This is a genomic window from Streptomyces sp. SX-6 (genome assembly GCF_059089585.1).
On record NZ_JBTHHU010000018.1, the window covers coordinates 1 to 97,949 of the forward strand.

Genomic DNA, 97,949 nt, shown 5'->3' on the forward strand with positions numbered 1-97,949 from the left:
CGCGCGGCCCGTGTGCCTGCGGTACGGAATTCCGGCGACCACGCGGGCGTCGTTCTATCTGTACTCCACGCCCGCCGAGGTCGACGCGCTGATAGCGGGCCTGGAGCACGTCCGGAACTTCTTCGGCTGACAGGACTGCACACCGTGAAGCTTGATTCGATGTACCAGGACGTCATCCTGGACCACTACAAGCACCCGCACGGGCGGGGCTTGCGGGACGGCGACGCCGAGGTGCACCACGTCAATCCGACGTGCGGCGACGAGATCACGCTGCGAGTGCGTCTGGACGGCGAGACGATCGAAGATGTCTCGTACGAGGGCCAGGGCTGCTCCATCAGCCAGGCCAGCGCCTCTGTGCTCAACGAGCTGCTGGTCGGCAAGGAGATCGAGGAAGCGCGCCGGATCCAGGAGACCTTCCTGGAGCTGATGCAGTCCAAGGGGCAGGTCGAGCCGGACGACGAGATGGAGGAGGTGCTGGAGGACGCGGTCGCGTTCGCCGGCGTCTCCAAGTACCCGGCCCGGGTGAAGTGCGCCCTGCTGAGCTGGATGGCGTGGAAGGACGCGACAGCACAGGTGCTGTCCGAGAGGAAGACCAAATGAGCGAGCACGTTGAGGAAGCTGTGACGGCGACGACGAAGCCGGCCACGGAGGAGGAGGTCCGCGAGGCCCTCTACGACGTGGTCGACCCCGAGCTGGGCATCGACGTCGTCAACCTCGGCCTGATCTACGGCGTTCACATCGACGACGCCAACATCGCCACCCTCGACATGACGCTGACGTCCGCGGCCTGCCCGCTGACCGACGTCATCGAGGACCAGGCGAAGTCGGCGACCGAGGGGATCGTCAACGAGCTCCGGATCAACTGGGTCTGGATGCCGCCGTGGGGCCCCGACAAGATCACCGACGAGGGCCGCGAGCAGCTGCGCGCCCTGGGCTTCAACGTCTGAGCCCCCTGTTGGCCTGACGCCGCGTTCAGCGCGGCGTCAGGCCACATCCATCAGGCCATCCAGAAGAACACCGCCGTCATCCGCTTCTCCTCCAGCGTCGTACCCCAGTAACCGGTGGCGCTGTGCATCATGTTGGCGGTGTAGAGCAGCAGCCGGTTGTACTTGTGCGGCACGCGGATGTCCTCGGTGAAGGAGTCCGGCGGGACGAAGCGCGTCCCCAGCGCGTCCACCAGGTTGTTGTGCGGCGCGATCACCATGTTCCCGCCCAGCAGGCCGCCGGGCAGGCTCTGCCGGTAGAAGGCGGTCCCGCAGTCCTTGGGCACGTCCGGGTTGAGATAGAGCACGGCCGCATAGCGGCACAGCGAGCGTGAATCCGTGTGAGGACGCGTTTCGCCCTCGCCCTCGCCGACCACCTGGACGCAGTTGTGGTTGAACGTACCGCTGCCGGCCGCCGACTCCACCCACAGCTTCCGGGCCCCGGTCGCCTTGCGCACCTGGCGCTCGACATGGGCGAGTTCGTCCGGCTCCAGCCCCGGCATGGTGCGCATCCCGGGCCACGGCTCCGGCTTGTGCGGATAACCCTCGACCCAGTCGTTACGGGCCAGGCAGCGCGCGCGGACGGCATCCGGGTCGGGCAGCGCGTCGTCGATGATCCAGTAGTCCCGGCCGCGGGTGGGCTTGCGGTAGGGGAGGACGGGGAGGGTCGGCATGCGGCAGACCCTATCCCCGTCAACTCCCAGGAAATTCACCTGATTTAGTAAACGCGACGCAAACCTCAAGGAGGGAATTTCCGTGCACCATCTCACGTACGGCGACATCGAAGCCGCTGCCGCACGCATCTCCGGTCACGTCCGTCCCGTCACCCTGGCCGCCCCGGCGGACCAACCCGGCGCGATGCGGCTGGCGTTGGAGTACTTCCAGCACACCGGCAGCTTCAAGGCGCGCGGTGCCTGGAACTTCCTGGCCGCGCACTGCGAGGCCGGCACCCTCCCCGACACCGGGGTCACCATCGCCTCCGGCGGCAACGCGGGCCTCGCCTGTGCGTGGGCGGCCCGGCGGCAGGGGATCACCGCCACGGTCTTCGTCCCCGAGACCGCCCCGCCGGTGAAGGTCTCCCGCCTGCGCCGGCTCGGCGCCGACGTGCGTCTCGTCGGCCGCGAGTACGCCGAAGCGCTCGCCGCCTGCGAGGAGTTCGCCGCCCGCAGCGGTGCGCTGGCCAGCCACGCCTACGACCATCCGCTGATCGCCGCCGGGGCGGGCACGCTGCTGGAGGAGATCCGGGCACAGGTACCGGACCTGGACACCGTGGTTGTCGCGGTCGGCGGCGGCGGACTCTTCGCCGGTGTCGCCACGGCCGCCCGCCACCACGGCATCCGCGTCGTCGCCGTCGAACCCGAGAACTCCCGCGCGCTGAACGCCGCCCTCGAGGCCGGGCGCGTCGTCGACGTCCCCGTCGAATCCGTCGCCGCCGACGCCCTCGGCGCCCGCCGGGCGACACCGCTCGCGCTCGCCGCGGCCCGCCACGAGGGCGTGCGCTCCGTGCTCGTACCGGACAGCGACATCGTCCGCGCCCGCCAGGACCTGTGGGACGACCGGCGCATCGTCGTCGAGCACGCGGGAGCGACGGCGTACGCGGCCATGGCCTCGCAGTACGTTCCGGCCGAGGGCGAGATGATCGCCGTCGTGCTGTGCGGCGCGAACACGGACCCCGCCGACCTGGTGTGAGCCCCGCCCATATTTGATCTTGGTCGGCCTATATTTGATCTTGGTCGCGCACCTGCGCGGCCAGGATCGCTTCATCACGCCATCGGGGATCAGGGGAACTTCGGCAGATGAGAATCGGACTCGCGCGTTCCATGGCCGCACTCGCGGCCACCGCCGTCATCGTGACCGGCGGCACGGCGGACGCCACCGCCGCGCCCGCACCGGTCGCACCGGACACCGCCGGTGTCCGCGCCGCGCTGCAGCGCATCGTCAACTCGGGCGCCCCGGGCGCGTTTGCCGTGATCCGCGATCACGGCAACCCCGAACTCGACCGGTCGCTGGCCGTCGGCAAGGCCGACCTCGACGGCACCCCCATGAGCGCCGGCTTGCGCTTCCGGGTGGGCAGCAACACCAAGATGTTCACCTCGGTCCTCGTGATGCGGCTCGTCGAGCAGGGCCGCATCGACCTGGACAAGCCGCTGCGCGACTACCTCCCCGAGGGCATGCTCCCGGAGAGCTGGGCCATCACCGGCCGCCAGGTGATGGAGCACCGCGCCGGTGTGTACGACCACACCAACGACCTCCTCGAGCAGCCCGGCGAGGAGACCACGGAGGCCTTCGAGAAGCGCATCCGCAACAACGTGTACGACCCCAAGGACCTCGTGGCCCTCTCGGTCAAGCACGGCCTGCAGTACACCCCGGGCACCAAGTACGCCTACTCGAACACCGACTTCGTGCTGATGGGCCTCGCCGTCGAGCACATCACCGGCCGCCCGTACGCCGACCTGCTCCGCGAGCAGATCCTCGAGCCGCTGGAGCTGAAGCACACCTCGTTCGTCGTGCCGCACAAGGAGATCGCCGGGCCGCACGCCACCGGCTACCTCACGAACGACGACCGCAGCAAGCCGCTGCTGGACTCCACCGAGCAGACCGCGTCCTGGATCTGGAGCGCCGGCGCCGTCATCTCCGATGCCGGGGACCTCGACCGCTTCCTCACTGCCCTGCTCGCCGGGAGCGACGGAGGACTGGTCTCCGACGAGTCGCTGAAGCAGATGACGAGCGTGATCCCGACGCCCACGGCGAAGGTGAGCTACGGGCTGGGCATCCGCGAAATCGCCCTGTCCTGCGGCAAGGTGCTCGGCCACGGCGGCATCGTCCAGGGCTACCAGACCCAGTCGTTCTCCACGCCGGACGGCACCCGCACGGTCGTCGTCTTCGCCAACGCGTCCAACAACGGCACGATCACGCAGGGCCTGACGAACACGCTCGAGCCCGCGTTCTGCGGCAAGGCGCCGATGGCGGCGAAGCAGCGGTCGCTCACCGGCACAGGCAACGGCGGTTACCGCTCCGTGCCGGTGGCGGACGACACCCGGCTCTAGCCAACCGTCAGCACGACCTTCCCCGTGACCCGGCCCGTGTCGCCGAGCGTGTGGCCCTCGGCGGCCCGGGCGAGCGGGAAGGTGGCCTCGACGACCGCCTTGAGCCTGCCCGTTGTCACCAGGTCGGCGATGGCCCGCATGCCGGCCTGGTCGGCCTCGACCAGCAGCGGGTAGGCCCGGGCCCCCAGGGCCGCGGCCTGCTCGGGGAGGTCCTCCGGGAAGTTGCGGATGGAGATGTTGACCAACTGGCCGCCGGGCTTGAGGACCTTGAGCGAGCGCACCGCCGTGTCGTCGCCGAGGGTGTCGAAGACGACGTCGACCGGGTCGATCCCGGTGAAGTCCCGGTTCCGGTAGTCGATCACCTCGTCCGCGCCGAGCTCGCGCAGCAGCGCGTGCTTGGGGGCGCTGGCCGTACCGATCACGTACGCGCCCCGCGCCTTGGCGATCTGCACCGCGAAGTGGCCCACGCCGCCCGCGGCGGCGTGGATCAGCACACGCTGGCCGGGCTGTACGTCCGCGGAGTCCACGAGGACCTGCCAGGCGGTCAGCGCGGCCAGCGGGATCGCACCCGCCTGGACGTGATCGACGTTCTCCGGCTTGCGGACCAGCGCCCGGGCCGGGGCGACGACGTACTCGGCGAACGCGCCGTGGCCGTACGGGTAGGGCAGCATGCCGAACACCTCGTCGCCGGGGCGGTGGATCGTCACGCCGAGCCCGACGGCCTCGACGACGCCGGAGACGTCCCAGCCGAGCACCTTCGGCAGGCTGCCGAGGAAGCCCGCGCCCTGCCGGTGCTTCCAGTCGGTCGGGTTCATGCCCGCCGCGCGGACACGGACGAGCACCTCGGAAGGGCCGGGCGCCGGACGCTCGATCTCCACCTCCCGCAGGACCTCCGGGCCGCCGTGGGTGTTCTGGCTGATCGCTTTCATCATGGTCATGAGAGCAGCATCCATCGGAACCGATCTGCGCTGACAGTGGCCCGAGGGCCATGATGTGCAAGGATCGGGCCATGCATCGTGTAGTGGTCCTGGCGCTGGACGGAGTCATCCCCTTCGAGCTGAGCCTGGCCTCCAGGCTGTTCGGGGCCGCCGCCGGCCCCGACGGCGAGCGCCTCTACGAGGTGATCACCTGCTCCGCCGACGGACGGCCCGTCCGCACCGCCGCCGACTTCTCGGTCACCGTCGAGCACGACGCGTCGGAGCTCGCCACGGCGGACACCGTCGTCATCCCCGCGACCGAGAACTTCGCCGGGATCCTCGACGAGGAGTCGATGCCGCGCCCGACGGCCCGGGCGCTGGCCCGTATCGGCCCCGAGACCCGGATCGTGGGCATCTGCCTGGCCACCTTCCCGCTGGCGGCACTCGGCCTGCTGGACGGCAAGGCCGCCGCCACCCACTGGTACCACGCCGAACGGTTCCGGCGGCTGTACCCCCGGGTCGAGCTCAGGTCCGACGTGCTGTTCGTGGATACGGGCCGCATCCTGACCTCGGCCGGTGCCGCGGCCGGCATTGACCTCCTCCTGCACCTGATCCGCCGGGACCACGGCAGCCGCGTCGCCAACCAGGTCGCCCGCCGCTGCGTCGTCCCCCCGCAGCGCGAGGGCGGCCAGGCGCAGTACGTGGAGCGCCCGGTGCCGCCGAGCTCGGACACCGGCACCTCCATGACCCGCGCCTGGGCACTGGACCGGCTGCACGAGCCGCTCCAGCTGTCCGACCTCGCGGAGCACGCGGGCATGAGCCGCCGCACCTTCACCCGCCGCTTCCGCGCCGAGGTGGGCATGAGCCCGGGGCAGTGGCTCACCCAGCAACGCGTCGACTTGGCACGCCAGTTGCTCGAGGGCAGCGATCTGCCGGTGAGCCGCATCGCCGAACGCGCCGGCTTCGGCACGGACGCCACGCTGCGGCAGCACCTGCACGCCGCGATCGGCGTCTCACCGGGCGCCTACCGGCGCACGTTCCGCGCGGTTACGGCTGAAATCCGTCGCTGAACGCGTTCAGCCGATCGGGCGCCCGAACCAGCGGGTGGCCGCTTCCCGCAGCCCTTCGCCGTCCGCCGGGCCGGCCCAGCACACGTGGCCGTCGGGGCGCAGGAGGACCGCGTCGGCGTCGAGCCCGTCGACGGGGGAGGCGGTGATGCGGTCGATGCGGTCGTGCCAGGGCTTGACCGCCTCGGCGAGGCCGTCGGCCGGGCCGCCGAAGCCGACGAAATCGACGAAGAGGCCGCGCCCGGCGCGCAGGGGGAAGGCCGACAGATGGGTGCCGGTGCGCGGATGGGTGCCCGGCATGTCGTAGCGGATGTCGAGGCCGGAGATCATGCCGGCCAGGAGACGGTTGGCGTCCGGGGTGGCGAGGACCTCGGTCATGATGCCGCGCAGGGCGACGACGTCCTCGTCGGGGATCAGCATGACGCCCTGGGCCCGGGTGTTCTGCAGGACGCGGGCGCCGACCGGGTGCCGCTCGGCGTGGTAGGTGTCCAGCAGGCCCTCGGGCGCCCAGCCGTGCACCGCCCCCGCGAGCTTCCAGCCGAGGTTGAAGGCGTCCTGCACACCGAGGTTGAGGCCCTGGCCGCCCGCCGGGAGATGGATGTGGGCGGCATCGCCGGCCAGCAGCACACGGCCGTTCACATACCGCTCGGCCTGGCGCGACGCGTCGGTGAAGCGGGACGCCCAGCGGATCTCGCGCAAGCTCAGCTTCGACCGGAGCGCGCGTACACGGGTGAGGGCGGTACGGACCTCGTCCCCGGTGACCGGGGCATTACGGTCGAGGCCCTGCTGCTCGGGTCCGCCGAACAGGATGCGGCAGACCCCGTCGCCGAGTGGCAGGACGAACGTCCCCAGCCCGTCCGTGTTGTCGAACGGCGGCAGTTCCCAGTCGGCGGGCAGCGGCGGGTCGGCGTCGATCACCACGTCGGCGACCACCATCGAGACGCGGCCGTCCCGGCCGGGGAACCCCACGCCGAGCTCCCGGCGCACCCGGCTGCGCCCGCCGTCCGCGCCGACGAGATACGCCGCGCGCAGGCGGTGCGGACCGTCCGGGCCGGTGACCGTCACGGTGACCCCGGTGGAGTCCTGCTCGAATCCGGTCAGTTCGTGCCCGCGAAGGACGGGGATCCTGTACGTGGCGAGATGATCCTCGAGGAACTCCTCGACTCTCGCCTGCGGAATGCCCACTTGATAGGGGAAGCGGGTCTCGAAGACCCCGTAGTGCAGCGGTATTCCGGCGAAGTGCCCGTCGGGGATCCGGGCCAGGGCCTGTTCGGCGATCGGCTCGAGCCAGCCGCGCAGATCGAGCACCTCGGCGGTGCGCGGCTGGAGGTTGAGCGCCCTGGACTGTCCGCTCCGCTCGGGCGACTTCTCCAGCACGACGGTGCGCACCCCGGCCAGGCCCAGCTCGTTGGCGAGCATCAGACCGGTGGGGCCCGCTCCCGCCACGATCACATCGAAGTTCACGTCCCTGTCCCCTTCTCAGGCCTTCATGCCGTGCCGGTCGAGGAAACGGCCGTGGAAGAACAGCAGCCCTCCCAGCACCACGAGCCACTGCAAGGTGCTCACCAGCGGCACCCAGCCGACCGGCAGCGTGAGCGCCAGCACCACGCGTATGCCTGCGTCGGCGGTGAAGACCGTCCCCCAAATCGCGGACAGCACCCGAGCATTACGGCGGAAACCGGGCTCACTCTCCCACCTGGCCTCCCACTTCTGCCACCCCTCCTCGCCGGCCTTGGCGAGGACGATCGGCCGTGCGGTGGACATGACGTACGGGCGCCGGTTCGGCAGCAGCGTGCCCAGGATCCACAACCCCACCAGGCCGAAGAACCAGCTGTCCCTGATGAGCAGCGCGCGGGGGCTGCCGGTCACCATCGACATCAGCGCGCCGACCACCATCAGGCACAGGACGAACACCGGCATGGCCTCCACCTTGCGGCGCTTCACCATGCCGTACACGATCCACGGCACCGTGAGCAGGCTGCCGATCAGCAGCGCCGGCAACTGGCCCACTCCTGCTGCCTGCAGGCCGTAGAAGCTGCCGAGCGGGAGGGCCAGTTCGAAGACGAGCTGCTGCAGGATGAATGTGCGCAGTGCGGCCTTCTTCTCCCGCTCGGTGCGCTCCTGTCGGCGGGGCGTCATCAACTCGGTCACTGTGTCCTCCGGGTGGCGTGGTCGAAGAGGTCGGCCAGTTCGCGGCCGCACGCCGCCGCGTCGATGGCCGGGTCGTGCACGGCTCGGGTCACCAGCGTGTCGATGGCCCCGCGGAGCGCGAGCACCATCACCTCGGCGTCGAACTCACGGAATGCCCCGGCCCGTTGGCCCTCGCGCATGCGCTCCGCCTGGAGGCTGACCATGCCCTCGATCGAAGCGGCGAAGTCCTGCCTCGTCCCTTCGCCGTCCCGGGTGTGGCCGAGTACCTCGATCAGGGCCAGAAGGTGCTTGGGGTGCTCCGCCACCAGCGCGAAGTTCGACTCGATGTAGGCCCGCAACCGGGCGGCGTAGGCGGACTGGGCCTCGATCCTCGACTGCATATAGGCACCGTTGACCCGCATGCACTCGGCGGCGACCTCCCGCATGAGGTCGTCCTTGCCGGAGAAGTGGTACGAGATCATCCCGGTGCTGCTCAGCCCGGCCTGCTTGGCGATCCTCGAGAACGTGGTCTTCGCATAGCCGACGTCGGCGATCACCTCGATCGCGGCCCCCACGATCTGCGCCCGCCGGGCCGCCTCGGTGAACGTCCGCCCCGATGCGCCTGCCTTCTGCTTGGCCGCATCATTTTTTGCTTCCATAAGCAAAACCGTACGGCGTAGTTGCTCAGCTGAGCAAGAGCTGGTTCGGTCAAGCAATGGCCAAGGGAGTGCCGAGACTCAGAGGCCGCCGGTGAAGAGCAGCAGGTTCGGCGTCGAGGGCTGCACGTTCGTCAGCACCCCTTGCGTGGCCTGGGAGTTGAGCCACTTTGCTACGGCGGCCGAGGTCGCCCCCGGATTCTGGGCCCGGTACAGAGCCGCCACGCCCGTCACATGCGGCGCGGCCTGCGAGGTGCCGCTCTTGGTCGCGGGGCCGCCGCCCGGTTTGGTGGAGATGATGTCCTGGCCGGGGGCGAGGATGCGGACACACGCCCCCCAGTCGCTGAACCCGGTCATCTTGTCCGTGATCTCCGTCGCCCCGACGACCACGGCCTGCTTCGCGCTGCCCGGGGAGTTCTGGCACGCGTCCGTCGGGGGCCGCCCCGGAAGGGCGTTGCCGGCCGAGACGACCGGGACCACGCCCCGGTCCGCGAGATCGTTGACGGCCGCGTTCGTCGAGTCCGAGACGGGACCGTTGAGCGAGGCGTTCAGGACGGCGGGCGCCACGAAGTTCTGGGCCACCCAGTCCAGGCCCGCGTCGAGCCGGGCCGTCGAGGTGCTGCCGGCGCAGTCCAGCACCCGGACGCTGACGAGCGTGACCTTGCGCGCGACGCCGTACGTGGCGCCGCCGACGATCCCCGCCACATGCGTGCCGTGCCCGGTGCCGGCCACACAGTCGCTGCCATTGCCGCCCGCGTCCACCAGGTCGACGCCCGGCCTCGCGCGGCCGCCGAACTCGCTGTTGCCGTAGTCGATGCCGGTGTCGACGATGAACGCGGTCACGCCCTCGCCCGTGCCCTTGACGTTGAACTGGCCGTCGAGGGGGAGCGTGCGCTGGTCGATGCGGTCCAGCCCCCAGGAGGCGGCCGGGGCTGCCGCCCGTCCGTTGGCCTGCGACACGTTGACCTGCGGCACATTGGCCTGCGGCACGCTGGACGCGCTGAAGACCGCGTCCTCCTCCACCGCCTCGACCTCCGGCGTACGGCGGACGGCGTCCAGCTGCTGGGGGGTGAGCGTCGCGGCGAAGCCGAGCAGCGCGTGCGTGTAGACGACATCCGGCGTGACGCCCAGCGTGCCGCTGAGCGTGCGCGGGCTCGACCCCTGGCGCATCCGCACGATGTAGTGACCCGGCACGGCCTTCCCCGACGTCTTGTGCAGCGGAGCGAGACGGCTCGGGACCGGATCGGAGGAGGAGTACGGGGCGGCCGCGGTGGCGGCGATCGCCATCAGCAACGCCGCGAACGCGCAGAGTCTCGGCAGTTTCATGCCCTCTGGATATGACGGCCGCGGCCGCCCCGCGACCGTGGCTGAGCCAACCGGCGGTGCGCCCCGGCCCGCCCTGAGTTCGCCTTGGACTGCCTGGTCCGGTTAGGTTTTCGGACATGACCGATGCTGTTGTCTCCCCCCGCCCCTCCGGTGCCGTTGCCGCCGGTCTCGCCACGATCGCCGCGGACGGCACCGTCCTCGACACCTGGTACCCGGCCCCCGAGCTGGCCGACGCGCCCGGCCCGGTCGGCACCGAGCGGCTGACCGCCGAGCGCGCCGCGGAACTGCTGGGCGAGGCCGCCGCCAAGGCGGTCGGCCCGGACGCGCTGCGCGGGGTCACGGTCGTCGCCGTCCGTACGGTCATCGCCTCGCTCGAGGACAAGCCGGCCGACGCGCACGACGCCTACCTGCGGCTGCACCTGCTCTCGCACCGCCTGGTCAAGCCGCACGGCCAGAACCTCGACGGCGTCTTCGGGCTGCTCGCCAACGTCGCCTGGACCTCGCTCGGCCCCGTCGCGGTCGACCAGCTGGAGACCGTGCGCCTGAACGCCCGGGCCCAGGGCCTGCACCTCCAGGTGACCAGCGTCGACAAGTTCCCGCGCATGACGGACTACGTCGCCCCGTCCGGCGTCCGCATCGGCAACGCCGACCGGATCCGCCTCGGCGCCTACCTCGGCTCCGGCACGACCGTCATGCACGAGGGCTTCGTCAACTTCAACGCCGGCACGCTCGGCACGTCGATGGTCGAGGGCCGCATCAGCGCGGGCGTCGTCGTCGGCGACGGCACGGACATCGGTGGCGGTGCCTCCACGATGGGCACGCTGTCGGGCGGCGGCAAGCAGATCATCTCGATCGGCGAGCGGTGCCTGCTGGGTGCGGAGTCCGGTATCGGCATCGCGCTCGGCGACGAGTGCGTCGTCGAGGCCGGGCTGTACGTGACCGCGGGTACGCGGGTCACGCTGCCGGACGGCGAGGTCGTCAAGGCCCTGAACCTGTCCGGTGCCAGCAACATCCTCTTCCGCCGCAACTCAACGACCGGTGCGGTCGAGGCCCGCCCGTACAAGGCGAACTGGGGCGGCCTGAACGAGGCGCTGCACGCCCACAACTGACCGTTGGGGGTGGCCCCCGAAACCGCGCTGCGCGCGGTTGTCCTCAAGCGCCGGACAGGCTGGATAGTGCTGGGCCGGGCGCGAAATTTAAGCCCGTCCGGCGATTGAGGGCGAGCGGCGGAGCCGCGACAAAGGGGGTCTGGGGCGGAGCCCCAGGAGACGGCGAGAGGGTGGGGCCGGGGCGACACCCCCTGGCGCGCCCATGACGCGCTGCGCCACCATGGGACCGTTCCGTCCACGGACAGCGGGAGGGCTCCATGAAGCTGGGCAAGCCGATCGCCATCGGGTTCGCGGAAGAGATCGCAGAGGCCGAGGAAACCGAGCAGCCCGCCGTGCCGGAGGCCGAGGCATCCGAAGAGCCCGTTCAGCCCGTCCCGGCCGGGCGATGAGGCTGCGGCTCTCCGAGGAACACCCGACGGAGCCGCCGACCGGCTACAAGATCGCCTACCCCGTGCTGTCCCACCACGGCACCCGGTCCGGCTTCACCGGCGTCTCCCTCGGCGGCGGCGCACCGTACGGCGTCGTGGACGACGCCCGGTGCGTCTACGGCCGCCGCCACCACGCCCCCGCCCGCCGCTGCGACTGCGGCTTCCACTGCCTGCACTCGCTCGACGAGGCCCTCGGCCTCACCTGCGCGGGGGCGCACCGCCGCGCCGTCGTGCTCGAAGTCGCCGTGCTCGGCGCGTACATCCGCTACGAGCGCGGCATGCGCTACGCCCGCCAGCGCGTGCGCTCCGTCCGCGTCGGGCTGTGCGCCTGCGGCCGGGAGGCCACGCGCTTCACGGACGCGGGCTGGGGCAGACCCGGCTGGCGGGTGGTGTCCGCCGACTGCGGCGGATGTGCGCTCGGCGTCACCGGCGTGACGTTCGCCGAGTTCGCCCGGCTGGCCGGCGGCCCGCTGACGATCACCGCCGAAAGACACGACGGCAACGGCCCGGCAGACCTGACCGTGCCCGAACTGATGGCGGAGGCCGCCCTGCTCCAGGCCCGACTCGACTGGTTCCAGGGCAAGTTGGAGAGGATCTCAGGAAGCTGAGGCCACCAGCTCACCGTACGCCGCGAGCAACGCCTCCGTACGCGCCCGGTCCGCCGCCCGCAGCGGCGGCCGGACGGCCCCGCCGGGCAGCCCCAGCGCGTTCAGCAGCGCCTTGGCCGTGACCGTACCGGGCAGCCCGCCCGCCATCATCGCCGCGATCAGCGGCAGCGCGCGCTGGTGATGCCGGGTCGCCTCCGCGTTCTCCCCGCGGTCGAACGCGTCGAGCACCGCGGCCAGTTGCGGCCCCGCCACATTGGCGACCGTGCTCACGAACCCCGCTCCGCCCACCGCCCGCAGCGGCAGGTTCAGCTCCTCGCAGCCGGAGTAGTAGGCGAGCCCCGTGGCCGCGATGACCCGCGAGCTGCCCAGCAGGTCGTACGCACAGTCCTTGACCCCGGCGATGCGCGGGTGCTCGGCGAGCCGCAGCATCGTGTCGGGCTCGATCCGGGTGCCGGTCCGGCCCGGGATGTCGTAGAGCATCACCGGGACCCCGACCCCGTTGGCCACAGCACGGAAATGCTCCGCGATGTCCTCCTGCGGCGGCTTGCTGTAGTACGGGGTCACCACGAGCACCCCGTCCGCGCCCGACTCCTCGGCCTGGCACGCCAGTTGGACCGTGTGCCGGGTGTCGGCGGAACCCACGCCCGCCGTGATGCGCGCCCGGCCCGCCACCGCTTCCACCACGGCCCGGATGAGCAGGCTCTTCTCGGCGTCGCTGGTGGTCGGCGACTCGCCGGTCGTCCCGCTGAGCACCAGCCCGTCGCAGCCGCCCGCTCCGACGAGGTGGTCGGCGAGGCGTTGCGCCCCGTCGAGGTCGAGGTCCCCGGCCGCGGTGAAGGGGGTGACCATGGCGCAGACAGCACGGCCGAAGGAGCTGGAGGGATTGGAGGTCATGCCCCCGATTCTGGGCCCCTTCGACCGTACAGGTCTATTTACTTGTTCTTCGCCGACCGCTAAGCATTGCTACATCGCTACGGCGTCCAGCGCAGCACCTGCGGGTCGTGGTCGCTCGCCTGGTCGGCGAACTCGGCGTTGATGTGCACGATGTCGTAGTCGGTGCGCTTGACGTGGCCGCTGGTCAGGATGTGGTCGAGCACCTGCGAGTTGCCCTGGTAGACGTAGCCGTAACGCTCCTTCCGCGGCAGGTGGTCCACCTGGTCGGTGAGCGCGCCGCCCGCGGTGAGGGTCTTCAGCGCGGGCGAGAACTGGTAGTCGTTGAGGTCGCCCGCGACGATCACGTTCGCGCTCTTGTCGGCGGCGAGCAGCTGCCGGACGAAGGTGTTGACGGCCTTCGCCTGCTCGCCGCGCTGGACCTCGGAGGTACGGGCCGGGGGCTGGACGATGCTGTCGAGAGGCTTGTCGCCGCCCTTGGAGTTGAAGTGGTTGGCGACGACGAAGACCTTGTTGCCCCGGAAGGTGAACTCGCCCGCCAGCGGCTTGCGGCTGTGCTTCCAGGCCGGGTTGGCCGGGTCGATACGGCCGGGGGAGACGGACAGCGCGGCCTTGCCGCCCTCGCGCACGGCCTTCACCGGGGTGGTCGCGTCACCGCCCGGCCTGTCGGTGAAGGAGACGCGCGCGGGGTTGTAGAGGAACGCGGTACGGATGTTGCCGCCCGGCTGGCCGCCGTCCTCGCCGTCGACGGGGCTGATCTGCCGCCACCGGTATGCGGGGCCGCCCGCCGCGGCGATGGCGGCTGTGAGCTTCTTCAGCGTCACGCCCGCGTCCACGGTGCCGTCGTTCACCGGCCCGTTGTCGTCCTGGATCTCCTCGACGGCGACGATGTCGGGCGAGGCGAGGTTGGTCACCAGCGCACTCGCCAGGCGGTCGAACTTCGCCTGCGGGTTCTTCGGGGAGAGGTTCTCCACGTTGTAGGTGGCGACGGCCAGTTCACCGCCGCGCTGCTTGCGCGTGGTCTCGCGCTTGAGGCCGTGGCTCTCGAGCCGGCCCAGCTCGGTGGCGCGCAGCGTGTAGCCGCCGTGGTTGTCGTAGTCCAGCGGCCCCGTCGTGGCGCCCGTCAGCCGGTCGCCGACGTCGGCCACCGGGAAGGGGTGCCGCGCGGCCGGCAGGAGCGAAGCGACCTTGATCCGGGCCGGGTTGGGGTCGGCGTACGAGCCGTAGAGCGTGCCGCCGCGCACGGTGCGGTTGTGGCGCGGGTCGGCGGTGACCCACAGCTCGTGGTACGAGTTGGTCGCGCCGACGACGGACGCGTTGCGGACGGAGACCCGCATGCCCTCCAGCGACTTGAACCGGTCGAGCGCGTAGCGCCCCGGCTTGAGCGGCAGCTTCTCGATCGAGCCGCCGTGCGCGTCGGGCGCGTACGCGGCCGGGACCGACGCCGCGTCCAGCACGACGGCCGCGGGCAGCGCGTTGCCGGACGACTGCACGCTCCACTGCGCCCCGGTGAGCTCGGTGACCGACTGCAGGCCCGCCTGCTCGCCGCCCGGGTAGTACTCGGTGACGGTGCCGGAGACGAGCACCGCGTCCCCGACGGCGACGGACGGGCTCGTCCGGCCGGTGTAGACGAAGAGCGCCTCGCTCGTGGCCGGGTTGTTGTCCGGGTGCGGGTCCTGGAACCAGAAGCCGCGGGCCGAGCCGGAGTCCCGTACGGCCGTCACGACGCCCGGCACCCCCTGCACCTGCTTCCCGGCGAGGGGGGAGACGCGGGAGGCGCCCTGGACGTCGTGGATGCGGATGCCCGCCGCGTTCGCGGAGGGGGCGGTGAGCAGGCCCGCCGCGAGCGCGGCGGATATCAGGGTGCCGAGGGTGGCGGCAGATCCGGGCGTGGGTCGTCGCACGGTTTCTCCGATGGTGGGGATGATGGAATGGAGTCAAGAAATCGTCAAGATCGATATCTACGCGCGTCAAGACCAGGCCTGTCAAGGGAAGTTGTCAAGATCTCGCAGGCATCCGCCCTTGTCGGGTACATGAACCGGGCGGCATGGGCCCAAATCCGTCTACGCTTGGCCCGGTGTGCGCCGCCGAGACCGGCCGCCGCCTCATACCGCCACACCGAGGAGATGACCCCCCTGATGTCCGGAGACCGCCCGACCATGCCGCCGGTACGGCTTCACTCCGACGCGGAGCTGGCGCGGGACGCGCTCTCCGCGCCGCTGTTCGAACGCGCCGCACGGCTCGCCCGCTGGGCCGGTGAGGGCACCCCGGTCGGCGCGGGCGGCGAGCTCCTCGCCGAGCAGCTGCGCACCGCCGCCGGGATCCTCGGGCTCGAGGGCGACGAGGACGGCCCCGCGTACACCGCCGAGGCCTGGCAGCTCGCCCTGGACACCGGGCTCGTCGAGTTCACCGAGAACGCCGACGGTGCCGCCGCCGATGAGGCCGCCCCCTCCTCCGACGAGCCCTGCGGCACCGCCGTGGCCGGCGAGGAACTCGCCACGCTCACCTCCGGCGCCCCGCAGGACATCCTCGACCTGTGGCTCGGCGGCTTCGAGACCGTCCTGGCCGACGCCGCCGCACCCGACCTGGCCGACATCGTCGAGCAGCTCTCGGAGGGCGGGGAGCTCGACCTCGACTCCCTCGACTGGAACCCCGAGGAGGAGGCCGACTTCCTCGACGGCGTCCTCGGCAACCTCTACATGCTCACCGCACTCGACGAGGGCTCCCGCGAGCGGCCCGTACCGCTGCCCGCCCTCGCCGCGTCCATGATCGTCCCGGATGACATGGACGAGCCCACCGACGACATCCTCGAAGAGGTCTCCGACGCGATGATGCGCCTGGACGACCAGTTCCGGCTGCTCGCCCCCACGGGCATCGTGGACTACCAGCCCGTCGACGAGACGCTGATCGAAGAGGTCGACGGCGAGGGCCACATCCGCGAGTCCGTCGACGGCGTGCCCTCCGGCCTCCCCGAGGAGGAGGACGTCAGCCGCTACGGCATGGTCGCCCTCACCCCCCTCGGCATCTTCGCCGTACGCTCCCGCATGATCGAGGCCGGCGTCGACGCCCCGGTCGTCGGCGACCTGGCCGAGGCCGATGCCGCCGACCTCCTCGCCGCCCTCCCCGCCCACCCCGAGTCGGCCGCCCGCACCGAGGCCGAACTCTGGCTCGCCCGCCGCACCCCCGTGGACGCCGCCCGCGAACTCCTCGCCGCCGCCCGCGGCGACGACGAGGACGCCCCGCTGCGCCGCCTCGCCTGCCAGCAGGCCCTCACGCTGGCCGGCGCCGAGGCCGAGCCCGCGTTCCGCGAGGTCCTCGGCGACCGCTGGCTGGGCGGCCTCGCCCGCGTCTGGCTGGCCGAGCGCGGAGCGCAGGACGTCCCCGAGCCCGGCGAGGCCATGGTCTTCTGGCTCACCGTCGACACGATCGCCGCCCAGCTCATGATCGGCGGCGACTCGGACGAGCTGCGCCTGCTGGTGCAGGAGCTGGTCGGGCAGCACAGCGGCTTCTTCGACACGGCGTGGAAGGTGGACCACCCGGCCACGGCCGACGTCCTCGAGGCGATGGGCCGCCTCCACCCGGAGAAGAAGATCGCCAAGGAGGCCCGCAAGGCGGCCTTCAAGGCGCGATCGCGCCGCTGAGGCTCGCCAGTCTGCGGTAGGACTCCAACAGGGCGGCGCGGTCGTGGGTGTTGGTCGTCACCAGCACCTCGTCCGCGCCCGTCCGCCCGACGAGCGCACCGAGCTCCGCCGCCACTTCCGCCTCCGTACCGTGGATGTGCCCGGCCAACCCGGCCTCGTAGAAGCCCCGTTCCCGCTCCGTCATCGCCAGCGCCTCGATCTCCTCGGCGGGACGGAGCGGCGGGAACGACCCGTGCGTCCGCGAATGCGCGAGCGCCCACGCCTCGGGCACGAGCACCCGCCGCGCCTGCTCCGTCGTTTCGGCAACGGCGACGTTCCCCGCCACCACGACATACGGCCGCTCCCACCACACGGACGGCCGAAAGGTGGCCCGATACCGCTCGATGGCGGCGAGCGTCTTGTCCTTGCCCTTCAGCCCGCCGATCACCAGTGCCGCCCCGGCCTCCGCCGCCACCTGCGCCCCGGCGTCGTTGGCGAGCACGAACGCGGGCATCCGCAGCCCCTCGGCGGGCCGGGCGTGCACCTCATCCACTCCACCGGTGAACCACCGCGCCAGCTCGGCGAGTTGCTCCCCGAACCCCTCCATCGCATCCTTCTCGGTGCCGAGCGCCCGCCGGATGCCGTCGGTGAACCCGACCGACCGCCCCAGCCCCATGTCGACCCGCCCCGGGAACAGCGACTCCAGCACCCCGAACTGCTCCGCCACCACCAGCGTCCGGTGATTGGGCAACATCACCCCGCCCGTACCGACCCGGATCCGCTCCGTCCCCGCCGCAACCGCCGCCGCCAGCACGGTCGGCGCCGACCCCGCGACCCCGGGCACGCTGTGGTGCTCCGACACCCAGAACCGGTGATACCCGAGCTCCTCGGCCTGCCGCGCGAACCGCACGGTGTCGCGCAGCGCCTCGCCGGGGGAGTGGCCCTGGCGGGTGTGGGAACGATCGAGGATGGAGAGCCGGATCGGTGGCATCACTGAGGTCACACCTGTCTCAACGAGGCTGGGGCGCAAGGATTCCCGCGCGCCGGTGGCAGGGGGCACGAGTCGGGTACGGGTTTCCCCACGGGCCGAGCCCCCGGCCCGTGGGGAAACCCGTACCCGATTACGCTGCCTGGTGTGACCCCCTACTCCCTCGCGTTCTACGTCGACGTCGTGACGTCCGGAACCGCGCTCGGCGCAAAGACGACGGACACGCCCGAGCGGGTCACCGAGCTCTTGGGGCAGGACTTCGCCGAGAACGAGCTCGGCGAGTACAACTTGTCGCGCGACTACGGCGCGACGGAGTTCTTCTGGACACGGGAGTCCGCCGATCACCCGTGGACGGGCCACCACTTCACCCTGCGGGTGCACTCGCTCGCGGGGCGGGGAGGGGCGGTCGTCAACGCGGCGATCCGGGCCCGGTACGGGCGGTTCGACCGCAGACTGCGCTTCGACAAGCTGCGGCGACTACTCGAGAGACGGGGGCACGCCACTCTTGGAGGTAACGGATTCGCCGCACTACCGCACGTACTGGCAGCCGGAGTCGCTGGTGTCGGTCACGGTCATCGGCGCGAAGGAGGAGTACTTGACGCCGGGCAACCTGCGGGTCGGTGATGTGTACAGCATCAGCGCGCCGATAACCCGCGAAGAGGTGGAGTGGCGCAGGTCGCGCTGACTCGGCACCTGTACTTACTTGGGCTTTCGCACTGCTCCGGCAGGCCAGACGACATCAACGGCAAGGCCCGCCTCGCGAGCTTGGAATACGGTGTCGGCAGTGCCGCCCTTGCCGGTCGAGGGCGTGCCGTCCCACACTGCGATGAGGCGCTCTGCCCGCGCCAGCAACTCCAGGTTGGCTGCCGTGTATGCCTCGCGGTTCGCTGTTTCGTGGGGCATTACGAGAACTTCCTCAGCAGCTTGGACGAGGCGGTCGAAGGTTGCGGTGTGCTCGGCCTTCACCTTTGCTGTGCGGTAGTCCCGGGATGGGATGACGACGACGAGGCGTCCGCCGATGGCGAGGACGGCGTCCGCGAACAGGGAATCCGCGCCCTTGGCGATGCAGGAGACGCCCACCAGTTGACCGGCGTACTGGTGCAGGAGCGCGTCGAGGGCCTCGCGGACGAGGAGGTGGCTTTCGTCGGTGAGGTCCATGTGCCCGGTCACGGCGATTGTGGTCACGTGCATCTCCTTCAGCTGGCGAGCAGGCCGCGGATCCTATCGCGTGCTTCCCGGACATCGCGGGCGGCTGCGCCGCCCACGGTGTAGGGGTACAGGCCGCGCAGTTGCGTACGGACCCGGCTGGACATGGTCAGTTCTGCGGCTTCGACAGCTTTGTGTGTCTGGGTGGCCGCGTTCCTGACATCTCCCATGAGGAAGTGGCATTCTGCCAGTCCGATTCGGTCGAGGGCGTGGCTGCGGCCGGCCTCTTCTCCGCGCCGTTCCAGGGCCGAGCAGATCTCGGCGGCTGCGGCTTCCGCATGCCGTGCGGCATCTTGCCGGGCCAGCTCCAGCAAGCGCCCGCCCGTTACTCCCGCAAGTTCGGCCTCGTCGAAGTAGGCGATCCAGTACGGCTCTTCGCTCTCGTGCCCGGCCGACGCGAGGGCTTCCGTGGCCTGGGCAGTGGCACGTCGGAAGGCCGCGACCCGCCCCATGGCAGCGAACGCCCATGCCTCGCGGGTGTGGAGCATGGCCCGAACCCGCGGCCCGGCCTGTTGTCTGGATCCATCCTGGGCAAGACGGACGAGTTCGAGGGCGTCCTGCGGCCGGTCCTGGTAGAGCATCTGCCGGGCCATGCCGGCAAGCACGTTGGCGCCGAAGGAGGTGTCCTGGCATGCATGGGCCGACCTCAAGGCGAGTCGGTAGTACTCCTGGGCTCTGCGCTGAAGTCCTGAATCCCATGCCATCGTCGCGGCTGTTCCGGCAAGGTGCGCCATGACGCGGTAGAGCCTGCGCTCCACATGCTCACTCTGGTGCTCTTCAAGGGCTCCTGCTACTTCGGCAAGCTGTCCGGCGACTGCCTTCCGGCGAAGGCCGCCGCCGAACTGGTGATCCCAGCGCCGGAACGCCTGGGCTGTCTGCTCCAGTTCCGCCACCTCGCGCGTACCGAGGCTGCCTCGGTGACGAACAGGGCGTTTGACACCCGGCTGGGGTTGCAGCCACGCCTCCAGCGGGTCCAGAAGTGCCGTGCCGGTTACGGCTGTTGCAGCAAGAGCACGGGATGCTGACCTCCGATCCATCACAAGGTCACTCTTGGTCACGCTACTGGCCAGGTCAACTGTGGCTTCCGGATGCCACGCTGTGCCGTCGCACTGCGGTTCCTTGACGGGCGCGGCGGGCACCGGGTCCTGCGTTTGTTCCCATGCCCGGGATGCCAGGCCGACGAGACCGCCCGGAATGCGCAGCCCGTCTGCGATCCGGGCGATTACCTCGAAGGAAGTCACGTGCTGCGAGCCGCTGATGATCAGGGAGACCTTGCCCGGAGAAAGACAACAAGCTGCGGCGATACGGTTCTGTGTCAGGCCGCCCCACTTCTTGAACAGGGCGAACGCTGCAGCGAAGTCGTGTTCCGCCAAGGCGCAACGGACGTCTTCCCGTTCAAGAACGCCAGGGGCAAGCGGGCCCGTATTGCACTCCATGGGGTTGCCTTCCGGAGGGCGTCGTCGTACGGCCGGGCGCTCCCGGCACGGTGACTCCAACGAGGCTATTACCGCCTGGGTAACCCCCGCAGGTCATTCCCCTGGCGCCTCCACGCAACGAGTCTGGAGGCGCAACCTCCAAGCCCTCAACCAGGGGAACTCCATGACCACCAGCGCTTTCGGCGTCCGACGACCGTTGACGGGAGACGTGTTGTCATGCCGATGACCCGCCAGGACCGACCGCTCTTCACGACGGAATGTCGGACCGGCCAGCACGGCCGCTGCTGCGGGGAGACCATTGTCCGCCGCATCGGTACCACAACGCAGGCCATCGGCAAACTGCCCTGCCCGTGCGACTGCCACCAGCCGAGGGAAACGAGTAAAACCGCATGACTCATCCATCCGTCCCCGCGGCCCTCACGTCGCTCGGCTCCGCGGTCTGGCTTGTGTCACGGGAACGGCGCCCAAGCGACGCCTACGAGGCATGGGCGCGGGGGACGACCGCCACGCTCCGAGTGGGCATCCACTTCGACGCCGTCCATCTGCCTGCCGCCCTTGTGGAGAACGGCATCCACGGCATCAAAGACAGGGCAGCCATCGAGCGCCACTTCCGTACGGTAGGCATCACCAGCGCAGCCATCGTCTCCCGTGCACAGGACCGGTACAGCGTGCTCGTACCGCCCGGCACCGCCCTGGCTTGGACCGAGCCCGGAACCGAGTGCATCGGCAGCGACCACCCCGTCAACTACCTGGCGGTTCCTGTACCCACGCGCAAGGAACCACCGGGCGCCTACTGGCTGCTCCCGGCGCCGAACAATGCGGGCAAGCTGACCCCGCCCAATTGCGTACGGGCTCTGCTCGCCAAGGATCCTCCCGGTGTTGGCGAGGCGCGTCTGGCAGTGGGCTCGCGACTGACGGGGCAACGGTTTATGTAGGGCCATTCATGGCCTGAGTTGCCGGGCTTGAGGGTCGTAGCAGACCAGGCCCATCGATGATGCAACATCTGCTGCATAGGCCGATGCTTCATTGGCCATGCTGTAACGCATCGGGAAGTAGAGCAGCGGACCACTGGCTTCACCGATCAGCGGACCGGTAGACCATGGGGAGACATCCTCGTCTTCGTCTTCCGTGAGGTCGGGCCATCGCTTCAGGAGCCTGGCGACATAAGCGGTTATGCGATGAGTGGGCGGCTGCTTGGTGTTGGTATCGATGTAGTGGTCGTAGAGGTGGCTGAAGAGCCGCCCGGTAGCGGCGTCATCAGCTGGGCAGTTGCCTTCCCAGACAGCAAGGTCGTAGCTCATGGGCAGGAGACTGCCACACGTCACTGACATGACCGCCTCGCTGGACGTCCATCGATTCCAGCGACGGCAGCGACGACCCGCCGCTTTGCGTAGCATCCGTCCGCTGACGTTGCCGTCAACTACTGTCGTCGGACGCCCAGGAGGCCCCACTGGAAACTGATTCCTGTGGGGCCCCAGGCGCGCAATACGAGACCATTCAGTCGGCTACTCGGAACTATTCAGGTCCGCGAAGTGCTGAGCCGCATCGAAATTGGCAATCAGATGGGCCAAGCTAAGGGGAGTCTGCCCGCTCGCGTTCTCTGCTATCGGGTCAGCGCCATGTTTTCGCAGCAGAGTGATAAGATCCCCCCTGCCTCGAGAGTTGAACACCGCAACGAATAGCGCGGTGTTTCCGAATCGATTTCTCTGATCGACCTCCGCGCCAGCATCCAGCAGCGCCTGCGCTGTGCTGGCATGGCCCTCTTGTGCCGCCAGATGCAGCGGGGTGAACCCGTTGCTGTCGGCAGCACTCGGGTCAGCCCCGACTGCGATCAGCTGCTCGACCTCAGTGAGATCCCCGCGCAGAGCCGCAGCATGGAGCGAGGTTCGCCCCTGGCGATCTCGGACATCATGGTTGCTCATACTGATGACTCATATTGTTGTGGGCGACTATTGAAAACCATCCGCTACACGGCTCTGTCAATCGCCCCTGCGAAACCATAGACCGGCACGCTGCGGTAATCCCGTCAAGGCTACCAGATGGCTCGTTGTCGACGCTCACTGAAAAGCGCCTGACCCGCCAGGAATCAAAGACATCCAGGCCCTCCTCAAGGAAGTCGACATCAACTTCAGCGCCGTCGGCCTCAATGAATAGACACCCAGAGCCATGGAAGCTGTATTCAAGGCCTTCGTGGATTGTTCCGGTCTTTTTCATGGCCCGCGACCGATACAGAGGGAGGAGGTCAGCAAGTCGCCCGGCCTCCGGGAGGCAGCGCTGGACAGCGCCACTCACCCGGGACAGAGCCTGCAGGTATGCCTCGACTTCTCTCAAAGGCTCGCCCGTCATCGATACCCCGGTCTCTTGTACTTATTTACCAGGCGATCGGGCCCAACTTCGGCCCAGGCCGTCGTGATGTCATCGGCGCCCCCAGGATATCTAGCGCGAATGTCCGCGTCCGGAAGAATCCGATAAGGCACCTCAATCCCTGCACGCTTGGCGGCGGCTACCCTGTGATGGCCATCGAGGACGTAGAGGTCGTCTCCGATCTTCGCAACCGAGATCGGGTCACCCTGCCAACCGTTTTCCTTCATCGATGCAGTCAGGGCATCGACATTCTTCTTGGAGGAGTTACCTGATAGTGCCTCAGTGCGCCTGAGACTGAAGGGGTCAGCAGTTCCGCAATTCGAGTTGTGAACGAGTACCGGTGTCTTGCCTGCCACCACATAGTACGTGTGGATGCCGGCGACAGTGAGGTCGTGGGTGCGTTGCCGCTTGGTGAAGTGTCGGGTTGCCTTGACCCGGACGGTCTGGCCCTTCGCGGTGCGCAGGTGGGCGCCTGGGCGGAGGTTGCCAGCGTTGACCCACTTCTTTTCGGTGGATTCCCAGAAGGGGCGGGTGTCCGTGGCGATGATGCTCGCCGCGCCCTGTTCCGTTTCGACGGTCAGGTCGGTGAAGTCCTTTACCTGGCGGTTCCCGTACCCACACGCAAGGAACCGCCGGGCGCCTACTGGCTTCTTCCGGTGCCGGACAGCGGGGGCAAGCTGGCCCAGCCCGATAGGGTACGGGCTCTGCTCGCCAAGGGCTCAGCCGGTGTTGAGGGTTCCTGGCAGCGGACTCGGGGGCGACAGGCTGCGGTCAATGCAGGGCCGGTTCCTGTCGAGTCCCCGAAGCCCCTTCTGCTTGACCGACGTACTTCGGGATCGTCCAAGGACAGCCGGATGATCGAGCCTGCTTGGCCTGTACGACTTCGTGCAGCTACAGCCATATGCTGCCCAGAAGGGCGAAGTTGGCGGTCAGGGTTGCAGTGACGGCATTCGTTCCTTCTTCTGGAACGCCGACAGGGCACCTGCTACCCGGAGGAACGAACATCCTCCAGAAGTCGGGGTCCGGCGTAAGGAAGAAACTTCTCCCACATCCAAGATTTCCCGGAAAGGTGCTCGGAGACCCTGATTCCTACAGCTTGGACCACCAAATCCCTCTCGCTTTCGAGCAGTACCTCAACAAGCTGAGCGCATCTGGAAGTTATGTCAGGATCTGGGGCAGCCCCTTCGAATATCGGGAACAGTATGGGCCAAAAAAAGGCTTCCGAGATCAGTGCGTACAGTCCCACTTCCATGACATCTCTCTCGTAGTAGAGTGCATCCTCCTCCTCCGATTCCTCCAGCTTTCTGATGTGTGGCAGGCACTCGGGAACCAGGGCAATCATGGAAGTTCTCACGAACTCGTTGTCAGAAATGCCTGCTTGGTCATCCATCATCGAAGTCTCTCGTTCATATGTGATGCACCGAGCTCGCAGTGCGTAGACCTTGGCAAGGTGGGCCTGCTGCGTCAGCAGGCCCACCTTGCATAATTCAAGCTACCTGCTCATGCGACCTTGTGTCCGCTGGGGCATTGGCCGATAACCGAGCATGGGTCGCCACCTCTAATTCCTGTGATGATTCCGTCGATCAGGACTGCCGCGTCACCTACCACGCCAAGTTTTCCCAAGAGGCCGCGAAGTATTGGTTCGCCAACGCGCCTAGGCGCCTTGTACGGTCGTTCTTCGAACTCGGCGCCGGTGATGGGCTCGAGGGCCGGTGCGTCGATTACCTTCCTGACCGAATTTCGGACAGTGGTGGCCGCCGCCTCGTGTCCCTTCAGGTACTTAGTGATCTCGCCGGCCTTGTCCGGAGTGTCCAACGCGTTCCAGAGCTCACGGGCTTCGCCCATCGCGATATCGGTGTCGCGAACTGTCAGTGAGGTCTTCCCCCTGCGGCCCTGTTCGAGCAGATCCTGCAAGCGGCGGAGCAAGTCGGATACATCCACAACATGCCATTTCCCCTTGGTCATTTCTCCTGTGGAGAGCTCTGCCAAGAGAGCCGTGGCCGCTTTTCCGTCTCCGAGCACTGGTCCCTTCTCCGGCTTTGCGTAGACATCATTGAGGATGTTCCTCAGTGTGCCATCCTCGACCTCCGGTGCTCTCGCCCTGCCCTCTTCGTCATACCCGCCAGAGGTGCCGTACTCTCCCCCACTGCTTCGGTACTCCTGTTCCTCGCCCCAACGGACGTTGTCCGATGTGCCACAGCCGCCGGGGCAGCCATGGCCAGGGGAGTAGCCGTAGCAGTTCCCTGGTATTTCGCAGCCGCCCGGGATGAGGCCCGAAGGGTCGGACAGCGTCACGGGGTTGTTGTTGGCGTAGGTGTAGCCGTGGTTCTGCTGGGGGTCGCCCAGGTCCAAGATCGGGTCGACGCTGATGAAGCGGCCGATGGACGGGTCGTACTCGCGGGCGCCGAGGTGAGTCAGTCCCGTGGAAGCGTCGGTGGTTCCGCCGACGAAGCCTTTCGTCCCCGGCCAGGTTTTCGACAGTTCACCTCGCGGGGTACCGAAGGGGTTCATTCTGTGGCGAGTTGCATTGGCCGCGTTGCCATCGATGGCGAGTTGGCCTGTGCCGACCTGGTCGGCAATCACGAACGAGACACTGCCGTCGTCGCTTTGAACCGCCTGAATGCCGTTGCCCAGGTCGTAGTAGCGCGTTGCCTTGGGCGTGTTGGAGCCCTTGGTGAGCGTGATTTCGGTGATACCGAGATAGAGAGTGGTCTCGGTGTCCGTACGGCTGACGAGGCGTTGGCCATTCGCGTCATAGAGATACGACGAGGTCTTGCTCGGCTTCTCGTCCTTGTACTGGGTCACCTTGGCGAGGTGGCCCTCCACGTCCCAGTCCAGGGTCTGGTTGTCACCGCCGATGGTGCGCGTGGCGGTGTTGCCGGTCGGATCGTAGGTGTACGAGTCCTTGGCCGTTCCCGTGGGGCCGGACGTGTTCACCGCGGTCAGAGAATGCGGTTGCGAGCTGCCGGCAGTCGGGTAGGTGTAGGAGCGCTTGATGTCCTTGGTGCTGTCGCGCGTGGTGTCGTGCCGGGTCTCGGTCAGACGATTGCCGGTCTTGTCGAACGTGTAGGAGTTCCAGTACGGCGCCGGACCGCCGATGAGGTTGCTGGCCGGGGCATCAGCACAGGTTTGGGTTGACTGAGTCCACTCGTCAGTGATGCGGCGCAGATAGTCGTAGGTGAAGCACTGGGTGTCCGTGCCACCGGTTGCCGCGTCGGAGAGTGCACGGATGTTGCCTGTCTCGTCGTATGTGTAAGTGACGGCTTTGTCCACCACCGGGGCGTTCTCACGGTCGACCCGGGTGTTGGCGAGGCGTTGGGTGCCCCACTCATAGCCGTTGGTGATCTGGGCGAACCTGCCGTCGCTGTGGGTCAGTTTCGACTGGAGGGGCTTACCCGTGAGGCTGTAGCTGGTGATGCTCGCCTTGATGCCGTCGGCGGTGCTTATGCCGGTGGTACGGAGGAGCTTGTCGTAGGAGTAGACGTAACTGTTGCCGGGCAGGGAGCCTGCCTTGGACAGGCCGACGCCCTGGATGCTGCCGGACGGGTTGTACCCCGTCCTCGCGGAGTACGTGCCGGCGAGAGGACCTTCGTTGGCCGGGATGACGATGCTTGTGTCGGTGGGGCGGTACAGCGAGTCGTAGGCATCGATGCGGCTGATGTACGCGTTGCCATCCACGTAGCGCGTGGCTGCAGCGAGTTGACCTTTGCCGTTCGTGACTGTGTCGTACGTCCACTCGGCCAGCTTCGGACCCGAGGCGGATCCTTCGTGCAGTTCGGTCTTGCGGCCCAGGTTGTCGTAGGCGTAGTAGAGCGTGTTCTTGCTCTTGCGAGAATCGGCGGCCGAGATCAGCTGACCGCGATCGTCATACGTGTTGGTGGCTGTGCCCTTGTCGGGGTCGTTGGACGAGACCTGGCGACCCAGCTGGTCGTAGGCGTAGGACCAGGAGTTGCCCGCAGGGTCGGTGAATCCCGCCAGCTTGCCACTCGGCGTGTAGCTGTAGCGAGTTACGTCCGCTTCCGAGCCAGGGTTCCGGTCGCGGAGCTGATGCAGCTCGGTTGTCCGGCCGCGTGCGTCGAGGACTGTCGTGGTGGCCGTCGAACCGACCGGTGGGATCACGGTGGTGCGGTCACCCTCGTACTGGGTGCGCGTGGTCGCGAGGACCTTTCCTGCGTCGCTGTTCCCCGCGATCTGCTTGGCCTCGACGACGCGGCCGAGACCGTCGTAGCTGTTCCAGGTCTGGGATTCGACCTTCAGGGCGTTGTCTGGGGCGAACAGAGTCGTGGCCGGGGCACCCAAGGCGTAGTAGGTGGCGAAGGCTTTGGCGGTGAGGCCGCGCTCGTCGTAGAAGGTGTCGGTCAGGAGTCGGCCCCCGTCGGGACCGGGTGTCTGGGTCTGCCGCGGGCGCAGGAATCCGTCGTAGAGCATGTACGAAGTGATTTGGCCGGAACTGTCGTTGAGCTTCTTCGTGGCGACCGCGACCGGCTTGCCATCGCTGATGGAGTAGACGAATGCAAGGCTGGGCGCGCTGGACGGGGCCTTGGGTTTGTTGGGCAGCCATACCTTGGTGGAGCGGCCCAGTGCGTCGTACTCGAATTCGGTCCGCTTGTTGTTGGCGTCCAGTTTGCTCAGCGGCTGACCACGCAGCGGGTCGAGGGTCGTGACCGTGGTCTGTGCGGTCGAGGCGTCCCCGGCCTTGGCCGGGGGCGTGGTGACGGTGACGGTCGTGGCAAAGCCTGAGCTCGGCGAGTATGCCGTCGTGGTGGTGCGCCCGTCGCTGCGTGTGGTGCGGGCTGCCTCCACACCCGAGACATGGAAGGCCACGTCGGCGCTGAGGTCGGTGGACGTCAGCTCACGTCCGTAGTCGTCGAAGGTCTTGCTCGACTCGAGGTACGCCGCCTGCTGGTCTTCCCACTTCTTGAGCGTGGCCACGGCAGTCGCATTGCCCTTGGTCGGTTTGGCGCCGTAGCCGCCGTTGTCGTAGGCCGTGCGCACATCTGAAATGACCTGCTTGGTGCGGTCGACCATGGGGACATCGCACGAGGCCGCGATAGTCTCGATACCCGAGGGCAAGTTGAGGATGTTCGCGTCCGTGTTGTCCGCGTAGGTGGTGCGGATGCAACGGTCGTCTGCGTCGGTGGTCACGTCGCCGAGGTCGTTGATTTGGGTGACGCGGCCCGTGACGTCGTCGTAGGTCGTTTTGGTCAGTGTCTGGCGCCACTTCGATCCGGTGCCGCCGTCAAGCGAGGTGAAGGCTCGAGAGGAATCGATGCCGGTGTAATTCGCCGTGACAGTGCCCCAGGAGCGTTCACGCTTGGCCGTTTCGTGGTGCCAAGGGCGATTGACGGTCTTGGAGAGGATCTTGCCGCCCGGACCGGAGTAGGTTTCGGTCTTGTACGCGAAGCCAGCCGCCGACTCGTGGTCGGCGATGGCGTCTCCCTCGCCCTTGCCGAGGGAGACGGAGACGCTCTTCTTGCCGCCGTCGGTCGCCTTCCGGTCCCCGTCCATGCCGCGCAGGAAGTACGACTCTTCCTGCGACTTCATCCCCCCGGCGCCCTGACCCCCGGTCTGTACGCGAACGTGCCCATAACCGCGCCACTGGGACCAGGTCTTGAACTTCTCCCTGGTCAGTCCATCGTCATCGTCGAAGTGCCAGGCAGCACCGTCGAGATACGAGTAGCGCGTCACCTGGTCGGGAGAACCGCCGGTCCGGTCGGTCTTGGTGATGGAGTCGACGGCATACTTGTTGAACCACTGTTGGGTCGGATCCGCGCTGCTGCTTCCGCCTATGTACTGGGGGAAGCAGCGGGTGGTGTTGGACTCGGGTATTGGCAGCTTGTCCCAGGCGCACTCCGGCTGGGAGTAGACCACATCCGTCTGGCCGCCTGCATCGTCGGCGACGGTGGAAAGACGTTCCTTGATGAACGGGGCGTTGCCGTCACCGGTCTTGTCGAGACGGTTGGGTCGTTGGGCGTAGGCGAAGGTGGTCTTCGGCAGGGTGATGGCCGGAGCGGCCGACTGGCCGGTGTGCTGGATGGAGTCCAGCAGCAGTTGGTAGTCGATGTCGGCCGTGCCCCAGCGGTGAGCGAGCTTCCACGCGTCGACGGGCGCGTAGGTGCCGTCGTTCTTGAGGGCGCTGGTAGTGATGTCGGTCAGACGCTTTCGGGTCCAGAAGGACGGCGAGAGGCGGCCCTTGTCGCATTCGGTGCCGGCCTTGCAGTTCAGGTCCCAGGGGGTGTCGTACCAGTACTGCTTGTTGTCGTCGATGGAGTTCTCGGCGCAGGTGACCTTGGGTTTGTCCTGTGGGATGCACCGCTCGGCGTTGGCAAACTCGACTTTCGCCAGCGGCTTGGCGTAGAGGTCCGAGGATTTGAGTCCGTACTCGATGCGCTTGAGGTAACCGCCCCGGACATACGGGGTGTCGTCCTTCGACTCGAGGTTGCGGCCGTAGGAGTTGGTCTCCTTGCCGTAGTAGTAGCCGACCGCGTTCCCACGCCGGTCAACGGCGTAGTCGAGGTTCCACCGCCATGCCTGCTGGCACCATGAGTCCTTGAAGGATTCCTTGTGGCAGGGCTCACCGGCGTCATTGCCGTATACGGGGACGGTCCACGTCGAATCGGTGGTGTCCTTGCCCTTTGCCCAGCCATTGAGCTTGTGATAGCCGAAGTAGTAGCGCGTACCCTCGGGGGTGGTCACGCGCCAGTACTCGTTGTTGTACGAGCCGTTGTCGTGCTCGTCGCCGGTGAGGCGCGCGATCTTCGTGCCGTCGTCGTTCTTCAGCCGCCACTGGTTGTCGCCGGTCGGCACGAGCTCGCCGGCCTTGCCATTGAACGAGATGGTGGCGTTGTCGTAGCCCCAGCACAGGTCGCCCGGTTTGTTGTCGTCGTCATGCTTCACGCCGTCGTCGAAGCAAGGCTTGTACCGGCGCTCGATGAATCCCGGCCACATGTCGAAGCCATCGCCCACCCAGGACGACTGGTTGTTCGTGTTGCCAGTACGACCGTCAATGGCGGACGAGGAGTAGCCCAGCCCGAGGCTGGGCTTCATACCACCCGGGACCTCGGGGACCGGGATTTTGTACGACCAAGTGAAGGAACCGGAGTTGAGGTCGGTCTTCCAGGTGGAGGACGGGGAGAGTGGTGTCGCCTTGTAGTCGCCCTTGTCGCTGTCGGCAGCCGGAACAGCGGCGAGTACGGTAGCTGCCCCGAACCGCAGCGGCAAACGGTCTGCCACCAGTGTCTGCTTCTCGATGTCATTCTTCGCAGCCACCGGCTTCGCCGTGCGGCATTCCGGCTTGTGTGGCGTGGTGAGTACGCATGCAGGAAGTTCCAGCAGACGCAGCCGCGAGGCGTAGCCGCCACCGTAGACCTGGGCGAAGTCTCCGTAGTTCACTCGTATTCCGGCGCTTCCGGATGCCGAACCCGCAGCAACGGCTTTCGGTATCTCGGGCGTGATGGTGAAGAGAGGTCCGTTCACCCCGGTGCGTTGGCTCGCCTTGTGATCCAGAACCCGGATTTGTGCCTTTCCGGAGGGAGCAGGCGACGCCGACATGCCTTTGTTGCCCTTGCGTTGGGGCGCGCTGATCCCGGACAACTCGACGATGGCCTTCTTGCCGTCAGGCCACGAGGACTTGGGCGCCTGCGACGGAGTCTTTGGTGCTGGATCGAGCTTGCGTGGCTTACTGTCGACCGACTTGCCGTCGACAGGCGTGCCCGGTGAGGGAGCGCCAGGCATGTGATCGCCCGCGGTGGCCTCCGTCGGGACAGCGATGCCTTGCAGAAGCGCCCCTACCAGTACCGTGGAAACGCTCAGTGCCACACGTCTGCGCCACGCCGACATGGGCACTCTGGCCTTGCCGTTCATTCCTCGTCATCCTTCACTGAGGCATCACAAACGCGCCGCGCGCGATTGATGTGCGGAAGTCTTGTCTCGGCTGTGCTCGGCGGATCAACTCGTGGGGACCTGGGTGGGAAGATTGTTTGGTGCGTAGACGAGTTGATCGATCTGTTCCTTGGTGAGAGCCCCTTGGAAGGCCCACACATCGTCGATCTGGCCCGACCAGTACTCGGCGCCCGTCCCCTTGGCCATGGACCGGCCTATTTGAAGGGACTTGGTGGCACCGAAAGAGACGGCATTACCGGCTTGCGACGATCGGTCGGAACAGCCGGTGACTGTTTCGTCGTCCGCAGCGGCACAGGAGAATTCCTCCAGCGAGCCGTTCACGTACAGCCGCAGCTCGTTCGAGAAGCCGTCGTACACCACCGCCAGGTGGTTCCACCCGCTTGCGTCCTCGAACGCGCCGTTGTCGACCGCCGTCACAGTGACGTCCTTGTCCGCGTCCTTGTTCGGCAGCGTCACCTGCCACCGTCCGCGCCCTTCACTGCCGTTGGCGCCCTTCGCCCCCGGCACGTAGCGCACCGTGAAGGCGTTCTGGGACTTGCCCTCCGCGCTCATCACCGTCATCGCACGGCCCGGCTTGTCGGCGACGCGTTGGGCCCAGGCTGTCATCGTGAAGCTGCCGCTGGTGTCGACCGGTACGCCGTTCGTGGTGAAGGCCGCCGCGCTGGAGCCGTTGAGCTTGAGGCTGCCCGTGTCGACGTGACCGGTGCCGATGGTGGCGCCGCCCGTGAGGGCCAGGTCGTGGTGGACCGCGCCCTTGTCCGTCACAGCGTCCGGGGTGACCGGCGGGTTGCCGGTCGTCGTCTCGAACTTCCAGCGGCCCTTGACCACCGCGCGCTGCCGGAACAGTTGCTGGATCTCGTGCGCCGAGACCGGGCGGTCGTAGATGCGGACGTCGTCGATCTCGCCGGGGAAGAAGTTGCCCGGTTGGCCCGCGTACGCTCCCGCACCGATCTGCAGCTGGTGGTTGGCGTACCAGGTGCCGGTGATCGGTTCCGAGCCGGCGAAGGTGCCGTTGACGTACAGCGTCAGCGTGCCTGCCACGATGTCGCGGACCGCGACCAGGTGGGCCCACTCACCGCCCTGGGGCGCGGGGCCGACGGACTGTACGACCTTGTTCTGTCCGGCACCGGGCGTGTCGTCCACGTGCTGGTTGAACACCCAACGGTCGTACGTCGGCGAATAGTAGAGCTCGCCACCGCTGGCGTTCTCCCCGGTCTGGGAGAGGACGACGGCCGTGTGCGTGGGCTTGTCCTTGGACAGCCGCACCCATGCCGAGAGCGCGTACGCGCCCATAGTGTTGAAGTGCGGTGCGTCGACCGTGGCGTAGTCGTGGGCGCCGTCCAGAGAGAGTGCCTTGCCGTCGATGCCCGGCACGCCCGGCTTGGGACTGCCGTGGAAGACGGCGGGCATCACGTCCGCGCGCCCGGTGACCTCTGTGGCGCCCGCCTCCTCGTCGAAGGAGAAGATGGCGCGGGCGGGGCGGCCGGGGCCGCGGACATGGTCCTTGGCGTACAGCCGCGAGACCTCGTTCGCCGAGGCGGGCTTGTTGAAGATCTCCAGCTCGTCGAGCTGGCCGGGGAAGAAGGCCGCCGGTTTGCCGTTGAAGGTCGACGCGCCGATGGTGAGGCCGCGGCGTGCGTCCCACGGCGTCTTGTACGGGACGGCCGCTTCCTGCTGACCGTTGACGAAGAGGCGTAGCTCGCCGTCGCCGCTGTCATAGACACCGACGAGGTGCGTCCACTCGCCCACCTTCACCCCGCCCGGGTTCTTCTGCATCGCCCGCACCGGGAACGCGCCGTCCGTGTCGGAGGCGAACTGGCTGAACGCCCAGCGGTCGTAGTCCTTGGAGTAGTACAGCTCGAAGCCCGGTGAGTGATTGCCCGGTTGAGCGGCGACGGCAGCCGGCTCCGAGGGCATCTTGGAGAGCTTCGCCCAGGCCGAGACGGTGAAGCCGCCCGACGTGTCGACGACCGGGATGTCGGTCTCGGCGTATCCGTCGACGCCGTTCAGGGTGAGCGACTTGCCCATGACGCCGTCCGCGCCCGTGGTCGCGCCGCCGTGCAGCTGAGCCGTACGGGCGGGTGCGGAGCCCTCGGCCTGCTTGGCGTCGGGGCCGTCGTCCATCGACCACACCGCACGTTCGGGCTGCCCGGCCCGGACCTTGTAGCGGTAGGTGTAGGGCTCGCTCATATTGCCCACGGAGTCCTGGGACTGCACGGTCACGAAGTTGAGGCCGGGGGAGCCCGGCAGTGCCCTGATGGTTCTCGCGGCACCGTCCGTCGTGGTGAGGGTGTTCTTCGGGGTCGCGTCGCCGTTGATGCCGTAGATGTACTTGGTGATGTCCTTGGTGCCGGGCCCGACGGTGAATGAACCGTAGCGGCCCACGCCGTCGTACCACGGGTCGGCGTCATCCGCCGATGAGCCCGGCTTGGACTCCGGGTAGTCGCCCGAGGAGACCTTGGGGGCAGGCAGGACCTTGGGGTCGCGGACGAAGTAGCAGCCGCTCGGTGAACCGGCGTATGACCAGGGCGAGTAGCTGCGACCGTCGTAGGCCCGGGCGTACCAGTTGACGGGGGTGTTGACCGTGATGTTGCTCGGCAGCGTCATCGCGAAGTCGGAGCCGGACCTCTTGAACGAGGTCAATCCGGGCTTCCAGCGGGCGATGTTGCCCCTGCCGTCTCCCGCGTCCCACTCGGCCCGGAACTCTACGGCGACGTTGTCACCGTCTGGGTCGGTGACATGGTTGGCGTAGATGTTGCCGAGGCTCCGGACATGGACGGCCTTCTCCGGAATTCGGCAGGCGCCGCCGTACTCCATGGTCAGCTGCGACATGGCGATCTGCCGCGGGGCCTGGTTGTACTGCACGCGCAGATAGGCGCGGTCGGCGAACCGCTTCCAGGCGTAGGTGTCGCTCTCGTCGGAGGCGCGGAGGCCGAAGGTCATGGACGACCAGGACTTGGATGCCGCTTCCTTGACCGCGTCGAGGACCTTGTACTCCGCGTCGCCGCTGGCGCAGCCCTCGAAGCCGTAGGCGAAGTCGTACTCACCCAGTTTCTTGAGCCAGAAGCTGGACGAGTCCTGGCTGTCCCAGGTGGTCGAGGAGTCGATGCCCTTGGTGCGCCAGAGTTGGACGCCCTTCTTCTCGCACGAGGCGGCCCAGGTCTCGGGGACGACGAATTCCGCCGAGAGGATCGTCTTGCCCGCGAAGCGGGAGGTCGGGATCTCGTAGAAGAGACGCTTGACGTCCTCGGGCTGGCAGTGTTGCCAGTCGCAGTAGCCCATGCCGGCGGTGCTGTCACCGTTGAACTTCCACTGCGGGGCGCTGGACCAGTGCTTGGAGACCATGGTCCAGGCCGAGGAGCGGGGCGCGTACCACTGGGGGTCGATGAAGACGGGGTAGACGGTGTCCGGGCCGGAGAGCACCTTCTTGTCCGGCGTGAGGACCAACTCCCGTCCCCCCGAGGGCACATCGACGCCGACCTTGGCCAGCTTGCCGGAGTCGGCGGGGCCGGGTGCGTCGGTGCGCACGCTCTTCGCCTTCTTGGTCAGGGAGCGCGTGGCCGCGGTGGAGCTGGAGTCCCACATCACGGGCGTGGGCGCCTCGAAGACGGCGCCGCCCGCGCCCTGGTCGACGGCGGTGAGGCCGCCCTGCGCGGTCTGCGAAACCGTGACGCCGTCACCTCCGATCTTCATCCGGAGCCGGTCGAGCGCCGGGTCGGCCGCCCCCTTGGCGGACTTGACCACAAGCAGCTGCGTGAAGCCGTCGACCTGGGCGGTGACGCGGAGGTCGACGTCGGGCAGGACGTCCGGGTACGTGGCCGTGGCACCGTCGAGGCGCGGGGCGGGCAGTGCGGACGGCCAGGACAGGGCGAGTTTGCGGCCGCCCTGGTCGAGTTCGACGAGCGGCGCGGTCTCGCCGCCTCCGGAGAGCTTCACGCCAACGGTTGTCGCCGCGGGGGCGATTGAGCCGTCGGCGGTCTTGGCCAGCGTGGTGTCGACCGGTGCCCAGTCGCCACCGACCCGAGCCCGTACGGGGCGTAAGTACTCGCGGGCCTCGAGTGTCCCCTCCGGCGTTGCGAAGACATCCGAGGTCTCGGTGCGTCGCGAGGTGACCTCGACGCGCTTGCCCGACCGCTTCGCCTCGGCGAGGGCCTCGGCCTCCGAGGGCGCTGAGGCGTGATCGGTATCCGGTCCTGAGTTGTGCGTTCTTGCCTGGGCGGCTGCCGCTGTGGGCAGCGCGCTCGGTGCCAGTCCGACGGTCAGGGCAAGCCCCATACCGCAAGCGACGACACCGCCGAATGCGCGCATGCGCGCACGACGAAACATCCCCCCAGCCCTCCCCAGAGCTGTAAGTGAAAGTGAAGTAAAGCTCGCGGAAAGGGAACGTAGAGGACGGTGATCAGTGCGGTCTACACCAAGGGCATCGGACTTGTCCTATGTAACTGGGGTATAAGCCGCAGGAGTTCGCGTGGTGTGCGTCACAGGTGCCGGCGCGGCGTTCCCCGCCCCCACCCCCGTCGGGGGCGGGGAGCGCCGCGTGGTGCTGAGCTCAGGATTGCCCAGGTGCGGCTGGATGATCGACCTGATTCGGGGTGGTCCGAATGATCGTGGAGCGGGACAATCCGGTTCATGGCACTGAGGATCCACTTCACCGCCGAGGACCTGGCCCGTACGCGTGTCGCGGAGTCGCCGCGGCCGTTGCTGGAAGCGGGCATCGTGGCCTGGGTGTTCCGGCAGCCGGCCATTGACGCGCGGGTTGCCATGTGGCGGAGCGAGGCGTTCCAGCGGCTGGCGCCGACCGTGCGCAGGCTCTTCGATGCGCACTCCGATACGGGGCACAGTGCTGCGTGTATGCGGTCGCCGATGGGGGTGGAGGTTTCGCAGGCGGGCGTTACGGAGATGTGTGGGGCTCCCCCGGAACAGCTGACGTATCTGCTGGTGCGGCGGCAGCCCGTGTCGGAGTGGTTGCGGCGTCTTGCTCGCGAGGACGAGGCGTTGCCGCACTACGTCGAGACGCTCTCCGCGGTGCGCGACCAGGTGATCACGCCGCACTGGCCGCAGATGGACAAGCTTGCCAGTGCGGATCGGGCGCTGCGGATGCGGCACTTGACGAGTGGTGGGGTCGGAGGGCTGCTCGCGGATCTGGATCCGCGGCGGGTGCGGTGGAGGCCTCCGGTGCTGGAGATACGGGCGTTGGGGGGCGGTGCGCGCGATGGCGTCGATGTTCATCTGGGCGGGCGGGGGCTGCTGCTGATCCCGTCGCTGTTCAGTGCGGAGCCGTTCCTCGGGACGGATGTGTTCGAGGCGGAGAGCGCCGAGCAGCAGTGGTGGTTGACGTATCCCGTTCCCGGTGCGGTGCGGTCGCTTGTGCTGCGCGGGGCGCGGTCGGCTGTCGTGCCGGAGGCCTTGGCCTCGCTTCTCGGTCGTACGCGCGCCATCGTGTTGTGCACGATCGCCGGGCACCCGGGGTGCACCACTACCCGGCTCGCGGAGTTGGCCGGTATATCGCCGGCCAGTGCCAGTGAGCACGCCACGGTCCTGCGGTCGTCCGGCCTGACGGCGTCGGCGCGGCATCGCAACGCGGTGCTGCACACGCCGACGGCCGCCGGGATCACGGTGCTCAACGCCGCCACGGCGGCGCGGCCCATGTGAGGTGCGACTACAGCTTGTTGATGTCCACGGCCTCGGCCATGGCGCGGTACCCCGTGTCGTTGGGGTGCAGGTGGTCACCGGAGTCGTAGGCGTGCGCGATCCGGTCGGGGTCGGCCGGGTCGGCCAGCTTGCGGTCCAGGTCGAGCACCGCGTCGAACTCGCCGGAAGTGCGGATCCAGGTGTTGAGGGCCTTCCGCTGGGCGTCGCCGTCCTTGCTGTAGTAGGTCGCGCCCTTGTACGGGAGCAGTGTCGCGCCGATGACCTTGATGCCCTTGGCGTGGGCCTGGCGGACCAAATCGTGCTGGGCGGCGATCAGTTGCCTGGTCTCGACCTTGGGGAAGGGAGGGAAGGGGCTGTTCGGCGAGCTCAGGCCGATGTCGTTGATGCCCTCGAGAATGATGACCGTGCCCACGTTGGGCTCGGCGAGTACATCCTTCTTGAAGCGGGTGGTCGCCTTCTCCCCGGCCTTCACCCAGTCGCGGGTGAGCTGATTGCCGCCGATGCCGTGGTTGAGGACGCTGCGCGGCTTCCCGGCGGCCACGAGGCGCTCCGCCAGCTTGTCCGGGTAGCGGTTGTTGGTGTCCTGAGTCGAGGCGAAGCCGTCGGTGATGGAGTCGCCGAAGGCCACCACGCCGTCGCGCCGGGCATGTTGCCCGCCGGAGACCTCGATGCCGGAGAGGTAGTACCAGGATGCGCTCCGTTCCGTGAACGCCCTGCCCTCGTAGTCGGAGCGGTGGTCGCCCGACGCGCGGTAGGCCGTGCTCGACGCGAGCGAGTGCTGGGTGGCCGGACCGGTCGGTCCCGCCAGGTACAGGGTGACCGTGAGCGACTCGAGCGCTCTGGCCTTGAAGGGCAGCGTGTCGCTGTACGCCGTGCCGCCTGCCGGTATCGTCACCGCCCGTCTGTGCCCGAACTCGAGCCCGCGCAGCGAGCCCTTCTTGACCGCCGCGCCCTTGTCCGTACGGGCGATGGTCGCGCCCGCGATCTTGAGCGGGGTCGTGCCGTAGCGGTTGGACAGCCTGATGCGGGTGTGCGTACCGCTTGCGCTCACCCGGATGACCTGGCGGACCGTCTGGTTGGCGAAGCCCTTCTCGGACCAGTTCGAGGCGACCAGGCCGCCGGGCTGTTGAGGCGATGCCGCCCAGGCGCCCCGCCACTGGCTGCCGGCCGGGGCGGCGTACGCTGCCGCGCCTTCCGTGCCGGCCACTGTCAGCGCCACCAGTGCGGCCGCCGAGACCATCGCGATGCCGGTGCGTCGCCGTGCCACGTGCCCAGTTCTCATATGTGTCCCCACCCTTGATGCGTGCCTTGATGCGCGCTTGGCCGTCACTTGTCGCGTCGGCCGTCACAGCTGTCACGGCCGACGCGGCAGTTCAAGTGCGGGGTGGGGCCTGGTTATTCCCTGGCTATTCCCTGTTGTTTCCTCAGAGTGCCTGTGCCGCTGGCGTGACCAGGTCGCGCACCGTGCGGGAGTTGACGTACTCGCCGATGGCCGTCATCTCCCACTCGCCCGAGTACTGGCGGATGAACTTGCACATCAGCACCCCCGTCTTCGCCTCCGAGTGCGCGAGGTCGAAGCGGACGAGCTCCTCGTTCGTCTGGGCGTCCAGGAGGCGGCAGTAGGCCTTGGCGACCTCCGTGAACTTCTGGCCGTTGAAGGAACTGACGGTGAAGACCAGGCCCGTGACCTCCGGCGGGAGGCCGCCGAGGTGGACGGTGATGGTCTCGTCGTCGCCGGAGCCCTCGCCGGTGAGGTTGTCGCCGGAGTGCTGGACGGCGCCGTCGAGGATCATGAGCTTGCCGAAGTAGCAGGCGTCGATCATGTCGCGCTGGGGGCCGTAGGCGATGACGGAGGCGTCGAGGTCGATGGCGTGGCTGCTGTAGGCGGGCTCCCAGCCGAGGCCCATCTTGACCGAACGAGTCAGCGGTTTGCCGGCCTTGACCAGGGAGACGGTCTGGTTCTTCTCGAGGCTCACCCGGCCCTTGTCCAGGTTGACCTTGCCAGTGAGGGCAGGTGCCGGTTGTTCGACCGTCACGCCGAAGTCCGTGGCTATGCCCGCCAGGCCGTCCGCGTAACCCTGGCCCACCGCGCGGACCTTCCACGCGTCGCCGCGCCGGTAGATCTCGACGACCACCAGCGCCGTCTCCGTGCCGAGCCGCGGCGGCGTGAAGGTGGCGACGGGCGCGCCCGTGTCCGTGGCGCGGATCGTGGCGGTGGGCTCGGTGCCGGCGAAGGTGGTGCCCGGGGCGTCGAGGCTCGCGGTGATGACGATCTTGTCGATGCCGGCCGGGACGGCGGCCGTGTCGACGGCGATCGCGTCGGGGGTGCCGCCGGACGCGGCGCGGTGGGTCACGCCCGGGCCGCCGCTCGGCTGGTTGTAGAAGACGAAGTCGGCGTCGGAGCGCACCTTGCCGTCGGCGGTGAGCAGCAGGCCCGAGACGTCGAGCCGCACCGGGGCGGTGACGTCGACCGTCACGCGGGTGACGGGCAGCGGGAGGTTCGAGCCGGGGGACATAGCGGTCATGATCCGGGTAACGCACGGCATGGCTTTGCGGTTCCATGACCGGATGTGCGGACGGGCGGGAATTTTCGAGGGCGGGGTGCTGCTGGATGGTCTCGACAAGCAGAACGTGATCTTGGGGGAGTGCAGATGTCGCAGCAGGTCGTCGCGCAGGGCACCGTCGCCGACGGGTTCGAGCGCGTACGCGAGGAGTTCGAGGCCACGCTGAACGAGGAGCGGTCGGGGCACTCCGCACAGCTCGCCGCCTTCGTCGACGGGCAGCAGGTGGTGGATCTGTGGGGCGGGCCCGAGATCACCGGGGACTCGCTGACCGGAGTGTTCTCCTCCACCAAGGGCGCGGCGCACCTGGTCGTCGCCCTGCTCGTCCAGGAGGGCGTGCTGGAGCTGGACCGGGAAGTGTGGGAGTACTGGCCGGAGTTCGCCGCGGCAGGCAAGGAGCGGATCACCCTGCGTGATGTGCTGACGCACCGCGCCGGACTGATCGGCGTCGACGGCGGGTTCACGATCGAGGAGCTCGCGGACGACCGGGTGCTCGCCGAGCGGCTGGGCGCCCAGCGTCCGTACTGGCACCCGGGCGCGGCCTTCGGCTACCACGCCTACGTCATCGGGGCGCTGACCGGCGAGGTCGTACGGCGGGTCACCGGGCAGACGATGCAGGAGGTCTACGAGGCCCGGATCCGCGCCCCGTACGGGCTCGACTTCTTCATGGGTCTGCCCGAGGAGCAGGAGCACCGCTGGCTGTCCACCCAGCCGATGGACCCGACGCCCGAGCAGAAGCGCGAGATGCTGGCGGGGGCGAGCGGGCCGGACAGCCTGGGCGGCATCGCCTTCAACCGCAACAACCCGACGGCGCCGGTGCTGGAGACCTTCCCCAACTTCCGTGTCATGCGGGAGAAGGGGCCCGCCTCCGTGGGCGGCGTGGCCTCGGCGCGCGGTCTCGCGGGGATGTACGCGGCGGCCATCAGCAAGGTCGACGGCAAGGAGCCGCTGCTCACGCCGGACACGATCGCCCAGTTCTCGCAGATCCACTCCACCGGTTACGACGTGGCGCTGCGCGTGAACCACTCCTTCGCCCTGGGCTTCGCCGCGTCGTCGGACGACTACCCGTTCCTCGGTGCCCGGTCCTTCGGGCACAGCGGCGCCGCCGGATCGCAGGCGTTCGCCGACCCGTCGCGCGGGCTGGCGTTCGGCTACAACCGGCGCCGGTTCGCCTTCCCCGGCGGTGCGGCTCCGGAGGTGTCGCGGCTGGCCAAGGCCGTGACCGACAGCCTGTAGCAGCTGGTTATCGCGGCGCCACGAACCCCGCCTCGTACGCCGCTATGACCGCCTGGGTGCGGTCCCGCACTTCGAGCTTGGCCAGCACCCCCGCCACGTACGTCTTGACGGTGGCCGTTCCGAGGAACAGCCGCTCGGCTATCTCGGAGTTGGACAGGCCGGCCGTCATCAGCCGCAGCACCTCGGCCTCGCGCTCCGACAGCCGCTCCCGCAGCCGGGCGGCCTCGGCGTGCGAGGCGCGCTCCCCGGCGTAGGTGGCGGCCAGGGAGCGCACGGCCGCGGGGAAGAGGAGCGAGTCGCTGCGCGCCACCAGCCGTACGGCCTGGACGAGTTCGTCCGCGTCCGCGCGCTTGAGGAGGAAGCCGGAGGCGCCCGCGTGCAGGGCGTCGTAGACGTAGCTGTCGTTCTCGAAGGTCGTCACGACGATGACGCGCGGCGGGGCGTCCATCGTGGACAGGATCTGCTCGGTGGCGCGGATGCCGTCGACGTCGGGCATCCGTACGTCCATCAGTACGATGTCCGGCCGCAGTTCACGGACGACGGACACCGCCCGGGCGCCGTCGGCGGCCTCGCCGACGACCTCGAGGCCGGGCTCGGCGCTCAGGATGACGCGCAGGGCGGTGCGGATCATCTGCTCGTCGTCGGCGATGACGATGCGGAGGGCGGGGGAGGAGTCCGTCATCGGGTGCCTCCCGCGAGGGGCAGGCTCACGGACAGCCGCCAGACGCCGTCCCGTTCGCCCGAGGTGGCGCTGCCGCGCAGCAGCCGGGCGCGCTCGGCTATGCCGGTCAGCCCCCGCCCGCCGCTGTGGTTCCCGGGCTCCGGGCGGCCGAGGGGGTTTTCCACGGTGACCTCCAAGGTGTCGTCGTGCAAGGTGAGTCGCAGGCGCACGGGTACGTGGCCCGCGTGCCGCAGGGCGTTGGTGAGGCCTTCCTGCACGATCCGGTAGGCCTCGCGGGAGACGACGGGCGGTATGTGCTCCAGGGTGCGCTTGTCCGGAGCGGTCACGTCGACCGTGCTGCCGGCCGCGCGCGTCCGTTCCACGAGCGCGTCCAGGCCGGTGAGGGTCGGCGCGGGCGCGGCAGACGCGGGGCCGTCCTCGCGCAGCAGCCCGAGCACGGTGTCGAGTTCGCCGACGGCCTCGCGGGTCGTCTCCTCGATCGCGGCGAGGGCCTGCTTCGCGAAGTCCGTGTCGGCGTCGATGACTTTGCGGGCGGCGCTCGCCTGGAGGAGCACGGCGCTCAGCGCGTGCCCGACCGAGTCGTGCAGCTCGCGGGCCAGCCGGTTGCGCAACGCCAGCTCGTGGGCGCGCCGTTCGGCCGCCGCGAGCCGGTCGGAGGCCGTCGGGCCGAGCAGGACGGGCGCGCAGCGCGCCAGCAGGGCCCCCGCGGCCCAGGAGGCGACGACGGGCACGGCCAGCAGCGCCAGCCCGATGAGCGGAGCGACGATCGGTATGTCCTGGAAGGGGTGGACCCAGGGGAGTTGGCCGATGGCCCCCCGGTAGTGCATCAGGGGCAGGAGCATCAGCCCCACCGCGGCGGGCGGCGCGGACAGTGACATGCCGCTGACGATGCCGCCCGCCGCCAGGTGCAGGGTGAAGTAGAGCGCCGGTTGCCACCGTTCGTCCCAGGTCCTGGCGGGACCGGTGGCCAGCTCGGCGTCCCCGATCCCCGACAGGGCCCGCGCCGCACCGCTCTCCAGGGGGCGTATCAGCGGGAAGAGCATGGCCGAGCCGGCGGCGATGAGCACCGCCGTGGCGAGGGAGGCGAACTGGAAGAAGAACATGGCGAACGCGTTGTCGCGGGGCTGCAGGATGAACGACAGCAGCACGTTCGCCAGGAAGAAGTACGGCATCAACAGCGCACCGCCGAGCAGCAGATGCACCCAGCGGAGCTGGGCGCGGCGGCCCAGCAGGGCGGTGGCCGTGCCGTACGGGATGATCATGCGCTCAGCGTAGGTGACGGTCCGGGGGCCGCACCTCGGCCCGTACGGTGAACCTTCTCCACCGTGCGGTGGAGGCACGCTCTCCACCCGGCTCTCCACCCGGCCTTGGCCGAAGCGGTGGACGGACGGGCCGCGATGGGCCTTTGATGATCGCGGCACGAACCATCGGTGATCGGGAGAGTGCATGAGCAACGCGAGTCCCACGTCGTGGGAAGACTCAATGGCTGTCGACGAGATAGTGCGGATAGCGCTCGGCTTCCAGGCGTCCAAGGTCCTGCTCACCGCGACCCGGCTGGGCCTGTTCACCGAACTCGCCGACAAGCCGCTCGACTACGAGGAACTGCGCACCCGGCTCGGCCTGCACCCCCGCGCGGCCCGTGACTTCTTCGACGCGCTCGTGGCGCTCGGGATGCTCGAGCGCACGGACGGCAGTTACAGCAACACCCCCACCGCCGCCCGCTATCTGGACCGGACCCTGCCCACCTACCTGGGCGGCTTCCTGGAGATGGCCGACGACCGGCTCTACCGCTTCTGGGGCAGGCTCGGCGAAGGGCTGCGCACGGGGGAACCGCAGAACGAAATGGGCGGGGCGGGCGGCGAGTTGTACGACACCCTCTACCGGGACCCCGGCCTGCTGGACGGCTTCCAGCGGGCCATGACCGGGCTGTCCCTGCGCTCCGCGCACGCGCTCGCGGAGGTCCTGGACTGGTCCGCCCACCGCACCGTCGCCGACATCGGCTGTGCCGAGGGGGCCCTGCTCGGCTGTCTGCTGGAGAGGCATCCGCACCTGCGGGGCGTGGGCTTCGACCTGGAGGCCGTGCGCGGGAGCTTCGAGCGCAGGCGGGAACGGTTCGGCCCGGCCGCCGCCCGGCTCGCCTTCGCCGGCGGGGACTTCCTCACCGGCCCGCTGCCCGGCGCCGATGTGCTCGTCTTCGGCCATGTCCTGCACAACTGGGACCTTCCGACGAAGCGGATGCTGCTGCGCAAGGCGTACGAGGCGCTGCCGGACGGCGGCACGGTGATCGTCTACGAGAGCCTCATCGACGACGACCGGCGCGAGGGCCTCATGGGGCTGCTGATGAGCCTGAACATGCTCATCGAAACGCGTGGGGGCTTTGACTACACGGGTGCCGATTGCCGAGGCTGGCTGGCGGAAGCCGGCTTCCGGGAGTGCCGGGTGCAGCACTTGGCGGGCGCGGAGTCGATGGTCGTTGCCCGTAAGTGATGCGGGAAGGGACAAGGGAGAGAGCGCGTGATGCACGACGACGGTGCGGTGCTGCACATCAAGGGCCGGGTACTGACCGGTCCGGACCCCGACGACGGGGTGCGGGACGAGGCGTGGGTCGTCGGCGGGCGGATCACCTTCGACCGCCCGGCGGGGGCACGGGACGTCACCACCGTCGAGGGCTGGGCACTGCCGGGCCTGGTGGACGCGCACTGCCATGTGGGGCTCGACGCCCATGGACCGGTCGACGACGCGACGTCCGAGAAGCAGGCGCTGACCGACCGCGACGCCGGTGCGTTGTTGCTGCGCGACGCGGGCTCCCCGTCCGACACGCGCTGGATCGACGACCGCGAGGACCTGCCGCGCATCATCCGTGCCGGCCGTCATATCGCCCGTACCAAGCGCTACATCCGCAACTACGCGCACGAGATCGAGCCCGAGGACCTCGTGGCGTATGTGGCGCACGAGGCGCAGCGCGGCGACGGCTGGGTCAAGCTGGTCGGCGACTGGATCGACCGGGAGAGCGGGGACCTCTCCGCCTGCTGGCCGCGGGGCGAGGTGGAGGCCGCCATCGCCGAGGCGCACCGGCTGGGGGCGCGGGTCACGGCGCACTGCTTCGCCGAGGAGTCGCTCGCGCCGCTCGTGGAGGCGGGCATCGACTGCGTCGAGCACGCGACCGGGCTGACCGAGGAGACGATCCCGCTCTTCGCCGAGCGCGGGGTCGCGATCGTGCCGACGCTCGTCAACATCGCGACGTTTCCGCGGCTCGCGGCGGGCGGCGAGGAGAAGTTCCCGCGCTGGGCGGATCACATGCGCCGCCTGCACGCGCGCCGTTACGAGACGGTGCGCGCGGCCTACGACGCCGGGGTGCCCGTCTTCGTCGGTACGGACGCGGGCGGTTCCCTCGCCCACGGCCTGGTCGGCCAGGAGGTCGGGGAGCTGGTCAAGGCCGGTATCCCCGCCGCGGCCGCGCTCTCCGCGGCCACCTGGTCGGCCAGGGAGTGGCTCGGCCGCCCGGGCCTGACGGAGGGCGCCCCGGCGGACCTCGTGGTCTACGGTGCCGATCCCCGCGAGGACGTACGGGTGTTGGGCCACCCGACATGGGTGGTGCTGCGGGGGCGCGTAGTGAACTGAGGGCCTGATGGTCGAACGCACTGCCGGTGGACACCCTTTTGGGTGAACTGGCTTTTAAACACCACCAGTTCACCCGTCCGGGAACGACCATGGCGGGGTCGATGCCGTCGGCGTGCCGATGTCCCCCATGGGCACGCCGACGGCTCCTTTTCCCGGAGGAGTCCCACCACCGTGTTTCGCACCACCCTGCCCGCACGCGGCCTCGTGATGTCCCTCAGCGCTGGCGTACTGGCACTCGGCGCGGCCCCCGCGCACGCCACCGGCGACCATGGCGCGCATGGCGCGGCCGGTGCCGCCGTCCTGCGCACCGGGCTGGACGTCGCCCTGCTGGGCAAGTCCGTCCATGTACCCCTCAACGCCTCGCTCAACGAGGTGCACGCCCCGCAGAACGCCGACCGGACCGCGCTCGCGGTCACGGTCGACGGCGCCGAACAGGGCGCGCCCGTCCAGGTGTTGCGCGCGGAAGCCGCCTCCGCGCGTGCGACGTCCGACGCCCATGCGGCGAAGGGGTACGCCAATATCGTGCACGCCAAGGTGCACGTCCCCGGCCTGCCGCTGCTCTCCCTGATCGAGGTGCGGAAGGTCACCTCCGAGGCCGTGTGCGAGGCGGGCCGCAAGCCCGTCGCCACGTCCAACGTGCTCGGCAGCGTCACCGTGCTGGGCAAGAAGGTCACGCTCACCTCGGGCGGCACCACCAAGGTCGACGTGCCGGGGGTGGGCGAGGTCCGGCTCGACCTGTCGAGGACCACGACGACCTCGCGGACGGCGGCGGCGACCGCCCTCCGACTGGGCGTCTACGTCAACCCGTTGAAGCTCGACGTCGCCGAGGTGCGGGGGTCGCTGACGCTGGCGGAGGCGCACTGCGAGGTGCCTCCGGCTTCACCTTCGGGGAAGAAGGAGCAGCCGCAGACGAAGACTCAGACCGTGGCCCACAAGCAGGATCTCGCCGAGACCGGCGGGTCGTCCGCCACGCCGTACATCGCTGCTGCGGCAGGGCTGTTGGTGGTGGGCGGGGGCGGGGCGCTGCTGTTCGCGCGGAGGCGGCGGGGATAGCCCTCAGCTGGATTTCAGCACCGTCGCCAGCGCGTCCGCGAAGCGGTCCGTCGTGGCACGGTCGCGGACCGCGATGCGGAGGTAGTCGGGGCCGAGCCCCGGGAACGTGTCGCCGCGGCGGACCGCGAAGCCGAGGCCGCGCAGCCGGCTCCGTACGGCGGTGGCTTCCGGCAGCCGTATCAGCAGGAACGGCCCGGACGCCGGCTCGCACACCGTGACGGAGTCGAACTCGGCCAGCCGCCACCGGAGATGGTCCCGGTCCGCGGCGATCTGGTACGCCGCGTGCGCGGCCTCGGCGAGCGCCGGGGCCGCGCTGCACGCCTCCGCCGCCGCGAGGGCCGGTGACGACACCGGCCACAGGGGCTGGGCCCGCTCGAGCCGGGCGATCCTCCCCGGCGAGGCCAGGACGTAGCCGATGCGCAGCCCCGCCAGACCCCAGGTCTTGGTGAGGCTGCGCAGCACGACCAGCCCCGGCAGGTCCGTACGGCCCGCGAGCGACTCGCTCTCGCCGGGCACGGCGTCCATGAACGCCTCGTCCACGACGAGCGTCCGCCCCGGGCGGGCGAGGCGGGCCAGCGTGGCGGCGGGGTGGAGGACGGACGTCGGGTTGGTGGGGTTGCCCACCACGACGAGGTCCGCGTCGGACGGGACGGCACGCGGGTCGAGCCGGAAGCCGTCGGCCGCGTCCAGCAGCACTCGCTCCACGGCGTGGCCCGCGGCCCGCAGCGCCGCCTCCGGCTCCGTGAACTGCGGGTGCACGACCACCGGGCGGCGTACGTCCAGCGTCCGCGCAAGCAGGACGAACGCCTCCGCCGCCCCCGCCGTCAGCAGCACCCGCTCCTCCGGCAGCCCGTGCCGCGCCGCGACGGCCCGGCGGGCGGCCCGGCCGTCGGGGTAGGCGGCGAGGCCGGCGACCGAGGCGGTTATGCGGTCGCGCAGCCACTGCGGAGGAGTGCCGGCGCGAACATTGACCGCCAGGTCCGTCAACTCGTCTCCCGCGCCGCGTACTTCGGCGTCCCCGTGGTGGCGCAGATCGGGTTCGGGAGATACGTGCATCCCTAGACGGTACCCTCCCGGGCCACGGCCACCGTGACCCGGTCCGACTTCCGCTTCGGGACGACCAGGACCCCGCCCGGCCCGGCCGCGAGGAGGGCGGCGGCCTCGGCGACGCTCGCGCTGCCGGTGGCGGCGTGCGCGGTGGGTGACGGGTGCGGTACCGGCTGGCTCGCCAGCTCCGCCGCCGGGTACGCCCGTAGCGGTACGCCGAGCCGTGCGGCGGCTTCGACGATGCCGGGTTCGGCGGCCTTGCGGTCGATGGTGGCGAGGGTGGCGACGCGGCCGGGGAGGGCGTCCTCGACCAGGGCCAGCACCTCGTCAGCGGTCACGCCCCGGCGGGCGCCGACGCCGAGGTGGAGGTCAGCGGATGACATGGGTCACGAACGAGGACCAGGACGGTGCGGGGAAGACCAGGGCGGGGCCGTGCGGGACCTTGCTGTCACGGACGGGGACGAGGCCGGATACGAACGCGGGGGCCCATTCGACGCATTCTCCTTGGCCGCTGCTGTAGCTGGACTTCTCCCATATCGCTCGGGAAAGGTCGAGAGTGTTGCTCATGTCTGTACGCCTCCATGACGCGCTGGATGAGCGAGAGCGAGTCAGCGCGTGAGAGGGCGTCGGCGCGCAGTGCCTCGTACGCTACCCGTGCCTTGGCAACCACATCCGCTGAGTCGTCGACCTGCCCTCGCGTGTCAGTCTCCTGGTACAGGACTTCGGACCCGTCCTGCTGCGTCAGCACGATAAACGGCCATCCCCACATCGGGGCGCCCGCAGTGACTGGGAACACTTGCAGGTTGATGTGCGGGGACTCCGTCACGGCTGCCAGGTGCCGCAGCTGTTCCCGCATGACGTCCGCGCCGCCCACGCCGGACCGCAAAACCGACTCGTGGAGGATCACCCAGAGCGACGGCGGGTTGGGGGCGTCGAACATTTCCTTTCGTCGCATACGACCCTCCACGCGCCCCTTGATCTGGGTCGCGGTCTCCTCAGGGTTGGCGGCTCTATAGACGGCCTCTGCATACTCCGGGGTCTGCAGGATGCCGTTCACGAAGATGCTCGAGTAGCCGCAAATGGCGGTGGCCTCGCGCTCAAGTTCCAGATACGGCCTGAGCCAAGACGGGCTACCGGCGTCGACGGCCCGTTGCCGCATGCGCACGTAGATGCCCGGCGTCCCGAAGACCTTGTCGCACTCCTCGGCGAACATGGGGCTCGGCAACTGCTGCCCGGTCTCGACCTTGCTGACATACGGCTGCTTGCAATGCAACCGGACCGCCAGCTCCGCCTGCGACCAACCGCGCGCCTCGCGGGCGAACCTGACCTCCTTGCCGAAGGTCACCGCAGGCGCTTCCGATTCTTCGTTCATGCGTTCAATCCCCCCATTCCAGACGGCAGTTGGAATGCAAACTACCCTGGTCAGCGCGGCGGCGTGGGTGGAATCTGAGCCTCACGGTTGATGCCCGGCCCGGATGGCCGGGACACACGGAGGCTCGAACAGATGACAGAACGGCGCGAGGGTGCGCAGGCGTCCACGAAGATGACGATGCGGGTGTCGCGGGACGGCGGTCGCACATGGGGAACGACGGTGTGCGTGGCGGCCGCCAAGGACGTGGCGAGGGAGCGCGTCGGCTGCTCCTTCCCGCCCTGCGCGTGCGCGCGGTGCGCCGAGGAGTCGGAGGGCCGTACGTCATGCTGATGCCCCGTCCCATGGTCTCCTTGGCGAGCGGACCGCTCGCCAACCTTCGCTTGAATGCAGTGAGTTGCATGGCATGCAAGTGGTTCGGCGCTGCGATCAAGGCGGCGGAGGAGCTCGGTGACCGTATTGCCGCAGCGCAGTACGCGGAGGCGCTCGGTGCGCACCAAGGGCAAGATCACATGTGCCAACCGTCGAGGGAAACGTCAGGTCCTCCACCCAGGTAATGATGGAGGGCGCTGGCGGTGGTGCTGACGAAGTTCTCGGGGATTGAATCGGTATCAACCCAGCAGACCTGGGTGTGCTTGCGGGGCTCGAGGTTCTCGGGAGCGCCGGACCATTCGTGGGCGGCGAAGACGACCGTGAGGAAGCCATTGGGAGCTTCGACGCCCTGGGCGCCGTGGATGATGTGGGCGACCTTGAGCGCTTCCGGCTTGACGATCAGGCCCGTTTCTTCGGCCAGTTCGCGGACGGCGGTTGCGGTGATGGGTTCGCCGGGCTCGCTCTTGCCGACGGGTAGATCCCACATGCCCTGTGCGAACTTGGCCTGCTGGCTGCGCTGAAGAAGGATGACGCGGTTGTTGGCCGTGTCGTGGACGATAACGGCAGCCACCAGGAGAGTCATGGAGTCAAGAGCGGGCTTGAGGACTCGGGGCTGGGATGTGCTTGTCGGCTGAGCCATGATGGTCCCTTCGTCGGCCGGCTGGTGGGCATGTTAGGCGAGGGCCTCGCGTGCGCGGCAGGCGAGTTCGGCGGCTCCGGGGACTTTGCGCCGCTGGTAGACCGCAAGGGTGGGGCGGATCGAGGTGATCGCTTTTCGGGTGCGGTTGGACGACATGCCCTCCATGAGCTTCAGCGCCTCGGTCCAGGCGGCGATGGCCTCGTCGGCACGGGTTTGGGCGGCGAGACTGTCACCGAGGTCGGCGTAGGTCAGGGCATGTACGCGCTTGTACTGCTCGGGATCCCAACGGTTGAGAGCGTCCCGGTGCTGTCGTTCGGTGCCGACGTGGTCGGCAAGGTCCGTGAGGGTACGAGCTGTGTGGCTGGCCACGGTGCCGGCAGGTGGGCCGCTGACCAGTGAGAAGCTGGGCTGAGGGCCATTGTCCCGGCGAAGGGCGTCTTCTGCGGTCAGCAGGGCGCGGGCGGCGGCGGGTTTCTCGCCGACAGCGGCGAAGGCGCGAGCATGAGTGATGTGAAGCAGGGCCTCGGTCTGGCCGTCTACGTGGCCGAGCCCGCAGGACAGAGCGCCTTCGATGAGGCCGACGCAGTAGTGGGGTTGTTTGAGGCTGAGGGCCTGGTGGGCGAGGGTCCGCATCATCCAGGCGGCATGGCCATGCGGGTCGGCCTCGTAGGCCAGTTGATAGCCGATCTGGTAGTAGCGCTGGGCGGCGCCTTCCTGACCGAGGTCGTGGTGCTTCCAGCCCGTGAGGTAGACCAACTCGGCTACGGCGCCGAAGGCCGCGCGCCGTAAGGCTTCGGAGGGGAAACGGGCCCGCAGTATGGGCGCGGCGGTGTCGGCGAGGTACATAGCGACGGTGGTCAACCCGTGGCCACCGCCGAGGCGTTCGTCGGCCGCGCTGAACGCGGCAGTGACCTTTCGTACTACCTCAACCTCCTCCACTCCGACACGGGACATCCCTGTGCGGGCACGCAGCATCCGGGATACGGCTTCGTGGTCGTAGCTCAGCGGCATCGCGACCCCTGCGGTGGTGAAGGCGGTCACAGTCAAGAAGCGGTGGTGTTCGACGTCGGCTCGCCCCAGTTCAGTGGCAGCTACGACAGGGTCGGTTCCCACCTCGGTGGGGCTCTCGGGGCCACGCAGGCCAACCTCGGCCAGGGTGACGGTGCGGTGGGCGCGGCGGGAGAGGGCTTCGGTGAGGTACCGGCCGGTCTGGCCACGGGGCCGGCGGGTTCCGTTCACCCAGTGGGAGATGGCCGACTTGTTGGTTTGGATGATCTCGCCATTCTCGGCGGCGACCCGGCGTACATCCCGGGCGAGTGCTTCGTAAGTGCAGCCAGTCGCTTCGATGACGTCGCGTAGGCGGGAGTTGGGATGCTTCGACGTTGTCACTTGCCGCTCCCGATCAAGAAGCTGTAAACCGCGTATACCGCTTGACCCTGCCCTCACCGTACCCACTGTGCGTAGTAGCGAGTTCACTTATTCGTAGTCGCCCGCCGATTCCAGGTGGGAGAACCGATAGAGGGAGGGTTACGCAATGTTGGAGAACGTGACTGGTCAGGCACCTGAGGATGGCCTGATCATCTCGCGGAAGTCGATCGCCGCAGCCCGCTCCCGCGCCGAGCAGCCGTCCGACGGTGGCTCGACCGGCGTGTCCGACAGCAACGACTGAGCGGAGCCGAAGAAATGACCACCCTCTTCTCCGAGGTGGTCGATCGCCTCGGCGGGGACTTCCTCGCCGAGGCATTCGGCCGCACATACCGGATCTGGAACGGCGTTGGCGACTTCTCTCAGCTGCTTACGTGGAAGGACGTCAACGCAGTCATTGGCCGTGGACGGCTTGAACCACCGCGGCTCCGTCTTCACCGAGACGGTGAACTGGTTCCCTGGCCGACCTATGCCTCGCCTGTCACCACGCGTCGGAGCGTGGTTTGGCAGCGTATCCAGCCCTCGCGCCTGCATCAGCAGCTTCGCGATGGCGCCTCACTGGTTCTGGACGCGGTGGACGAGCTCCACCCGCCCGTGGAGCGACTCGCGCAGGCTCTTGAGCAGCATTTCCGGGGGCGCGTACAGATCAACATGTATGCCTCATGGACATCCCGGCAAGGCTTCGGCACCCATTGGGACGACCACGACGTAGTCGTGGTGCAGCTCGAAGGTGCCAAGCTGTGGCGCATCTACGGTCCGACACGCATGAACCCGCTGCACCGGGACATCGAGGCTCCCGAACCCCCGGCCGACGAGGCAATGGACGAAATCCTCCTGCGAGATGGCGACATGCTGTACCTGCCCCGAGGGTGGTGGCACGCCGTCGCGGCCACCCAAGGCCGATCTCTGCACCTGACGTGCGGACTTCAGACGACGACCGGTGCCGATCTGCTCGGATGGCTGTCGGAACGTCTACGGGTCTCCGAGGCGGTGCGCGCCCATCTACCCGTGCACGCCTCCGCGCAGGGGCAAGCCGCATACCTCGGTGTGCTCCGCAAGGAGGTTGCCGACGCGCTCCACGACGGGGCCATACACGACTTCCTGACGGCTCGGGACAGCACCGAGCCGGGACGTCCCATGCCTTCTCTGCCGTTCCTCGAAGGTGTGGCGGTCCGTGAGGAAGTGCGTGTCAGGCTCACCACCGCGCGAGTGCGGCTCTCCTCCGATGACGAGGGCCGGACGGTTCTCCTCGCGGGTGGCGAAGAATGGACCTTCGCTCCGCCGGCCCGGGGCGTGCTGGCTCCGCTGCTTGGCGGTGACTCGATCCCGATGAGCGAGCTCGCCACGGTGAGTGGCCTTGCGCTCGAACAGGTTGCAGGTCTGGTGAGCGAGCTGGTTGGCGCCAATATCGCTGCGGTGAGCATGCGATGAATGTGGACCTCGCACTGGGGACCTATCGGTGCCAGAACATTCCGCAGGCAGTGGCCCACGCTGCTGCCTGCGGGGCTTCCTGGATCGATACTGCTCCCAATTACCTCCACGGTCGAGCCCAGCGCCGACTTGCGCCCCTACTCGCCGAGCATTCCCGATTGCAAGTGTCGACGAAGGTGGGATTCTTTTCCGAGGACACCGCCGCAGCTGCCGAAGCAGCTGGTGTTCTCTCACCGCGAGACATGGTGGTCGGCCACAGCCTCAATCCGCGATATATGGTCTGGCAGACGCGTCGTAACAGGCAGGAGCTGGGCCGGGATCCGGCCATCGTTTTCGTCCACAATCCAGAGCGGGCCATCGGCGTTCACGCGGCGCTGGCACAGGCATTCACCGCTCTGGAGGGCGAAGCCCGCACCGGATACATCGGCGGATATGGTGTCGCCACGTGGACCGGTTTCGACGACGCGTTCACCTTCGCCGACCTCCTCGACATCGCCACCCGCTGCGGCGGATCCGACCACCACTTCACCGCCATCCAACTACCCGTTTCCTTGGTCATGCTCAGGCCTGTCGCACAAGTTCTCGATGGCTGCGGCCCGTTGGCTGAAGCGGTCGCCGCAGGTGTGAAGGTCTTCGCTTCCGCGCCGCTGCATGGGGGTGAACTCCCCAGCATGGTCACGGACGAACTTGCGCAGCTCGTCGCCCCTGGCCTCACACCGGCCGAGGTAGCACTGCGAGTCGTTGCGTCCACCCCAGGAGTGACACGGATTCTCCTTGGCGCCTCTCGTGCGGAACACTGGGATGTCGCTCAACGCACTGTCGCCCTCTCCCCGTTGCCGAAAGAGATCCTGCAAGAGGTGATTGATGTTCTCGGCACCTGACGACACCACTACGGCTCGTATGCGCACCGCCAGAGCCATCGCTTGCAAGGCCTTTGGGGCTCAGGAAGCTGATGGACGATCTGTCTGGGGCTATCTCGGCCGCACCCTCTCCGGTTTGGCCACCACCAGCGGTGGACGTTGCTGGCTCCGTCTGGTCTCCGAACGGCCCGACCGCGCCCACGGGAAGCTGTGGGACGGCCCCAAGGCCGCCCAGGAGCTGCTCCCACCGGATATCCCTCGTCCTGTGCTGCACAACATCCACAGTTGGCAGGCGGACGACTGGGCGTACCGGGCAGAGTTGTACGAGTACGCGGACACCGCCGTTGTTTCCAGCTCGCCTGTGCTCGAACTCGAACCCGTCCTTCCCGATACCTGGTGGACCCATCTCCGCGCCGCGCTCGACAGCCTGGCCGCTGTCCCAACCGACCGGGTGGCCGTCCGTGAGGAGTACATCCGTCGTGCGGTTCCCGACTTCACCGGCTGCACGGTCGAAGTCATCGAGTGGTCCACTGCCCACGGTGACTGCCACTGGGCAAATCTCGGTGCCCCGGCTCTGCGCATCTTCGACTGGGAGGGCTGGGGCACCGCACCGATCGGCTTCGATGCGGCCCTTCTGTTCATCTACTCCCTGAACACCCCGAAGACGGCTGCCCGCGTCCGTGAGACCTTCGCGCATGTCCTCGACATGCCCGCGGCACGCGTAGCCGAGTTGACCGTCTGTGCCCAGGTTTTGCAGGCTGCGGACCGTACCCCCTTCTATGCATCCCTCAGAGAACCCGTACGTATGTACCTCGATGAGGCGCACAGACGTGCTGCATGAAAAGTGTCGGCCTGGTGTTTGCGGCTGCGGAAGGCAGGGAGGCCATTTCGCCCGGGACGGCGACCGCGGTCGCATCATCCAATGGCTGACGCGTATCTGCATCCAGGCACGTCCCGAACTGTGGCTCCACAAGCAGGGATTGAAAGTGGAGACATACCGCAACGGTCATGCCCGCCCGGACGGCACGCTGGCCGCAAGCGACGCATTCGTCGGCCACGACGAATGGGCGCCGACTGACCAGGTGCTGATGGCCGTGGAGGTGACCTCCTACGACTCGGATACTCACCAGCGCGACCGTGCGGAGAAACCGCGTGCCTACGCCGAGTCCGGGATCCCTGTCTATTTGCTGATCGACCGGGATGCCTGCGAGGTCACCGTCTACAGCGAGCCTGACGGGGTGCGCTACGAGAGGGCGCAGACCGTGCCGTTCGGCAAGATCGTGGACCTTCCGGGGCCCGTGGACATCGTGCTGGATACCGAACCGCTCAAGAACTGGGTCCGCTAATTCCTGGCGGCGACCACGTCAACACCCCTATCAGTATTGGGCGTTCGCTCAAGGCCGGGTGATGGCGTTGTCCGGATCGTGGCACCAGATGTGCTGTCGGCCATTTTCGGAGACGGTCATGCCGAAGTCGTAGAGCGAGGGGGCGCCCAGGGCGTGCCACCATTCGGTGGCGCTCTCCAGCTCGCCGAGGAGCCTGCGAGGCCCGCCCTGGCGCCCCATGGGCGTGCCGCCGTTGGTGGTGATGGTGGCCCAGGACGACTGGCCGTCGTCGATCCACGCGGTGACCTCGCCGTCATCCGACGCCTGGGTGAAGACCTTCACGTCAGGCAGGGCCACGCGGGCGGCGAAGAGCAGGCTGGCGTCCTCGTGCAGGCGCAACAAGTCCTTCGAGCAAGTCCGTTCGTCGTCGGATGCCTGATCACCGCGCACCGTGTCCCAGTTTCGGCGGGGGGAAGTGGTGCGGCTGCTCATGAAGGTGGCGAGCCCTTGCATCCATCCCGTGGCCGAACGACCGTCGGGGGCAACGGTGAGAGCAACATGACCGAGGTGCCCCCACGGGGTGACGATCCGCCCCCTGGGCCGGGTTTGCTCCACCCACGCCCACGGCACGGTCCCGACCGCGTAGGTGGAGATCACCCGGTCGAAGGGCGCTCCGTCCGGCCGGCCCTCGTCGCCATCACCGGTGGCCACCTGCACGCCTGTGCCGAGCTCGTCCAGACGGCGGGCTGCCTCCTCCGCCAGGTGGGGATCGGCTTCGACGCTGGTGATCAGGCCGGGCCCGGTGCGCCAGGCCATCAGGGCGCAGTTGCGGCCCGCTCCGGTGCCGAGCTCGAGTCCGCGGTGGCCGGGCTGGAGGACCAGAGTGTCGAGCATGTCGGCGACGATGGATTCGCAGGAGAGGCTGGAGGTCGCGAGCCCGTCGGTGACCTGCGTGGTGGTGGCGTCGTTCGGCCCGCCGTAGACCTCGGCCAGCCACCGTTCCTCGTTCGTGGCGCGGTCCACCGGCTGGTAGGAGTCGCCGTCCCAGCGCCATACGCGGTCGGGGGCGAAAGCGTCCCGGGGGAATGTCTCCGTGGCCTGACGAACCCAGGGGGAGTCCGCCGGCCAGGCGCCGCGCTCTTCCATCGCCTTGGCCAGGCAGACTCGTTCACTGTCGAACATGCTTCTCTATTTCCTGCGCGTACCGGTGGACGGCGGGGGCGGTGGCACCTGTCCGTCGGAGTTGCCCGGCGGCGGGTCAGGCTTGTTGCGCTTGCCCATGTTGTTCACTCCGTTGTCCGTGGCGGTGAACTCGACGGGCATCGTGGCACGGCGGCGGAGCGAAGAGGTAGAGCGCGTCGGCCGTCGCCCGGAATGTTCCGGGCGACGGGCGGTCGTCGACCTGGTGGAACGGGCTGTCAGACGAGGCCGGCAAGGACGGGCAGGAGGTCCTTGAGCAGAGCGAAGAGGGCGTCAGTGACGCCGTGGTCGCCACCGTGGTCGTCGACGAGACCGGCGACGGCCGGCGCTGCCGGAGCGGCGGCTTGTGCGGGGGCGGCCAGTGCGATGCTGCCGAGGGCGAGGACAGCGCTTGCGACGGCGGTGGCGGTGGTGCGGTGGAAGGTCTTCAAGTCAGTGCTCTAGTAGGGGAGTCGAGGACGAGTAGGCCCAAAGGCTGCCGTGTGCGCGACCGGAGCGCACGTGCGCGTACCCCTGTGGGTGAAGGCGCGCGGGGGCCCGGTGGGGCGCGCTCGCGGTCGTGGGCTCGGCCGGCACCGAGGCCGGTGCGCGTGAGGGGTTACTTGGCCGGCTTGCCCGGCTGGTCGTGGGTCGAGCAGTGGATGCCGCCACCGCCCGAGGCGATGGTGTCGATCTTCACCTGCACGATGTCACGCTTGGGGAAGTGGTCCTGCAGGATGCTCTTGGCGCGGTCGTCGGCCTTGGTGTCACCGAATCGGGGCATGAATACCGCGCCGTTGGCGACGTAGAAGTTCGCGTACGAGGAGACGAACGCGTTGCCCCGGCCGGTGATCTTGTCGAGGTCGGGCTGGGGCAGGTCGATGACCTCCAGGTATTTGCCCCGGGCGTCCGTCGCCTCCTTGAGTACGGACCTGGCCTGGTCGGCCGCGCGTGACCAGACGTCCGGGGGGCTGTCGGGAAAGGCGCGGTCCACGAGGACGACCCCTGGTGCGGTGAAGCGGGCGATGCTGTCGACATGCGCGTCGGTGATGTCCTTGCCGCGCACGCCGGCCAGCCAGATGACCTTCTCGATGCCGAGGCTGCTCTTGATCTCGGCCTCGAGCTGATCGCGGCTCTTGCCCGGGGTGCGGTTCTTGTTGACCACCGAGCTCTCGGTGACCATCAGGGTTCCCTCGCCGTCCGTCTCGAAGGAACCTCCCTCGGCGACCAAGGGGGCCTTGGCGCGCGGGATGCCGTACTTCCCGAGGAGGACGCGGCCGACCTGGGCGTCGCTGTGGTGCTCCCGCTGCTTGTTTCCCCAGCCGTTGAAGTTGAGGTCCACGCCCAGGATGCCGTTGGAATCCTCGACGAACACCGGCACTGTGTCACGCGCCCACAGGTCGTCCACCATGAGCGGGATCACCTCGACCTGCGAGCCGCAGGCCTGCTGGGCCGCGTCCTGCTGCTCGGGGCGGGCCATCATGACCACCGGTTCGTACTCCGCGACCGCCCGGGCCACCCGTGCGATGTCCTCCCGCACGGACGGCAGTTGGTCGATCCAGACCGATTCCAGGGCCGGCCAGGACATGAACGTGCGGGTGTGGCTGTCCCATTCGGCACCGAACCGTCGGCCCGTTGTCTTCCGCGAAGTGGAAGGGGGGATGGACGCGTTGGAGGTGTCTCGCGAGTCGCAGGCCGTCGCTCCGAGGGCCAGGGCTCCGAGGCCGGCGACAGAGCGCAGGACATTGCGGCGGGACATGGGGGGATAGAGCACAGGGAACTCCGGGTGGGGCTGGCTACGGAACGGGCTGGTGCATGGTGGAGCAGTGGATGCCTCCGCCGCCCTCCATGAGGCGGTCGACATCAAGCTGGACAACCTCGCGTCCGGGAAACGCCTCGGCCAGGGCTCGGCGGGCCGCGGTGTCCGTCCTCGTGTCACCGAACTGGGCGGTGATGACCGCGCCGTTGACCAGATGGAAGTTGAGATAGGAATCCACGAACGAAGAGCTTCGTGACCGTACGTTTTCCGGTCCGTCCACGCGGATCACCCGGAGGTGCCGCCCCTTGGCATCGGTGGTGGCGGACAGGATGGTGAACTGCTCGCGCGCATCCTTGGCCCAGACGTCGGTCCGGTCGCGCGGCGGAACCTGCACCATGACGACGCCGGGGCTGATGAAGCGGGAAGTGACATCGATGTGGTTGTCGGTGATGTCCCGGCCACGCACGCCGGGAACCCAGATCATCTTCTCGGCACCGTATGCCGCCAGGACGGCCTTTTCGATATCGTCCCGACTCATTCCGTGATTGCGGTATTTGTCCACCAGGCTGCTTTCGGTGGCCATCACCGTGCCGTCGCCATCGGTCTCGACGGATCCGCCTTCTCCGACGAAATCCGCCTCGCTGAAAGCGAATCCATTGAACTCCGCGATGGATGAGGCGACTTCGGCGTCGTCGCGATGCGACTGCTTGCGTCCCCACCCGTTGAAGTTGAGGCCGACGGCATCGAGGTTCCCCTGGCCGTCACGCCGGAAGACGGCGCACGTGTCACGCATCCAGAGGTCGTCCGCGGGGATCGAGTCGATGACGGTGACGTGGGAACCGCAAGCGGCCCTCGCCGCCTCGGCGGTGGTTTCGTCGGGCGCGCACATGATCACGGGCTCGTATGCCGCGACCGTACGGGCGATGAGGGCGATGTCCTGCTGGACACCGGTCAGGCGGCGGCCCCAGATGGATCTTCGCGACGGCCATGACATCCAGGTCCGGGTATGCGGAACGTCATCGGCCGGCACGTGCCAACCGCGACCTCTCACGTCATCGGGCAGGGCGGTCCCTCGCGACGGACGCGGACCGAGAAGGGCATCCAGCCACTTGCCTACGGGGAAGTCGTTCATGGGGGGACTCCACATCGAATCCATGGAGTCCGGGCGCATAGGCATCGAAGGCTCGGAACCACTGGGCTTGGTGTGATCTGAGGGCCCACTGTGACACTGACTGAATTTTCAGTCAATCTTGAGCGCGACGGGGACCGGGGCGTGGGGCAAGGGGTGCGCGCCCCTACGGGCGCTCCAGTCGCTCCAACTCGGCGTCGACGGCGTCCAGGAGCAGTTCACGGGCGTGCTCCAGGGACAGGATGCCGCTGAGCCAGCGCATACTGAGCCCTTCCACCAGTCCCGTGAGCCGCTCGGCGGCGATGGTCAGGCCGGAGGCGGTGGCCATGGGGCGTATCCGGCCGAGCAGTCCGGCGATCTCCTGGACCCAGATCAGCGTGGCCTTGGCCAGGTCCTCCCGCAGGTGGGGTTCGAAGATGGCGCTGGCTCGCAGCTCTCCCCACGCGGTGCTGTTCTCCCGGACGGTCTCGTCTTCCTGGAATTCCAGGAGCAGGGCCTGCTCGAGCTCCTGCCGGGGGCTGAGGGGGGCGGCGTCCGGGTCGCGGTCGGTGCTGTAATCCGCGGCGCGGTCGTTGATGAACTCCAAGGTCCGGCGCAGGATGCCGGCCCGGTCCTTGAAGTGGTAGTAGATCAGTGCGGTGGACACACCGGCCTCGGCGGCCAGTTCCTCGACCCGCAGTCCGCGGACCCCGCGCCGGGCGATGACTCGCGCGGCTGCCTCCATGATCGCTGTTTTGCGGCCGCCACTCACAGTTGGACACTTTAGCTGTTTTTCTCACCCCTTCTCCCTCTCCCTGGAGTCTGTGGTGACTGATCGTTCAGTTAGCATCGGGCTGCCTCACCCGGTCCTGCTGCGGTCCTGCCGCGGGCCTGTCTCCTTCGCTCCCTTCTGAAAGAGCCACAGCATGACCACAGATCATCCTGGTGCGCTGCCCACCGTCGCGGCCCTGGCCGCCGGCGACCCGGAGGAGATCGGCGGGTACCGGCTGCATGCCAGGCTCGGATCGGGCGGAATGGGGCATGTCTACCTGGCGTACACACCGGGCGGCCGGCCGGTGGCCCTCAAGGTCGTACGGCCGGAACTCGCCGACGACCCCGAGTTCCGTCACCGGTTCGCACAGGAAGTGGCCAACGCCCGCCGCATCCACGGCCTGTACACCGCCGAGGTCGTCGACGCGGGCGTCGACGCCGTGACGCCGTGGCTGGCGACGGCCTATGTCGCGGCGCCCTCGCTGCACGAGGTGCTCCGCCGGCACGGTCCGCTGCCGGTGCAGACCGTGCTCCTGCTCATGGCGGGCATCGCGGAAGCCCTTCAGTCGATCCATGGCGCCGGTGTGGTCCACCGTGATCTCAAGCCCGCCAATGTACTGGTCGCCGCCGACGGCCCCCGGGTGATCGACTTCGGCATCGCGCGTGCCGCCGATGCCGTCGCGCTCACCAGCGCCGGCCTGCGGGTCGGTACGCCCGCCTTCATGGCACCCGAGCAGGCCCTGGGGCAGCCCGTCACACCGGCCACCGACGTTTTCGCGCTCGGCGCGCTGGCCGTGTACGCCGCAGGCGGCGCACCACCCTTCGGCGACTGCCCCGAATCCATATCCCTGTACCGGGCGGTCCATGAGCAGCCCGACCTCACCCGGGTACCCGTCGCACTGCACGACCTGCTGGGACAGTGCCTGGCAAAGGACCCCGCCGTACGGCCCACCACCAGCGCACTGATCGAGGCCGTGCGGGCCCACCCCGCCGTGGGCGCCCAGATGCGCTTCACCGATGGATGGCTGCCGACCGCCGTCCGTACCGAGCTCGCCCGCCATGGCGAACCGGCCTCATCGCCCGGGGCGGCCCACGCACAGCCCACCGTCACCGCTACGGGGCCCAGTCTTTCTTCTTCGCCTCCGGCCCCAACCCGCCGCGGGCGGAGACTCGTTCGATGGCTCGTGCCGACGGTGGTCGCCGCCCTGCTGCTCGGCGGCGGGGCGGTCTACTACTTCGACTACCCCCCAGGGGACGCGGGATCGTCCGCCGGATCCGGGCAGGCGGAGGGAGCGCCTGAAGACGCGTACAGCCCGGGATACGCGGGTGTCGAACTGACGTCACCGGATACGGGTTACGAGTTCGACCTGTCGAACGGCAAGGTCGTTCCGGAGTCCAGCGCCGCCTGGTACCTGGCACGTACGGCCACCGCGTTCACGGTCCCCGAGGACAGCGACGCCTTCATCGCTCCCGGCGACAGCCTGACCCTCGGCGGGTGCCTCGCGGGGATCCGCAGCAACGCGGCGACCTCGCTGGACTTCGGCGAACTCAAAGACCGCCCCTTCTGCGTCCGCAGCCCCGACAACCGCGACGTCGTGATCGTGCGGCTGGTGGAAGCCGTGCCCGACGGGGGTTCGGTGACCGTTTCCCTCAGCCATTACCGCAACGACGGCTGAGCGTAGCCCGCGCAACCCCATCTTCTGGGGGTACTGCCACGACCCGTGGCTGGAGCAGCATCACGTTGTCCGGGTGAGTGAGGGGCCCGGAGTGGAAACCACGACGACGGAACCGACAGAAGGGGAAGAGTCATGCGCGCTCGCCATTGGCTCCCTGTCATTGTGACAGCGCTGGCTTCTGTACTGGGCACGACCACAGTCGCCGACGCGTCGTCCCAGGGCACCAGATCCGCAAGCTGGCAACCGCAGCCCGGCGCGGAGTACCGGTTCACGTCCCGCTGGAGCGGCAGATGCCTGGACGTCGCGGGCGGGGAGGAGTACTCCCACTTCCGGCAATGGGACTGTGTGGGCGACAACTACCAGCGCTGGACGTTCGAGAGCGCGGGTGGCGGCTACTACTACGTCCACCCCGTGTTCAACTCCAATATGTGCTTGGACGTCGATACCCGCGGTGCCAACGGTGACTTCGGCGGCAACGTCCACCTTTATCACTGCTGGCAGGGCCGGAATCAGATGTGGCGGCTGGACGACATCGGCGACGGCTGGTCCGCCGTGATCGCGCATCACAACGACAAGGCGCTGGACGTGGACACGCGCGCCGGAAACATCAACAACGCCAACGTGCACAATTGGACGTACTGGGGCGGGAACAACCAGATGTGGCGTGTCACCCGGTATTGACCGCCTTCGTGCCGCGCAGGCGGGGTGCCTGCGCGGCGTCCGGCCGTTGAAGGTCCGCTCGTTACGGGCGAGTTCGGGCGGTAGCGAGGCGCTCCGCCGCGCTGGTCACCAGGCGCCGGGCCAGCTCCGGTGCGCCCGCCCAGTGCAGGTGGAGGTAGGACGCGTGGACGCCGCCCTGCGCGAAGCCCTCGACACGGCGCTCGGGGTGTGTCATGCCCCAGGCCGGGGACGGGCCCGCGGGCGGGTCCGTCACGGTGCGGTGGAACTCGTGGCCGCGTACGCGAGTACCGGCTGCGGCAAGGGAGTTGTCGGTGAGGGCCACCGCCTCCCGGTAGCCGAGTGTCAGGCGCGGTGACATACGGGCGTCCACGGGCAGGACCCCGCACATCGGCTTGCCGTCCAGGGAGCGGGAGAGGTACAGCAGGCCCGCGCACTCCGCCACCACCGGGGCGCCGCTCGCCGCGAGGGCCGAAACCGCCGTGCGCAGCGGCTCGTTCGCGGACAGCTCGGGGGCGTACACCTCGGGGAAGCCGCCGCCGATCACCAGACCGGCGGTGCCCGGCGGGAGTGCCTCGTCGTGAAGCGGGTCGAGGGGGACGACCTCCGCGCCTGCGGCCGTCAGCAGTTCCGTGTGCTCGGCGTAGGAGAAGGTGAACGCCGGGCCGCCGGCCACCGCGATCACGGGGGTTGAGCGGGACCGGGTAACGGGCGGCTCCCATGCCGGGCCCGGTACCGGGGGAGCGGTGCGGGCGAGGGCCAGCAGGGCCTCGAGGTCGCAGCCTGCCCGTACCTGCGCCGCCTGTGCGGCCACCGCGTCGAGTGCCTCGGCGTCGCGCTCCGCCACCGGGATCAGGCCCAGGTGGCGGCTGGGCGTGTGCAGGCCCTCGGTGCGGCGCAGTGCGCCCAGCACCGGTACGCCCGACTCGTCCAACGCCTCGCGCAGCAGCGCCTCATGGCGGTCCGAGCCGACCTTGTTGAGGATGACGCCCGCGACCCGTACCTCCGGGTCCCAGGACGCGAAGCCGTGCACCAGGGCCGCCACGGAGCGGGACTGGGAGGACGCGTCGACGACCAGGACGACGGGGGCGCGGAGCAGCTTCGCGACGTGTGCGGTCGAGGCGAGTTCGCCCTGGCCGCTCGCCCCGTCGTACAGCCCCATCACGCCCTCGACGACGGCGAGATCGCAGCCGGTCGCGCCGTGCAGGAACAGTGGAGCGATCTGGTCCGGGCCGCACATGTACGCGTCCAGGTTGCGGCCCGGCCGCCCCGTGGCGAGGGCGTGGTAGCCCGGGTCGATGTAGTCGGGACCGACCTTGTGCGGGGAGACGGCCAGGCCGGCGTCCGTGAACGCCCGCATCAGTCCCGTGGCCACGGTGGTCTTGCCGCTGCCGGAGGCCGGGGCGGCGATGACCAGACGCGGTACGTGCGCTGTCACCCCTACCACTCGATGCCTCGCTGGCCCTTCTGCCCCGTGTCCATGGGGTGCTTGACCTTGGTCATATCCGTCACCAGGTCGGCGAAGTCGACCAGCTTCTCGGGGGCGTTGCGGCCGGTGATGACCACATGCTGGGTGCCGGGGCGGTCGCGCAGGACGGAGACGACCTCGTCCGTGTCGATCCAGCCCCAGTGCATCGGGTACGCGAACTCGTCGAGGACGTAGAGGCGATAGGTCTCCGCAGCCAGGTCGCGCTTGACCTGTTCCCAGCCCTCGCGGGCCGCCTCCTCGCTGGAGGTGATGTCACGCTGCACCCAGGACCAGCCCTGGCCCATCTTGTGCCACGCCACCGTGCCGCCCTCGCCGGAGTCGCCGAGCACGCGCAGGGCCCGTTCCTCGCCGACCTTCCACTTGGCCGACTTGACGAACTGGAACACCCCGATGGGCCAGCCCTGGTTCCAGGCGCGGAGCGCCAGGCCGAAGGCGGCGGTGGACTTGCCCTTGCCCGTGCCCGTGTGGACGAAGACGAGGGGACGGTTGCGGCGTTGGCGGGTGGTGAGCCCGTCGTCGGGTACGACGGTCGGCTGTCCCTGCGGCATTATGCGGCCTTCCTGGCGGCGGTTGCGGTCCGTACGAGCGCGGAGACGTTGTCCGCGCGGAGTTCGTCGAGGGTGACGACGGGGCCGCGCAGTTCGCGGCCGAGCTCGGCCGCGAGGCCGAGGCGTACGGGGCCGGACTCGCAGTCCACGATCACCGAGGCGATGCCCTCGCCCGCGAGCAGTCGCGCGGCGCGCCGGGCGCGGGGGAGCGGGTCCGGGCCGCCGGTGGCCCGTCCGTCCGTCACCACGACGAGCAGCGGGCGGCGGGACGGGTCGCGCAGCCGCTCCACGCGCAGGACTTCGTGCGCCTGGAGCAGGCCGGCGGCGAGCGGGGTACGGCCGCCGGTCGGCAGCTTCTCGAGGCGCGCCGCGCCCGCGTCCACGGATGAGGTGGGTGGTAGTGCGACCTGGGCCTCCGATCCGCGGAAGGTGATCATCCCGATCTTGTCCCGGCGCTGGTACGCGTCGAGGAGGAGGGAGAGCACCGCGCCCTTCACGGCGCCCATGCGCTTGCGGGCCGCCATCGAGCCGGACGCGTCGACGACGAACAGGACGAGGTTGCCCTCGCGGCCCTCGCGGACCGCCTCGCGCAGGTCGTCCCTGCGGACGATCAGCCCGCGCCCGGCGCGGCCGCGGGCCCGCTGGTGCGGGGCGGCCGCTTGTACGGTGGCCGCCAAGTGCAGCCTGGTGAGGGCGCCTTGGGGGCGCCGGGCCCCGGTGGTGCGGCCGTGGGCGGTACGCGCGCGGGAACGGCGGCCCGCGGCGCCCTCGCCGAGGCCGGGTACGTCGAACTTCCGCGTGCGGAACGGCTCCGCCGCGGCGACGGGAGGGGCTTCCTCGGGGGCTGTGCCGGTGCCGGGGTCGCCTTGGGGGGAGGGTTCCTCGCGCTGGGACGGTACGTCGGGGGTGCCGTCGCCGGGCTGCTGCGGGGGCCGGCCGCCGCCGTCGGGGCCGCCTTGCGGGTCGTGCGGGTCGTGCGGGTCGTCGTCCGGGCCGTCCGGTTCGGGGTTCTCGTCCTCGAACTGGTCGAGGATGTCGTCGAGTTTGTCCTCGTCGAGCCCGGGGGCGTCGAAGGGCGCGCGCCTGCGGCGGTGGGGGAGGGCGAGGAGGGCGGCCTGGCGGACGTCCTCGGTGGTGACGTCCGTACGGCCCGCCCAGGCGGCCAGGGCGGTGGCCGTGCGGGCGGTGACGATGTCGCCGCGCATGCCGTCCACCTCGAACTCCGCGCAGACGGCGGCGATCCGGCGCAGCGCGCCGTCGCCGAGCCGTACGCGCGGCAGCAGGGCGCGCGCGGCGGCGATGCGCTCGCGCAACGCGTCCTCTTCCGCCGCCCACTTGGCGGCGAAGGCCGCCGGGTCCTCGTCGTAGGCGAGCCTGCGGCGGACCACCTCGACGCGCTCGTCCGCCTCGCGGGAGGCGGCGACCTCGACGGTCAGCCCGAAGCGGTCGAGGAGTTGGGGGCGGAGCTCGCCTTCCTCGGGGTTCATGGTGCCGACGAGGAGGAAGCGGGCGGAGTGGCGGACGGAGACGCCTTCGCGTTCGACGTGGGACGCGCCCATGGCGGCGGCGTCGAGGAGCGAGTCGATGAGGTGGTCGCCGAGCAGGTTGACCTCGTCGACGTAGAGGATGCCCCGGTGGGCGTGGGCCAGGAGGCCGGGTTCGAAGGCCTTCACGCCGTCGGCCAGCGCCCGTTCGATGTCGAGCGAGCCGACGAGGCGGTCCTCGGACGTGCCGACGGGGAGCTCGACCATGCGGGCCGGGCGGGTGTCGTGCGGGGTGTCCGCGTGCGGGCCGTCCGGGCAGGCCGGGTCCGGCGCCGCCGGGTCACACGCGAACCGGCAGTCCGCGACGACGTCGATCTCGGGGAGCAGTGCGGAAAGGGCGCGTACGGCCGTGGACTTGGCGGTCCCCTTCTCGCCGCGGACGAGGACGCCGCCGATGGCGGGGGAGATGGCGTTGAGCAGCAGCCCCAGCCGCATGTCCTCCATGCCGACGACGGCGGTGAAGGGGTAGGTGGGTGAGGACATTGGCTGGTTCCTCCTTGTGGTGGTGATGCGGTGCGGATTGCTGGGGCTGGGGGGTGGGGAGTTGTGCCCCGGTCCCGCCCTTTCACCGTTTCCTCCGGGGGCAAGCCCCCGGGCCCCCGGGACCCGCGCTTCGCGCGGTTGTCCGGGGGCTATGCCCCCTGGGCTCCCGCAACGCGGCTTCGCCGCGTTGGTCCTCAAACGCCGGACGGGCTGAATGGTGCCGGGCCGGGCTGGTTTTTCGCGCTTGCGTCGGATTTCAGCGCAAGCGCGAAATCCGGCGTGGGCACGCAATTCCAGCCCGTCCGGCGCTTGAGGACGAGCGGCGGAGCCGCGACAAGCGGGGTCTGGGGCGCAGCCCCAGAAGCGGGGTCCGGGGGTGGAGCCCCGGGAAACGGTGAAAGGGTGGGACCGGGGCGAGCTTCCCCCGCCGCCCCTCACGGCGCACCCGGCGGAATGAAGGGGGCGCCGGTCGGCACCCCGCCCTCGATCAGCTTCAGCAGCGCACCCGTGTCCGCGTGCTCCTCGATCAGATCGCCGAGCCGGTCCAGCTGCTCCTCGCGCAGAGCGCCGAAGCTCGTGTCGGGGGCGGGCACGAACGCCCGGCCCGCCTGGTCCGCCACGCGGCGGAGGAACGCGCGGCGGAAGCCGTCGCTCTCCAGGGAGCCGTGCCAGTGCGTGCCCCAGACCGAGCCGACCCGGCAGCCGTCCAAGAACGGTTCCCCATCAAGGACTTCGGCCACCCCGTGGTGGATCTCGTAGCCCTCGACGCGCTCGCCGAGCGCGGAACCCACCGGCCTGGCCAGGGTCTTGTCCACCGCGAAGCGGATCCGTACCGGCAGCAGGCCGAGCCCCTCCACCACACCGGCCCTCGACTCGACCTCGTCGTCGATGCGTTCGCCCAGCACCTGGAAGCCGCCGCAGATGCCCAGCACCGGGCGGCCCTCCGCCGCGCGGTGCGCGAGCGCGTCCGCGAGGCCGCGCTCGCGCAGCCACGCCAGGGCGCGCACCGTACCGCGCGTGCCCGGGACCACGGCCAGGTCGGCATCGGCAAGCTCCTCGGGGCGGTCGACGAACCGTACGACGACGCCCGGTTCCGCGGCGAGCGCGTCCACGTCCGTGAAGTTGGACATCAGCGGGACCGCGCACACGGCGACGCGCAGGATGTCGCGCCCGTGCGGCGGGGCGACGACCGATTCGCGTACCGCACCCCGCAGGGAGACCCGGAGCCCGTCCTCCTCGTCGATGCCGAGGCCGTGGGCGAACGGCAGCACGCCGTACGTACGCCGGCCCGTGAGGCCGCGCAGCATCTCCAGGCCCGGCTCCAGCAGGGAGACGTCGCCGCGGAACTTGTTGACCAGGTAGCCCGCTATGAGCTCCTGGTCCTCGCGGGACAGCAGGGCGGTCGTGCCGAAGAAGGAGGCGAAGACCCCGCCGCGGTCGATGTCGCCGACCACGACGACCGGGAGCCGCGCGGCCCGCGCGATGCCCATGTTGACGATATCCGTACGGCGCAGGTTGATCTCGGCGGGGCTGCCCGCGCCCTCGCAGATCACCGCGTCGTGCGTGCGGCGCAGTTCGGCGAGGCACTCGGTGACGGTGCCGAACAGCTGCTCCTGGCGCCCCGCATGGTAGCCGCGGGCGCTCAACTCGCCGACCGGCTTGCCCATCAGCACCACCTGGCTGCTGCGGTCGCCGCCGGGCTTGAGCAGGACGGGGTTCATCAGGGCCGTCGGCTCGACGCGGGCGGCAGCGGCCTGCATGGCCTGGGCGCGCCCGATCTCCGCGCCTTCCCGCGTCACGAACGAGTTCAGCGACATGTTCTGGGCCTTGAAGGGCGCGACCTTGACGCCCTGGCGGACGAGCCACCGGCAGATGCCGGCGGTCACCACGCTCTTGCCCGCGTCCGAGGTCGTGCCCGCCACCAGCAGGCCTCCGCCGAAGCCGAATTCAGCCATGGTTCCCCCTCCGGAAGAAGCTGCCCACTGTGAGGCCCGCTGTGCGTCCTGTCATCGCGACGCCGAGGGCCAGGACCGAGACGCGCCGCGACAGCCGTACCGCGCGCTCGATGTCGGACACCGCGACCGGGCGGTTCTCCGCGCCCAGGACGGGCCGGTGCTCGACGCGGCCCGCGTAGGCGAGGGTGCCGCCGAGGCGTATGCCCAGGGCGCCGGCGAAGGCGGCCTCGACGGGACCGGCGTTGGGGCTCGGGTGGTGCCGGGCGTCGCGGCGGGCCACGCGCCAGGCGCCGCGCGGGTCGGGGCCCGCGAGGACGGCGAGGGCGGCGGTCAGCCGGGCGCCGGGCCAGCCGGCGACGTCGTCGAGACGGGCGGCGGCCCAGCCGAAGCGGCGGTACCGGCGGGATTTGTGACCGACCATGGCGTCGAGGGTGTTGACCGCGCGGAAGCCCACCAGCCCGGGCGTCCCGGCGACGGCGCCCCACACGAGGGCGCCGACGACGGCGTCGGAGGTGTTCTCGGCGACGGACTCCACCACCGCGCGGGCGATCTGCTGCTCGTCGAGGGACTGCGGATCGCGGCCGCACAGGTGCGGGAGCCGCTCGCGGGCGGCCGCGAGGTCGCCGGCCTCGAGGGCCCGGCCCACGGCGCGGGCCTCGCGGCCCAGCGAGGTGCCGCCGAGGACGGCCCAGGTGGCGGCGGCGGTCAGGGCGGTGTCCGCGGTGCGGGAGGTGCGTACGGCACGGGTCAGCAGCCCGGCACCGGCGACGGCGCCGCCCGCGCACAGCAGCGTGTGCAGGGCGCCGTGCCCGCGGTGGTCGCGCCACAGCAGGCGCTCGGCGGCGTGGGCGGCCCGGCCGAAGGCGGCCACGGGGTGGCCGCGGCGGGGGTCGCCGAGAACGAGATCGCCGAGGAAGCCGAGCGCGGTGCCGTACACGGAAGCGAGGTGTTCGGCGCGCATCGGGTCAGACCGCCGTCAACGCCTCGAAGGGGCGGCGGGATGCGCTGGGCAGTGGTCGGCGGCGGCCGGGCATGGCTTCGGTCCTCACTCAGGGTCCGCGCCCTGGTTCGACGTGACCGGCGACCAGAGTTCCTGGCTCCCGGATGTGCGCGAGGGGTGCGCTCCCCGGTGACAGTGGCGGGACCGCGCCGGATTCTCACCGGCTTCCTCTGCGCTGTCGCCGTTTGGCCTCGGAAGTCCACCACGGCCCGCGAGGGGCCGTCAACTCGGTCTGAGCTGGGGTTCGTTCCCAAAGCAATGGCCCGGGGCAGTAACCCCGGGCCATAAGAAGGAGAGGAGAAGAGAGATCAGCCGACGATCAGGAAGATCCCGTACCCCACCGCTGCCGCGCACACGGCGTAGGACGCGTACGCACCGGTGCGGGCGAGCGCGGTCGCGCGGGAGGTGGTGCCGACGATGCCTAGGGTGAAGAGGCCCACCAGCCCGACGGTCATCACGAGGCTGATGCCGAAGACCTGGCCGAAGGCCGCCCAGTCGATGTGCATGACGGTTCTCCGATCAGCTCGCCGCGGCGGCGGGCTCGGGGGCGGGAGCGGGGGCGGGAGCGGCGGCCGTCGGGCCCGCCGGCGGCGGGGCGACGGTCTTGAGCGCGGCGGTCACCACGCCCACCGGCTCGGCCGGGGCGGGCTCGGTCGCGTCGACGGTGTTGACGGTGTCGTGCGTGACCGGCTTGCGGCGCGAGGCCAGCCAGATCGCACCGGAGACGGCGAGGCCCAGCACGGCGACCGCGGTGACGCCCCAGGTGCCCCGGTCGGCGAGGAGCGCGGCACCGGCGGCGACGAGGCCCGCGGCCGGGAGGGTCAGGCACCAGGCGATGACCATGCGGCCCGCGGTGGACCAGCGGACCACGCCGCCCTTGCGGCCGAGGCCGGCGCCCATGACCGCGCCCGAGCAGACCTGGGTGGTGGAGAGCGCGAAGCCGATGTGCGAGGAGGCGAGGATCACGGTCGCGGCACCGGTCTGGGCGGCGAAGCCCTGCGCCGGCTTGATGTCGGTGAGGCCCTTGCCGAGGGTCTGGATGATGCGCCAGCCGCCCAGGTAGGTGCCGGCCGCGATGGCGAGGCCCGCGGAGACGACGACCCACAGCGGCGGGTCGGAGTGCGGGGCGACGACGCCGCCGGTGACCAGCGCGAGGGTGATCACGCCCATGGTCTTCTGCGCGTCGTTGGTGCCGTGGGCCAGCGAGACCAGGGCGGCCGAGGCGATCTGCCCGGCGCGGTAGCCCTTGGCCGTCTCCCGCTCGTCGCGGCCCCGGGCCAGCCGGTAGGTGAGGCGGGTGGCGGCCGTGGCGGCGACGCCGGCCACGATCGGGGCGGCCACCGCCGGGACGAGGACCTTCATGACGACGGCGTCACCGTGGACGCCGTGGGTGCCGACCGAGACCAGCGTCGCGCCGATCAGGCCGCCGAAGAGCGCGTGCGAGGAGCTGGAGGGCAGACCCGCCAGCCACGTCAGCAGGTTCCAGACGATCGCGCCGACCAGTCCGGCGAAGATCACTTCCGGTCTGATCCCCGCGCTCTCGTCGATGATGCCCCCGGAGATCGTCTTGGCGACCTCCACGGAGAGGAACGCACCGACGAGGTTGAGCACCGCCGACATCGCCACCGCGGTCTTGGGCCTGAGAGCCCCGGTGGAGATGGTGGTGGCCATCGCGTTGGCCGTGTCGTGGAAGCCGTTCGTAAAGTCGAACACCAAGGCCGTGACGATCACGATCCCGATGAGAAGCGTGATGTGTTCCATTCACCCAGGCAATCAGTCCGGTGGTCAGTACGCGGCGACCGTAGGGACCGTGGGTGAACGGAAGGTGAACTGATGCAGGCTCGACGATGACGCGAACCGGAGGCAGTTACCGATGAAGGCGCACACGGAGCACGAGCGGATCCGCGAGGTATGGGCAGAAGTGCTGGCCACAGCGCGTCGCACCGTCTCCGACGGGTTGGTGGTGGGCACCTCCGGCAATGTGTCCGCCCGTGTCGGAGACGTGATCCTCGTCACGCCCAGCGGCGTCCCCTACGACCGGCTCGGCCCGGACGACGCCGTCGGCGTCGGCCTCGACGGCAGCCCGCGGTTCGGCGAGCTCGTCCCCACCAGCGAACTGCCCCTGCACCTCGCCGTCTACCGCACGACCGATGCCGCCGCCGTCGTGCACACCCACGCGGTCCACGCGACGGCCGTCTCCCTGCTCGTCGACGAGGTGCCGCCCGTCCACTACATGACCGCCGCGCTCGGCGGCCCCGTCCGCGTCGCCCCGTACGCCCCGTACGGCTCCGGGGAACTGGCCGAGGCCGCGCTGCGCGCCCTCGACGGACGCACCGGCTGCCTGCTGCGCAACCACGGCATGATCACCCACGGCGCGACCCTCGACCAGGCCTACGACCGCACCGCCCAGCTGGAGTGGATGTGCCGCGTCTGGCTCGCCGCCTCCGCGCTCCCCGGCCGCGGCCCGGCGCTGCTGACCGCCGCCCAGCTCGACGACGCCGCCGCCAGGCTGAGCGGGTACGGGCAGCACGGCTAGCGGGTACGGGCAGCACGGCTGAGGCCCCCGCTGGCCGATCCCCGGCACCGAGCCGACACTGGAACGGATGTCCCTGCGCAAGGCGGCCACGACAGCCGCCACCGTGATCGGCGCCGGGGCGGCAGCGCTGGCCGCCGGGCGGTACGCCGGTGACGCTGCGCTGAGGTTCCCGCCCGGCAGGCCGCTGCCCGGCGAGCCCCGGCTCACCGTCCACGCCACCGACGCGGACACCGTCACCCTCAGCCGCACCCCGGCCTCGGTGCGCCCGGGCACCTACGGGCTCGTCGGGCACGACCTGCACGCGATCGTCGGACCCGTCGTCGCGGACATCTCGCACCCCCACGACCGCGTCGTAAGGCACCTGGTGCGCGTCACCCATGGCGCCCTCGAGCAGGGCGTACGGGTCTGGCTCACCCCGCAGGTCCACGCGGGCGACCCGCACACCGCCCTCGGCATCGACCACACCGACGTCGAGGTGGAGGGCGAACTCGGGCCGCTGCCCGCCTGGTTCGTGCCGGGCGTCCGCGACACCTGGGTCATCGCGATGCACGGCCTGGGCACCACCCGCGAGCACCCCATGGTCGTCCTGCCGTTCCTCCAGCGCATGCGGCTCCCCGTGCTCGCCCCCGCCCACCGGGGCGACCCCGGGGCGCCGCCCGCGCTGGACGGCATCGGCCGGCTCGGCGCCGAGGAGTGGCACGACCTCGACGCCGCCATCGGCCACGCCGTGCGGGGCGGCGCCCGCCGGGTGGTCCTGCACGGCTGGTCGACCGGCGCCACCATGGCGCTGCTGGCCGCCCGCAACTCCCCGCTCAGCCACCGCGTCAGCGGGCTCGTCCTCGACTCCCCGGTGCTCGACTGGCCGGTCGCGCTGCGCGCCCTCGCCCGGCACCGGGTGCCCCGGATGCTGCTGCCCTGGGCCGTGCACGCGGCCCGGCACCGGGCCGGCCTCGACCCCGACGTGCTGCTCGCCGCCACCGACCCCGCCGCTCTGTCCGTCCCCGTCCTGATCCTGCACGGGCCCGACGACGCCGTCGCGCCCTGGCGGCACTCGCGCGAACTCGCCGCGCGCCGCCCGGACCTCGTCGGCCTGAGCACGGTGCGCGAGGCCCCGCACGCGGCGATGTGGAACGCGGATCCGCACCGCTACGAAGAGGCCCTGCGCCGCTTCCTGACGCCGCTCATGTAGGCCCCTGCCCGGTCCCCACCCGGCCCCTTTCCGGTCCCGACCAGGGGCCCGGCCGGCTGCATCGTCGATTCCGATTGGGTTTTCGGAGCGTGAACGGCAAGACTGCTCTTGTGACGTCCCGTACTCCGCGCGACTCCCGGCTCAGACTCGTTCCCCGACAACCGATCGCCGCCGCCCGCAGGGCCGTGGCGAACCGAGGTTCCCGGCCGGCACCACGCCCGCCGGTCGGCACCCCGTCCCGCCCGGAACTCGCCCGGCAGGCCAGAACGGGGCTCGCCGGCGCGGTCCGGCTGGCCCGCTGGGCGGCCGACGAGTGCGCCCGCGGCGTCCTGCCGCTGCCCGGTTCGGCCGGCGGATTCGGCGCGGCCGAGGCCGAGCGGGCCGCCGGAGCCCTGGGGCTGACGGCCCGCCAGGTGCGGGCCGACTGGGACCGGGCCCGCCTCGCCGGGCTCCTCGAACTGCACGGGGACACCGCCCGTCCCGGCTGGCGGCTGACCGCCTGGGACCGCGACGACAGCGCGGTGCTGCGCGGCTGGGTCGCCCTCTTCGACGCGTGGTCCCTCGCCCACCCCGAGCCCGCCGGCACCGACCCGACGGTCGCCGCCGAGGTGGTCGAGGCGGCTCCCCAGCTGCTGTCCGTCATGCACCTCTCGGCGGGCCCCGTCACGGTCGCGATGCTCCTCGACCTGCTCCAGCAGCGCGTCGCCGAGATCCGCGCCGAGCGCTGCGAGATCCCGTACGACGCCTGCCCGCCGCCCGACAGAGCCCCTGTGAGCGGTCCCGCCCCGGACAACGGCGACCCGCTCGCCGAGCTCCTCGGCTGGGCGCTCGAGGGCCTCGCCTCGGTGGGCGCGCTCAGCATGCGCGACGGCGCCGCCGTGCTGACCCCGCTCGGCAACTGGGCGGTGTGGGTCAAGCTCGAGCAGATCTGCGTGGCCGCCCAGAGCCCCGCCGGCAACATCGAGCTCGCCGCCGAGGCCATGCTGCGCGGCTGCGCCGACCTCAGCCCCGGACCGGCCCGCGCCGAGTACCGGGCCTGGCTCGCCGCCCGCCCCGTGCGCAGCGCCGTCGGCGAGCTGCTGGACGCCGCCCGGGGCGACGACGCCCTCGTCCGGGGCCTCGCCTTCGAGGCGCTGCGGGCGGTGGGCGCGCCCGCCGAGCCCGCCGTGCGCGCCGCCGTCGGCGAGCCGTGCCTGCGCCCGTACGCCCTGCTGTGGCTCGCCGAGCAGGAGGGGCACGACCCGGAGGAGGCGGCGGAGGCGCTCACCCGGGAAGAGGCGACCTGGCTGTGGGTGGACACCGCGGCCGCCGTCGCCGACCACGGGGAGAGCATGCTGCTGGTCCGCCACCTCGACTCGGCCGTCCAGGGCACGGTGCCCGGCCTGCTCGACGAGGTACGGGCCGTGGGGCACCCCCGCACCGTGCAGGTGCTCGTGGCCCTGGCCGCGGCGCACCCCGACCCGGCGCTCGCCAAGGCCATGCGCCGGGCGGCGTTCCAGGTGCACCGGGGCGGCAGCTGACGCGGTCCCGCCCGCCCGTCGCGCCCGCCCGGAGGTCAGCCGCTGACCTCCGGGCCGGACGGGGCGTACGTGCCGAAGCTCCACAGGTTGCCGCCGACGTCCCGGGCGAGGTAGTCGCGGGAGCCGTACTCCTGGTCCGTGGGCTCGGTCACGATCTCCGCGCCGTGCTGCCGGGCCCGTGCGCAGTGGGCGTCGGCGTCCTCGACGACGACATAGATCCCGGCGGGCCCGCGGCCCTCCATGGCCTGGGCGAACGCCCCGCCCCGGCCCGCGGAGCCGACCATCACCATGCCGTTGCCGTGGACCAGTTCGGCGTGCAGGACGGTGCCGTCCTCGCTCTCGTAGTACGCCGACTGCGTGAAGCCGAACGCCGTGATCAGCTGCTCGACCGCCGCCTTCGCGTCCTCGTACAGCAGCGTCGGGCAGATCGTCGGTCTCGCCACATGGACCTCCGGCATGGCGGTCACCTCTCTCGTGCGCTGACAGCTAGCGGAAGGTGTCGCAGCTCTTGACGTCACCCGTCCTGTACCCGGTGGTGAACCACTGCTGCCGCTGGGCGGCCGAGCCGTGGGTCCAGCTCTCGGGCGTCACCTTGCCCTGGAACTTCTCCTGGATGCGGTCGTCGCCGACCGCCGAGGCGGCGGACAGGCCGTCGTTGATGTCGGCCTGGTTCAGCTGCTTGAGCAGCGTCCGGCCGGACTTGTCGGGCGTCGTGGTCGCGTGGTGGGCCCAGACCCCCGCGTAGCAGTCGGCCTGGAGCTCGACCTTGACCGAGTTGCTGTTCGCGCCCGTCCTGCGGTCCTGGGAGCGGGCGAGCGTGCCGGCCAGGTTCTGGATGTGGTGCCCGTACTCGTGGGCCACGACGTACGCCTCGGCGAACGGGCCGCCGTGCGCGCCGAACTTGCTCCTCAGCTCGTTGAAGAACCCCAGGTCCAGATAGACCCGGTGGTCACCGGGGCAGTAGAACGGGCCGACGGCCGAGGTGGCGGGCCCGCAGGCCGTGGTGGTGCGGTCGGTGAAGAGCTTGGTCTGCGCGGGGCTGTAGGTCTTGCCGCGGCGGGCGAACTCCTGCTTCCAGAAGTCCTGGGCGCTGTTGACGACGGCGACGATGCGGCAGTCCTCCCGGGTGTTGGCGTCCTTGCCCTTCTTGCAGCTCTGGGAGACCTGCGAGTCGGTGCTCGCGCTCGCCTGCGGGCTCTGTTCTCCCGAGCTCAGCCCCAGCTCCTGCGGGCCGATGCCGAAGAAGAGCCCCGCTGCCAGGACGAGCAGTCCCACGATCCCGCCGCCGACCGTCAGCCCGCCGCCGGGGATGCGGCTGCCCCGCTCGTCGATCACCTGCGAGGTGTCCAGATCCGCATCGTCGTCGAACTGCATGTGCCCTCCGCCTCTCCGCGCCTGTCCGCGCCGCTCTGCTCAGGGCCCTTCACCCCGAGTATCCGTGAATGATCCCTTACGCGCCTTTTCCTTCCCGATTCCCTCCCGACGCGGGCGGTACCGGCTGCCGAGAGCCACTGCCCGGGGTCCGCGCCCGGAAAACCGGTTGCAGCGCACCGTTAGAATCGTCTTCATGGTTTCTCTCCTCGCGGATTAGACGGCGTCGCCCGCGCTCCGCGCGCGGCTCCTCGCGCCCCCGTCCCCGCCGTCCACCCTGCCCAGGAGTAGTTCCCTTGATCACCGCCACCGGCATCGAGCTGCGCGCCGGCGCACGCGTCCTCATCGAATCGGCCAGCTTCCGCATCGCCAAGGGCGACCGCGTCGGCCTCGTCGGCCGCAACGGAGCCGGCAAGACCACCCTCACCAAGTGCCTGGCCGGCGAGGGCATCCCCGCCTCCGGCACCATCACCCGCTCCGGCGAGGTCGGCTACCTCCCGCAGGACCCGCGCACCGGCGACCTCGACGTGCTCGCCCGCGACCGGATCCTCTCCGCCCGCGGTCTGGACTCCGTGCTGCGCAAGATGCGCGAGAACGAGGACCGGATGGCGAACGGCAAGGGCGCCACCCGCGAAAAGGCGATGAAGAGGTACGAGCGCCTGGAGACGGAGTTCCTCACCAAGGGCGGTTACGCCGCCGAGTCGGAGGCCGCGACCATCGCCGCCAGCCTCGGCCTGCCCGACCGCATCCTGACCCAGCCGCTGCACACCCTCTCCGGCGGCCAGCGCCGCCGCGTCGAGCTCGCCCGCATCCTCTTCTCGGACGCCGACACCCTGCTGCTGGACGAGCCCACCAACCACCTCGACGCCGACTCCATCGTCTGGCTGCGCGACTACCTCAAGACCTACCGCGGCGGCTTCATCGTCATCTCCCACGACGTCGACCTCGTCGAGACCGTCGTCAACAAGGTCTTCTACCTCGACGCCAACCGCTCGGTGATCGACGTCTACAACATGGGCTGGAAGCTCTACCAGCAGCAGCGCGAGGCCGACGAGAAGCGCCGCAAGCGCGAGCGGCAGAACGCGGAGAAGAAGGCCGCCGCCCTCAACGCCCAGGCCGACAAGATGCGCGCCAAGGCCACCAAGACCGTCGCCGCGCAGAACATGGCCCGCCGCGCCGAGAGGCTGCTGTCCGGCCTGGAGGCCGCGCGCGTCTCCGACAAGGTCGCCAAGCTCCGCTTCCCCGATCCCGCGCCCTGCGGCAAGACCCCGCTGATGGCCGAGGGGCTGTCCAAGTCCTACGGCTCGCTGGAGATCTTCACCGACGTCGACCTGGCCATCGACAGGGGCTCCCGCGTCGTCATCCTCGGCCTCAACGGCGCCGGCAAGACCACGCTGCTGCGCCTGCTCGCCGGTACCGAGAAGCCCGACACGGGCAAGGTCTCCCCGGGACACGGGCTCAAGCTGGGCTACTACGCGCAGGAGCACGAGACGCTCGACCCGGACCGCACGGTCCTGGAGAACATGCGCTCCTCCGCACCCGACCTGGACCTGGTCGAGGTCCGCAAGGTCCTGGGCTCCTTCCTGTTCTCCGGCGACGACGTCGACAAGCCCGCGGGCGTCCTCTCCGGCGGCGAGAAGACCCGCCTCGCCCTGGCCACGCTGGTCGTCTCGTCCGCCAACGTCCTGCTGCTGGACGAGCCCACCAACAACCTCGACCCCGCCAGCCGCGAGGAGATCCTCGGCGCCCTGCGCACCTTCACGGGCGCGGTGGTGCTGGTCACGCACGACGAGGGCGCGGTCGACGCCCTCGAGCCCGAGCGCATCATCCTGCTCCCGGACGGCATCGAGGACCTGTGGGGCCCGGACTACGCGGATCTGGTCGCCCTCGCCTGACCGGTGCGCCTGACCGGTGCGCCCGGGCGCTGCGCCCTGGCACAGCGCCCGATCGGAGCGCTTGATCGGTACGGTCCCGATCATTCGGCCGATGTGTGATCCTTCATCTGAGTGAGAAGGGCTCATACCCCGGTGTGGCAGAACGCTCCGGCGCACGCACCGCGCCGAGCGGCGGCCTCCGTTTGCTCCTGCGCCTCCCAGGTCACCCCTGACCTGCCACTTCGTCCCGCCACCCGTACGGCCGTACGGTTCAAAAGCGCTGGAATCGCCTGTTCCCGGGGCCCTCGTCGGGCGGCCGGGCGGAAACCTTCTGTCATCGACCTTGCCGAATGGGTGGCCAGGATCCCGGCTAGGGGTGATCATGAGAGCCAAAGGCGCATCTCCCACGAGGAGGCACGGGTGGCCGAGACTCTGAAGAAGGGCAGCCGGGTGACCGGCGCCGCGCGCGAGAAGCTCGCGGCAGACCTGAAGAGGAAGTACGACTCCGGTGCGAGCATCAGGGCGCTGGCCGAAGAGACCGGCCGCTCCTATGGCTTCGTTCATCGGATGCTCACCGAATCCGGCGTGGTCTTGCGGGGTCGCGGCGGAGCAACACGCGGCAAGAAGGCCGCTTCGGTCTGACGTCGCGCGCCTGTCCGAGCACGTATGGGCAGTGCCACCCGGTCGGCCCAGCCGCCGGCCGGGTGGTTACTGTGCAGTCACATAAGAGCGACTGCAGCCGATTCGGAGGCTCCCATGACCGGCCCCAGGGCCCTGCTCGACCAGGACGGCGTACGGCTCACCGTGGATGACACGGTCGCCACGATCACGCTCACCAACGCCGCGAAGCGCAACGCCCAGTCGCCCGCCCTGTGGCGGGCACTGACCGAGGCGGGGCGGCTGCTGCCGGGGAACGTACGGATCGCGGTGCTCCGCGGCGAGGGCAAGTCCTTCTCCGCGGGCCTCGACCGGCAGGCGTTCACGCCCGAGGGCTTCCCGGGCGAGCCGTCGTTCCTCGATCTGGCGCGCGGTTCGGACGAGGCGCTGGACGCGGAAATCGCCGCGTACCAGGAGGCGTTCACGTGGTGGCGGCGCAATGACCTCGTCTCCATAGCCGCGGTGCAGGGCCATGCGATCGGTGCGGGCTTCCAGCTCGCGCTCGCCTGCGATCTGCGGGTGTGCGCGGACGACGCGCAGTTCGCGATGCGCGAGACCAGCCTGGGCCTGGTCCCCGACCTCACCGGTACGCACCCGCTCGTGTCCCTGGTCGGGTACGCCCGGGCGCTGGAGATCTGCGCCACCGGGCGCTTCGTCCACGCGGCCGAGGCCGAACGGATCGGCCTGGCCAACATCGTCGTGCCGGTCTCCGAACTCGCCGCGGCCACGGACGACTTGACCGCAGCCCTGCTGGCCGCACCGCGCGACGCGGTCATCGAGACCAAGGCCCTGCTGCGGGGTGCCTCCGGCCGCACGTACGAGGAGCAGCGGGAAGCCGAACGCGCGGCCCAGGCCCGCCGGTTGCGTGATCTGGCGGGCGTCGAGCGGTAACGAGCCCGGCGGCCCCGGTCGGCCGCACAAGCCCGCGAACATCGGCCCGCCAGGGCCTAAGGTGTCAAAAGGACCGTTGAACGTTTTTCCTTCCCATCGGAAGAGAGGCGATCGACCATGACCGACACCCCGCGGCAGAACCGGGCCGAGAAGGCGGGCGGCCCGGAGGGCCCGGCCAAGGAGCCCCCGGTCCCGCCCGCCGACCGCGGCCGCACCACCATCGCCGACGGCGTCGTCGAGAAGATCGCCGGGCTCGCGGCCCGCGAGGTGCTCGGCGTCCATGCCATGGGCAGCGGCCTCGCCCGCACCTTCGGCGCCGTCCGCGACCGCGTGCCCGGCGGCAGGTCGCTGACGCGCGGGGTGAAGGCGGAGGTCGGCGAGGTCCAGACCGCGCTCGATCTGGAGATCGTCGTGGATTACGGGGTGGCCATCGCGGATGTGGCCCGCGCCGTGCGGGAAAACGTCATCACGGCGGTGGAGCGCATGACCGGCCTGGAGGTCGTCGAGGTCAACATCGCCGTCAGCGACGTCAAGCTGCCGGACGAGGAGGAGGAAGAACCGGCGCCGAGGATCCAGTGACCGAGCGGACCCAGTGACAGGCAGGGGGCCGGACCATGGAGGATCGCATGAGCATGGCGGTGGTCGGGCTGATTGCCGGCATGGCGCTCGGATTCGCCGGGTACTTCGGCGGCTTCGGGGCTTTTCTGCTGGTGGCGGCGTTGGGCGCCATCGGGTTCGTCGCGGGCCGGTTCCTCGACGGGGACCTCGAGCCCGGCGACTTCTTCCGGCCGCGCGACCGGGACCGCGACCGGGATCGGGACAGCGGCCGTGACCGGGACCGCGAGCGCGGACGGCGGCGGTAGGAGATGGGGGAGGCGCACGCCGTGGAGCCCGCCGAGCGCGGGGCCACGCACATCGCCGACCGCGTCGTGGCGAAGATCGCCTCGCAGGCGGCGCGCGAGGCGCTCGCGGACGCGGCCGGGGAGGGCCATGCACCTCCTCACGCGTCCGTGGTCGTGCACGACGGCTCCGCGCGGGTACGCCTTTCCGTGGAGCTCGGTTATCCGACGGACATCGGCGCCAGGTGCCGTGCCGTACGCCGCCAAGTCGCCGAGCGGCTCGGGGCGTTGGCGGGCATGACGGTGCCGGAGGTGGTGATCACGGTGGAGCGGCTGCACTCGCCGTACACGGACCGCGCGGGCGCGGAGCGGGTGCGATGAGCGGGCCCGAGTCGCCCATGTCGCCCGTGTCGTTGGAGAAGCCCCCTCCGCAACGCGCCCGCCGCTTCTGGTCGGCCCGGCGCGTGCCCGCGGCGCTGGCCGCCGTTGCGGTGCTGTGCGTCTCCGGGATCTTCCTCTACGACGTGGCGTCGGTACGGGCGGAGCGCCCCGCCATGGGCTGGCGCCGGCGGCTCGCCCATGAGCTGGCCACCCGTCCGCTCGGCGACGGCTGGATCATCGGCGGCGCCGTGGCGGCCGTGCTGCTGGGCGCCTGGCTGATCGTGCTGGCGGCCACGCCCGGGCTGCGGGGCATCCTGCCGATGCGGCGCGGGACGCCCGACGTACGGGCCGGCATCGACCGCAGGGCGGTGGCGCTCGTGCTCCGCGACCGGGTGACGGAGGTGGCCGGGGTGCGGTCCGTACGGGCCGACGTGGGCCGCCGCGTCATCCGGATCCGCGCGGACTCCCACTTCCGCGACCTGGCCGACGTGAGGGCGGACGTCGACGCCGTACTGGCCGACCAGGTACGGCAGTTGGGGCTCGCCCGGGAGCCGGTCCTGTCCGTGCGGGTGCAGCGTGCGGCGAGGCGGTGACCGGTGCTGAGGACCGTCAACCGGGTGCTGGTCGGGCTGGCCGGTGTGGTGCTGGTGGCACTCGGGGCCGCGGTGCTGATCGGGGCGCTCGGCCTTCCGCGGCACTGGGACTTCTCGCTGCCCTCCGCGTGGCCCTTCGGCGGCCCCGACGACGTGCTGCTGAGCGCCGCCGACCGCCGCAGGTGGCGGGACCGCGGCTGGTGGTGGCCCTTGGCGATCGGCGTGCTCGCTGTGGTGATGCTGCTCGCCCTGTGGTGGCTGCTCGCGCAGCTGCGGCAGCGCAGGCTGCGCGAGGTGGCCGTCGACTGCGGGGACGGGGATGGGGGCGGGGACGGGGTGAGGGCGGTGGTGCGCGGCCGGGCGCTGGAGGAGGCGCTGGCGGCGGAGGCGGGGGCGCTGGACGGGGTCGACCACGCGCTCGTCACGCTTGTCGGCGGCCGCCGTACGGGGCCGGAGGTGCGGGTCGTCCTGACCTTGGCGCCGCATGCGGTGCCGGTGGAGGCGTTGCGCTTGCTGCGGGCGGAGGCGTTGAGGCATGCCCGCGGTTCGGCGGGCCTGGCCCGCCTGCCGGCGGAGGTCCGCCTGCGTGCGGTCCGCCACGATGCGGAGCGGGTGGGGTGAGGGTGCCTCTGCCCCGGCCCCGCCCTCTCGCCGTCTCCCGGGGCTCCGCCCCGGGCCCCGTTTCGGGGGCTTCGCCCCCGGGCCCCCGCAACGCGGCTTCGCCGCGTTGGTCCTCAAGCGCCGGACGGGCTGGAATGTCGGGGCCGCCCTGAAAATCCAGCCCGGCCCGGCACTATCAAGCCCGTCCGGCGTTTGAGGACGAGCGGCGGAGCCGCGACAAGCGGGGTCTGGGGCGCAGCCCCAGGATCGGGGTCCGGGGGCGGAGCCCCGGGAGGCGGCGAGAGGGTGGGACCGGGGCACAGACACCACCCCGACCCTCAGAACCCGCGCGCCGCACCCCCATCCACCGGCAACATCACACCCGTCAGATACGACGCCGCAGGCGACAGCAGAAACGCCGCACACCGCCCGAACTCCTCCGGAGTCCCGTACCTCCGCAACGGAATCCCCTCCGAGTGCCGGGCCCGTGCCTCGCCCGGGTCGCCGGACAGCGCATCGAGTTCCCGCACACGATCCGTGTCGATGCGACTGGGCAGCAGGCCCACGACCCGGATACCGCGCGGCCCCAGCTCCACCGAAAGGGACTTCGCGAATCCGGCGAGCCCCGGGCGCAGCCCGTTGGAGATGGTCAGGCCGGGGATCGGCTCGTGGACGGAGGCCGACAGGACGAAGCCGATCACCCCGCCCTCGGAGAGCTCCGCGGTGGCCGCGCGGGCCAGCCGGACGGCGCCGAGGTGGACGGACTCGAAGGCGGCCCGCCACTGGTCGTCGTCGATGTCGGCAGCCGCCCCGGCCGGCGGCCCGCCGACGCTGATGAGGATGCCGTCGAAGCGCCCGAAGCGCTCGCGCGCGGTGGCGACGAGCCGCGCCGCGGCCGCGGGGTCGGCATTGTCCGCGCCCACCCCCACGGCCCCGCCACCGAGTTCCGCCGCCGCGGCCTCCGCGGCCTTCGCATCCCGCCCGGAGATCACCACACGGGCCCCGTCGGCGACGAGCTCGCGGGCCGCGGCATGGCCCAGCCCCCGGCTCGCGCCGGTCAGTACGTACACCCGGTCCTTGAGTCCAAGATCCATGCGGGTCAGTCTGCCGTGGCGGGCCCCGATGCGGCAGGGGCTGGGGCGGACTCGCCCTCCGCATCGGCCGCATCCGCATCCGCATCGGCCGCAGCCGCCGCCGCGGCCAGCTGGTCGCGGCGCTCGCGGCGGACCAGGATGACCCAGCCGACCGGCACGAACGCGGAGAACAGCCACCACTGCACCGCATACGCCATGTGGTTGCCGATGCTGCTGTGGTCCGGCGCGGAGATGACCTCCGGCTGGCGGTCGGACGTAGGGGACACCAGCTCGATGTAGCCGCCGAGCAGCGGCCGGTGCAGCTGCTCGGCCTGCCGCTCGCTGTTGATGAGCATCACCATGCGGTCCGGCAGACCCTTGGTGTCCTTGATGCCACTGCTGCGCGTGGTCTCGTCGGCCCGCAGCCGCCCGGTCACGGCGATCTTGCCGGACGGAGCGGCCGGAACGTCGGGGAACTTCAGCTGCCCGCCGTCGGCCGGGACCCAGCCGCGGTTGACGAGCGCCGTGGCACCGTTGTCCAGCACCAGCGGCGTGACCACCATGAAGCCGGACTTGCCCGAGTCGTCGGTCCGGTAGCGGACCGCGACCGTGTCCTTGGCGTCGAACGTGCCGGTGGCCGTGACCTGGCGCCACACGTTCTCGTGCGGCACGTCACGGCCGGGCGCGCTGAGTTCGGTGACGGGCACGGGGTCCTTGGAGAGCGTGCGGCCGATCTGGTTGTTGCGCGCGACCCGGGACTCGTGGCGGTGCAGTTGCCAGAAGCCCAGTTTGATCATCACCGGGATCAGGACGAGCCCCACGAGCGTGAGGATCACCCACTGCCGGGTCAGCAGGAAGCGGTACACAGCGTTCGACGGTACCTGGTGCGCTCGGCCGCCTCTCCGGCAACCCCCTACGCGCCGCCGCCCGCCGGGGTCACATGGGAGAGCAGCTGTATGAAGGCGGCCTCGTCGACCACGGGCGTCCCGAAGGAACCGGCCTTGACGACCTTGGACGTGGTGGAGTCCGGGTCGTTGGTGACCAGCAGGCTGGTGAGGCGGGAGATGCTCGTCGCGACGTGCAGCCCGGCCTCCGTGGCCCGGTCCTCCAGCAGCTCCCGGTCGATGGAGGTGTCACCCGAGAACGCGACCCGCATGCCCTGAATGAGCTGTTTGCCCGGTTCATAGCGGCCGGGGTTGGGGTGCGGGCACGCGGGCCGCCGACGGCTGGGCCGCCAGGTCCCCGACCCCGACCGGTAGGACGGCTGGTAGCCGATCGCCGGACGGGCGGCGGCCGACGGGCCGTCCGACCACTCCATCAGCGGCTGGCACGCCAGCAGCGGCAGCCGGATCCCCGACGCGGCCGCCAGCTCCAGGCTGGGCCGGAACGCCTCCGCGAGCACCCGGGCGTCGTCCAGCGCGTGGTGCGCCCGCTGCTGGACCACGCCGTAGTGCGCAGCCAGGGACTCCAGCTTGTGGTTGGGCAGCGGCAGCCCCAGCTCCTTGGACAGCGCGATCGTGCACAGCCGTTGACGCACCGGGGCCTCGGCCGCCGCCCGGGCGTACTCACGGGCGATCATCGACCAGTCGAAGGCCGCGTTGTGCGCCACCAGCACCCGGCCCTCGAGCCGCTCGGCAAAATCGCCCGCGATCTCCTTGAACAGCGGCGCGTCCGCGAGGACTTCGGAGGTCAGCCCGTGGATCCACACCGGACCGGGATCGCGCTCGGGGTTGACCAGCGTGTACCACGTGTCCTGCACCCGGCCCCGGGTGTCCAGCTGATACACGGCAGCCGACACTATCCGGTCGTCCCGGGCGAGCCCGGTGGTCTCCACGTCGACGACCGCGTATCCCTCCGGATACGCGGCCGGCCACGAGGTGGGCGATGCGGCTGCGGTGCGGTCTTCGAGCATGGTCACAGAGCTTACGGGCCCCCACTGACAACGAGGGTCCCGGGACCATGCGGCGGGTACGGATGTTGACCACCGTCCTATGCCTGCCCGTCCAGCAGCGCCTCCACCAGAGCCCGCACCGACACCTCGAACAGCCGCCCGGGATCCGGCGGTCGGGCCAGGGCGCGCTCCAGGGCCGGGTCCCCGCTGTCCGCCCCGGCGGCGGGGACGGCGGGCCGGGGACCGGGCCCCCGCTCCATGGCGCGCTCGACCAGGACGGAGCCGACGACCTGGAACTCCACCGCCCGCACCGCCTCGACCGCCCGCGCCCCGCGCAGCCCGGCGGCACGGACCTCGCGCAGCAGGGCCTCGCGCGCTGGCCGGAACAGCCGCTCCGTGAGCCCCCGTTCATGGACCAGCGCAATCAGGTGCGGGCGGGCGCACAGTTCACGGCGGAGCGCGCGGGCGATCGAGACGATGCGCGTGCGCGGCGTGCGCCCCGTGGAGTGGATCGCGACGAACTCCAGGAGCGTGTGCTCCACGAGCGCTTCCAGGAGCGCCTCCCGGTTGCCGACGTGCCAGTAGATGGAGGTGACGGCCGTCCCCAGCTCCCCGGCCAGCGCGCGCATCGTCAGCGCTCGTGGACCGCGCTCGCGCACCAGGCGGGCGGCGACGTCCAGGATCTCCTCACGCGTCATGGCCGTCGGTCCCCCCCAACTTCCCTGCGTGCAAGGGTCTTTACCCTTCCCGCAAGCCGCTGTAACCCTGTTACAGACGCAGCCTCGACAGGAAGCGGGTTACGGGATGACACGCGTACGGTACGGCCCGCGCGACGCGGAGGAGATCCGGGCGGCCGGCAGGGCGGCGGTCCCGGAGGTCTGGTCCACGGGGGTGGTCGCGCTCTGGGAGAGCGACCCGGAGGCGGTGGCGTCCGTGCTGCCGCCCCCGCTCGAGCCCGCCGGGCGCGCGCTCGTCCGCGCCTCCATCGGCACAGTCGCCCTGCACGGCAGCCCGCTGGGCGCCGGATCGGTGTCGGTGGCCGCGCGCCACGACGGGCACGACGGCTGGTACCCGCTGGTGATGCCCATGACACACGAGCGCGCCCTCACCGGCGGGCGCGAGGTGTTCGGCGAGCCGAAGAAGCTCGGCGAGGTGACCGTCGAGCGCGACGGTCTGGTCGTCCGGGCGGCCATGGCCCGGCACGGCATCGCTTTCGTCGAGGTGCGCGGCGCGGTCAACGGGGTGCTGCCGCTGCCGCCGGTGCGCGAACGGCTCGACTTCCAGTTCAAGTTCCTGCCCGGCGTCGAGGGCGAGGGCTTCGACGTCGCCCCGCTGCTCGTCCACTGCACCCGCACCGAGCGGGTGCGCAAGCTGGAATCGGTCACCGGCGACGTGGTGCTGCGCGAGTCGATGTACGACCCGGTCGCCGATCTCCCGGTGCGCCGCCTCGTGGAGATCACCCTGGGGGAGCGCGCGACCGTACAGCGTGGGCGCGTGGTCGCACAGGTCAGCGCGCAGGACCTGCTGCCGTACATCCATCAGCGCTACGACGACGTCCAGCAGATCCTCGACCGGCCGCCCGAGAACCGGCCGCCCAACACCTTACGGAGCGCCCGATGATCCGTCGCGACCCGTACCTCGTCATCTCCTCCGACTGCCACGCAGGGCTCCCCACCGAGGAGTACCGGCCGTACCTCGAGCACCGCTTCCACCGCGCCTTCGACGACTTCCTCGGACAGCGCGCCGCCCGCCGCGAGGAGATGACACGGCTCGGCGTACGCAACGAGGCGTTCGCCACGACCTGGTTCGAGGAACACGAGGAGGGCCTGCGCGGCGGCTGGGACCCGGCGCAGCGGATCAAGGAGCTGGACGGCGACGGCGTGGCCGGCGAGGTCGTCTTCCCGGACGCCGACGCCGTGGACAGCCGTACCGCCGCGCCCTTCGGCGTCGGCCTCGGCCTCTCCGGCGACCACGACCCCGTACTCGGCATGGCAGGAGCACGCGCCCACAACCGCTGGCTCGCCGACTTCTGCGCGCAGCACCCCGAACGGCACTGCGGCGTCGCCCTGCTGCCCGTCACCGCCGGGACGGAGGAGGTCGTCGCCGAGATCCGCCGCGCCAGGGAGTCCGGGCTCGGCGCGCTGATGATCCCGGCCATGTGGGCCGGCAACGCCCCGTACCACGACCGGAGTTACGACCCCGTCTGGGCTGCCGCCGCCGAGGCGCGCATGCCGCTGCTCACCCACTCCGGCGCCACGCCGCGCCACGAGTACGGCGACCACCTCGGCATCTACGTCACCGAGGTGACCTGGTGGCCCGCCCGCCCCCTGTGGTTCCTGCTGTGGTCCGGGGTCTTCGAGCGCCACCCGGGCCTGCGGTTCGGCATCGCCGAGTCGGGCTGCTGGTGGCTGCCGAACCTGCTGTGGTTCATGGACCGCCTCTACCTCGGCGCGCACGGCGGCAAGAAGCTGTCGCCCTTCGCCGGGCTGAACCGCCCGCCGCACGAATACCTCGACCGCAACGTCTTCGTCTGCGCCACCAATACCAAACGGCGCGAGCTGGCCCAGCGCTACGAGATCGGGGTCGGCAACATCCTGTGGGGCTCCGACTTCCCGCACCCCGAGGGCACCTGGCCCGCGACCCGGCAGTGGCTGCGCCGCACCTTCCACGACATCCCCGTCACCGAGACCCGGCGCATGCTCGGCCTCTCCGCCGCCGAGGTCTTCGGCTTCGACACGGCCGTACTGACCCCGCTGGCCCGCCGCATCGGCCCGACGCCGGACGACCTCGGCCAGCCCGAGGACCAGCGGGCCGTCGAGGCGTCGTGGGCGCGGTCGCGTACGACCGGACGGCACTGGCTCACCGGCGAGGACTTCCCGTGCGTAGGGACCGGGGCATGAGGCGGTACACCGTCATCTCCGCCGACTGTCACGCCGGGGCCGATCTTCCCGACTACCGGCCCTACTTGGAGCGCGGGCACCACGACGCCTTCGACGCCTGGGCGGCGACCTACGTCAACCCGTACGAGGACCTGCTCGCCGACTCCGCCGACCGGAACTGGAACTCCGGCCGCCGCCTCGCCGAGCTCGAGGCCGACGGCATCGTCGCCGAGGTGGTGTACCCCAACACCATCCCGCCCTTCTTCCCCAGCGCCTCCCTGGTCGCCCCCACGCCCACCCGCGAGGAGTACGCGCTGCGCTGGGCGGGCCTGCGCGCCCACAACCGCTGGCTCGCCGACTTCTGCGCGCTCGCGCCGGGCCGGCGGGCCGGCGTCGCCCAGGTCCTGCTCGGTGACGTGGACGAGGCCGTACGCGAAGTGCGCCGCACGAAGGCCGCCGGGCTCACCGGCGGCATCCTGCTGCCCGGCACCCCGCCCGGCTGCGGCCTGCCCGAGCTCCACTCCGACGTCTACGACCCGCTCTGGGCGGTGTGCGCCGAACTCGGCGTCCCCGTCAACCACCACGGCGGCTCCGCCTCCCCGCCGCTCGGCGACGAACCGGCCGCGCGTGCGGTGTTCATGGTCGAGACGACCTGGTTCTCCCACCGCGCCCTGTGGCACCTCGCCTTCGGCGGCGCCTTCGAGCGCCACCCGGACCTGCGGTTCGTCCTCACCGAACAGGGTTCCGGCTGGATCCCGGGCGTGCTCGGCACGCTCGACTACTACCACCGGCGGCTCGCCGTACCGCGCGGGCAACTGGACTCGACGGAAGCCAAGTTCGGCGCCGGCCTGGCGGTCCGGGCGCCGAGCGCGTACTGGCGGGACAACTGCTTCGTCGGCGCGAGCTTCATGCGCCCGAGCGAGGTGCCGCTGCGGCACCGCATCGGCGTCGACAAGATCATGTGGGGCAGCGACTACCCGCACGACGAAGGGACGTACCCGTACACGAGGGAGGCCCTGCGCGCGGCGTACGCGGGCCTGCCGCACGACGAGATCGCGGCGATGGCGGGCGGCAACGCGGCCCGCGTCTACGGCTTCGACCTGGAATTCCTCGACCGGATCGCGGCCCGGGTCGGCCCGGCGGCCGAGGAACTCGCACAGCCGCTGACCGAACCCCCGGCCGACGCGACGAGCCCCGCCTTCGCGGGGGCGCCGGTACGGGCGTGGTGAGCGTTCCGCTGAACGGAACGCCGCTGTTCTCCGCGACGACCCGGCAGCACACTGATCCCTGCTCGCACGCAGCAAAGGGGGATCGGCCATGCCATCGGTCATGTCATCGGTCATGTCAGAGGAAATCCCGGTTCAATGGCTGTACATCCGGGACGCCATTCAAGTGAATGCGGCCCTGCGCCAGGAGATCCAGGCCGAGATCGACTACCGGAGAATTCCGGCGGGCTCCACCCTGGCCCTCGTCGCCCGCGAAATCACCCACGACCAGGGCTATGAACTCGCCCTCAACGGCTACCCGTTGCTGCTGGTCGCGGAGAGCTACCGGGGCAACGGCGGGGCGGTCAACACCTCCGGCCCGCAGGGCCCGGCGGGATCCACGGGCGCCACCGGGTCGAGCGGCGGCTACCGGGACGACGGCCAGAGCGGCGGCCCGGGCGGCCCCGGCGGCCCGGCGGGCCCCGGTGGCCCGGGCACGCCGGTCACCGTGCTGGCCGCGAAGGTCGACGGCCTCCGCCTGATCGCCCGCGGCGGCCAGGGCGGTACGGGCGGTGCGGGCGGAAGCGGCGGACGGGGCCTCGACGGCCACCGCCCCAACAAGCCCGGCATCCCGGGCATGGACCCCGGCGACGGCGGAAACGGGGGAGACGGGGGGAACGGCAGCACCGGCGGCCCCGGTGCCCGGATCCTGGTGGAGTACGTCTCCATGTCCGGCGTCACCGCGGACGGCGGGGGCGGGAACGCGGGCCTCGCCGGTTCCGGGGGAGCGGGGGGACGCGGGGGAGGGGGCAACAACGGCAAGGGCGGCAAGGGCGCCCAGGGCCGGCCCGGCCTGCCGGGCGGCACGGGCCCGTCGGCGGGCCCGCAGTTCGTCGCGCACTCCGAGAGCGACTGGTGGGCCCTGGTCGGGGCCAGGCTGGGCGGAAACGCCGCGGTATGGGCGGAGTACCGGACGCGGGTCGGCGAGTACCTGTTCCGAAGCTTCGCTCCCGGCGATACGACGAAAAGCGGCCTGAGGGTTTCCGCGGGGCATGAGTTGAACCGTGTCCTCACCCTGAAGCCCGGCCATGCGAGGGCATCCGAACTGTCCCGGTTCCTCGCCACCAATCTCTCGCCGATCGGCCAGCCCTACGACGTCGATCTCATTCCGGATTTCCCCCAGTTCGAGCAAGTGGTCAACGACTACAACCCGATCGTCAAGAGCCTCTTCGACAACGGACTGAACCTGCTGCTGCGGGCGCAGTCCACCGGCCAGCAGAACCAGCGGCTGCGCGTCGACATCGACCATGTGAACGGCATGAAGACGGTGCTGGACATCGAGCGCCAGGCCGATGCCCAGGCCCTGAAAGAAGCACAGGCCAGGGCCGACGAGACCCACCGGCGACTCGAGGTGAACCAGAAGAAGATCGACGCCGTGCTGGACCAGATGACGCAGGAGAGCCTCGAATTCCCCATCGGCGATGTCATCGGCACCATCGCGGCCTGCGCCGAAGCGGCCGCGGCGTTCGTGGCCTTCGCGGCGGCCTTCATGGCCGAGACCGCCGCGGCCTCCGGTGAACTCGACGCCGCCCTGCAATACGCCGGTGCCGCCCGGCTGCTCGTCCGCCGGGCCGAGGTGCTCCAGAAGATCGACCTCAACACGGGCACGTACGAAGGCCAGTACATCGTCGAAATGATCGACTGGTCCAACCCGGACAACCCGAAACCCAAGGACGACAAGAAGGACGAGATCGGCGAACTCAAGGATCTCTTCGGAGTCGGCAAGAAGTTCACGGACGCCGGAAAGGCACTCGGCGAGCTGAGGATCGCGGAACCCAAACCGGCAACGGCCGCCCTGCACAAGGCGCTGGTGCTGACCCAGCTGGAACTCGCCGCCGAGTTCTACATCAACAAGCTCGACATCGGCCAGAAGGCACTGGTCGCGGCGGCCACCGACGCCAAAATCGCGCTGAACGAGCAGGATCTCACCAACCTGCGCAATCTCCAGTCCGGCTGGGAGAACGACATCGCCAGGCTGAGCGCGATCTCCCGCATGGTGATCACCCAGGCCCAGGAATACATGGACGTACTCATCAAGTACGCCTTCCAGGCCAACCGGGCCATGGACCTGTTCACCTTCACCAACCGGGCGCCCCAATTCACCTTCGACCTCGGCCACTTGCACCCGGACGACGTCGAGAACGCCTACCTGCCCCTGTCCCGCGGCGACGACAGCTTCGTCATCCCGCTGATGAACCGGTATCTGACCTCGTGGTCGCGGATGCCCGAACTGCTGCCCCTGCGCGACCTCTACAACGACTATCAGAACCGCCTGGACTCGTACGTCCTGCACCTCACCGTCACCGACCCCGTGGTGCTGGAATCCCTGCGGACCCACCACACCGCGTCGTTCACGGTCACCCTGAACGATTTCCTCGCGGACCAGACCGAGCTGAAGGTCGACGGCGTGCAGATCGGCCTCATCGGCGCCACCGCGAGCGAGAAGGGCGTCGCCGTGCTCGTCCGGCACAGCGGCCAGTCGGTGAACCGGCGGCGCGACGGCACCGTGGTCCAGATCAACGCACCCGCACGCCGCGCCACGGTCGACGCGACGCTCGACGACACGGTGCCCGGCGTCCCCGCCGTCCGCCACCCGTCCTACTGGGGCCGCAGCCCTGCGACGACCTGGCAGATCACCATCGACCCGCAGACGGTGACGAAGGCGCACCTCAACCTGACGGGCCTGAGCGCCCTGAAGGTGACGCTCTACACCTCCCACTACGACAACGGCACCGGCACCGGCCCGGTGCCCGCACCCTTCACGATGCAGGCCGACTTCGACGGCGACGGCCGCCTCGACACCGCGGTCTGGCAGCCGGCCGACGGCAAGTGGACCGTACAACTGGCGGCCGGCGGGCCCGCGATCGTCGTCCCCTGGGGCCGTACGGGAGACCTTCCCGTACCCGCCGACTACAACAGCACCGGCAAGGCGGACCTGGCGGTCCTGCGCCCGTCGAACGGCAAGGTGTACGTCCGCCCGCTGGCGAGCGGCCCGAGCACCGTACTGCCCTGGGCCGCCCCCGGCTACGACCCGGTCCCCGTGGACTACGGCAGCATGGTGAACCTCGCCCAGGTCTGCGGGGGGCACGCCGGCGGGTACTCGGCGTCCGGCCACGCGCAGGAGGCCGCCACCCTCGCCCGCGAGGCCCGGGACCTGTACCGGAAGCTGGCCGCGAAGGACGACCGCGCCTACGCGTCCGCGCTCGCCTTCAGCTCCGTCTACCTCGGCTACTACCTGCAACTCGCGGGTGCCCTCGAGGAGTCCGTGACGGTCACCCGCGAGGGCGTCGCGATCTACCGCCGGCTCGACGACAAGCCCCAGCTCGCCTGGGCGCTCGGCAACCTGGCGTTCCGCCTGTCGGCCGCCGGGAAGGCGGCGGAGGCACCCGTTCCGCAGCGCGAGGCACGCGACATCTACCGGACACTGGCAGCTTCCTACAAGCCCCAACTGGCAGAGGCATCGGTCCTGCTGGGGTACTTCCTGGCGCTGGCGGGGCAGTACGACGAGGCGGTGACGGTCACGCGTGAAGGCGCCGAGGTGTACCGGCAGTTGGGCGACAAGCCGCACCTGGCCTGGGCGCTGATCAACGTGGCGTACCGCCTGTCGGCCGCCGGAAAGGCGGCGGAGGCGGCATCCGCGCAGCGCGAGGCGCGGAACGTCTACCAGGAGCTGGTGGCCGGCGGCGGCGCGTACAAGTCCGAGCTGGCGGAGGCGCAGGTCCTGCTCGGGTACTTCCTGGCGCTGGCGGGACAGTACGACGAGGCGGTGACGGTCACCCGCGAAGGCGCGGACTTGTACAAGCAGTTGGGTGACAAACCGCATCAGGCCTGGGCGCTGTTCAACCTGGCGTTCCGCCTGTCGGCTGCCGGAAAGGCGGCGGAGGCGGCGTCCGCACAGCGCGAGTCGCGGGACGTCTGCCGTGCGCTGGTCGCCGCGGGCGGCGCGTACAAGTCCGCGCTGGCGGACGCGTCGGTCTACCTGGGCTACTTCCTGGCATTGGCCAAGCAGTACGACGAGGCGGTGACAGCCACCCGCGAAGGCGTCGACATCTACCGGCAGTTGGGCGACAAGCCGCACTTGGCCTGGGCGCTGATCAACCTGGCGTCCCGCCTCTCGGCGGCCGGCCGCCCCGCGGACGCGCCCGACCCGCAGCGCGAGGTGCGCGACATCTACGCCGAGCTCAGCAAGACCGATCCCGCAACCTACCGGCCGATGCTGGCGGAGGCCGCGGTCACCCTGGCCCAGTACCTGGCCGCGGCCAACCGCCGCCCCGAGGCACGGGCCGCCGCCCAGCAGGCCGTCGACGTCTACGAGCAGCTCGCCGCCGTCGACCCCGGCAAGTACGCCGAGCGCCTGAAGGCGGCACGTCAGCTACGGGACTCCCTGTCCGGCTGACCGGCCACCCTGGTGGGGCGCACGGGGGTCGCCCCACCAGGGAGCACGTTCGGGTGTACGCGGATACGGCAGGCGTTGCGGCCGGCCGCCGGGTGGGAAAGCTTGACCTTGTGGCAGACGCCGAGGTGGCGGTACTGATCGTCGGCGGTGGACCGGTCGGGCTCACCGCCCGGGCGCTGCTGGAACGCTGGGGCGTGCGGACCTTGCTGGTCGAGAAGCACGGCGAGCTGTCCCCGTTTCCCCGGGCCCGGCTGGTCAATGTGCGCTCGATGGAGATCTTCCGCAGTCTCGGCCTCGCCGCCGAGGTCATGGCTGCCGCGTTCGCACCGGAGTACGGCCGCATCCGTTTCCGCGACACCCTGCACGACCACGACTTCGCGACGGCGGCGATGGTCGGGATCAACGCGCCCGTACCCGAAAGCCCCGTGACCGGTGCGGTCACCTCGCAGGACCGGCTGGAACCCACCCTGCTCGCCGCAGCAGGCGCAGAGATCCGCTTCGGATCCGAACTCATCGGCCTGGCCGAGGAAACCGATGGTGTCGTGGCCGTCCTTGCCGACCACCGACGCGGCGAAGAGACGCGCATCCATGCCCGTTATGTCCTCGCCGCCGACGGCGCGAACTCCACCATCCGTCAGCAGCTGGGAATCGGCACCACCGGTCCCGGAGCGATGGCGGACTTCACCACCGTCGTCTTCGACGCCGACCTGAGCCGTTGGTGCGCCCACCAGCCCGCCGGGGTCTACTTCACCGCGCACGGACTGTTCGGCCCGCTCTACCCCGAAGGCGGCTGGGCCTGGTTCGTTCCCACCCCCGAGGACGCCGCGCACGCCGACTGGCCCGCCCTCGTCTCGCGTGCCGTCGGCACCGGCGCCGAGGTGTTGCGGGTCCAGCACTGGGTGATGAACGCGTTCGTCGCCGACCGCTTCCGCCATGGCCGGATCCTGCTGACCGGCGACGCCGCGCACGCGATCCCCATCATCGGCGGCCTGGGCATGAACACGGGCATCGCCGACGCGCACAACCTGTGCTGGAAACTGGCGGGCGTACTCCAAGGGTGGGCGGGGCCGGGCCTGTTGGACACCTACGAGACGGAACGACAGCCCGTCGCCCACAGGACCCTCCACCAGGCGGTGACCAACACCCACCTCATGCTCGACGTACAGCACCGGCGCCGCGACCAGCTCCGCACCGGCGAGGTGGCTCCGACCCGGATCGAACTGCCCTGGTCGGAGCGGTTCTTCGCTCAACTCGGCCTCGTGCTCGGCGTCACGTACCGCTCCGACGCGGTCCTCGCCGATACCGGCGCCCCACCCGAGCCACCCGCCACAGGCACCGACTACGTCCCCACCGCAGAGCCAGGCCGTCGCATGCCGCACCTCTGGCTCACCCCCGACCGCTCCACGCTCGATGCCGTCGGTGAGTGGTTCACCCTGCTCACCCCGGACCCCGCCCACTGGCAGCAACAAGCCGCCGCCCCGTGGCCCCTGCGCATCGAGCCCCTTCCCGATGAGCACACCGCCCTCTGCGGCCTCGGCCCGCACGGAGCGTTGCTCGTCCGGCCCGACGGCCACATCGCCGCCCGCTGGCACGACCGCGCGCCCGGCCCCGCCGCCCTCCACGAGGCCCTCACCGCCATCACGTGGGGGCGCGCGGGGCGCGCCCCCATGCGGTAGACAGGGGCCATGAACGCAGACGTACAGCCGATGGTGGTCACCGCTTCGGGCCCGGTACGGGGCACGGTCGAGAAGGACGACATCGCGGCCTTCCGGGGGATTCCGTACGCCGCGTCCCCCGTGGGGCCGCTGCGTTTCTCCCCGCCGGAGCCGCACCCCGGCTGGAGCGGGGTCCGCCCTGCGGACCGCCCCGGCCCCGCAGCACCGCAGAACCCGTCCCGGCTGGAGTCGGTCATGGGACCACGAACCCCGGACTGGGACGAGAACGACTGCCTGAACCTGAACATCTGGACGCCGTCCGGGGCCCTGGAGGCAGGCGCCCCGGTACGGCCGGTGCTGGTGTGGTTCCACGGCGGGGGCTTCAGCAGCGGATCCGGCGGCTGGGACTGGTACGACGGCGCCCGCCTCGCCGCACTCGGCGACATCGTCGTGGTGACCGCCAACTACCGTCTAGGCCCCCTGGGTTACCTCTACCTCCCCGACCTCGGCGCCGAGAACCTCGGCAGCCAGGACCAGGGCGCGGTCCTGCGCTGGGTACGCGACAACATCGCCGCCTTCGGCGGCGACCCCGGCCTGCTCACGGTCGGCGGCCAGTCCGCCGGCGCGTTCTCGTCCGTGGCCCTGATGGGCGACCCGGACACCTCCGGCCTGCTGCGCCGGGTGATCGTCCAGTCCTGCCCCTGGAGCATGGACGGCCAGGACCCGGACGAGGCCACCAGACGAGCCCACGCCTACCTGCGCCTGCTGGGCATCCACCACGGCACCGACGCGGACACGGCTCTGCGCGAGCTGCCCATCGGGCAACTCCTGTCCGCCTACGCCCGGATGATGGAGGAGGCGGCGGCAGGCTCCCCCACCGCCTTCGAACCGGTGATGTACCCGGTCGTAGGCGCACCCGGCCTCCCCAGACCCCTGCGCGAAACCGTCGCGGACAGCGGCGTCCACGGCAAGGACATCCTGCTGGGCAGCACAGCAGACGAAATGACGGCCTTCTACGGCTTCCGCCCCGCCGTCCAGGCCTTCACCCGCGACGACGTCCTCACCGTCCTCGCCGACCGATACGGTGATGCGGCCCAGGCTGTCTACGACGACTTCGCGTCCCGCAGCCCCGGCGCCCGCCCGGCACGCGTCCTCACCGACATCGCCACCGACACGACGCTCGGCGGCACCGCCGCGACCGACGCGGCCACCCGGTACGCGGACCAGGGCGCCCGCGTCCACGCCTACCTCTTCACCCGCGCCCCCGAACCCGACCCCCACGACCTGGGCGCCACCCACTGCGCCGAACTCCCCTTCCTCTTCGACACCTTCGACGCCTGCCCCGACGCCCCCATGCTCGGCCCGGTCCGCAGGGCCGACCACGCCCTGGCCCACGCCTTCGGCGGCGCCCTGGCCGCCTTCGCGGCAACCGGCTCCCCGAACGGCCCGGGCCTGGAGCCGTGGCCGCCCTGCGCTCCCGGCCGGGCTCCGGAGGTCAAGCGCTTCTGATGGTCGGCTGACGGCGGAACGCAAGTCGCTCACATGCCCATCAGGTGGGGATTCATGGCCGTCTCCAATATGAAGAGGCCATGTCCGCTGCAGCTGCCGCCGAGGGTGCAGTCGTAATGCTCGCAGCCCGGCCCCTCCAGCTTGCCGCTGGACACATGGCTGCCCGGCGGGCCGCTCGTCACGGTGAAGGTGACTGGAGCGTCGGCCATTTGGTACCGGATCGCGGCTGCGCCGGACTCCCAGGGGAAGTGGACCGAGGTGACCCGGAAGGTGTCCGATTCCCGGGGGCGGAGGACGTGTCCTTCGTCCGGGGCTTCGTCAAACGCCCCGGACACCGCCTTCGACGTCAGTACCAGCGCATGCGTCGACTGGTTGCTCACGGTGACCTCGTAGTGCTCACGCTCTGGCAGGGGAGTTCCGGTCGCAATGGCCGTATCCCTGAGCTTCTTGGCGAATTCCTTGTTCATGCCTTCCAGGGTGCGTGCGGGAGTGTGCACGCAGGGTCATCCGGCCGTCGGAATGATCGGGGGAGCACTGGTCCCCCGATCGGTGGGTGAATGCCCGCTTCCGGTCTGCCCCGCAAGAAGTCACCGCGCGCGGCGCAGCCGCCGTACGCCGCGCCCTGCTCCGCAGCGAAGAAAGCGAAGAAAAGGATTAGGGGCAAACGGCGCACTCCAACGACAATTTCCGGCGTGAAGAAGAAGGACACCACTGCGGCGCGCGTCGATGAGCTCCTCGCCGCATTCGACTCCATGTCCCATCCGCAGCGCATGCGCCACCTGGCCGTCAGCGCCATGGAATGGAGCGAATGCGACGAACTCAACGTCATACTGGTCGAGTTGTGGCGGCGTGGCCGGTTCGAGCGCGGGCTCGCGGCGATGGCGGCTCGGGTCGGGGGAGCGGCGGAGTGGCTGGAGGGGCGGCTCGTCGACCCCGATCCGGTGGTGCGGGGGCACGTCCTGGTCGCGGTGCGGGAGGGGCTGATACCGGGCGCGGCCGTGGTGGCCGTGCTGGACGATGCCCCGACAGTCGTGCGGCGCGCCCTGCTGCGGGCCGTCGTGGCGGGACGGCGTACGGAATCGGCCGAAACGTTGATCCGGGGCGTGCGGGCGCGTTGGGGTGACGGGGAGGCCGCGCTGCTGCTGCCCGCCTGTGGTCCGGAGACCGTGGCGGAGCTGCTGCCTGATCTCGGCCACGCCGTGGTCAAGTGGAACAAGGTCGTCGCCCGCCATTGCGGCACGGTCCTCGACGTCGCGGAGAGCCAGCTCGCCACGAAAACGGAAGGCCTGCGGTCGAGTTGGTGGGAGGCGAACGCGCGCGGCGTGGCCGCCGCGGTCGAGCACGCGCCGCTGCGGGTGCTGGACCTGCTGGAGAGGCTGTGCCACGGGCCGCTGCCGGGACCGGTGCTCGAGAATCTCGGGCGGCTCGCCGCCGCCGACCCGGGGCGTACGCTGCGGGTGCTGCTCGCACCCGGGCGCGACCTCGCTGCCGTCCGCCGCCTGGGGCGGCCGGTACTGCGTACCTTCGTATCCGGCGAGGCGCCCGAATTCGACCGGCTCGCACGGCTGTTGTGCGCGCACGAGGCAGAGTACGTACGCCTGTTGCGCTGCGTGCCGCCGTCCCGGCGTGCCGCGTGCCATGACGCCGCGACGGCCGGACGGGAAATGGGCCGTGCCGAACTGTCCGACGGCCTGCTCGAGGTGCTGCCGCGTGCCCGGCGCGCGGCCGAGGCGCGGCGGATGGCGGCGCAGGCGCGCGAGCGCGGCGCCGGGTGGGGGCCGGTGCTGTCGGCCGTGTCGTATCTGCCGGTGGCCGAGGCGCGCCCGGAACTGCTGGCCGCCACGCGCCGCCCGGCGCCCGCGGACCGGGCGTACGCCTACCGGCTGCTCGTCCGCAACGCCGCCTGCTCGGGCGACCCCGCGGCCGTCACCGAACTGCTGGCGGACCTGCGGCGGTTGCGCAACGACCAGGACCCGGTGCGCTCCCCGGCGCTGACGGCGCTCGCCCGGGTCCACCCCGCGCTGTTCACGGAAGACGTCGCTCCGGATCTGGAGCGGATCACCGTCGACGCGATGGAAGCGCGCGACACCTCGTGGGAGGCCCACACCGCCCTGAACAACCTGGCCGTGGCAGTGCTGCGCGAACACGCCGACGGCGGCGAGGAGTTGCGGGGCTGGGCGCTCCGTACGCTCGACCGGATCTCCGGTACCGGCCTCCTGCGGCTGGGCGGGCTGCGGCGCGGGCAGGCGCGGCAGGTCTTCGAGGCGCTGCGCCCGGCGCTCGAGGCGAGTGCGGCGAGGGCCGAATACGGACTGACCCTCGACGTGGCGAGCATGCTCGGCAGGCGGGCGCGCACCCTGCCCGGGCTCCAGGAGCTGCTGGGCCGGGCCGTCCGGCACGGCGACGACAACACCGCCTACCTGGCCGCCAAGCTGTGGCTGGACGACCCGGGAACCCGCGACGAGCGTCTGAGCGAACTCCTCGCCCTGGACGTCTCGTTCGCCACCGTGCCGCGCGTGAGCGAGCTGCTGGCCTTCCGCCGTACGGACCTGCTCGGCCCCGTGCTGGGCCGCACCCCGCCGTACGGACGCCTGCTGAAATCGGGCAGCCACTGGATACCGCCCGTGGGCCCGGGGGGGGGGGGGGGGGGGGGGGGGGGGGGGAAGGCGCACGACACAGACAACCGGA

At 70.2% G+C, this 97,949-nt stretch carries 88 protein-coding genes, 3 pseudogenes and 1 riboswitch; of the genes and pseudogenes, 43 read left to right on the forward strand and 48 right to left on the reverse strand.

Going from position 1 to position 97,949, the window contains the following annotated elements; translation table 11 throughout:
• From ACV530_RS21555 to ACV530_RS21565, 3 genes and pseudogenes are all read left to right on the forward strand, one after another.
• Window positions 1-130: pseudogene (locus ACV530_RS21555) on the forward strand (cysteine desulfurase); the annotation flags it as partial.
• Window positions 131-144: 14 nt separating this feature from the next.
• Window positions 145-600, forward strand: a complete 456-nt coding sequence (sufU, locus tag ACV530_RS21560) for a Fe-S cluster assembly sulfur transfer protein SufU (RefSeq protein WP_494334216.1) — start codon at window positions 145-147, stop codon at window positions 598-600.
• Window positions 597-947: a metal-sulfur cluster assembly factor gene (locus tag ACV530_RS21565; protein WP_494334217.1), complete on the forward strand. Its 351-nt coding sequence runs from the start codon at window positions 597-599 to the stop codon at window positions 945-947. The genes sufU and ACV530_RS21565 overlap by 4 nt, the downstream gene beginning before the upstream one ends.
• A gap of 50 nt (window positions 948-997) precedes the next feature.
• On the opposite strand, the gene ACV530_RS21570 is transcribed toward ACV530_RS21565, so the two are convergent.
• Window positions 998-1,657, reverse strand: a complete 660-nt coding sequence (locus tag ACV530_RS21570) for a DUF6445 family protein (protein WP_494334218.1) — start codon at window positions 1,655-1,657, stop codon at window positions 998-1,000.
• An 82-nt stretch (window positions 1,658-1,739) separates the two neighbouring features.
• Here ACV530_RS21570 and ACV530_RS21575 point away from each other — a divergent pair, with 82 nt between their 5' ends.
• A complete protein-coding gene (locus ACV530_RS21575) occupies window positions 1,740-2,672 on the forward strand; it encodes a serine/threonine dehydratase (RefSeq protein WP_494334219.1) in 933 nt (310 codons plus the stop codon).
• A gap of 107 nt (window positions 2,673-2,779) precedes the next feature.
• Complete coding sequence (locus ACV530_RS21580) at window positions 2,780-4,030, forward strand: serine hydrolase domain-containing protein (RefSeq protein ID WP_494334220.1); 1,251 nt, start codon at window positions 2,780-2,782, stop codon at window positions 4,028-4,030.
• Here the strand turns inward: ACV530_RS21580 and ACV530_RS21585 are convergent.
• Window positions 4,027-4,968 carry an NADP-dependent oxidoreductase gene (locus ACV530_RS21585; RefSeq protein ID WP_494334221.1) on the reverse strand — a complete coding sequence of 314 codons (942 nt, stop codon included), beginning with the start codon at window positions 4,966-4,968 and terminating at the stop codon, window positions 4,027-4,029. The two genes, ACV530_RS21580 and ACV530_RS21585, sit on opposite strands and share 4 nt — an antisense overlap.
• A gap of 71 nt (window positions 4,969-5,039) precedes the next feature.
• Between ACV530_RS21585 and ACV530_RS21590 the strand changes: the two genes are divergently transcribed.
• Window positions 5,040-6,017, forward strand: a complete 978-nt coding sequence (locus tag ACV530_RS21590) for a GlxA family transcriptional regulator (protein ID WP_494334222.1) — start codon at window positions 5,040-5,042, stop codon at window positions 6,015-6,017.
• 6 nt (window positions 6,018-6,023) lie between these two features.
• Here ACV530_RS21590 and ACV530_RS21595 read toward each other — a convergent pair whose 3' ends face one another.
• The 4 genes from ACV530_RS21595 to ACV530_RS21610 all read right to left on the reverse strand — a co-directional run bounded on the left by ACV530_RS21595 (window position 6,024) and on the right by ACV530_RS21610 (window position 10,126).
• Window positions 6,024-7,478 carry an FAD-dependent monooxygenase gene (locus ACV530_RS21595; protein WP_494334223.1) on the reverse strand — a complete coding sequence of 485 codons (1,455 nt, stop codon included), beginning with the start codon at window positions 7,476-7,478 and terminating at the stop codon, window positions 6,024-6,026.
• 15 nt (window positions 7,479-7,493) lie between these two features.
• Window positions 7,494-8,165, reverse strand: a complete 672-nt coding sequence (locus tag ACV530_RS21600; protein ID WP_494334224.1) for a VC0807 family protein — start codon at window positions 8,163-8,165, stop codon at window positions 7,494-7,496.
• A complete protein-coding gene (locus ACV530_RS21605) occupies window positions 8,162-8,803 on the reverse strand; it encodes a TetR family transcriptional regulator (protein ID WP_494334225.1) in 642 nt (213 codons plus the stop codon). Before ACV530_RS21605 ends, ACV530_RS21600 begins: the two co-directional genes overlap by 4 nt.
• Window positions 8,804-8,881: 78 nt before the next feature.
• The gene (locus tag ACV530_RS21610; RefSeq protein WP_494334226.1) at window positions 8,882-10,126 is read right to left on the reverse strand and encodes a S8 family peptidase; all 1,245 of its coding nucleotides are present in this window, start codon (window positions 10,124-10,126) and stop codon (window positions 8,882-8,884) included.
• Window positions 10,127-10,242: 116 nt separating this feature from the next.
• On the opposite strand from ACV530_RS21610, the gene dapD reads away from it, so the two are divergent.
• The 3 genes from dapD (at window position 10,243) to ACV530_RS21625 (ending at window position 12,271) form a co-directional block, all read left to right on the forward strand.
• The gene (dapD, locus tag ACV530_RS21615) at window positions 10,243-11,235 is read left to right on the forward strand and encodes a 2,3,4,5-tetrahydropyridine-2,6-dicarboxylate N-succinyltransferase (RefSeq protein WP_494334227.1); all 993 of its coding nucleotides are present in this window, start codon (window positions 10,243-10,245) and stop codon (window positions 11,233-11,235) included.
• Between the two features lie 257 nt (window positions 11,236-11,492).
• The gene (locus tag ACV530_RS21620) at window positions 11,493-11,624 is read left to right on the forward strand and encodes a hypothetical protein (RefSeq protein WP_494334228.1); all 132 of its coding nucleotides are present in this window, start codon (window positions 11,493-11,495) and stop codon (window positions 11,622-11,624) included.
• On the forward strand, window positions 11,621-12,271 hold the full coding sequence (locus tag ACV530_RS21625) for a hypothetical protein (RefSeq protein ID WP_494334229.1): 651 nt from the start codon (window positions 11,621-11,623) through the stop codon (window positions 12,269-12,271). Before ACV530_RS21620 ends, ACV530_RS21625 begins: the two co-directional genes overlap by 4 nt.
• Here the strand turns inward: ACV530_RS21625 and dapA are convergent.
• Complete coding sequence (dapA, locus tag ACV530_RS21630) at window positions 12,260-13,165, reverse strand: 4-hydroxy-tetrahydrodipicolinate synthase (RefSeq protein WP_494334230.1); 906 nt, start codon at window positions 13,163-13,165, stop codon at window positions 12,260-12,262. The two genes, ACV530_RS21625 and dapA, sit on opposite strands and share 12 nt — an antisense overlap.
• Window positions 13,166-13,242: 77 nt before the next feature.
• Window positions 13,243-15,066 (reverse strand): DUF8508 domain-containing protein, encoded by a 1,824-nt coding sequence (locus ACV530_RS21635; RefSeq protein WP_494334231.1) that lies wholly within the window; start codon window positions 15,064-15,066, stop codon window positions 13,243-13,245.
• Window positions 15,067-15,300: 234 nt separating this feature from the next.
• Between ACV530_RS21635 and ACV530_RS21640 the strand changes: the two genes are divergently transcribed.
• The gene (locus tag ACV530_RS21640) at window positions 15,301-16,803 is read left to right on the forward strand and encodes a hypothetical protein (protein WP_494334232.1); all 1,503 of its coding nucleotides are present in this window, start codon (window positions 15,301-15,303) and stop codon (window positions 16,801-16,803) included.
• Here the strand turns inward: ACV530_RS21640 and ACV530_RS21645 are convergent.
• Window positions 16,781-17,773: an MsnO8 family LLM class oxidoreductase gene (locus tag ACV530_RS21645; protein ID WP_494334346.1), complete on the reverse strand. Its 993-nt coding sequence runs from the start codon at window positions 17,771-17,773 to the stop codon at window positions 16,781-16,783. The two genes, ACV530_RS21640 and ACV530_RS21645, sit on opposite strands and share 23 nt — an antisense overlap.
• 144 nt (window positions 17,774-17,917) lie before the next feature.
• Between ACV530_RS21645 and ACV530_RS21650 the strand changes: the two genes are divergently transcribed.
• Entirely contained in the window at window positions 17,918-18,394 is a 477-nt protein-coding gene (locus tag ACV530_RS21650) for a hypothetical protein (RefSeq protein ID WP_494334233.1), read from the forward strand.
• Between the two features lie 75 nt (window positions 18,395-18,469).
• Here the strand turns inward: ACV530_RS21650 and ACV530_RS21655 are convergent, their stop codons facing one another.
• Window positions 18,470-18,955 carry a hypothetical protein gene (locus ACV530_RS21655; RefSeq protein WP_494334234.1) on the reverse strand — a complete coding sequence of 162 codons (486 nt, stop codon included), beginning with the start codon at window positions 18,953-18,955 and terminating at the stop codon, window positions 18,470-18,472.
• 11 nt (window positions 18,956-18,966) lie between these two features.
• The gene (locus ACV530_RS21660; protein WP_494334235.1) at window positions 18,967-20,349 is read right to left on the reverse strand and encodes an NsdA family TPR-like regulatory protein; all 1,383 of its coding nucleotides are present in this window, start codon (window positions 20,347-20,349) and stop codon (window positions 18,967-18,969) included.
• Between the two features lie 452 nt (window positions 20,350-20,801).
• On the opposite strand from ACV530_RS21660, the gene ACV530_RS21665 reads away from it, so the two are divergent.
• Complete coding sequence (locus ACV530_RS21665) at window positions 20,802-21,347, forward strand: hypothetical protein (RefSeq protein WP_494334236.1); 546 nt, start codon at window positions 20,802-20,804, stop codon at window positions 21,345-21,347.
• A gap of 6 nt (window positions 21,348-21,353) precedes the next feature.
• Here the strand turns inward: ACV530_RS21665 and ACV530_RS21670 are convergent, their stop codons facing one another.
• The 7 genes from ACV530_RS21670 to ACV530_RS21700 form a co-directional block, all read right to left on the reverse strand.
• Window positions 21,354-21,713: a hypothetical protein gene (locus tag ACV530_RS21670; protein ID WP_494334237.1), complete on the reverse strand. Its 360-nt coding sequence runs from the start codon at window positions 21,711-21,713 to the stop codon at window positions 21,354-21,356.
• A 204-nt stretch (window positions 21,714-21,917) separates the two neighbouring features.
• Window positions 21,918-22,334, reverse strand: a complete 417-nt coding sequence (locus ACV530_RS21675; RefSeq protein WP_494334238.1) for an ankyrin repeat domain-containing protein — start codon at window positions 22,332-22,334, stop codon at window positions 21,918-21,920.
• A complete protein-coding gene (locus ACV530_RS21680; RefSeq protein ID WP_494334239.1) occupies window positions 22,321-22,758 on the reverse strand; it encodes a DUF6896 domain-containing protein in 438 nt (145 codons plus the stop codon). Before ACV530_RS21680 ends, ACV530_RS21675 begins: the two co-directional genes overlap by 14 nt.
• On the reverse strand, window positions 22,755-23,468 hold the full coding sequence (locus tag ACV530_RS21685; RefSeq protein WP_494334347.1) for a polymorphic toxin-type HINT domain-containing protein: 714 nt from the start codon (window positions 23,466-23,468) through the stop codon (window positions 22,755-22,757). Before ACV530_RS21685 ends, ACV530_RS21680 begins: the two co-directional genes overlap by 4 nt.
• A 293-nt stretch (window positions 23,469-23,761) precedes the next feature.
• A complete protein-coding gene (locus tag ACV530_RS21690) occupies window positions 23,762-24,166 on the reverse strand; it encodes a hypothetical protein (protein ID WP_494334240.1) in 405 nt (134 codons plus the stop codon).
• 110 nt (window positions 24,167-24,276) lie between these two features.
• On the reverse strand, window positions 24,277-30,639 hold the full coding sequence (locus ACV530_RS21695; protein WP_494334241.1) for an RHS repeat-associated core domain-containing protein: 6,363 nt from the start codon (window positions 30,637-30,639) through the stop codon (window positions 24,277-24,279).
• Between the two features lie 84 nt (window positions 30,640-30,723).
• Window positions 30,724-34,986: a LamG domain-containing protein gene (locus ACV530_RS21700; RefSeq protein ID WP_494334242.1), complete on the reverse strand. Its 4,263-nt coding sequence runs from the start codon at window positions 34,984-34,986 to the stop codon at window positions 30,724-30,726.
• Between the two features lie 321 nt (window positions 34,987-35,307).
• On the opposite strand from ACV530_RS21700, the gene ACV530_RS21705 reads away from it, so the two are divergent.
• Entirely contained in the window at window positions 35,308-36,330 is a 1,023-nt protein-coding gene (locus ACV530_RS21705; RefSeq protein WP_494334243.1) for a winged helix-turn-helix domain-containing protein, read from the forward strand.
• A 7-nt stretch (window positions 36,331-36,337) separates the two neighbouring features.
• On the opposite strand, the gene ACV530_RS21710 is transcribed toward ACV530_RS21705, so the two are convergent.
• Both ACV530_RS21710 and ACV530_RS21715 read right to left on the reverse strand, forming a co-directional pair.
• Complete coding sequence (locus tag ACV530_RS21710) at window positions 36,338-37,597, reverse strand: SGNH/GDSL hydrolase family protein (RefSeq protein ID WP_494334244.1); 1,260 nt, start codon at window positions 37,595-37,597, stop codon at window positions 36,338-36,340.
• A 157-nt stretch (window positions 37,598-37,754) separates the two neighbouring features.
• Window positions 37,755-38,846 (reverse strand): TerD family protein, encoded by a 1,092-nt coding sequence (locus ACV530_RS21715; RefSeq protein ID WP_494334245.1) that lies wholly within the window; start codon window positions 38,844-38,846, stop codon window positions 37,755-37,757.
• 135 nt (window positions 38,847-38,981) lie between these two features.
• Between ACV530_RS21715 and ACV530_RS21720 the strand changes: the two genes are divergently transcribed.
• Window positions 38,982-40,127 (forward strand): serine hydrolase domain-containing protein, encoded by a 1,146-nt coding sequence (locus ACV530_RS21720; protein ID WP_494334246.1) that lies wholly within the window; start codon window positions 38,982-38,984, stop codon window positions 40,125-40,127.
• 7 nt (window positions 40,128-40,134) lie between these two features.
• On the opposite strand, the gene ACV530_RS21725 is transcribed toward ACV530_RS21720, so the two are convergent.
• Both ACV530_RS21725 and ACV530_RS21730 read right to left on the reverse strand, forming a co-directional pair.
• Complete coding sequence (locus ACV530_RS21725; protein WP_494334247.1) at window positions 40,135-40,809, reverse strand: response regulator transcription factor; 675 nt, start codon at window positions 40,807-40,809, stop codon at window positions 40,135-40,137.
• A complete protein-coding gene (locus ACV530_RS21730; RefSeq protein WP_494334248.1) occupies window positions 40,806-42,071 on the reverse strand; it encodes a sensor histidine kinase in 1,266 nt (421 codons plus the stop codon). Before ACV530_RS21730 ends, ACV530_RS21725 begins: the two co-directional genes overlap by 4 nt.
• Before the next feature lie 220 nt (window positions 42,072-42,291).
• Between ACV530_RS21730 and ACV530_RS21735 the strand changes: the two genes are divergently transcribed.
• The 3 genes from ACV530_RS21735 to ACV530_RS21745 all read left to right on the forward strand — a co-directional run bounded on the left by ACV530_RS21735 (window position 42,292) and on the right by ACV530_RS21745 (window position 45,483).
• A complete protein-coding gene (locus ACV530_RS21735; RefSeq protein ID WP_494334249.1) occupies window positions 42,292-43,296 on the forward strand; it encodes a methyltransferase in 1,005 nt (334 codons plus the stop codon).
• A 30-nt stretch (window positions 43,297-43,326) separates the two neighbouring features.
• Entirely contained in the window at window positions 43,327-44,430 is a 1,104-nt protein-coding gene (locus tag ACV530_RS21740) for an amidohydrolase family protein (RefSeq protein ID WP_494334348.1), read from the forward strand.
• Window positions 44,431-44,637: 207 nt separating this feature from the next.
• A complete protein-coding gene (locus tag ACV530_RS21745; RefSeq protein WP_494334349.1) occupies window positions 44,638-45,483 on the forward strand; it encodes an SCO1860 family LAETG-anchored protein in 846 nt (281 codons plus the stop codon).
• Between the two features lie 3 nt (window positions 45,484-45,486).
• Here ACV530_RS21745 and cobC read toward each other — a convergent pair whose 3' ends face one another.
• From cobC to ACV530_RS21765, 4 genes and pseudogenes are all read right to left on the reverse strand, one after another.
• A complete protein-coding gene (gene cobC / locus ACV530_RS21750) occupies window positions 45,487-46,539 on the reverse strand; it encodes an Rv2231c family histidinol phosphate aminotransferase CobC (protein ID WP_494334250.1) in 1,053 nt (350 codons plus the stop codon).
• Between the two features lie 2 nt (window positions 46,540-46,541).
• Window positions 46,542-46,913, reverse strand: a complete 372-nt coding sequence (locus ACV530_RS21755) for a cobalamin biosynthesis protein (protein ID WP_494334251.1) — start codon at window positions 46,911-46,913, stop codon at window positions 46,542-46,544.
• Window positions 46,900-47,004: pseudogene (locus ACV530_RS21760) on the reverse strand (DUF397 domain-containing protein); the annotation flags it as partial. The pseudogene ACV530_RS21760 and the gene ACV530_RS21755, both read right to left, overlap by 14 nt.
• A complete protein-coding gene (locus ACV530_RS21765) occupies window positions 46,979-47,902 on the reverse strand; it encodes a helix-turn-helix domain-containing protein (RefSeq protein ID WP_494334252.1) in 924 nt (307 codons plus the stop codon). The gene ACV530_RS21765 and the pseudogene ACV530_RS21760, both read right to left, overlap by 26 nt.
• A 132-nt stretch (window positions 47,903-48,034) precedes the next feature.
• Here ACV530_RS21765 and ACV530_RS21770 point away from each other — a divergent pair, with 132 nt between their 5' ends.
• Window positions 48,035-48,232: a hypothetical protein gene (locus tag ACV530_RS21770; protein WP_494334253.1), complete on the forward strand. Its 198-nt coding sequence runs from the start codon at window positions 48,035-48,037 to the stop codon at window positions 48,230-48,232.
• A gap of 175 nt (window positions 48,233-48,407) precedes the next feature.
• On the opposite strand, the gene ACV530_RS21775 is transcribed toward ACV530_RS21770, so the two are convergent.
• Both ACV530_RS21775 and ACV530_RS21780 read right to left on the reverse strand, forming a co-directional pair.
• On the reverse strand, window positions 48,408-48,911 hold the full coding sequence (locus ACV530_RS21775; RefSeq protein ID WP_494334254.1) for an NUDIX domain-containing protein: 504 nt from the start codon (window positions 48,909-48,911) through the stop codon (window positions 48,408-48,410).
• A gap of 33 nt (window positions 48,912-48,944) precedes the next feature.
• Window positions 48,945-50,300, reverse strand: coding sequence for an NsdA family TPR-like regulatory protein (locus ACV530_RS21780; protein ID WP_494334255.1), 1,356 nt, complete (start codon window positions 50,298-50,300; stop codon window positions 48,945-48,947).
• 145 nt (window positions 50,301-50,445) lie between these two features.
• On the opposite strand from ACV530_RS21780, the gene ACV530_RS21785 reads away from it, so the two are divergent.
• Genes ACV530_RS21785 through ACV530_RS21805 form a run of 5 tightly spaced genes read left to right on the forward strand, consistent with a single transcriptional unit; the run spans window position 50,446 to window position 53,973 of the window.
• Window positions 50,446-50,580, forward strand: a complete 135-nt coding sequence (locus ACV530_RS21785) for a hypothetical protein (protein WP_494334256.1) — start codon at window positions 50,446-50,448, stop codon at window positions 50,578-50,580.
• A 14-nt stretch (window positions 50,581-50,594) separates the two neighbouring features.
• On the forward strand, window positions 50,595-51,767 hold the full coding sequence (locus ACV530_RS21790; RefSeq protein WP_494334257.1) for a cupin domain-containing protein: 1,173 nt from the start codon (window positions 50,595-50,597) through the stop codon (window positions 51,765-51,767).
• Entirely contained in the window at window positions 51,764-52,648 is an 885-nt protein-coding gene (locus ACV530_RS21795; protein WP_494334258.1) for an aldo/keto reductase, read from the forward strand. The genes ACV530_RS21790 and ACV530_RS21795 overlap by 4 nt, the downstream gene beginning before the upstream one ends.
• A 19-nt stretch (window positions 52,649-52,667) precedes the next feature.
• On the forward strand, window positions 52,668-53,468 hold the full coding sequence (locus ACV530_RS21800) for a hypothetical protein (RefSeq protein WP_494334259.1): 801 nt from the start codon (window positions 52,668-52,670) through the stop codon (window positions 53,466-53,468).
• Window positions 53,458-53,973: a Uma2 family endonuclease gene (locus ACV530_RS21805; protein WP_494334260.1), complete on the forward strand. Its 516-nt coding sequence runs from the start codon at window positions 53,458-53,460 to the stop codon at window positions 53,971-53,973. Before ACV530_RS21800 ends, ACV530_RS21805 begins: the two co-directional genes overlap by 11 nt.
• Window positions 53,974-54,021: 48 nt before the next feature.
• Here the strand turns inward: ACV530_RS21805 and ACV530_RS21810 are convergent, their stop codons facing one another.
• From ACV530_RS21810 to ACV530_RS21835, 6 genes are all read right to left on the reverse strand, one after another.
• Window positions 54,022-55,134, reverse strand: coding sequence for a methyltransferase domain-containing protein (locus ACV530_RS21810; protein ID WP_494334261.1), 1,113 nt, complete (start codon window positions 55,132-55,134; stop codon window positions 54,022-54,024).
• A gap of 6 nt (window positions 55,135-55,140) precedes the next feature.
• Window positions 55,141-55,275 (reverse strand): hypothetical protein, encoded by a 135-nt coding sequence (locus ACV530_RS21815; protein WP_494334262.1) that lies wholly within the window; start codon window positions 55,273-55,275, stop codon window positions 55,141-55,143.
• A gap of 95 nt (window positions 55,276-55,370) precedes the next feature.
• Window positions 55,371-55,583: a hypothetical protein gene (locus ACV530_RS21820; protein ID WP_494334263.1), complete on the reverse strand. Its 213-nt coding sequence runs from the start codon at window positions 55,581-55,583 to the stop codon at window positions 55,371-55,373.
• A gap of 167 nt (window positions 55,584-55,750) precedes the next feature.
• Window positions 55,751-56,890 carry an agmatine deiminase family protein gene (locus tag ACV530_RS21825; protein WP_494334264.1) on the reverse strand — a complete coding sequence of 380 codons (1,140 nt, stop codon included), beginning with the start codon at window positions 56,888-56,890 and terminating at the stop codon, window positions 55,751-55,753.
• 37 nt (window positions 56,891-56,927) lie between these two features.
• Window positions 56,928-58,022 carry an agmatine deiminase family protein gene (locus ACV530_RS21830; protein ID WP_494334265.1) on the reverse strand — a complete coding sequence of 365 codons (1,095 nt, stop codon included), beginning with the start codon at window positions 58,020-58,022 and terminating at the stop codon, window positions 56,928-56,930.
• A gap of 163 nt (window positions 58,023-58,185) precedes the next feature.
• Window positions 58,186-58,743, reverse strand: coding sequence for a TetR/AcrR family transcriptional regulator (locus ACV530_RS21835; RefSeq protein WP_494334266.1), 558 nt, complete (start codon window positions 58,741-58,743; stop codon window positions 58,186-58,188).
• 181 nt (window positions 58,744-58,924) lie between these two features.
• Between ACV530_RS21835 and ACV530_RS21840 the strand changes: the two genes are divergently transcribed.
• A complete protein-coding gene (locus ACV530_RS21840) occupies window positions 58,925-60,445 on the forward strand; it encodes a serine/threonine-protein kinase (protein ID WP_494334267.1) in 1,521 nt (506 codons plus the stop codon).
• Between the two features lie 132 nt (window positions 60,446-60,577).
• Window positions 60,578-61,126, forward strand: a complete 549-nt coding sequence (locus ACV530_RS21845) for an RICIN domain-containing protein (RefSeq protein WP_494334268.1) — start codon at window positions 60,578-60,580, stop codon at window positions 61,124-61,126.
• 61 nt (window positions 61,127-61,187) lie between these two features.
• Here ACV530_RS21845 and ACV530_RS21850 read toward each other — a convergent pair whose 3' ends face one another.
• From ACV530_RS21850 to ACV530_RS21880, 7 genes are all read right to left on the reverse strand, one after another.
• Entirely contained in the window at window positions 61,188-62,561 is a 1,374-nt protein-coding gene (locus tag ACV530_RS21850) for a cobyrinic acid a,c-diamide synthase CobB (protein ID WP_494334269.1), read from the reverse strand.
• Between the two features lie 2 nt (window positions 62,562-62,563).
• A complete protein-coding gene (gene cobO / locus ACV530_RS21855) occupies window positions 62,564-63,160 on the reverse strand; it encodes a cob(I)yrinic acid a,c-diamide adenosyltransferase (RefSeq protein ID WP_494334270.1) in 597 nt (198 codons plus the stop codon).
• A complete protein-coding gene (locus tag ACV530_RS21860) occupies window positions 63,160-65,187 on the reverse strand; it encodes a putative cobaltochelatase (RefSeq protein ID WP_494334271.1) in 2,028 nt (675 codons plus the stop codon). The genes cobO and ACV530_RS21860 overlap by 1 nt, the downstream gene beginning before the upstream one ends.
• Window positions 65,188-65,621: 434 nt before the next feature.
• The gene (locus ACV530_RS21865) at window positions 65,622-67,142 is read right to left on the reverse strand and encodes a cobyric acid synthase (RefSeq protein WP_494334272.1); all 1,521 of its coding nucleotides are present in this window, start codon (window positions 67,140-67,142) and stop codon (window positions 65,622-65,624) included.
• A complete protein-coding gene (locus tag ACV530_RS21870; RefSeq protein WP_494334273.1) occupies window positions 67,135-68,103 on the reverse strand; it encodes a cobalamin biosynthesis protein in 969 nt (322 codons plus the stop codon). Before ACV530_RS21870 ends, ACV530_RS21865 begins: the two co-directional genes overlap by 8 nt.
• 126 nt (window positions 68,104-68,229) lie before the next feature.
• Window positions 68,230-68,313: riboswitch (cobalamin riboswitch) on the reverse strand.
• A 137-nt stretch (window positions 68,314-68,450) separates the two neighbouring features.
• Entirely contained in the window at window positions 68,451-68,648 is a 198-nt protein-coding gene (locus tag ACV530_RS21875) for a hypothetical protein (RefSeq protein ID WP_494334274.1), read from the reverse strand.
• Between the two features lie 13 nt (window positions 68,649-68,661).
• Window positions 68,662-69,903 (reverse strand): inorganic phosphate transporter, encoded by a 1,242-nt coding sequence (locus tag ACV530_RS21880; RefSeq protein WP_494334275.1) that lies wholly within the window; start codon window positions 69,901-69,903, stop codon window positions 68,662-68,664.
• 112 nt (window positions 69,904-70,015) lie between these two features.
• On the opposite strand from ACV530_RS21880, the gene ACV530_RS21885 reads away from it, so the two are divergent.
• From ACV530_RS21885 to ACV530_RS21895, 3 genes are all read left to right on the forward strand, one after another.
• Window positions 70,016-70,678, forward strand: coding sequence for a class II aldolase/adducin family protein (locus ACV530_RS21885; protein ID WP_494334276.1), 663 nt, complete (start codon window positions 70,016-70,018; stop codon window positions 70,676-70,678).
• A gap of 67 nt (window positions 70,679-70,745) precedes the next feature.
• A complete protein-coding gene (locus ACV530_RS21890; RefSeq protein WP_494334277.1) occupies window positions 70,746-71,867 on the forward strand; it encodes an alpha/beta hydrolase family protein in 1,122 nt (373 codons plus the stop codon).
• A 110-nt stretch (window positions 71,868-71,977) separates the two neighbouring features.
• Window positions 71,978-73,387 (forward strand): hypothetical protein, encoded by a 1,410-nt coding sequence (locus tag ACV530_RS21895; RefSeq protein ID WP_494334278.1) that lies wholly within the window; start codon window positions 71,978-71,980, stop codon window positions 73,385-73,387.
• Window positions 73,388-73,422: 35 nt separating this feature from the next.
• On the opposite strand, the gene ACV530_RS21900 is transcribed toward ACV530_RS21895, so the two are convergent.
• A complete protein-coding gene (locus ACV530_RS21900) occupies window positions 73,423-73,845 on the reverse strand; it encodes a VOC family protein (protein ID WP_494334279.1) in 423 nt (140 codons plus the stop codon).
• A gap of 28 nt (window positions 73,846-73,873) precedes the next feature.
• Complete coding sequence (gene ypfJ / locus ACV530_RS21905; RefSeq protein ID WP_494334280.1) at window positions 73,874-74,761, reverse strand: KPN_02809 family neutral zinc metallopeptidase; 888 nt, start codon at window positions 74,759-74,761, stop codon at window positions 73,874-73,876.
• A 293-nt stretch (window positions 74,762-75,054) separates the two neighbouring features.
• On the opposite strand from ypfJ, the gene ACV530_RS21910 reads away from it, so the two are divergent.
• The 8 genes from ACV530_RS21910 (at window position 75,055) to amaP (ending at window position 80,614) form a co-directional block, all read left to right on the forward strand.
• Entirely contained in the window at window positions 75,055-76,653 is a 1,599-nt protein-coding gene (locus tag ACV530_RS21910) for an ABC-F family ATP-binding cassette domain-containing protein (protein WP_494334281.1), read from the forward strand.
• A gap of 399 nt (window positions 76,654-77,052) precedes the next feature.
• Window positions 77,053-77,274, forward strand: coding sequence for a helix-turn-helix domain-containing protein (locus ACV530_RS21915; RefSeq protein WP_344436970.1), 222 nt, complete (start codon window positions 77,053-77,055; stop codon window positions 77,272-77,274).
• Between the two features lie 114 nt (window positions 77,275-77,388).
• Window positions 77,389-78,180, forward strand: a complete 792-nt coding sequence (locus ACV530_RS21920) for an enoyl-CoA hydratase/isomerase family protein (protein WP_494334282.1) — start codon at window positions 77,389-77,391, stop codon at window positions 78,178-78,180.
• A gap of 117 nt (window positions 78,181-78,297) precedes the next feature.
• On the forward strand, window positions 78,298-78,759 hold the full coding sequence (locus ACV530_RS21925; RefSeq protein ID WP_494334283.1) for an Asp23/Gls24 family envelope stress response protein: 462 nt from the start codon (window positions 78,298-78,300) through the stop codon (window positions 78,757-78,759).
• Window positions 78,760-78,806: 47 nt separating this feature from the next.
• Window positions 78,807-79,043, forward strand: coding sequence for a hypothetical protein (locus ACV530_RS21930; protein WP_494334284.1), 237 nt, complete (start codon window positions 78,807-78,809; stop codon window positions 79,041-79,043).
• A gap of 3 nt (window positions 79,044-79,046) precedes the next feature.
• Window positions 79,047-79,400 (forward strand): Asp23/Gls24 family envelope stress response protein, encoded by a 354-nt coding sequence (locus ACV530_RS21935; RefSeq protein WP_494334285.1) that lies wholly within the window; start codon window positions 79,047-79,049, stop codon window positions 79,398-79,400.
• Complete coding sequence (locus ACV530_RS21940; RefSeq protein WP_494334286.1) at window positions 79,397-79,993, forward strand: DUF6286 domain-containing protein; 597 nt, start codon at window positions 79,397-79,399, stop codon at window positions 79,991-79,993. The genes ACV530_RS21935 and ACV530_RS21940 overlap by 4 nt, the downstream gene beginning before the upstream one ends.
• Before the next feature lie 3 nt (window positions 79,994-79,996).
• Window positions 79,997-80,614, forward strand: coding sequence for an alkaline shock response membrane anchor protein AmaP (amaP, locus tag ACV530_RS21945; RefSeq protein ID WP_494334287.1), 618 nt, complete (start codon window positions 79,997-79,999; stop codon window positions 80,612-80,614).
• Window positions 80,615-80,931: 317 nt separating this feature from the next.
• Here amaP and ACV530_RS21950 read toward each other — a convergent pair whose 3' ends face one another.
• From ACV530_RS21950 to ACV530_RS21965, 4 genes are all read right to left on the reverse strand, one after another.
• Window positions 80,932-81,687 carry an SDR family oxidoreductase gene (locus tag ACV530_RS21950; protein ID WP_494334288.1) on the reverse strand — a complete coding sequence of 252 codons (756 nt, stop codon included), beginning with the start codon at window positions 81,685-81,687 and terminating at the stop codon, window positions 80,932-80,934.
• A gap of 5 nt (window positions 81,688-81,692) precedes the next feature.
• Entirely contained in the window at window positions 81,693-82,532 is an 840-nt protein-coding gene (locus ACV530_RS21955; RefSeq protein ID WP_494334289.1) for an SURF1 family cytochrome oxidase biogenesis protein, read from the reverse strand.
• 47 nt (window positions 82,533-82,579) lie between these two features.
• A complete protein-coding gene (locus tag ACV530_RS21960; protein WP_494334290.1) occupies window positions 82,580-83,578 on the reverse strand; it encodes a DEDDh family exonuclease in 999 nt (332 codons plus the stop codon).
• A gap of 77 nt (window positions 83,579-83,655) precedes the next feature.
• Entirely contained in the window at window positions 83,656-84,255 is a 600-nt protein-coding gene (locus ACV530_RS21965; RefSeq protein ID WP_494334291.1) for a TetR/AcrR family transcriptional regulator, read from the reverse strand.
• A gap of 106 nt (window positions 84,256-84,361) precedes the next feature.
• Between ACV530_RS21965 and ACV530_RS21970 the strand changes: the two genes are divergently transcribed.
• The 6 genes from ACV530_RS21970 to ACV530_RS21995 all read left to right on the forward strand — a co-directional run bounded on the left by ACV530_RS21970 (window position 84,362) and on the right by ACV530_RS21995 (window position 95,261).
• Window positions 84,362-85,177: an acetoacetate decarboxylase family protein gene (locus ACV530_RS21970; RefSeq protein WP_494334292.1), complete on the forward strand. Its 816-nt coding sequence runs from the start codon at window positions 84,362-84,364 to the stop codon at window positions 85,175-85,177.
• The gene (locus tag ACV530_RS21975; RefSeq protein ID WP_494334293.1) at window positions 85,174-86,457 is read left to right on the forward strand and encodes an amidohydrolase family protein; all 1,284 of its coding nucleotides are present in this window, start codon (window positions 85,174-85,176) and stop codon (window positions 86,455-86,457) included. The genes ACV530_RS21970 and ACV530_RS21975 overlap by 4 nt, the downstream gene beginning before the upstream one ends.
• Window positions 86,454-87,665, forward strand: coding sequence for an amidohydrolase family protein (locus tag ACV530_RS21980; RefSeq protein WP_494334294.1), 1,212 nt, complete (start codon window positions 86,454-86,456; stop codon window positions 87,663-87,665). Before ACV530_RS21975 ends, ACV530_RS21980 begins: the two co-directional genes overlap by 4 nt.
• 112 nt (window positions 87,666-87,777) lie before the next feature.
• Entirely contained in the window at window positions 87,778-92,097 is a 4,320-nt protein-coding gene (locus ACV530_RS21985; protein WP_494334295.1) for a tetratricopeptide repeat protein, read from the forward strand.
• 110 nt (window positions 92,098-92,207) lie between these two features.
• Complete coding sequence (locus ACV530_RS21990) at window positions 92,208-93,773, forward strand: FAD-dependent monooxygenase (RefSeq protein ID WP_494334296.1); 1,566 nt, start codon at window positions 92,208-92,210, stop codon at window positions 93,771-93,773.
• 9 nt (window positions 93,774-93,782) lie between these two features.
• Window positions 93,783-95,261 (forward strand): carboxylesterase/lipase family protein, encoded by a 1,479-nt coding sequence (locus ACV530_RS21995; protein WP_494334297.1) that lies wholly within the window; start codon window positions 93,783-93,785, stop codon window positions 95,259-95,261.
• Window positions 95,262-95,290: 29 nt separating this feature from the next.
• Here the strand turns inward: ACV530_RS21995 and ACV530_RS22000 are convergent, their stop codons facing one another.
• Window positions 95,291-95,728 carry a hypothetical protein gene (locus ACV530_RS22000; RefSeq protein WP_494334298.1) on the reverse strand — a complete coding sequence of 146 codons (438 nt, stop codon included), beginning with the start codon at window positions 95,726-95,728 and terminating at the stop codon, window positions 95,291-95,293.
• Window positions 95,729-95,953: 225 nt separating this feature from the next.
• Here ACV530_RS22000 and ACV530_RS22005 point away from each other — a divergent pair.
• A pseudogene (locus ACV530_RS22005) lies at window positions 95,954-97,949 on the forward strand (hypothetical protein); the annotation flags it as partial.

Excerpts from the sequence above, each read along its gene's own strand:
- ACV530_RS21625 (WP_494334229.1), top strand. The coding sequence starts at position 11,621 with ATGAGGCTGCGGCTCTCCGAGGAACACCCGACGGAGCCGCCGACCGGC.
- ACV530_RS21700 (WP_494334242.1), bottom strand. The coding sequence starts at position 34,986 with ATGCGCGCATTCGGCGGTGTCGTCGCTTGCGGTATGGGGCTTGCCCTG.
- ACV530_RS21900 (WP_494334279.1), bottom strand. The coding sequence starts at position 73,845 with ATGCCGGAGGTCCATGTGGCGAGACCGACGATCTGCCCGACGCTGCTG.
- ACV530_RS21680 (WP_494334239.1), bottom strand. The coding sequence starts at position 22,758 with ATGACGGGCGAGCCTTTGAGAGAAGTCGAGGCATACCTGCAGGCTCTG.
- ACV530_RS21665 (WP_494334236.1), top strand. The coding sequence starts at position 20,802 with ATGACTCATCCATCCGTCCCCGCGGCCCTCACGTCGCTCGGCTCCGCG.
- ACV530_RS21810 (WP_494334261.1), bottom strand. The coding sequence starts at position 55,134 with ATGTTCGACAGTGAACGAGTCTGCCTGGCCAAGGCGATGGAAGAGCGC.
- ACV530_RS21940 (WP_494334286.1), top strand. The coding sequence starts at position 79,397 with ATGAGCGGGCCCGAGTCGCCCATGTCGCCCGTGTCGTTGGAGAAGCCC.
- ACV530_RS21720 (WP_494334246.1), top strand. The coding sequence starts at position 38,982 with ATGTCGCAGCAGGTCGTCGCGCAGGGCACCGTCGCCGACGGGTTCGAG.
- ACV530_RS21730 (WP_494334248.1), bottom strand. The coding sequence starts at position 42,071 with ATGATCATCCCGTACGGCACGGCCACCGCCCTGCTGGGCCGCCGCGCC.
- ACV530_RS21885 (WP_494334276.1), top strand. The coding sequence starts at position 70,016 with ATGAAGGCGCACACGGAGCACGAGCGGATCCGCGAGGTATGGGCAGAA.
- ACV530_RS21565 (WP_494334217.1), top strand. The coding sequence starts at position 597 with ATGAGCGAGCACGTTGAGGAAGCTGTGACGGCGACGACGAAGCCGGCC.
- ACV530_RS21815 (WP_494334262.1), bottom strand. The coding sequence starts at position 55,275 with ATGCCCGTCGAGTTCACCGCCACGGACAACGGAGTGAACAACATGGGC.
- ACV530_RS21840 (WP_494334267.1), top strand. The coding sequence starts at position 58,925 with ATGACCACAGATCATCCTGGTGCGCTGCCCACCGTCGCGGCCCTGGCC.
- ACV530_RS21890 (WP_494334277.1), top strand. The coding sequence starts at position 70,746 with ATGTCCCTGCGCAAGGCGGCCACGACAGCCGCCACCGTGATCGGCGCC.
- ACV530_RS21645 (WP_494334346.1), bottom strand. The coding sequence starts at position 17,773 with ATGCCACCGATCCGGCTCTCCATCCTCGATCGTTCCCACACCCGCCAG.
- ACV530_RS21970 (WP_494334292.1), top strand. The coding sequence starts at position 84,362 with ATGACACGCGTACGGTACGGCCCGCGCGACGCGGAGGAGATCCGGGCG.
- ACV530_RS21830 (WP_494334265.1), bottom strand. The coding sequence starts at position 58,022 with ATGAACGACTTCCCCGTAGGCAAGTGGCTGGATGCCCTTCTCGGTCCG.
- ACV530_RS21845 (WP_494334268.1), top strand. The coding sequence starts at position 60,578 with ATGCGCGCTCGCCATTGGCTCCCTGTCATTGTGACAGCGCTGGCTTCT.
- ACV530_RS21765 (WP_494334252.1), bottom strand. The coding sequence starts at position 47,902 with ATGAACGAAGAATCGGAAGCGCCTGCGGTGACCTTCGGCAAGGAGGTC.
- ACV530_RS22000 (WP_494334298.1), bottom strand. The coding sequence starts at position 95,728 with ATGAACAAGGAATTCGCCAAGAAGCTCAGGGATACGGCCATTGCGACC.
- ACV530_RS21570 (WP_494334218.1), bottom strand. The coding sequence starts at position 1,657 with ATGCCGACCCTCCCCGTCCTCCCCTACCGCAAGCCCACCCGCGGCCGG.
- ACV530_RS21690 (WP_494334240.1), bottom strand. The coding sequence starts at position 24,166 with ATGGATGACCAAGCAGGCATTTCTGACAACGAGTTCGTGAGAACTTCC.
- ACV530_RS21965 (WP_494334291.1), bottom strand. The coding sequence starts at position 84,255 with ATGACGCGTGAGGAGATCCTGGACGTCGCCGCCCGCCTGGTGCGCGAG.
- dapD (WP_494334227.1), top strand. The coding sequence starts at position 10,243 with ATGACCGATGCTGTTGTCTCCCCCCGCCCCTCCGGTGCCGTTGCCGCC.
- cobC (WP_494334250.1), bottom strand. The coding sequence starts at position 46,539 with ATGCACGTATCTCCCGAACCCGATCTGCGCCACCACGGGGACGCCGAA.
- ACV530_RS21725 (WP_494334247.1), bottom strand. The coding sequence starts at position 40,809 with ATGACGGACTCCTCCCCCGCCCTCCGCATCGTCATCGCCGACGACGAG.
- ACV530_RS21745 (WP_494334349.1), top strand. The coding sequence starts at position 44,638 with ATGTCCCTCAGCGCTGGCGTACTGGCACTCGGCGCGGCCCCCGCGCAC.
- ACV530_RS21925 (WP_494334283.1), top strand. The coding sequence starts at position 78,298 with ATGACCGACACCCCGCGGCAGAACCGGGCCGAGAAGGCGGGCGGCCCG.
- ACV530_RS21920 (WP_494334282.1), top strand. The coding sequence starts at position 77,389 with ATGACCGGCCCCAGGGCCCTGCTCGACCAGGACGGCGTACGGCTCACC.
- ACV530_RS21800 (WP_494334259.1), top strand. The coding sequence starts at position 52,668 with ATGCGCACCGCCAGAGCCATCGCTTGCAAGGCCTTTGGGGCTCAGGAA.
- ACV530_RS21610 (WP_494334226.1), bottom strand. The coding sequence starts at position 10,126 with ATGAAACTGCCGAGACTCTGCGCGTTCGCGGCGTTGCTGATGGCGATC.
- ACV530_RS21735 (WP_494334249.1), top strand. The coding sequence starts at position 42,292 with ATGGCTGTCGACGAGATAGTGCGGATAGCGCTCGGCTTCCAGGCGTCC.
- ACV530_RS21960 (WP_494334290.1), bottom strand. The coding sequence starts at position 83,578 with ATGCTCGAAGACCGCACCGCAGCCGCATCGCCCACCTCGTGGCCGGCC.
- ACV530_RS21825 (WP_494334264.1), bottom strand. The coding sequence starts at position 56,890 with ATGTCCCGCCGCAATGTCCTGCGCTCTGTCGCCGGCCTCGGAGCCCTG.
- dapA (WP_494334230.1), bottom strand. The coding sequence starts at position 13,165 with ATGACCTCCAATCCCTCCAGCTCCTTCGGCCGTGCTGTCTGCGCCATG.
- cobO (WP_494334270.1), bottom strand. The coding sequence starts at position 63,160 with ATGCCGCAGGGACAGCCGACCGTCGTACCCGACGACGGGCTCACCACC.
- ACV530_RS21935 (WP_494334285.1), top strand. The coding sequence starts at position 79,047 with ATGGGGGAGGCGCACGCCGTGGAGCCCGCCGAGCGCGGGGCCACGCAC.
- ACV530_RS21930 (WP_494334284.1), top strand. The coding sequence starts at position 78,807 with ATGAGCATGGCGGTGGTCGGGCTGATTGCCGGCATGGCGCTCGGATTC.
- ACV530_RS21740 (WP_494334348.1), top strand. The coding sequence starts at position 43,327 with ATGCACGACGACGGTGCGGTGCTGCACATCAAGGGCCGGGTACTGACC.
- ACV530_RS21865 (WP_494334272.1), bottom strand. The coding sequence starts at position 67,142 with ATGGCTGAATTCGGCTTCGGCGGAGGCCTGCTGGTGGCGGGCACGACC.
- ACV530_RS21880 (WP_494334275.1), bottom strand. The coding sequence starts at position 69,903 with ATGGAACACATCACGCTTCTCATCGGGATCGTGATCGTCACGGCCTTG.
- ACV530_RS21770 (WP_494334253.1), top strand. The coding sequence starts at position 48,035 with ATGACAGAACGGCGCGAGGGTGCGCAGGCGTCCACGAAGATGACGATG.
- ypfJ (WP_494334280.1), bottom strand. The coding sequence starts at position 74,761 with ATGCAGTTCGACGACGATGCGGATCTGGACACCTCGCAGGTGATCGAC.
- ACV530_RS21985 (WP_494334295.1), top strand. The coding sequence starts at position 87,778 with ATGTCAGAGGAAATCCCGGTTCAATGGCTGTACATCCGGGACGCCATT.
- ACV530_RS21580 (WP_494334220.1), top strand. The coding sequence starts at position 2,780 with ATGAGAATCGGACTCGCGCGTTCCATGGCCGCACTCGCGGCCACCGCC.
- ACV530_RS21980 (WP_494334294.1), top strand. The coding sequence starts at position 86,454 with ATGAGGCGGTACACCGTCATCTCCGCCGACTGTCACGCCGGGGCCGAT.
- ACV530_RS21605 (WP_494334225.1), bottom strand. The coding sequence starts at position 8,803 with ATGGAAGCAAAAAATGATGCGGCCAAGCAGAAGGCAGGCGCATCGGGG.
- ACV530_RS21695 (WP_494334241.1), bottom strand. The coding sequence starts at position 30,639 with ATGAACGGCAAGGCCAGAGTGCCCATGTCGGCGTGGCGCAGACGTGTG.
- ACV530_RS21775 (WP_494334254.1), bottom strand. The coding sequence starts at position 48,911 with ATGGCTCAGCCGACAAGCACATCCCAGCCCCGAGTCCTCAAGCCCGCT.
- ACV530_RS21620 (WP_494334228.1), top strand. The coding sequence starts at position 11,493 with ATGAAGCTGGGCAAGCCGATCGCCATCGGGTTCGCGGAAGAGATCGCA.
- ACV530_RS21670 (WP_494334237.1), bottom strand. The coding sequence starts at position 21,713 with ATGAGCTACGACCTTGCTGTCTGGGAAGGCAACTGCCCAGCTGATGAC.
- ACV530_RS21975 (WP_494334293.1), top strand. The coding sequence starts at position 85,174 with ATGATCCGTCGCGACCCGTACCTCGTCATCTCCTCCGACTGCCACGCA.
- ACV530_RS21785 (WP_494334256.1), top strand. The coding sequence starts at position 50,446 with ATGTTGGAGAACGTGACTGGTCAGGCACCTGAGGATGGCCTGATCATC.
- ACV530_RS21795 (WP_494334258.1), top strand. The coding sequence starts at position 51,764 with ATGAATGTGGACCTCGCACTGGGGACCTATCGGTGCCAGAACATTCCG.
- ACV530_RS21705 (WP_494334243.1), top strand. The coding sequence starts at position 35,308 with ATGGCACTGAGGATCCACTTCACCGCCGAGGACCTGGCCCGTACGCGT.
- ACV530_RS21755 (WP_494334251.1), bottom strand. The coding sequence starts at position 46,913 with ATGTCATCCGCTGACCTCCACCTCGGCGTCGGCGCCCGCCGGGGCGTG.
- ACV530_RS21640 (WP_494334232.1), top strand. The coding sequence starts at position 15,301 with ATGTCCGGAGACCGCCCGACCATGCCGCCGGTACGGCTTCACTCCGAC.
- ACV530_RS21835 (WP_494334266.1), bottom strand. The coding sequence starts at position 58,743 with ATGGAGGCAGCCGCGCGAGTCATCGCCCGGCGCGGGGTCCGCGGACTG.
- ACV530_RS21585 (WP_494334221.1), bottom strand. The coding sequence starts at position 4,968 with ATGACCATGATGAAAGCGATCAGCCAGAACACCCACGGCGGCCCGGAG.
- ACV530_RS21950 (WP_494334288.1), bottom strand. The coding sequence starts at position 81,687 with ATGGATCTTGGACTCAAGGACCGGGTGTACGTACTGACCGGCGCGAGC.
- ACV530_RS21995 (WP_494334297.1), top strand. The coding sequence starts at position 93,783 with ATGAACGCAGACGTACAGCCGATGGTGGTCACCGCTTCGGGCCCGGTA.
- ACV530_RS21875 (WP_494334274.1), bottom strand. The coding sequence starts at position 68,648 with ATGCACATCGACTGGGCGGCCTTCGGCCAGGTCTTCGGCATCAGCCTC.
- ACV530_RS21790 (WP_494334257.1), top strand. The coding sequence starts at position 50,595 with ATGACCACCCTCTTCTCCGAGGTGGTCGATCGCCTCGGCGGGGACTTC.
- ACV530_RS21590 (WP_494334222.1), top strand. The coding sequence starts at position 5,040 with ATGCATCGTGTAGTGGTCCTGGCGCTGGACGGAGTCATCCCCTTCGAG.
- ACV530_RS21675 (WP_494334238.1), bottom strand. The coding sequence starts at position 22,334 with ATGAGCAACCATGATGTCCGAGATCGCCAGGGGCGAACCTCGCTCCAT.
- ACV530_RS21860 (WP_494334271.1), bottom strand. The coding sequence starts at position 65,187 with ATGTCCTCACCCACCTACCCCTTCACCGCCGTCGTCGGCATGGAGGAC.
- ACV530_RS21715 (WP_494334245.1), bottom strand. The coding sequence starts at position 38,846 with ATGTCCCCCGGCTCGAACCTCCCGCTGCCCGTCACCCGCGTGACGGTC.
- ACV530_RS21870 (WP_494334273.1), bottom strand. The coding sequence starts at position 68,103 with ATGCGCGCCGAACACCTCGCTTCCGTGTACGGCACCGCGCTCGGCTTC.